At 59.8% G+C, this 115,343-nt stretch carries 95 protein-coding genes, 2 tRNA genes and 3 rRNA genes (1 of these 100 cut by a window edge); 54 read left to right on the forward strand and 46 right to left on the reverse strand.

The window, feature by feature from the left end:
• The first annotated feature begins 677 nt into the window (after window positions 1-677).
• The 5 genes from GJR99_RS09745 to GJR99_RS09765 all read left to right on the forward strand — a co-directional run bounded on the left by GJR99_RS09745 (window position 678) and on the right by GJR99_RS09765 (window position 6,041).
• Window positions 678-2,150 (forward strand): 16S ribosomal RNA (locus GJR99_RS09745).
• Between the two features lie 93 nt (window positions 2,151-2,243).
• Window positions 2,244-2,315, forward strand: a tRNA-Ala gene (locus GJR99_RS09750).
• A gap of 213 nt (window positions 2,316-2,528) precedes the next feature.
• Window positions 2,529-5,440 (forward strand): 23S ribosomal RNA (locus tag GJR99_RS09755).
• Between the two features lie 114 nt (window positions 5,441-5,554).
• Window positions 5,555-5,676, forward strand: a 5S ribosomal RNA gene (gene rrf / locus GJR99_RS09760).
• Together the 16S, 23S and 5S rRNA genes with 2 tRNA genes alongside form the textbook arrangement of a ribosomal RNA operon.
• A 288-nt stretch (window positions 5,677-5,964) precedes the next feature.
• Window positions 5,965-6,041 (forward strand) — tRNA-Cys (locus GJR99_RS09765).
• A gap of 179 nt (window positions 6,042-6,220) precedes the next feature.
• Here GJR99_RS09765 and GJR99_RS09770 read toward each other — a convergent pair.
• Window positions 6,221-9,016 carry a DUF1508 domain-containing protein gene (locus tag GJR99_RS09770; RefSeq protein WP_151111640.1) on the reverse strand — a complete coding sequence of 932 codons (2,796 nt, stop codon included), beginning with the start codon at window positions 9,014-9,016 and terminating at the stop codon, window positions 6,221-6,223.
• Between the two features lie 134 nt (window positions 9,017-9,150).
• Window positions 9,151-12,768, reverse strand: a complete 3,618-nt coding sequence (locus tag GJR99_RS09775) for a tetratricopeptide repeat protein (RefSeq protein WP_151111642.1) — start codon at window positions 12,766-12,768, stop codon at window positions 9,151-9,153.
• Between the two features lie 275 nt (window positions 12,769-13,043).
• Between GJR99_RS09775 and GJR99_RS09780 the strand changes: the two genes are divergently transcribed.
• Window positions 13,044-13,898, forward strand: a complete 855-nt coding sequence (locus GJR99_RS09780) for a hypothetical protein (RefSeq protein ID WP_151111645.1) — start codon at window positions 13,044-13,046, stop codon at window positions 13,896-13,898.
• A gap of 15 nt (window positions 13,899-13,913) precedes the next feature.
• Here GJR99_RS09780 and GJR99_RS09785 read toward each other — a convergent pair whose 3' ends face one another.
• The 3 genes from GJR99_RS09785 to GJR99_RS09795 form a co-directional block, all read right to left on the reverse strand.
• Window positions 13,914-14,132, reverse strand: coding sequence for a hypothetical protein (locus GJR99_RS09785; protein WP_151111647.1), 219 nt, complete (start codon window positions 14,130-14,132; stop codon window positions 13,914-13,916).
• 286 nt (window positions 14,133-14,418) lie between these two features.
• Entirely contained in the window at window positions 14,419-17,007 is a 2,589-nt protein-coding gene (locus GJR99_RS09790) for a heavy metal translocating P-type ATPase (RefSeq protein ID WP_151111649.1), read from the reverse strand.
• A 109-nt stretch (window positions 17,008-17,116) separates the two neighbouring features.
• The gene (locus GJR99_RS09795; protein ID WP_151111651.1) at window positions 17,117-17,722 is read right to left on the reverse strand and encodes an AsnC family transcriptional regulator; all 606 of its coding nucleotides are present in this window, start codon (window positions 17,720-17,722) and stop codon (window positions 17,117-17,119) included.
• A gap of 131 nt (window positions 17,723-17,853) precedes the next feature.
• Here GJR99_RS09795 and GJR99_RS09800 point away from each other — a divergent pair, with 131 nt between their 5' ends.
• Window positions 17,854-18,051: a heavy-metal-associated domain-containing protein gene (locus GJR99_RS09800; protein WP_151111653.1), complete on the forward strand. Its 198-nt coding sequence runs from the start codon at window positions 17,854-17,856 to the stop codon at window positions 18,049-18,051.
• A 152-nt stretch (window positions 18,052-18,203) separates the two neighbouring features.
• On the opposite strand, the gene GJR99_RS09805 is transcribed toward GJR99_RS09800, so the two are convergent.
• Window positions 18,204-18,839 carry a hypothetical protein gene (locus GJR99_RS09805; RefSeq protein ID WP_151111655.1) on the reverse strand — a complete coding sequence of 212 codons (636 nt, stop codon included), beginning with the start codon at window positions 18,837-18,839 and terminating at the stop codon, window positions 18,204-18,206.
• 220 nt (window positions 18,840-19,059) lie between these two features.
• On the opposite strand from GJR99_RS09805, the gene GJR99_RS09810 reads away from it, so the two are divergent.
• Complete coding sequence (locus GJR99_RS09810; RefSeq protein ID WP_151111657.1) at window positions 19,060-19,416, forward strand: hypothetical protein; 357 nt, start codon at window positions 19,060-19,062, stop codon at window positions 19,414-19,416.
• Window positions 19,417-19,453: 37 nt separating this feature from the next.
• On the opposite strand, the gene GJR99_RS09815 is transcribed toward GJR99_RS09810, so the two are convergent.
• Window positions 19,454-20,104 (reverse strand): GNAT family N-acetyltransferase, encoded by a 651-nt coding sequence (locus GJR99_RS09815; protein ID WP_151111659.1) that lies wholly within the window; start codon window positions 20,102-20,104, stop codon window positions 19,454-19,456.
• Between the two features lie 217 nt (window positions 20,105-20,321).
• On the opposite strand from GJR99_RS09815, the gene GJR99_RS09820 reads away from it, so the two are divergent.
• Both GJR99_RS09820 and GJR99_RS09825 read left to right on the forward strand, forming a co-directional pair.
• On the forward strand, window positions 20,322-21,863 hold the full coding sequence (locus tag GJR99_RS09820; protein WP_151111661.1) for a lipopolysaccharide biosynthesis protein: 1,542 nt from the start codon (window positions 20,322-20,324) through the stop codon (window positions 21,861-21,863).
• A 181-nt stretch (window positions 21,864-22,044) separates the two neighbouring features.
• Window positions 22,045-22,575 (forward strand): DoxX family protein, encoded by a 531-nt coding sequence (locus GJR99_RS09825; RefSeq protein WP_151111663.1) that lies wholly within the window; start codon window positions 22,045-22,047, stop codon window positions 22,573-22,575.
• A 135-nt stretch (window positions 22,576-22,710) separates the two neighbouring features.
• On the opposite strand, the gene GJR99_RS09830 is transcribed toward GJR99_RS09825, so the two are convergent.
• The 5 genes from GJR99_RS09830 to fer all read right to left on the reverse strand — a co-directional run bounded on the left by GJR99_RS09830 (window position 22,711) and on the right by fer (window position 26,923).
• Window positions 22,711-23,184, reverse strand: a complete 474-nt coding sequence (locus GJR99_RS09830; protein ID WP_151111665.1) for an FKBP-type peptidyl-prolyl cis-trans isomerase — start codon at window positions 23,182-23,184, stop codon at window positions 22,711-22,713.
• Between the two features lie 103 nt (window positions 23,185-23,287).
• Complete coding sequence (locus GJR99_RS09835; RefSeq protein ID WP_151111667.1) at window positions 23,288-24,751, reverse strand: hypothetical protein; 1,464 nt, start codon at window positions 24,749-24,751, stop codon at window positions 23,288-23,290.
• A 91-nt stretch (window positions 24,752-24,842) separates the two neighbouring features.
• The gene (locus tag GJR99_RS09840; protein WP_151111669.1) at window positions 24,843-25,568 is read right to left on the reverse strand and encodes a cytochrome c biogenesis protein CcdA; all 726 of its coding nucleotides are present in this window, start codon (window positions 25,566-25,568) and stop codon (window positions 24,843-24,845) included.
• On the reverse strand, window positions 25,568-26,161 hold the full coding sequence (locus tag GJR99_RS09845; protein WP_151111671.1) for a TlpA family protein disulfide reductase: 594 nt from the start codon (window positions 26,159-26,161) through the stop codon (window positions 25,568-25,570). Before GJR99_RS09845 ends, GJR99_RS09840 begins: the two co-directional genes overlap by 1 nt.
• 84 nt (window positions 26,162-26,245) lie before the next feature.
• Window positions 26,246-26,923, reverse strand: a complete 678-nt coding sequence (fer, locus tag GJR99_RS17850) for a ferredoxin Fer (protein WP_151111673.1) — start codon at window positions 26,921-26,923, stop codon at window positions 26,246-26,248.
• 160 nt (window positions 26,924-27,083) lie between these two features.
• Here fer and GJR99_RS09855 point away from each other — a divergent pair, with 160 nt between their 5' ends.
• Entirely contained in the window at window positions 27,084-28,019 is a 936-nt protein-coding gene (locus tag GJR99_RS09855) for an EamA family transporter (RefSeq protein ID WP_151111675.1), read from the forward strand.
• 35 nt (window positions 28,020-28,054) lie between these two features.
• Here GJR99_RS09855 and GJR99_RS09860 read toward each other — a convergent pair whose 3' ends face one another.
• Window positions 28,055-28,648: a class I SAM-dependent methyltransferase gene (locus GJR99_RS09860; RefSeq protein ID WP_151111677.1), complete on the reverse strand. Its 594-nt coding sequence runs from the start codon at window positions 28,646-28,648 to the stop codon at window positions 28,055-28,057.
• Window positions 28,649-28,720: 72 nt separating this feature from the next.
• Window positions 28,721-29,428, reverse strand: coding sequence for a helix-turn-helix domain-containing protein (locus GJR99_RS09865; RefSeq protein WP_151111680.1), 708 nt, complete (start codon window positions 29,426-29,428; stop codon window positions 28,721-28,723).
• A 281-nt stretch (window positions 29,429-29,709) separates the two neighbouring features.
• Between GJR99_RS09865 and GJR99_RS09870 the strand changes: the two genes are divergently transcribed.
• The 4 genes from GJR99_RS09870 (at window position 29,710) to GJR99_RS09885 (ending at window position 34,558) form a co-directional block, all read left to right on the forward strand.
• The gene (locus tag GJR99_RS09870; RefSeq protein ID WP_154325974.1) at window positions 29,710-30,186 is read left to right on the forward strand and encodes a plastocyanin/azurin family copper-binding protein; all 477 of its coding nucleotides are present in this window, start codon (window positions 29,710-29,712) and stop codon (window positions 30,184-30,186) included.
• A 54-nt stretch (window positions 30,187-30,240) separates the two neighbouring features.
• Complete coding sequence (locus GJR99_RS09875; RefSeq protein WP_151111682.1) at window positions 30,241-31,719, forward strand: sulfite oxidase; 1,479 nt, start codon at window positions 30,241-30,243, stop codon at window positions 31,717-31,719.
• A gap of 4 nt (window positions 31,720-31,723) precedes the next feature.
• A complete protein-coding gene (locus GJR99_RS09880) occupies window positions 31,724-32,254 on the forward strand; it encodes an FKBP-type peptidyl-prolyl cis-trans isomerase (protein ID WP_151111684.1) in 531 nt (176 codons plus the stop codon).
• 120 nt (window positions 32,255-32,374) lie between these two features.
• A complete protein-coding gene (locus GJR99_RS09885; protein ID WP_151111686.1) occupies window positions 32,375-34,558 on the forward strand; it encodes a glycoside hydrolase family 3 N-terminal domain-containing protein in 2,184 nt (727 codons plus the stop codon).
• A gap of 13 nt (window positions 34,559-34,571) precedes the next feature.
• On the opposite strand, the gene GJR99_RS09890 is transcribed toward GJR99_RS09885, so the two are convergent.
• On the reverse strand, window positions 34,572-35,657 hold the full coding sequence (locus GJR99_RS09890; RefSeq protein ID WP_151111689.1) for a TrmB family transcriptional regulator: 1,086 nt from the start codon (window positions 35,655-35,657) through the stop codon (window positions 34,572-34,574).
• 842 nt (window positions 35,658-36,499) lie between these two features.
• Window positions 36,500-37,633, reverse strand: coding sequence for an N-methyl-L-tryptophan oxidase (solA, locus tag GJR99_RS09895; RefSeq protein WP_151111691.1), 1,134 nt, complete (start codon window positions 37,631-37,633; stop codon window positions 36,500-36,502).
• Between the two features lie 145 nt (window positions 37,634-37,778).
• Between solA and GJR99_RS09900 the strand changes: the two genes are divergently transcribed.
• Together GJR99_RS09900 and GJR99_RS09905 are read left to right on the forward strand one after the other, a co-directional pair.
• Window positions 37,779-38,579 (forward strand): electron transfer flavoprotein subunit beta/FixA family protein, encoded by an 801-nt coding sequence (locus GJR99_RS09900; protein ID WP_151111693.1) that lies wholly within the window; start codon window positions 37,779-37,781, stop codon window positions 38,577-38,579.
• Complete coding sequence (locus GJR99_RS09905) at window positions 38,576-39,532, forward strand: electron transfer flavoprotein subunit alpha/FixB family protein (protein ID WP_151111695.1); 957 nt, start codon at window positions 38,576-38,578, stop codon at window positions 39,530-39,532. The genes GJR99_RS09900 and GJR99_RS09905 overlap by 4 nt, the downstream gene beginning before the upstream one ends.
• Before the next feature lie 210 nt (window positions 39,533-39,742).
• Here the strand turns inward: GJR99_RS09905 and GJR99_RS09910 are convergent, their stop codons facing one another.
• Genes GJR99_RS09910 through GJR99_RS09925 form a run of 4 tightly spaced genes read right to left on the reverse strand, consistent with a single transcriptional unit; the run spans window position 39,743 to window position 43,690 of the window.
• Window positions 39,743-40,735 (reverse strand): ABC transporter permease, encoded by a 993-nt coding sequence (locus GJR99_RS09910; RefSeq protein ID WP_151111698.1) that lies wholly within the window; start codon window positions 40,733-40,735, stop codon window positions 39,743-39,745.
• Between the two features lie 46 nt (window positions 40,736-40,781).
• A complete protein-coding gene (locus GJR99_RS09915; protein ID WP_191967098.1) occupies window positions 40,782-41,816 on the reverse strand; it encodes an ABC transporter ATP-binding protein in 1,035 nt (344 codons plus the stop codon).
• Window positions 41,809-42,849 carry an ABC transporter ATP-binding protein gene (locus tag GJR99_RS09920; protein WP_151111702.1) on the reverse strand — a complete coding sequence of 347 codons (1,041 nt, stop codon included), beginning with the start codon at window positions 42,847-42,849 and terminating at the stop codon, window positions 41,809-41,811. Before GJR99_RS09920 ends, GJR99_RS09915 begins: the two co-directional genes overlap by 8 nt.
• A 1-nt stretch (window position 42,850) precedes the next feature.
• Window positions 42,851-43,690, reverse strand: a complete 840-nt coding sequence (locus GJR99_RS09925; RefSeq protein ID WP_191967099.1) for an ABC transporter permease — start codon at window positions 43,688-43,690, stop codon at window positions 42,851-42,853.
• Window positions 43,691-43,966: 276 nt separating this feature from the next.
• On the opposite strand from GJR99_RS09925, the gene GJR99_RS09930 reads away from it, so the two are divergent.
• Entirely contained in the window at window positions 43,967-44,635 is a 669-nt protein-coding gene (locus tag GJR99_RS09930) for a TlpA family protein disulfide reductase (protein ID WP_151111706.1), read from the forward strand.
• 43 nt (window positions 44,636-44,678) lie between these two features.
• On the opposite strand, the gene GJR99_RS09935 is transcribed toward GJR99_RS09930, so the two are convergent.
• Window positions 44,679-46,550 (reverse strand): ABC transporter substrate-binding protein, encoded by a 1,872-nt coding sequence (locus GJR99_RS09935; RefSeq protein ID WP_191967100.1) that lies wholly within the window; start codon window positions 46,548-46,550, stop codon window positions 44,679-44,681.
• A gap of 283 nt (window positions 46,551-46,833) precedes the next feature.
• Window positions 46,834-47,940 (reverse strand): NAD(P)/FAD-dependent oxidoreductase, encoded by a 1,107-nt coding sequence (locus tag GJR99_RS09940; RefSeq protein ID WP_191967101.1) that lies wholly within the window; start codon window positions 47,938-47,940, stop codon window positions 46,834-46,836.
• A gap of 126 nt (window positions 47,941-48,066) precedes the next feature.
• On the opposite strand from GJR99_RS09940, the gene GJR99_RS09945 reads away from it, so the two are divergent.
• Window positions 48,067-48,828, forward strand: a complete 762-nt coding sequence (locus GJR99_RS09945) for an IclR family transcriptional regulator (protein ID WP_191967102.1) — start codon at window positions 48,067-48,069, stop codon at window positions 48,826-48,828.
• A 485-nt stretch (window positions 48,829-49,313) separates the two neighbouring features.
• The gene (locus GJR99_RS09950; protein ID WP_151111714.1) at window positions 49,314-50,618 is read left to right on the forward strand and encodes a class-III pyridoxal-phosphate-dependent aminotransferase; all 1,305 of its coding nucleotides are present in this window, start codon (window positions 49,314-49,316) and stop codon (window positions 50,616-50,618) included.
• Window positions 50,619-51,609: 991 nt separating this feature from the next.
• On the opposite strand, the gene GJR99_RS09955 is transcribed toward GJR99_RS09950, so the two are convergent.
• Genes GJR99_RS09955 through GJR99_RS09965 form a run of 3 tightly spaced genes read right to left on the reverse strand, consistent with a single transcriptional unit; the run spans window position 51,610 to window position 56,885 of the window.
• Window positions 51,610-53,841 (reverse strand): glycoside hydrolase family 3 N-terminal domain-containing protein, encoded by a 2,232-nt coding sequence (locus GJR99_RS09955; protein WP_449405217.1) that lies wholly within the window; start codon window positions 53,839-53,841, stop codon window positions 51,610-51,612.
• A gap of 59 nt (window positions 53,842-53,900) precedes the next feature.
• Entirely contained in the window at window positions 53,901-55,562 is a 1,662-nt protein-coding gene (locus tag GJR99_RS09960; RefSeq protein WP_151111716.1) for a CRTAC1 family protein, read from the reverse strand.
• Window positions 55,563-56,885 (reverse strand): DUF7405 family protein, encoded by a 1,323-nt coding sequence (locus GJR99_RS09965; RefSeq protein WP_151111718.1) that lies wholly within the window; start codon window positions 56,883-56,885, stop codon window positions 55,563-55,565. It lies immediately after the preceding gene.
• A gap of 153 nt (window positions 56,886-57,038) precedes the next feature.
• Between GJR99_RS09965 and GJR99_RS09970 the strand changes: the two genes are divergently transcribed.
• From GJR99_RS09970 to GJR99_RS09990, 6 genes are all read left to right on the forward strand, one after another.
• Window positions 57,039-58,862 (forward strand): ABC transporter substrate-binding protein, encoded by a 1,824-nt coding sequence (locus GJR99_RS09970; RefSeq protein ID WP_323849365.1) that lies wholly within the window; start codon window positions 57,039-57,041, stop codon window positions 58,860-58,862.
• A gap of 21 nt (window positions 58,863-58,883) precedes the next feature.
• Entirely contained in the window at window positions 58,884-59,888 is a 1,005-nt protein-coding gene (locus tag GJR99_RS09975) for an ABC transporter permease (protein WP_151111720.1), read from the forward strand.
• Window positions 59,875-60,921 carry an ABC transporter permease gene (locus GJR99_RS09980; RefSeq protein ID WP_151111722.1) on the forward strand — a complete coding sequence of 349 codons (1,047 nt, stop codon included), beginning with the start codon at window positions 59,875-59,877 and terminating at the stop codon, window positions 60,919-60,921. Before GJR99_RS09975 ends, GJR99_RS09980 begins: the two co-directional genes overlap by 14 nt.
• Window positions 60,922-62,010 carry an ABC transporter ATP-binding protein gene (locus GJR99_RS17455; RefSeq protein WP_394349742.1) on the forward strand — a complete coding sequence of 363 codons (1,089 nt, stop codon included), beginning with the start codon at window positions 60,922-60,924 and terminating at the stop codon, window positions 62,008-62,010.
• Window positions 62,007-63,098 (forward strand): oligopeptide/dipeptide ABC transporter ATP-binding protein, encoded by a 1,092-nt coding sequence (locus GJR99_RS17460; RefSeq protein WP_151111724.1) that lies wholly within the window; start codon window positions 62,007-62,009, stop codon window positions 63,096-63,098. Before GJR99_RS17455 ends, GJR99_RS17460 begins: the two co-directional genes overlap by 4 nt.
• 112 nt (window positions 63,099-63,210) lie before the next feature.
• The gene (locus GJR99_RS09990; protein WP_151111727.1) at window positions 63,211-63,444 is read left to right on the forward strand and encodes a hypothetical protein; all 234 of its coding nucleotides are present in this window, start codon (window positions 63,211-63,213) and stop codon (window positions 63,442-63,444) included.
• A 16-nt stretch (window positions 63,445-63,460) separates the two neighbouring features.
• Here GJR99_RS09990 and GJR99_RS09995 read toward each other — a convergent pair whose 3' ends face one another.
• A complete protein-coding gene (locus tag GJR99_RS09995) occupies window positions 63,461-64,360 on the reverse strand; it encodes a HEAT repeat domain-containing protein (protein ID WP_151111729.1) in 900 nt (299 codons plus the stop codon).
• Between the two features lie 685 nt (window positions 64,361-65,045).
• Between GJR99_RS09995 and GJR99_RS10000 the strand changes: the two genes are divergently transcribed.
• From GJR99_RS10000 to GJR99_RS10010, 3 genes are all read left to right on the forward strand, one after another.
• Complete coding sequence (locus GJR99_RS10000) at window positions 65,046-65,855, forward strand: QueT transporter family protein (protein WP_151111731.1); 810 nt, start codon at window positions 65,046-65,048, stop codon at window positions 65,853-65,855.
• A 215-nt stretch (window positions 65,856-66,070) separates the two neighbouring features.
• A complete protein-coding gene (locus GJR99_RS10005) occupies window positions 66,071-67,267 on the forward strand; it encodes a low temperature requirement protein A (protein WP_154325975.1) in 1,197 nt (398 codons plus the stop codon).
• A 98-nt stretch (window positions 67,268-67,365) separates the two neighbouring features.
• Window positions 67,366-67,770, forward strand: coding sequence for a pyridoxamine 5'-phosphate oxidase family protein (locus GJR99_RS10010; RefSeq protein WP_151111735.1), 405 nt, complete (start codon window positions 67,366-67,368; stop codon window positions 67,768-67,770).
• Between the two features lie 71 nt (window positions 67,771-67,841).
• Here the strand turns inward: GJR99_RS10010 and GJR99_RS10015 are convergent, their stop codons facing one another.
• The 3 genes from GJR99_RS10015 to GJR99_RS10025 all read right to left on the reverse strand — a co-directional run bounded on the left by GJR99_RS10015 (window position 67,842) and on the right by GJR99_RS10025 (window position 70,287).
• Window positions 67,842-68,192 carry a DsrE family protein gene (locus GJR99_RS10015; RefSeq protein ID WP_151111737.1) on the reverse strand — a complete coding sequence of 117 codons (351 nt, stop codon included), beginning with the start codon at window positions 68,190-68,192 and terminating at the stop codon, window positions 67,842-67,844.
• Window positions 68,193-68,280: 88 nt separating this feature from the next.
• Complete coding sequence (locus GJR99_RS10020; RefSeq protein ID WP_151111739.1) at window positions 68,281-69,381, reverse strand: ferritin-like domain-containing protein; 1,101 nt, start codon at window positions 69,379-69,381, stop codon at window positions 68,281-68,283.
• Between the two features lie 249 nt (window positions 69,382-69,630).
• Window positions 69,631-70,287, reverse strand: coding sequence for a CDGSH iron-sulfur domain-containing protein (locus GJR99_RS10025; RefSeq protein WP_151111741.1), 657 nt, complete (start codon window positions 70,285-70,287; stop codon window positions 69,631-69,633).
• Window positions 70,288-70,524: 237 nt separating this feature from the next.
• Between GJR99_RS10025 and GJR99_RS17855 the strand changes: the two genes are divergently transcribed.
• The gene (locus GJR99_RS17855) at window positions 70,525-72,759 is read left to right on the forward strand and encodes a pentapeptide repeat-containing protein (protein ID WP_151111743.1); all 2,235 of its coding nucleotides are present in this window, start codon (window positions 70,525-70,527) and stop codon (window positions 72,757-72,759) included.
• A 260-nt stretch (window positions 72,760-73,019) separates the two neighbouring features.
• Here the strand turns inward: GJR99_RS17855 and acs are convergent, their stop codons facing one another.
• Window positions 73,020-75,011, reverse strand: coding sequence for an acetate--CoA ligase (gene acs, locus GJR99_RS10035; protein WP_151111745.1), 1,992 nt, complete (start codon window positions 75,009-75,011; stop codon window positions 73,020-73,022).
• Window positions 75,012-75,258: 247 nt separating this feature from the next.
• On the opposite strand from acs, the gene GJR99_RS10040 reads away from it, so the two are divergent.
• Window positions 75,259-76,242, forward strand: coding sequence for an alpha/beta fold hydrolase (locus GJR99_RS10040; RefSeq protein ID WP_151111747.1), 984 nt, complete (start codon window positions 75,259-75,261; stop codon window positions 76,240-76,242).
• A 272-nt stretch (window positions 76,243-76,514) separates the two neighbouring features.
• On the opposite strand, the gene GJR99_RS10045 is transcribed toward GJR99_RS10040, so the two are convergent.
• The 11 genes from GJR99_RS10045 to GJR99_RS10095 all read right to left on the reverse strand — a co-directional run bounded on the left by GJR99_RS10045 (window position 76,515) and on the right by GJR99_RS10095 (window position 84,966).
• Window positions 76,515-76,991: an Lrp/AsnC family transcriptional regulator gene (locus GJR99_RS10045; RefSeq protein ID WP_151111749.1), complete on the reverse strand. Its 477-nt coding sequence runs from the start codon at window positions 76,989-76,991 to the stop codon at window positions 76,515-76,517.
• A 106-nt stretch (window positions 76,992-77,097) separates the two neighbouring features.
• Entirely contained in the window at window positions 77,098-77,514 is a 417-nt protein-coding gene (locus GJR99_RS10050) for a hypothetical protein (protein ID WP_151111751.1), read from the reverse strand.
• A gap of 7 nt (window positions 77,515-77,521) precedes the next feature.
• Complete coding sequence (locus GJR99_RS10055) at window positions 77,522-79,204, reverse strand: proton-conducting transporter transmembrane domain-containing protein (RefSeq protein ID WP_151111753.1); 1,683 nt, start codon at window positions 79,202-79,204, stop codon at window positions 77,522-77,524.
• A complete protein-coding gene (locus GJR99_RS10060) occupies window positions 79,201-80,817 on the reverse strand; it encodes a proton-conducting transporter transmembrane domain-containing protein (protein ID WP_154325976.1) in 1,617 nt (538 codons plus the stop codon). The genes GJR99_RS10055 and GJR99_RS10060 overlap by 4 nt, the downstream gene beginning before the upstream one ends.
• The gene (locus GJR99_RS10065) at window positions 80,814-82,316 is read right to left on the reverse strand and encodes a complex I subunit 5 family protein (protein ID WP_151111757.1); all 1,503 of its coding nucleotides are present in this window, start codon (window positions 82,314-82,316) and stop codon (window positions 80,814-80,816) included. The genes GJR99_RS10060 and GJR99_RS10065 overlap by 4 nt, the downstream gene beginning before the upstream one ends.
• Window positions 82,313-82,675, reverse strand: coding sequence for a cation:proton antiporter subunit C (locus GJR99_RS10070; RefSeq protein ID WP_225317611.1), 363 nt, complete (start codon window positions 82,673-82,675; stop codon window positions 82,313-82,315). The genes GJR99_RS10065 and GJR99_RS10070 overlap by 4 nt, the downstream gene beginning before the upstream one ends.
• Window positions 82,668-83,096 (reverse strand): MnhB domain-containing protein, encoded by a 429-nt coding sequence (locus GJR99_RS10075; protein ID WP_151111759.1) that lies wholly within the window; start codon window positions 83,094-83,096, stop codon window positions 82,668-82,670. Before GJR99_RS10075 ends, GJR99_RS10070 begins: the two co-directional genes overlap by 8 nt.
• Window positions 83,093-83,740, reverse strand: coding sequence for a hydrogen gas-evolving membrane-bound hydrogenase subunit E (gene mbhE, locus GJR99_RS10080; RefSeq protein ID WP_151111761.1), 648 nt, complete (start codon window positions 83,738-83,740; stop codon window positions 83,093-83,095). The genes GJR99_RS10075 and mbhE overlap by 4 nt, the downstream gene beginning before the upstream one ends.
• 1 nt (window position 83,741) lies before the next feature.
• Window positions 83,742-84,101, reverse strand: a complete 360-nt coding sequence (gene mnhG / locus GJR99_RS10085; RefSeq protein ID WP_151111763.1) for a monovalent cation/H(+) antiporter subunit G — start codon at window positions 84,099-84,101, stop codon at window positions 83,742-83,744.
• Window positions 84,098-84,379: a monovalent cation/H+ antiporter complex subunit F gene (locus tag GJR99_RS10090; RefSeq protein ID WP_151111765.1), complete on the reverse strand. Its 282-nt coding sequence runs from the start codon at window positions 84,377-84,379 to the stop codon at window positions 84,098-84,100. The genes mnhG and GJR99_RS10090 overlap by 4 nt, the downstream gene beginning before the upstream one ends.
• Window positions 84,376-84,966 (reverse strand): Na+/H+ antiporter subunit E, encoded by a 591-nt coding sequence (locus GJR99_RS10095; RefSeq protein ID WP_225317612.1) that lies wholly within the window; start codon window positions 84,964-84,966, stop codon window positions 84,376-84,378. The genes GJR99_RS10090 and GJR99_RS10095 overlap by 4 nt, the downstream gene beginning before the upstream one ends.
• A gap of 215 nt (window positions 84,967-85,181) precedes the next feature.
• Between GJR99_RS10095 and GJR99_RS10100 the strand changes: the two genes are divergently transcribed.
• The 16 genes from GJR99_RS10100 (at window position 85,182) to GJR99_RS10180 (ending at window position 102,866) form a co-directional block, all read left to right on the forward strand.
• Entirely contained in the window at window positions 85,182-85,505 is a 324-nt protein-coding gene (locus tag GJR99_RS10100) for a hypothetical protein (protein WP_191967103.1), read from the forward strand.
• 34 nt (window positions 85,506-85,539) lie between these two features.
• Window positions 85,540-86,472, forward strand: a complete 933-nt coding sequence (locus tag GJR99_RS10105; RefSeq protein ID WP_151111767.1) for a formate/nitrite transporter family protein — start codon at window positions 85,540-85,542, stop codon at window positions 86,470-86,472.
• Window positions 86,473-86,841: 369 nt separating this feature from the next.
• Window positions 86,842-88,266: an FAD-binding oxidoreductase gene (locus tag GJR99_RS10110; protein ID WP_151111769.1), complete on the forward strand. Its 1,425-nt coding sequence runs from the start codon at window positions 86,842-86,844 to the stop codon at window positions 88,264-88,266.
• Between the two features lie 666 nt (window positions 88,267-88,932).
• Window positions 88,933-90,684, forward strand: coding sequence for an ABC transporter substrate-binding protein (locus tag GJR99_RS10120; RefSeq protein WP_151111771.1), 1,752 nt, complete (start codon window positions 88,933-88,935; stop codon window positions 90,682-90,684).
• Complete coding sequence (locus GJR99_RS10125; RefSeq protein ID WP_151111773.1) at window positions 90,681-91,712, forward strand: ABC transporter permease; 1,032 nt, start codon at window positions 90,681-90,683, stop codon at window positions 91,710-91,712. Before GJR99_RS10120 ends, GJR99_RS10125 begins: the two co-directional genes overlap by 4 nt.
• Window positions 91,709-92,608, forward strand: coding sequence for an ABC transporter permease (locus tag GJR99_RS10130; protein ID WP_151111775.1), 900 nt, complete (start codon window positions 91,709-91,711; stop codon window positions 92,606-92,608). Before GJR99_RS10125 ends, GJR99_RS10130 begins: the two co-directional genes overlap by 4 nt.
• Entirely contained in the window at window positions 92,605-93,717 is a 1,113-nt protein-coding gene (locus GJR99_RS10135) for an ABC transporter ATP-binding protein (RefSeq protein ID WP_151111777.1), read from the forward strand. The genes GJR99_RS10130 and GJR99_RS10135 overlap by 4 nt, the downstream gene beginning before the upstream one ends.
• Window positions 93,710-94,798 (forward strand): ABC transporter ATP-binding protein, encoded by a 1,089-nt coding sequence (locus GJR99_RS10140; protein WP_151111779.1) that lies wholly within the window; start codon window positions 93,710-93,712, stop codon window positions 94,796-94,798. The genes GJR99_RS10135 and GJR99_RS10140 overlap by 8 nt, the downstream gene beginning before the upstream one ends.
• A 5-nt stretch (window positions 94,799-94,803) precedes the next feature.
• Window positions 94,804-95,895: a DUF917 domain-containing protein gene (locus GJR99_RS10145; RefSeq protein ID WP_151111781.1), complete on the forward strand. Its 1,092-nt coding sequence runs from the start codon at window positions 94,804-94,806 to the stop codon at window positions 95,893-95,895.
• On the forward strand, window positions 95,888-97,432 hold the full coding sequence (locus tag GJR99_RS10150) for a hydantoinase/oxoprolinase family protein (protein WP_151111783.1): 1,545 nt from the start codon (window positions 95,888-95,890) through the stop codon (window positions 97,430-97,432). The genes GJR99_RS10145 and GJR99_RS10150 overlap by 8 nt, the downstream gene beginning before the upstream one ends.
• The gene (locus GJR99_RS10155) at window positions 97,432-98,517 is read left to right on the forward strand and encodes a DUF917 domain-containing protein (RefSeq protein WP_151111785.1); all 1,086 of its coding nucleotides are present in this window, start codon (window positions 97,432-97,434) and stop codon (window positions 98,515-98,517) included. Before GJR99_RS10150 ends, GJR99_RS10155 begins: the two co-directional genes overlap by 1 nt.
• Window positions 98,517-99,632 carry a DUF917 domain-containing protein gene (locus GJR99_RS10160; protein WP_151111787.1) on the forward strand — a complete coding sequence of 372 codons (1,116 nt, stop codon included), beginning with the start codon at window positions 98,517-98,519 and terminating at the stop codon, window positions 99,630-99,632. Before GJR99_RS10155 ends, GJR99_RS10160 begins: the two co-directional genes overlap by 1 nt.
• A gap of 156 nt (window positions 99,633-99,788) precedes the next feature.
• Window positions 99,789-100,322 carry an Lrp/AsnC family transcriptional regulator gene (locus GJR99_RS10165; RefSeq protein ID WP_151111789.1) on the forward strand — a complete coding sequence of 178 codons (534 nt, stop codon included), beginning with the start codon at window positions 99,789-99,791 and terminating at the stop codon, window positions 100,320-100,322.
• Between the two features lie 407 nt (window positions 100,323-100,729).
• A complete protein-coding gene (locus GJR99_RS10170) occupies window positions 100,730-100,996 on the forward strand; it encodes an AbrB/MazE/SpoVT family DNA-binding domain-containing protein (protein WP_151111791.1) in 267 nt (88 codons plus the stop codon).
• Window positions 100,997-100,999: 3 nt separating this feature from the next.
• Entirely contained in the window at window positions 101,000-101,401 is a 402-nt protein-coding gene (locus GJR99_RS10175; RefSeq protein ID WP_151111793.1) for a PIN domain-containing protein, read from the forward strand.
• 535 nt (window positions 101,402-101,936) lie between these two features.
• Window positions 101,937-102,866 carry a hypothetical protein gene (locus tag GJR99_RS10180; protein WP_151111795.1) on the forward strand — a complete coding sequence of 310 codons (930 nt, stop codon included), beginning with the start codon at window positions 101,937-101,939 and terminating at the stop codon, window positions 102,864-102,866.
• A 232-nt stretch (window positions 102,867-103,098) separates the two neighbouring features.
• On the opposite strand, the gene GJR99_RS10185 is transcribed toward GJR99_RS10180, so the two are convergent.
• Window positions 103,099-103,428: a hypothetical protein gene (locus tag GJR99_RS10185; RefSeq protein WP_151111797.1), complete on the reverse strand. Its 330-nt coding sequence runs from the start codon at window positions 103,426-103,428 to the stop codon at window positions 103,099-103,101.
• Window positions 103,429-103,800 carry a hypothetical protein gene (locus tag GJR99_RS10190; protein WP_151111799.1) on the reverse strand — a complete coding sequence of 124 codons (372 nt, stop codon included), beginning with the start codon at window positions 103,798-103,800 and terminating at the stop codon, window positions 103,429-103,431.
• Between the two features lie 275 nt (window positions 103,801-104,075).
• Here GJR99_RS10190 and GJR99_RS10195 point away from each other — a divergent pair, with 275 nt between their 5' ends.
• The 6 genes from GJR99_RS10195 (at window position 104,076) to GJR99_RS10220 (ending at window position 111,461) form a co-directional block, all read left to right on the forward strand.
• Window positions 104,076-105,107: a tyrosine-type recombinase/integrase gene (locus GJR99_RS10195; protein ID WP_151111801.1), complete on the forward strand. Its 1,032-nt coding sequence runs from the start codon at window positions 104,076-104,078 to the stop codon at window positions 105,105-105,107.
• 333 nt (window positions 105,108-105,440) lie between these two features.
• Window positions 105,441-106,649, forward strand: coding sequence for a CBS domain-containing protein (locus tag GJR99_RS10200; RefSeq protein WP_151111803.1), 1,209 nt, complete (start codon window positions 105,441-105,443; stop codon window positions 106,647-106,649).
• Between the two features lie 217 nt (window positions 106,650-106,866).
• Window positions 106,867-108,228 carry an NAD-dependent succinate-semialdehyde dehydrogenase gene (locus GJR99_RS10205; RefSeq protein ID WP_151113931.1) on the forward strand — a complete coding sequence of 454 codons (1,362 nt, stop codon included), beginning with the start codon at window positions 106,867-106,869 and terminating at the stop codon, window positions 108,226-108,228.
• A complete protein-coding gene (locus tag GJR99_RS10210; RefSeq protein WP_151111805.1) occupies window positions 108,228-109,808 on the forward strand; it encodes an acetolactate synthase large subunit in 1,581 nt (526 codons plus the stop codon). The genes GJR99_RS10205 and GJR99_RS10210 overlap by 1 nt, the downstream gene beginning before the upstream one ends.
• A 286-nt stretch (window positions 109,809-110,094) precedes the next feature.
• Window positions 110,095-111,189, forward strand: a complete 1,095-nt coding sequence (locus GJR99_RS10215) for an SPFH domain-containing protein (protein ID WP_151111807.1) — start codon at window positions 110,095-110,097, stop codon at window positions 111,187-111,189.
• On the forward strand, window positions 111,186-111,461 hold the full coding sequence (locus GJR99_RS10220) for a hypothetical protein (RefSeq protein ID WP_151111809.1): 276 nt from the start codon (window positions 111,186-111,188) through the stop codon (window positions 111,459-111,461). Before GJR99_RS10215 ends, GJR99_RS10220 begins: the two co-directional genes overlap by 4 nt.
• 84 nt (window positions 111,462-111,545) lie before the next feature.
• On the opposite strand, the gene GJR99_RS10225 is transcribed toward GJR99_RS10220, so the two are convergent.
• From GJR99_RS10225 to GJR99_RS10235, 3 genes are all read right to left on the reverse strand, one after another.
• Window positions 111,546-111,974, reverse strand: a complete 429-nt coding sequence (locus tag GJR99_RS10225; protein WP_151111811.1) for a DUF7539 family protein — start codon at window positions 111,972-111,974, stop codon at window positions 111,546-111,548.
• 179 nt (window positions 111,975-112,153) lie between these two features.
• Window positions 112,154-114,088, reverse strand: a complete 1,935-nt coding sequence (locus GJR99_RS10230) for an aconitate hydratase (RefSeq protein ID WP_151111813.1) — start codon at window positions 114,086-114,088, stop codon at window positions 112,154-112,156.
• A 290-nt stretch (window positions 114,089-114,378) separates the two neighbouring features.
• Complete coding sequence (locus GJR99_RS10235) at window positions 114,379-114,636, reverse strand: DUF5789 family protein (protein ID WP_151111815.1); 258 nt, start codon at window positions 114,634-114,636, stop codon at window positions 114,379-114,381.
• A 440-nt stretch (window positions 114,637-115,076) separates the two neighbouring features.
• Here GJR99_RS10235 and GJR99_RS10240 point away from each other — a divergent pair, with 440 nt between their 5' ends.
• Window positions 115,077-115,343: the 5' portion of a DUF7344 domain-containing protein gene (locus GJR99_RS10240; RefSeq protein WP_151111817.1), read on the forward strand. The gene runs 69 nt beyond the window's last position; 267 of the gene's 336 nt are visible here — the first part of the coding sequence; the start codon lies at window positions 115,077-115,079; its stop codon lies off the right edge, out of view.

Below are 115,343 nucleotides of genomic sequence, written 5' to 3' on the forward strand. Positions count from 1 at the left end.
ACAGCCCTACCAGTTCCGCCTGCGCGACCAACACCCGGTCAGACCGTACGTACGACGCGGGGGATGAACGGCCGGCCTCCAGTCGCGCGACATCAACACTCGTGAGAGACATTCATATCTCTCTGAATTTCGTGTCTCTCTGAATTCATCACGATTTTATGAGGTTTCTCGGCATGAAACCGCATGACGAAGCGCCTTTGGTTCGACGGCCTTTTATGTAACCGTGCCATTCGAAGTAATGTGAAGAAGCGCACGGGGGCACTCCCCCCGAAGGCTTCGTCCGAACGCCACCCGACCCATGGTCGTCTGGCGCACACCGGGATGACACACCTTCCCGGTGCGCCGATGATACGACGGCCTTAAGTGGTCCAAGGCATTTCGGAAGAATGCGAAAGACACAACGCGATTTCGGGGCGTTTCAACGCGTCCCGATTCACGGGTTGGGTCGAGCGCGGTTCGACGGGTTTATACCTTCGAACCACCTCGATTCAAATCCGAAGGAAATGAGGATTCCGCCCCTGCGGTACGCCGCAAGACGGTATCTGATGTTAGCCCTAGTAGTTCGGTGACATCCGAACGGATGTCCCCGAACTCGGACCTTTGAACGGTGATTTGACAGCAATACGCTGCCATTCACCCGCCAACACCCCGCGACCAGGTTTAAATGGTCGCGACCCATTCCGGTTGATCCTGCCGGAGGTCATTGCTATTGGGGTCCGATTTAGCCATGCTAGTTGTACGAGCTTAGACTCGTTGCGGAAAGCTCAGTAACACGTGGTCAAACTACCCTACGGAGAACGATAACCTCGGGAAACTGAGGCTAATAGTTCATAGGGGAGTCACGCTGGAATGCCGACTCTCCCAAACGCTCAGGCGCCGTAGGATGTGGCTGCGGCCGATTAGGTAGACGGTGGGGTAACGGCCCACCGTGCCGATAATCGGTACGGGTTGTGAGAGCAAGAGCCCGGAGACGGAATCTGAGACAAGATTCCGGGCCCTACGGGGCGCAGCAGGCGCGAAACCTTTACACTGCACGCAAGTGCGATAAGGGGACCCCAAGTGCGAGGGCATATAGTCCTCGCTTTTCCCGACTGTAAGGCGGTCGGGGAATAAGAGCTGGGCAAGACCGGTGCCAGCCGCCGCGGTAATACCGGCAGCTCAAGTGATGACCGATATTATTGGGCCTAAAGCGTCCGTAGCCGGCCACGAAGGTCCATCGGGAAATCCGCCAGCTTAACTGGCGGGCGTCCGGTGGAAACCACGTGGCTTGGGACCGGAAGGCTCGAGGGGTACGTCCGGGGTAGGAGTGAAATCCCGTAATCCTGGACGGACCACCGATGGCGAAAGCACCTCGAGAAGACGGATCCGACGGTGAGGGACGAAAGCTAGGGTCTCGAACCGGATTAGATACCCGGGTAGTCCTAGCTGTAAACGATGCTCGCTAGGTGTGGCACAGGCTACGAGCCTGTGCTGTGCCGTAGGGAAGCCGAGAAGCGAGCCGCCTGGGAAGTACGTCCGCAAGGATGAAACTTAAAGGAATTGGCGGGGGAGCACTACAACCGGAGGAGCCTGCGGTTTAATTGGACTCAACGCCGGACATCTCACCAGCTCCGACTATAGTGATGACGATCAGGTTGATGACCTTATCACGACGCTATAGAGAGGAGGTGCATGGCCGCCGTCAGCTCGTACCGTGAGGCGTCCTGTTAAGTCAGGCAACGAGCGAGACCCGCACTTCTAATTGCCAGCAGCAGTTTCGACTGGCTGGGTACATTAGAAGGACTGCCGCTGCTAAAGCGGAGGAAGGAACGGGCAACGGTAGGTCAGTATGCCCCGAATGAGCTGGGCTACACGCGGGCTACAATGGTCGAGACAATGGGTTGCTACCTCGAAAGAGGACGCTAATCTCCGAAACTCGATCGTAGTTCGGATTGAGGGCTGAAACTCGCCCTCATGAAGCTGGATTCGGTAGTAATCGCATTTCATAAGAGTGCGGTGAATACGTCCCTGCTCCTTGCACACACCGCCCGTCAAAGCACCCGAGTGAGGTCCGGATGAGGCTATCACACGATAGTCGAATCTGGGCTTCGCAAGGGGGCTTAAGTCGTAACAAGGTAGCCGTAGGGGAATCTGCGGCTGGATCACCTCCTAACGACCGAGACCACCCCGACGGGGTGGCTCACTTTCGATTTCCGAGTTCGAACACATCCGTTCGGACACCTTAGAACTACTAGGGCTGACACGGGCCCATAGCTCAGTGGTAGAGTGCCTCCTTTGCAAGGAGGATGCCCAGGGTTCGAATCCCTGTGGGTCCATGGTAAGCAATGTTCAACGCTCGTTGAATCGTGCCCCTTAAGTGTGGGACGACGATACGATGTGATGGACATTGACGACTGATGCACCATCCCGCGCAAGCGTGGTTGGGAAGGGTCGAAAACGCGCCAGAAGACTACTGGGCGTTTGATGAAACCGTATGTACGTGCAATCCAGGCGTCCACTGGACCCGTTCTCCGGGTCACAGTGACTATATCAACTGGCTACTGTGCCAGCTGGTGGATAGCTCGGCTCGAGAGCCGATGACGGACGTGCCAAGCTGCGATAAGCCTCAGGGACCCGCATGGAGGGAAAGAACTGAGGATCTCCGAATGGGAATCCCCACGCAATTGCCTTGCGCAATGGGGAACGCTCCGAATTGAAACATCTTAGTAGGAGCAGGAAAAGAAAGCAATCCGCGATATCGTGAGTAACGGCGAGTGAAAGCGACACAGTCCAAACCGAAGCCTTCGGGCAATGTGGTGTACGGACTACCCATAACGAATCTGGATCTCACACGAAGTCTCTTGGAACAGAGCGTGATACAGGGTGAAAACCCCGTAGTGTGAGTGAACGATTCCGGGGTTGTTCCAGAATAGCGGGGGTTGGATATCCCTCGTGAATTACGCAGGCATCAACTGCGAAGACTAAACACTCCTCGAGACCGATAGCGAACAAGTAGCGTGAGCGAACGCTGAAAAGCACCCCGAAAAGGGCGGTGCAATAGGGCTTGAAATCAGTTGGCGATAGAGCGATGTAGCATACAAGGTCGTCTGACGAATGAACCGAGAGCGATCTCACAGTAAGACTCAGACGAAGCCGATGTTACGTCGTACGTTTTGAAAAACGAACCATGGAGTGCATCTGACTGGCGAGTCTAAGGGGTGAACCCCCGGAGGCATAGGGAAACCGATACGGCCGCAGTCTTTGACCAGGGCCACCGTCTTCAAGGGCGGGGAGCCAACCGGATGCGACCCGAAACCAAGTGATCTACGCCGGAGCAGGGTGAAGCGTGGCGAAAGCTGCGTGGAGGCCCGTTAGAGTTGGTGTCCTACAATACCCTCTCGTGACTCTGGTGTAGGGGTGAAAGGCCCATCGAACTTGGCAACAGCTGGTTCCAACCGAAACATGTCGAAGCATGACCTCTGATGAGATAGTCTGTGAGGTAGAGCGACCGATTGGGAATCCGGACTCCGAGAGGAGTTCGCTTCCCTGTCAAACTCCGAACTTACAGACGTCGTAGACTCAGGGAGTCCGGTGTGCGGGGTAAGCTTGTGCACCGTGAGGGAGACAACCCAGAGCTAGGTTAAGGACCCAAAGTATGGATTAAGTGCGATTGAAGATTGTCTCGAGCCCTAAACAGCCGGGAGGTGAGCTTAGAAGCAGCTACCCTCTAAGAAAAGCGTAACAGCTTACCGGCCGAGGTTCGAGGCGTCGAAAATGATCGGGGCTCAAATCCATCTCCGAGACCTAGCGGCGTACTCATAGTACGATTCCGTAGGTTGGCATACTGTTTGGGTGGAAGCACGGGGGAGACTTCGTGTGGACCGAGCAGCAAAGAAAATCATGGTCTCAGTAGCAGCGAGAGTCGGGTGTGAACCCCGACGACCTTACGCGCAAGGGTTCCTCGGCACTGCTAATCAGCCGAGGGTTAGTCGATCCTAAGTCTAACCGTAACTCGAATTAGATGAAAGGGAAACTGGTTAATATTCCAGTACTATCTTGCATTAAAAGTCGACGCTTTAGGGAACACCGAGCGGGGCCTTCGCCCCGTCGAATCACCGAACTTCGTGGAAGCCGTAATGGCACGAAGCGAAAGAATGGTGAGATAGGGAAACTCGGCGGTACCTAGAGCCCGTGAAAAGACGAGCAAGATAATCGTACCGAGATCCGACACAGGTGCGCTGGCAGAGCAAGCCAAGGTCTGTCGGGATCAACCGACGTTAGGGAATTCGGCAAGTTAGTCCCGTAAGTTCGCGATAAGGGATGCCTGCTCTTGATCGAGCAGGTCGCAGTGACTCGGACGCTCCGACTGTCTAGTAACAACATAGGTGACCGCAAATCCGCAAGGACTCGTACGGTCACTGAATCCTGCCCAGTGCGGGTATCTGAACACCCATTACAATGGGACGAAGGACCCGTCAACGGCGGGGGTAACTATGACCCTCTTAAGGTAGCGTAGTACCTTGCCGCTTCAGTAGCGGCTTGCATGAATGGATCAACGAGAGCGTCACTGTCCCAACGTTGGGCCCGGTGAACAGCACGTTCCAGTGCGGAGTCTGGAGACCCCCAAGGGGAAGCGAAGACCCTATAGAGCTTTACTGCAGGCTGTCGCTGAGACGTGGTCGCTAATGTGCAGCATAGGTAGGAGCCGATACACAGGTACCCGCGCCAGCGGGCCACCGAGGCAACATTGAAATACTACCCGTTAGTGACTGCGACTCTCACTCCTGGCGGAGGACACCGGTAGCCGGGCAGTTTGACTGGGGCGGTACGCGCTCGAAAAGATATCGAGCGCGCCCAAAGATTTCCTCACGCGAGTCGGAAACTCGTGGAAGAGCGCAAGAGCATACGGAAGTCTGACAGTGACATTCCCAACGAGTGTCGCTGACGCGAAAGCGTGGTCTAGCGAACCTACGAGGTTCATTCATGGGACCCGTAGATGACAGAAAAGCTACCTTAGGGATAACAGAGTCGTCACCGGCAAGAGCACATATCGACCCGGTGGCTTGCTACCTCGATGTCGGTTCCCTCCATCCTGCCCGTGCAGAAGCGGGCAAGGGTGAGGTTGTTCGCCTATTAAAGGAGGTCGTGAGCTGGGTTTAGACCGTCGTGAGACAGGTCGGCTGCTATCTATTGGGGGTGTTTAGGAACATGACGTGAACGTTCGTATAGTACGAGAGGAACTACGAATGGGTGCCACTGGTGTACCGGTTGTCCGAGAGGGCAGTTGCCGGGCAGCTACGCACCGCAGGGTAAGAGCTGAAAGCATCTAAGCTCGAAACCTACACGGAAAAGAAGTTCCACTGAGGTCACTCGTAGAAGACGAGTTCGATAGACTCGGGGTGTACGCAACGAGGCAACGAGTTGTTTAGCCCGCGAGCACTAACAGACCAAGCCACATTCATACGCACTGAGATCCGGGAACGGGTCCAGGCGCAAACTGGATTGCACGTACATTAAGTCAGATTCGACGCCACCGATATTGGTATGGCGACGGTTCGATTCCGTCGATCGGATTTAAGGCGGCCAGAGCGGTGAGGTTCCACCCGTACCCATCCCGAACACGGCAGTTAAGCTCACCTGCGTTCTGGTCAGTACTGGAGTGAGCGATCCTCTGGGAAATCCAGTTCGCCGCCCCTATTCATACTCAGAAAGCCCACCGGAGATTCCTCCGGTGGGCTTTCTTCATTTATGGCGAGTGGAATCCCCACTCGCGTATCACTCATCCGTGAGCCGCAGCACGCGGTCTCGACGAGAGGCCGTCACGCGGTCACGACGAGTGTAACTGCGAGTCGTCTCCGATAGCCTACAGAGAGTCATCCCTCTCCCTCAGGCACTCGTTCTCTGTTGCCCCAAACGAGGGGTTTTCGAATCACAGATGCCGCACACCGTCAGGCTTAAGCACAAGACAGCGGTACGATTAATTGCGCCAAGGTGGCAGAGTTCGGCCCAACGCATCCGCCTGCAGAGCGGAACCCCCGCCGGTTCAAATCCGGCCCTTGGCTTTCTCTTTGAACTTATTTGGAGTGTCTTCTCCTGAGGAACCGTCGACCAACGAGTAAAATCTGAGCTGATGGTTCTCGCCGGTTGGCCCGCCGGACCGGGAGATGCTGCTCGAAAATCGTGCAGACGGAATCGGAAAAATGCACAGACGCGAGACTGCGTTCGGGCTCGTCCGACGGTGTTACTGCGCCATCGTCACGTGGCCCTCGGGAGCCTGGTCTTTGAGCGTCTGCATCGCCGCACGGGCCTCTTGCCGGGTTGGGTACACCTCGATACTCTGTGCGAGGGAGTTCCCGTTGCCGTCGACGAGTCGCCAAATCCAGCCGTCGTTCTGGTAGTTGAGTTCGAACGTCGGGTCGTCGATCTCCAGCACGCTCGCGTTGGCGACGAAGTCGCGGACGGTGTCGATTCGGTCTGCGGCGGCCGCTTGTGTCTCGAAGGGCGTCGCACCTGTCGCGACGACGCGTTCGTTCTCGTCGAGGAGTCGCCAGCGCCATCCATCGACGTCTTCGAACAGTTCGAACCCGGCGTCACCGAAGTCGATAGTGTGTGCGTCGGGCACGAGTTCTTTGAGGCGTTCGATGGCGTCGAGCGTCGCAGGTTTCGTGCCGTACTGGGTACTACTTCGGGCGTAGGTGTTTCGCTCGCGGTCGATGAGCACCCAGCCGAACCCGTCGTCGTGGTGGGTGAGCCGAATGGCAGCGCTGTCGATTTCGAATATCGGTGCGCTGTCGGCGTTTGCCCGCAGTACCTCGATATCACGGAGTGCTGCGTCCCGGTCGGCGTACTGCAGCGTTCCGGTCGCGACGACGGCACGCGAGGGGTCGAACACGCGCCACGACCACGTGTCGGTCGCCGCTAGTTCGATAGCGTACGTTTCGACCACGCTGACCGGCGCGCCCACCGCGGCGGTTCGAACGTCTTCGACGTGGGCGGCGGCGTCGTCGCGGGTGCCGCGAGTCTCGGTCCCGTCTGCGATACTCTCGTTTTCGACGGTGACGTAGCGCCACGCCCAGTCGCCGTCGGCTGTGTACAGTTGGAAGATGGGGTCGGCCATCTCGCGGACCTCGGCGTCCGGTGAGAGGTCGACCAACAGGTCCATCGCCTGTCGGGCGGCCTGCCGACTCGGATGTTTCGAGGCGCCTTCTGCGATGAGGTTCCCACCTTCGTCGATGAGTCGCCATCGCCACTTGTCGTCGTCAGTGCGGACGAGTTCGAACGCGGCCGTCTCTATCTCGAGAATCTCGGCGTCGGGTGCTTTCTCTTTGAGCGTCTGCATCGCTTCGCCGGCACCCGCCTTGGACTCGTAGGACTGCCCGCTGTCTGCCAACACCGCACCGCCTTCGTCGATGAGTCGCCAGCGCCACTCGTCGTCGTCGGTCTTGTACTGCTGGAAGGCCGAACTTTCGAACTCCAGGAGGTCGGCTTCGGACGCCTGCGACCGAACCGTCTGGATGATTTCGCGTGCTTCTTCGGGTGTCTCGTAGCCACCCTCGCGGTCTGCGACGATCGTGCGGTCTGCGGTGACGAATCGCCAGTGCCACCCGGTTTCGCCGGGGTATATCTCGTAATCGCCGGCTTCGATAGAGACGACGTCGGCGTCGGCCGCCGTGTCGGCAATCGACTCGGCGCACTGGACGAGTGGTTCCGTGTCGGTCGCAGAGTCGCTGTTTCGAGCGACGACCTCCTCGCTGGAATCGACCAGTCGCCAGTCCCATCTGTTGCCTTCGGAGAACACTTCGAACCCGGCGCTCCCCTTCTCGACGACCGTCGCGTCTCCGATATCTTCGAAGAAGCCGTCGGCGGAGGCCTCTGCGAGTCGTCGCTCGCCGAAGGCCGTTCCACTCGCCGCGAGTGCTCGGTCTCCCGAATCGACGACTCGCCAGCGCCACTCCTCGTCGTCTTCGTAGAGTTCTGCACCGACACCGTCCAGTGCCAGCACTCGAGCGTCCGGCACTAACGACTGGAAGTCGTCCACTGCGGTGGTGGCCGACTCGCGGTCGGCGTGGGCGTCGACGTCGCCGGCGAGTGGGTTGCGGTCTTCGTCGATAATTCGCCAGTGCCAGTCGTCGCCTTCGCGGTAGTAGTCGACTGCAGCACCGTCGATGTCGATAACCGGCGCGTTCGGGCCGGTGTCTTTCGTGAAGCTCACGGAGTCTTCGACACCGTCGCGTGCACTGTAGACGGTGCCACTCTCGGCGACGACGCCGCCGTCTTCTTGCATCAGCACCCACCGCCACTGCCCGTCGTCTTCGTAGAGACGGAACGCGGCCGTCGTGATTTCGAGCATCCCTGCCTTCCCAACGAGTTCGCGGACTTCTTCGACGGACTCGCGTGCCGTCGCGCGACTCCCGGTCGTTCGAGTGCTATCTGCGACGGCGTCTTGCTGTATCGCTCGCCACGTCCAGTCTTTGTCCGTCTTGCGGAAGACGCTGAACAGTGTGCCAGTGGTCGAATCACCAATCAGGACAGGCGGTTGGTCGGCGATGTTCAGCAACTCGTCTTCGACGAACATTCCCTGTTTACCGGTCACGACCGGAACCAACACCGCGACACCAGCGATGACGGCGATTCCGACCGTATAGAGCGCGACGATTTCGTTCGTGTAGTTTGCCCCGGTTCGCCAGTGTTGCGGGTATGCCCATTGGAACGCGAGTACGCCCAGCATCGAGAGCCCCGCGCCCCCGAGTGTCACTTGGACTGCTCGCCAGCGTACGGGTAACAACAGGACGATGCCGAGCATCGCCAGTGGGAATCCCAGCGCCGCGAGTGTGACGGAAATTCGCCAGTAGAACACGTTGACGCTGCCACCGGCGTTCGGCAGTCCCGTGAGGAAGATGGCCACCCCGGCGAAACTCACGAGATATCCGGTGACGAACAACCAGTATCCGTAGACGTCTTTTTGCGAGTCGGGTTCTCCGACGTAGCGTTCGTACAGGCGGTATAGACGGCCGTGTAAAACATTAGCGTGTGACATGGGCGCTCACACGTTACAACTCACGAAAGCCGGTAATAACGTTAATTGCCGATTATGCAGTCATATCAACGAACACGTACTGCTTCGGCCGTTGTGCGGTCTTCGAAAATAGTCCATTTAACGACTACGAGCTGTCATTTTGTGTGTCGGTCGAGTCGTGAGTGGAGTTCGTCGACCGATAATTCGTCGCCTCCCTCGGTCGCGAGTGTGAGTGCGTCTCGTCTCGTCTCTCGTTGCCGAACCGTCGCTTCGACGGTCGAAAAGCAGGCGACTGCTCGTTCGAGTGCGTCGAGAGCGTCGGCGACCCGCTCTACGTCGCGGAGTGCGTCTGCCAACTGACAGAGACACCGGCCTTCGGTCACACCGTCGGGTGCCGTCTCGACGGCGTCGCGTAGGTGCTCGAAGCCAGCGTCCTCGTCACCCATCTCGACGAGGATTCGTCCGAGGATTGCGTTCGAACGTGTCTTTTCTTCCGGTCCGAGGTCGACCGACCGTTTCGCGACGGCTTCAGCGATGTCTCGCGCTCGCTCGAGGTTGCCTCGTTCGAACTCTGCTCGCGCTTGGATGCGTCTCGCCGCGGCAACCCTGGATTCGGACTCCTCGAACAGGTCTGCCGCCCGTTCGGCGTGGTCGATTGCTGTCTCGGGGTCGTTCAGTTCGAGGGACGTCTCTGCGAGTCCCTGCTGGACACCGCCGTTGACCCACCCGAGTTGCTCGTCGGCAGTCAGTTCGAGCAGGCTGGTGTATCGCTCGTGAGCGTCTTCGAGTCGTCCACTGCGAACTTCGATTGCTGCGAGGTTCGCCGAGGACGACGCGATACCGAGTGTGTCTCCGATATCGCGGCGGATTTCGAGGGCCAACCGTGTGTATCGCTCTGCCTGGGTGAGCGTCCCATCCTCGTTCTCGATGACGCCGAGAATCGAGAGGCTAATCGCTTCTCCCCACCGATAGCCGATGTCTCGGCGAATCTGGAGGCTGCGGTGGGCGTACTCACGCGCTTCGTCGTACGACCCGGTGAGCTGTTCGGCTTGCGCGAGGTTCGCGAGTGTGCTCGCGATTTTCGTCTCGTTCCCGACGTCTGCTCGGAGCTCCAGTGCGCGTTCGTACTGTTCTCGTGCGGCGTCGAAGTTGTCGACGCGCATCTCGATACTCCCGAGTGCGTTCAACACGTCGCTTCGCCCCTCGTCGTCGTCGATTCGCTCGAAGTGGTCGAGTGCCGTCCGTGCCGCCTCGCGTGCGCGTTCGAACTCACTTCGGAACCGGGCGACTTCGGACACGCCGGCGAACCCATCCGCGTGTGCTCGGACGAGCGCCTCCTCGTCGAGTTCGTCGACGTCGACGTCGGTGAGTGATTCGAACTCTCGTCTCGCTCGTTCGAGTTCGCCACCGTTGACGAACATACGGGCACGCCACCGGCGCGCGTCGAGTCGGCGGGTCGCGTCGCACGCGTCGGGAATCTCGACCGCCGAGTAGTCCGTCTCGGCGAACAGTGCCGACAGCGTCGGGTTGTTGACACCGAGTTGGAAGACGCTCTGGACGAGCCGGTCACCCCACGATTCGAGGTCGTCTTCGATGGTGCGGACGACGTCTGCTGTCCCGCCGAACACCGATTGAACGTGCTGGCGTTCGTCCGCGTCGTCGACGAGCGAAAACAGCGCCGCCAGACAGCGCTCGAACCGACGTCTCGCCTTGCGTTCGGACTCGACGTCGAGGAGTCGCTGGAGGAACCGCGTCGACCACGTCTCGTGGACGGTTCGGACACGGGTGTCGTCGGTGTCACCGAGCGCGGAGTAGAGCACCGACCGCTCGAGTTCGTCGAGTGCCGACTCGACGACCGATTCGTCCCGGCTCGACGACGACAGTACGTACACCAACGGGACGTCCACGTCGAGTCCGGCGGCGTTCAGGAGGTTGACGAGAACTCCCACGTCGACGCCGAGTTCGTCGTCGACACGCTGGAGGTCGTCGTAGACGCCGTCGATGTCGTCGAGGAGCGTCGTCGGACCGGAGTCGTCGTAGGACGTCGTTCCGATGTATCTGGCGAGTCGATGGAAGAAGAGGTACATCTCTCCGGGGGCGAGTTCGTCGGCCTCACCGCGGTGGAGTTCTTCGGAGTCGACGTCGATTGGTTGGTCGACCGTCGCCTCGAAGTGGTCGACGATTCGCTCGCGTTCGAGAGCGTCGACCGGTGGGACCGACAGCACGTCGATAGCCTGTGTTCGGTAGGATTCGAGACGCGCAGACCCACGGAGGTGGTTGTCTCGCCACTCGTTTTCGCGACTGTCGAACAGGAACGTCACCTGGCCGTCGTCGGCGAACTCACGGACGAGTTCGAAGATAGCGTTCGCCTCGCTCCGCGTCGCGTCCTCGACGACGACGAGTGCGTGCCCCGGCGTCTCGGCGAGGTACGCACCGAGATGTGCCGTCGCCGCAAACGGGTCTCGTTGCCCACTCTTTCGGTAGAGGACCGGTCCGCGTTCGCACTCGTACCATCGGGTGGCGACGGACATACAGACCGTACTCTTTCCGGACCCTGGCGGGCCGACGACGACGTGGTCGTCGCCGGAACGGAGTCGCTCGAACAGGTCGTCGGTGACGTTCTCGCGGCCGTCCGGCGTGGGTCGTTCACGGTCCAGTGCGTACCCTTTGCGAACCTCTCCGAGGTCGAACCCGGCACGCCAGCAGGCGAGCGGCGGCGAGGCCCCGACTCGGTCGAAGTAGTTTGCAGAGAGTCTGACGAACCCCTGAGAGTGGAGTGTCGTCGGCAGTGGGTCTCCGTGGACTCCGTGTACGTCTGCCGTGGCCTCCGAAACTGACTCACCGGCGTCAGAACCTGGTGTCGTCCGGGGGTCGACCACGTCTCGTTCGTCCTCTCGTTCGTCCGTGTCTTGCTTCGCTTCGCGTGCACCGGGCGGGTGCGTTGGGTCGTCTGTCTCGGCTGTCCCATCCGACTCGCCGCTGCAGTGTCCACCGAGGTCGAAGGGCGTCGCGTCCTTCCAGAGTGACTCGATGCGTCGTCGCCCCCACGCGACTCCCGCCTCGGACGTGTTGTTCACGACACACCGAGGGCGTTCACTCTCGTCGTAATCGACGACAGACAACAGAGTCGTCCCATCGGTGACTGTGAGTGTGAGGGAAAACGGGGGGACGTCGCCCGTGCGAATCGAACAGTTGGGTGCGTTCTGCATCGTCTCGAGGAGGACGGGGAACTCGCGCCAGAGTGCAGTGACGACCGACTCGGGTGCGACGATGCGACACGAGTGACCCGCGGCGACCCACTCGGTCAGTCGTTCGGTGTACGCGTGGTTCGGTCGTCGGGCGAAGACGAACGAACCGTGACTCGTCGAGTCGAATCGGTCACCGAGTCGTTCGATAGGTCGGTCCGGTGAGGGCCCACTGGAAAACTCCACGTCGGACCCGACGACTACGTCGATGGGGAGCGGATAGTCGGTCGTCTCTTCGACGAGCACCGGGTCGAGTTCGAGAACGTCCTGGAGGTCGTCGCGGTACGACCGAAAGAGGGTGAGGAGGTACCCTCCCTTCAGCGACGTCGTATAGCCTCGGTTCCCCTCGACGACGAGTCCGAACGTATCGAGTTCGCGGACCGCTCGGTCGACGGTCGAACGAGAGTAGCCGAGTGTGTCTGCCAACTCGGGTTTGTCGAGACGGTTTCCGTCGAGCACCCGGAGGAAGTCGAACCGGTCGAAGACGAGTTCGATGAGGTCTGCGTTGGTGTCACTATCGGTGGTCATCGACGGTTCTCCTCTTTTCTTTCACCCGTTGGGTAGTGGACTGCCCAGTCCCCCGTCTGCCCGTACCCAGTCCCCCTCCGCCCGTACCCTGTGTCCATTTCCCCCAACATTGATTTGTCCGCGTTAAAACCCTTGTCCGATACGCACCCCCGTCGTATTTTGGCTGGGGTCCCCCAGTATTCGGGGAGACACGCTGTTCACCACCAGTCACGAACCGCGCGGCGTCACTCCACAGAAAAGTAATCGTTATACGCCGTGTGGCCCATGCCGAAACCATGCAACGACGCGCCGCGATCATCTCCGTCGTGTTCTTCCTGGTCATCGGTGCCGGTGCATACTCGCTCATCGCGACTGCATCGACGCCGACGGTCAGTTTCGAGAACCCCGAGTACTCGCTGGCACAGGGAGACGAATTCTCCGTCCCCGACAGTGACCAGACGTTTACAGTGTCGTCGATTACTGAGGAAGAGGAATCTGGCGGGCACGGTGGCGGCACCACCCTCGTCCGTTCCGGAGAAATCACCTACGTAAACGAATCAGCCCGCTTCACCGAGACGTGGGACAACGGCAGTACCGTCACGCTCGACGGCACGGACTACCGTGTCGAAATCGAGAACGTCTCCGACCCGTCGGAAGCGACGCTCGTCGAGCTTCGCAACGACTCTGCCATCCTGCAGAACGACCAGAACGCCGACAACGAGACGGTCACCCGAGACGGTGAAGAGTACGTCGTCGTCGACGGCGACACGCTCGTCCTCGCCGAGGAGTACTTCCCGGCCAACGAGACGCGCACCGTCGCCGAAGGTGACTCCTTCGCGTACGACGAACAGGACGTCACCGTCGCCACCGTCGAATCCGCCGGTGTCACGCTCGAATGGTTCGCCGCAGAAGAGAACACCATCGGCGTCGACAACGAAGCGAACGTGACCGTCGGCGGCCAGCAGTACCTCGCGTACTTCCCCGACGGTGAGACGCTCGTCCTGACGCAGAACTACGAGAGTTACGACGCGCAGGTCGAAAGCATAGAAGAGTTCCACCTGTTCGAAAACGGTCTGTGGGGCGTCGTCATCGTCGCCTTCTCGACCATCGTCCTCCTCATCGGGATGGCGTTCATGCCGTCACGGTACTGAACACCGCACCGCGTTTCACTTTTTACGGACACTCGTCACGCCGAGCCACGCGAGCACGACGCCGATTCCGATGGCCGCAATCCCCCCGAGAATCTGGAGAACAGTCCCCACGCCGCCGACGGCCGTGTAGCGCCATGGCATCCCGACGAGCGTCCCAGCACTGGCGAGTACGACGAACGTACCGACTGCGACTACCATCCACGTCTTCCACTGGGTCGTCGTTCCTCGTACCATTTAGTGTGATATTCACCTCGGAAGAAGAAAAACTGAGGGGCAAATCGACTCGTCGGCCGCACGTCTCACTCGGCCTCGCTGTCCGGACAAACTCTTGTCAACGGAGTTGTTGTTCGAGATGAAATGGAGGGGTTCGGTAGTTGGGAGAGAGGTTCGGTAGTTGGGAGATGAGTTCGGTAGTTGGGAGATGAGTTCGGTAGTTGGGAGATGAGTTCGGTAGTTGGGAGGTGTGTAGGTAGGAGTACGTCTCGGCGTGTTCGCGTAGAAAACCGCCCCCACGGAGGGCTTACCGGCGGAGGAAGTCGAGGAGGTGGTAGTCGTGGTCCGGTTTGTAGGTGCGGAACACGAGACTGTTCGCGAGCACCGACACCGACGAGAACGCCATCGCACCGGCAGCGAAGACGGGTTGGAGCAGTCCGAGCGAGGCCAGCGGAATCATCGCCGTGTTGTAGCCGAGCGCCCAAAACAGGTTCTGCTTGATTTTCGAGAGCGTCCCCTCGGAGATGCGGATGGCTTTCACCACGTCTTGTGGGTCGTCACGCATGAGCGTCACGTCGGCCGCCTCGATGGCGACGTCGGTGCCGGACCCGAGTGCGGTTCCGACGAACGCCGCGGCGAGTGCTGGCGCGTCGTTGACGCCGTCGCCGACCATCATCACCTTCGTGCCGTCGGACTGGAGCGATTCGACGGCGTCGGCTTTGTCCTCGGGGAGGACGCCGGCGCTGACGTTGTCTGGGTCGATACCGACCTGTGCGGCGACGGCGCGTGCGGTCCGCTCGTTGTCGCCAGTGATCATGTGGACCTCGGTGCCGCGTTCGTAGAGCGCGCTGACGGCCGCCTTGGCGGTGTCTTTCACTTCGTCGGCGTCGGCGACGATACCGGCGAGTTCGCCATCGACGGCGACCAACATGGCCGTCTTCCCCTCACGTTCGAGTTCCTGCAGGGCGTCTTCGGCCGGTGCGGGGTTGACTCCGTCGTTCGACAGCAGTCTTCTGTTGCCGACGAGGACGGTCTGGCCGTCGACAGTCGCGCGGATGCCGTGGCCGGGGACGTTCTCGAACTCGTCGGGGTCCGAGAGGTCGAGACCGCGCTCTTCGGCACCGTCGACGATGGCGCGCGCGAGTGGGTGTTCGCTGTTGCGTTCGGCAGAGGCGGCGTATCGGAGGACGAAATCTTCGTCGAGTACGCTGTCCTCGGAAGCGACAGCGCCCGACCCGTCCGCCGTAGGGCCGAGTGCGACCACGTCGGTCAGCGTCATCTCACCTTTCGTGAGCGTGCCCGTCTTGTCGAAGACGACTGTCTCGACGTCTTTGACGCGTTCGAGGATGTCACCACCCTTGAACAGGACGCCGTTTCGGGCACCGATAGCCGTCCCGACCATCGTCGCGGCGGGTGTGGCGAGGCCGAGGGCACACGGGCAGGCGATGAGCACCGCCGAGGCGAAGACGACGACGGCGAACTCGAACGTCGAGACGGTCCCGCCTGCGATGGCCGGGCCGCCGGCGACGAGGCCCCAGAGCGGGAGTGACTGGACGACCCCAGCGAGCGTCTCTGGGAACAGGAACCAGACGGTTCCCCAGAAGAGCGCGTTCACGATGACCGCCGGCACGAAGTACGCCGAGATTCGGTCGGCGAGGTTCTGAATCTCGGGTTGGCGACCCTGTGCTTCCTTGACGAGCGAGACGATCTGCTGAATCGCCGTCTCCGACCCGACTTTGGTCGCTTCGACGACGAGGACGCCGTTTTGGTTCACCGTCGACCCGACGACTTCGTCGCCGGGTTCTTTCGAGACGGGAACCGACTCGCCGGTGACCATCGATTCGTCCACCGCAGAGTCGCCATCGACGACGACGCCGTCGGTCGGAATCTTCTCACCGGGGCGGACCTTCATCCGGTCGCCAACCTCGACGTCGTCCAGTGGGACCTCTCGTTCGGTCCCGTCTTCGTCGACGAGCGTCGCGGTGTCTGCTTCGAGTTCGAGGAGACTTCGCAGTGCCTCGGAGGCCTGTCCCTTCGACCGCGCTTCGAGGAAGTTCCCGAGCGTGATGAACACCAAGATGAGCGCGGCAGTGTCGAAGTAGAGGCTGCCGGCGAGGAGCCCCACGAGGACGGCGACCGAGTAGAGGTACGCCGTCGAAGAGCCCATCGCGATGAGCACGTCCATGTTGGCCGTGCGGTTCCGGACGATGGCCTTGTAGGAGTTGGCGTAGAACTCGCGGCCGAGGACGACCTGCACTGGGGTCGCGAGAGCGAACGCGAGCCATCCCATCGGAACGCCAGTACCCGGAATCGTCTCGGGGAGACCCGAGGCGGTAAACAGTTCGACTGCGAGCATCGCCAGCAGTGGGGCCGACAGCGCCGCGCCGAAGAGTGTCAGTCGTCTCTGTCGCCGGATTTCGTCGTTTCGGGCGGCGTCACGCGCGTCTTCGCCAGCGTCGGCGTCGTCGCTCTCGTCGTCACGAATGGGGGTGTACCCGGCGTCTTCGACGGCCTGATAGAGGTCGTCGAGCGTCACGTCGGCCGGGTTGTACGTCACGAGCGCTTCGTCGGTGGCGAAGTTGACTTCGGCGTCGACGACGCCAGGGAGCGACTCCAGTGACTTGCGATTCGCGTCGGCGCAGTTCGCACAACTCATGCCGGAGATGCCGATACTCCGCGTCTGAGAGACGGCCTCGTAGCCCGCCATCTCGATAGCGTCGTACACCTCCGCCAGCGATACCTCGTCGGGGTCGTACTCGACAGTTCCCTCGTCGGTGGCGAAGTTGACCGTCGCCTCCGACACCCCGTCGAGTGCTTCGACTGTGTCCCCGACTGCCCGCGAGCAGTTCGCACAACTCATGCCGCGGATGTCCAGGTGGGCCGTTCTGCTACTCATTACTATTGTATACGTACCCCTCTCTTACCTAAATTGTGCCTTACGAAACGAGGGAAAATACCACGCCTGACTTTGGATTCGAAGGTGATTCCCGAAGATGACGTTCTTCTCAGTCGTCGTTTGCGTCTGCTCCCGCTTCGAGACGGTCGTATCGGTCCTCGAAGCGACCCAGACAGGACGAACAGCAGAAGTGATACAGCGACCCACCGATACGAGCGCTCTCGCCTTCGCTCGTGACGGTGTTGCCACACTCGGCGCACTCTAAGGCGAATCCGGTTCCGTTGACCGTCGGCGTCCACTCGGCGGATTCGACGAGGTCTACGTCGTAGTTCCGGACCTTCGAGAGGTCGACGAGTTCGTTCAGTTCGGACCGTGTCGCGTCGCCATCGAGTCGAGCGTGGAACGTCACCTCGCCGTCGACCGAGACGAACAGATGTTCGACCGCGTCGGACCCCCGAAGCGTGTCGCGTACCTCGTCGACGAACTCCGGGCGGACAGCCAGCCGAACGAGGACGGGTGTCCCACCCGAGAGCGTCGATTGGTCGAGGTCGACCGTGAACCGTCGGATGATTCCTTCCTCACGGAGTCTGTCGATTCGGTCAGAGACTGCCGGTGCGGAGAGTCCGACGTCGTCGGAGATGTCACTGAACGGGCGGCGGGCGTCCTCCGCGAGGAGTTCGAGGATTCGGAGGTCTGTCTCGTCGAGGTCGCGCATGACCGACCGTAGGAGCCGTGGTGTGATAGGCATTACCCGAAATTGACTTTCGATTCGAACGTGTAGTTGGTTCTAAACCCACATCATTCAAAGGGTAACTCACTAAGTCTGGGAGTGTGTAGTGTACGGTGATGAGTACGACTATCACCGTCACTGGGATGACGTGCGAGCACTGCGAAGGCCGCGTCGAAGACGCACTCGCCGGGGTCTCCGGCGTGACCGACGCCACAGCAGACCGTGAGGCCGACAGCGCGACCGTCGAAGGCGAGGCCGACGTCGACGCGCTCGTGGCCGCCGTCGAAGGAGCAGGCTACGACGCGAGCGCCTGAGTCGGACGAACTTCTTCGACAACCTTCTCCGTTTTTCAGAACGCCGTTAGTCGGTGGTCACGTCGAGTGTCGCTCGAGACGTGTCGCCGACGGTTGCGATTGCCATCCGAGTTGGCTGGGACGACTCCCCTTCTACGGCTGGATTCGCGCTGTCACCGAACTGGAATCCGATACTGCTCTGCTTCCGCTTTGATGTGCGCGAGCGCCTGTTGCATCAGTACCCCGGCGAACGGGCCGATGACCGACCAGTACAGTCGGAAGCGTCGCCTCGCCTCCGGGTCGGTCGTCGCAGTCCGGGCCTCGTACGAGAGGAGCGTTCTGTCGGTTCCGTAGGGGCGAACCGAGAAACCGATGGCGAGCTTTGCGTATCCCGGTCGGTCGAACGAGACGAACTCGCCTGGTTCGATATCGACCCACTCGATGGTCGGTCTCCAGAACTTCCCGACGGCACCGAAGACGAACTCGTCGCCCTCGCGGTCGCCGAGAACGACGTACCCAGTCGAATCGACGAGGTCGTCGAGCGAGACTGACGCGGGCGTCCCGTGCCAGCGTTCTCCGCGAAGGCGGGCACTGAGACGCTCCGGTAGTGCGCGAAGTTCGTTGAGGATTCGGACAGCGGTTCCCATCTGCATGAAGTCGATGCCCAAGACGGCACGGTACGTCTCGGCTGGTGACGCGTCGACGACGACGTGACGTATCTGCGTGACGTCGAACGTCGCGAGCACGCTGTCGATGAGCATCGACTGCTCGATTTCGGGTCGCTCGCGACGATTCGTTCTCTCACTCATGGTTCTCCACCTGTGAGAACTACGTGCGCACGCGAGAAATACGAGACTGAACGTCACGCAATGGCTGAACGTCTCGTGATACGCGACGTTCACTGTCTGCCGGACTCTCGACGTTCACTGTCTGCTGGACCCTCGACGTTCACTGTCTGCCGGTTCTTCGTTCCGACTCACCAACCAATCCAGCCTTCAGGTACAAGAGGGTCGGCGCGTAACACCAACTGTGCCTTCCCCGAGCGACGACGACTTTCAGACGCCACCACCGACCGCTCCAATCGACGACACGCCCACCGTCTCTTGTTCTCGCTGCGGGAACGAGTGGGACCTCGCCTACGAGTTAGACGAACTGAAACTCGGAAACCAGTCTGTCGAACAGTTCGCACTCGACCATCACCGACACACTGGCCACTTTCCGGACGACGTGTCGCCGTGGGTGACGAACTGCCGTCAGTGCCCTGCTACCGACCAGTTCTTGTCAGAAGGGGCCGCACGACGCTGGGCCCGAACGCACGCCAGACACACCCGCCACGACGTGGCGGTCGACCACGCAGACGAACAGTCGGTCGTCACTCCCGAGTGACTAGCGACCCGTCGAGGTGCGCTCGCGTCGAGGTGTGCTAGAACTCTGTGCTGCTCGCAGGCGTCGTCTCGTCGTGAACCGGCGTCGTTCGAGTTTCGGTCAGCACCGACTGGTCGAGTACCAGTCGCATCTTCGTATCCATACTCTCCGAGGCGACCACTTCGAACCCGAGTCCGAGGTAGACGTGAATCGCGCGTCGGTTCTCTTTGGCGACGTGGAGAACCAGTGCTTCGTGGCCTGAATCTGCCGCGTCGGCGATGGCGTGCCGGCACAGTTCGGTCCCGATTCCTCTGTTGTGACTGTCCTGATGGACGAACACCGCAATCTCGGGTTCGGGGTCGTCGCGCGGCGCGTAGGCGATGTGACCGACGATGCCGTCGTCACCGACGGCGACGAAGTTGCGCCCGCGTTCGACGAGCCCCGAGAGCCACTCTGTGATGTACTTCTCCCCAATCGGTGGGATTCCCATCGACCGGTGTTCTCTCCCGTAGTCACGGTACATCTCTTTGAGCGGTTCCCAATCGCCGGGAGTGTATGGGCGGATGATGAGGCCGCCTCCGTATTTATCGACAAATCGTGGACAGCGAGGCGGGCAGTACGGTGTGCCCGTACATTGGCTTGGGTCCCAGAAGGTGCCGTCCCCGTCACCGGCAGTCCCTCCAATCCCGTCACCAGCGGTAGCGTCCATACAGAGAGATACGCGCGGGGACCTCTTGAGACTGTTCGGTCGTCTCACACAAATTCGTCTCCTCTCTCCCTTCTTTCCCTTCTCTCTCCTTTCATCTCCTCTCTCCTTTCATCTCCTCCCCCCTCTCGTACCCACCGGATACTCGGCTGAGACCCGATTCGACGACTGACGACGCACAGTCGCGTAACTTATGCGTCTCCTCGTCTCCCGTGTTGCCGTGGCTACCGAGTCGGAAGATTCCCTGCAGGACGCCGACGTCGTAGAGCGGCGGCTCGAAGACGCGTTAGAGCGCGTCGCTCACGGTGCTGTCGTCTCCGTCCCCGCTATCGTCCTCGAACGAGGGTTGAACCTCGCGTTCACGGCTCTCTTGACCAACAGTTTCGCCGCGAGTACGTACGGGCTGTTCGCTCTCGCACGGCGGTTGCAACGATTTCTCGCACACGTCACACTGGGATTTCGAAGTGGTCTGAGTCGGTTCCTCCCGACGACCGACGCCGACGCCGACCGCGACGTAATCGCGACCTTCGCCAGTCTCCTGTTGCTGGCGGTCGCTACGCTCTTCGGCGGCGTGCTCTATCTGGCGACGCCGTCGATTGCGGCGGTCGCTGACGAGGGCCCACTGTTCGAGCAACTCCTCCGAATGTTCGCGGTTGGGCTTCCGGCGAGCGTCTGGTTGTTCACCGTCAGCGAGATGCTCCGAGCGTTCGAAGAGGTCGGTCCGCTGAACCTCGTGCTTCGAGTCGGGTTTCCGGTCGCCCAACTCGCCGTCGGGTTCGTCGGTGCGTTCGTCGTTCGTGACCTGGTGGCCGTCGCCGCCGGTGTGTGGGTGGCGATGGGACTCGTCGGCGTCGGTGCAGTTTGGTGGGTCGCGCGTGCACGTGGACTTCGGCCTCGGATTCGAACACCGGACTCCGTGAGACTGTGTCGTCGCTACGTCGAGTACACCACGCCGTTGTTCTTCGGCAGTATCGCCACGACGACCCAGCGCCTCGGGTTCTACCCGCTCATCGCCGTCTTCCTCTCGGGGACTGCCAGCGGTGTCTTCGCCGTCGGCGTCCTCCTCGGGACGGTGATTCGCCTCCCACTCCTGGGTATCAACCAGTTCATCCCGCCAGTCGCTGCGGCGCTCTCCGAAGAGGGGTACCAGAACGCGCTCGCCCGACTGTATCACGTGACGAGTCGGCTCGTCCTCGTGGGAGCGACGGGACTCGCCGTGCCACTCATCGTCTTTCGGCAGTCCATCATGGCCGTCTTCGGGCCGACGTTCGTCACCTACGCCCCGTTGCTTCCTGGGTTCGTCCTCGCGCAGTACTTCGCGTCCGCAGCGGGAAGCGTCGGTATTCTGCTGATGATGACCGACAATCAGCGTGCGTACCTCGTCGTCAACACGGCGATTACCGTCGTTCTCGCCATCGTAGCCATTCCGGCCACCGCCACGTTCGGGTTGGCGGGACTCGTCGGCACCTATCTCCTCATGTTGACGGTGAACAACGCCCTCGAAGTGGCCGTCCTGTACTATCTCGAAGGGTTACAACCGCTGACGTGGGCGCACGCGAAACCCCTCGCGGCGGCGATTCCGCTGGCAGTCGTCGCCCTCGGCGTCAAGTCAGTGCTCACTGGCCCGCTCGCCGTCGTGGTCGGAACCGCGTTCGGCCTCGTCGCGTACGCACTCGCAATCCGGGCGATGGGAGTCGCCCCCGTCGAGCGCCGGTTACTCGCTTCGCTGGTCGGCCGGTATCGGGCGGTCGTTGGCCGCTGATGGGTTTTTATAAGCCTCCACGCTCGGGTGGAGCGACTGTTCTCCCAGCTCAAACTCCGCATTTCGCCGGCCTGGGCCACTAGTCGCCCGTCTTCGACGATTCCCAGTTCCATGGATTCGAAAATCGGTCTGGGTTTATAACCGATTAGCAGTCCACGTCTCACATGTGAGGTGAAGGACGATGGCTGCAACCGGACAAATCGAGATGATGGGGAACCGGCTCGAGTTCGACTACTCGGAGAACGCCACCGGCTACGTGCTGGTGCTCACCCGACTCATCACGGGGTACTGGTTCCTCCACGCAGGAATCGGGAAGTACATGGCGGCCGAGCCGTTCGACGCGGCAGGATGGCTCGTGAACGCCACCGGTGGCTCGCCAATCCACGGCTTCCTCGCGTGGGCAGGCCAGACGCCGTGGATGCTCGAGTTCACGAACATCATGATTCCACTGGGCGAGGCGCTCATCGGGTTTGCCCTCCTCGTCGGGGTACTGACGCGCCTTGCCGCCTTCTTCGGTGGCGTCCTGATGGCGTTCTTCTACCTCGGGAACGCCGCCTGGAGTCACGGCATGGTCAACGGTGACCTCTTCGGCCTCATGATGTTCGTCATCGTCGGCACCCTCGCCGCGGGGCGCATCCTCGGCCTGGACACCTACATCGAGGAGATGGAGTTCGTCAAGCAGCGGCCGAAACTGAAGTACCTCCTCGGCTGAGGGGGACCCTAGTCCGGCGGCGAAGTCCGCCACACTCGTTGACCTCCTTTTCTGTGCGAACGTGCGGACAGCGTCGGTGCGCTCTCAGAGAGAACAGTCTGTGAGTGTCGCCTGTGTACCGAATGTCGCCTGTGTCTACTCGACGGCGACGACTTCGACGTCGAACACGAGCGTCTTTCCGGCGAGTTCGTGGTTGAAGTCGACTTCGACGGCGTCGTCGCGAACGGCGATGACGTCGCCGTGAAGCCCGTTTTCGGCGTGGACGTGCAGGCCCACCTCGGGTTCTTCGCCGACCATAGCCTCGAACGCCTCGGGGTCGTACGTCCGCACACGTTCGTCGTCGAACTCGCCGTAGGCGTTCTCCGGCGGGACGGTCACGGTCGCCTCGTCACCGACGGCCATTCCGACGACTGCCTCGTCGAGTCCTTCGATTACCTCGCCCGCACCGACGACGAACGACTGGGGTGCGTAGTCCTCTTTGCTCCGTTCCTGTGCGTCGAACAGGCCGTGTTCGACCGCGACCTCGTACTGCGACGTGTTGAAGACGCTCCCGTCTTCGAAACGGCCGACGTACTCGATGGCGACCCGGTCTCCGGAGTCGATGGTCATACCGAACTCTCTCGGGTGGATTCTGATAAATATCGTCATCGACGCGGTCCAGTCTCGGCGTCGTCACACCTGAATCGACGGCGACTCGTCGTCTCGTGGCTCGTTACTCGCCGTCTCGTGGCTCGTTCTGTGTGGTCCACGATGGCTGGCGTATGGTGGTCGAATCGAGATTTCCATAGGTCCACTCGAATCGCACCCGGTAGACGCCGTCGCCGGAGACCAGGCCGTACGTCACCGTCGCGTCAGAGACTGTCCCTCGGTCGTCGACGTACGCCACGAACTGGTAGTCTCGAACTGGTTCGACCCCGCCGATAGACGGCCGCTGACTGCCTTCGATTCGGTAGTACGTGGTGTTGCCGACGCGAACTTTCCCCGTCACGTTCGTCGTGCGCGTCGCCAGATACTGGCGGACGAGCGACGGGTTGAGCTGTCGCGGTTCGAACTGAATCGGTGGGTCGGCCGTCTCTCCATCGATTTTGCGTGTCTGTTGACTCCCGTTTTGGTGTTCCACGACGTACCAGTCACTACCGTCGTAGTTCACTGTCCGAACCCGTGCTCGTGTCCGTCCCGCTTCGACGTTCTCGACGACGAGATAGGTGTCTCCAGAGACGGCGACGTCCGTGTCGTACTGGACGCGAGTCGAATTCGGGTGGTCGTCTCGCGGGCGATACGTGTCCAACCACAGTGTGTACGACCGATTCGAGAAGGTCGCTTCGTGGGCATCACTGAGCGCAGTCAGATTCGTAATCCCCGTCTCCGAGACACCCGGAACAGAAGCGAGGTCACCGTCTTCGACGGGTTCGAGTTCGTCTTCCCCCACGGTACCGACGAACGCCGACGATATCGGTGCGGACGGGGTCGTCGAGTCGGCCGCCGACGCTCTTGCTGTCGCTGGTGTCGGTTGCTCGTACGGTTCGACCGTCGGCTGTTCGCTGTTCACGGCTTCCGACCCACCGGCCGACCCGACTCCCGGTTGTGTCGACTGGTCTAGTGGCGAATCGACGAGGCCGGAACTCACGGCTCCAACGCTCAGGACGAGGACGAAGACGACGAGTGCAGTGGCCCCTCGCGACGTCGGTCGACTGGCGTGAGCGACGCGCCTTTCGAACCGGTCGATACGCTGGCGCGTTCGCGTTCGGAGTGGAGGGGTGAGTCCGTCGATAGGTGCACCGAAGTGGCGCTCACAGAGTCTCTCCGCCTCGTGACGGTCGAGTGCGTACAGGAGCATCTCGACGAGTGCTACCGAATCGACGTGGGTCGCACCGTGATGGTCAGCGACCGCCTGCCCACGCCGGTTGTCACCGAAAGAGACGACAACATCGATATCTCTGTCACCATGCGGACGAAGCCACCACGACATCTTCTGAATCGTGCGACTGCAGACGGGTGCCAGAACGGTCGTCTGTCCGCTCCGTCTCGCGACGACGACGCCTGAATCGACGGCCGTCTCGAACCCACGGGCACGCCACACGTCCGCGACGAACGCGAGACTGGCCTGTAAATCGAGGCGTTCGAGGTGAGCGACGAGAGTTTCTCGTCGTCGGCCCGTCGGACCACCGGATACCATGGCTCTGTGTGACCTCAACCCCTCAACTGTCATAGCTACTTTTACGGATGAACTGACGCTTCCGGCCCGGCTCTGGATTCTATCTACACCCTCAGAAAAGGGCGTTCGCGACCGCTCCGAGTCGATTTGCGATGCCGAGAACGTCGAAGACGACGAGCAGATAGTAGACGCTGACGACGAACATGACTGCGCCCGTGACGCGATTGATGGCGGTGGTGTGGCGAGCGAACCAGCGGGTCACCTGTCTGCTGTACCGTTCGGAGACGAGCGAGAAGGCGAGCAACGGCGCACCGATTCCGAGGCCGAAGGCGAAGAATCCGAGCAGACTCTCGGCGGCGGTGTCGAACAGGACGGGAACCCGTGCGAAGAACAGTGCGATGAACCCTGGGTTACACGGGAGGACGATTGCACCGAAGAAGAATCCGTACGAGAACGCCGAGAGCGCGGGATGTCGGGTCTCTGGGGGTTGGATGGTCGGGATACGAGCGAAAATCTTCGCGTCCGCGAGGAGGGCGAGACTCACGACGAACAAGACGCCGAACGCGAGCGGTGAGACGATTTCGACGACTGTGGTGAGTGAAATCTCGAGAACGAGTGAGAAGACGACGCCGACTGCGAGCATGAACGAGACGGCACCGAGCGTGACCAGACCCCCGAGAACGGCGATGGGGAGCCCTCGATGGCCGCTCGATTCACGAGTACTCTGTCGTGCGAGATAGGCGAGAAACCCAGGGTACAACGGCAGTGCGCACGCCGCAGTCAACGGTGTTCCGACGCCGAGGACGAAGAGTTCGACCAGTCGCGGTGCGAGGTCCATCAACACTCGTCGACCTGCTCGCGCAGGTAGTCGGTCGATTTGAAGCCGTTTTTGATTCGGGTCGCCGCCCCGTCGGGACAGACGCGGAGCATCGGGACGGTGGGTGCACTCGCCATCGACGACCCGAACTCGTCGGTGAGGCTCTTCGTGACCGACTCGGGCGACAGAGCGTATCGCCAGTCGAACCCGTGACGGTCGGCGTGTTCGCGGACCTTCTCGGCGTCCTCGTTGGGGTCGATGTCGAGTGCGACGGTCACCACGTCGTCACCGACTGCCTCGTGGAAGTTTATCATCTCTTTCTGTTGGCTGAGACAGTTCGAACACCACACCGCGAACGTCTCCACGAGGACGGGACGGTCGGTGAGTTGTTCGATGGTGAACCGCTCTCCCGTCCGAACGTCGGTGAGTTCTGCAGTGTACCAGACGCTGTCACCTGCTGGTTGTCCACCGCCGTCTGCGCCGGTGTCTCCGGTCGATTGGTCGGACGTTTCCTCACTACCGCTCGGTCGTCCGCCGCCGAGGCATCCTGCGAGACCGACACTCCCTACGCCAGCGAGACGGAGGAATGCCCGTCGAGTCGGCCGATTAGTCATTGTATTGTAAGATACCTCTCGGAGATTAACTCGACTGCGGTGAGGCGTGCGCCGCGCACAACCTCTGTCTGGGCGGTTGTCTGGTCAATCACTCGAGCGCATGTGTCGCGCTTGCTGTGAGGGCAACCGGAGTTCGTCGAGTCCAGGAAGGTGTTCGATGTTGTAGACGACTTTGACGTCGTCTGTCGTCGGGGTGCTGATACAGGAGAGTCTGATACCGTACTCCATCATCTCCGGCGAGAGGATGTGGTTTGCAGGCATCTCCATCTCACCGTCGACGACGGCGACGGCGCAGTTCGCACACGCACCGCCGCGGCACGCATAAGGCCACTTGTGCCCGTCGTCTTCGGCCGCTTTGAGGAGGCAGGTTCTCGGTTCGACGACGACCGTCCCGTAATCTTCGGAGTCGAGTTCTGCTTCCGCCGCTTTCTCGAAGAGGTCCTCGTCGGTGAGTTCCCACGGGAAGTCGGACAGCACGTCGTAGTTGAGATACTCGACTCGCGCCCCCTGTGGTTGACTCTCGGCGTTCGGGTCGGCATCCGAGTCGTCACTGGGTTCGTCGTCGTCGACGCGGTCGAGGTCGCGCGTTCCGAGCGAGTAACTCGTGCGGAGTTCTTCGTACGCCGACCGAACCAGTTGGAACTCGTCTGCGGACCCGCCGTGGTCGGGATGTGCTTCCTTTACCCGTCGGCGGTAGGCCTCGATAACTTCCGCTTCGTCCGCATTCGAGTCGATTTGGAGGACGTCAAACGGGGTTTCCACGATTGGGCTAGTAGGAATTCGAGAGCATAAATCCACGGCCGCCGGCCGTCTCTGTCGGATTTTCGGTTCGGTGGTCGACGTTCACCCGGCACTATTCACTGCAGGTGACCTGCGTGGTGTATTTCATGGAGTATATACTGGCGTGTCACTGAGATATCGTATGGACCTCTCGGCCCCGCTTCCCGTGCTCCTCCTCGCGTTCGCCCCCGCCGTGATGTGGGGGTTCACACCCGTCATCGAGAAGCGCGCACTCTCGGACGGCGGAGCGCCGCTTCAGGCAGCACTCACCGTCGTCGTGGTCGATTCGGCAGTCTATCTCGTCGCGCTCGCCGTCTTTCAGGACGACCCCTTCGGTGGAATCTCGCTCGGAACAGTCGCCGTGTTCGCCGCTGCTGGGGCCGTCGGAACGGCACTGGGCCGAATCGCTATCTTCGCTGGGAACGCGCGGGTCGGCGCGAGTATCTCCAGCGCCGTCGTCAGCGCTCGCCCGTTGTTCGCGACGGCGCTCGCGGTCGGATTCATCGGTGAACCGCTCTCGGCACCGACGGCCATCGGTATCGTCGTCATCGTCGTCGGACTGGGTGTCCTCTCGCTTTCGAAGGGTGGTGACCTCGGCGGGTGGTCGGGCCGCGACCTGTTAGTTCCGCTCGCTGCCGCCGGACTGTTCGCTGCTGGCAACGTGGCACGACGCTGGGGGCTTTCGACCGCCGAAGCGACCCCGCTCGAAGCAGTGGCTATCAACGAGTTCGCCGCGCTCGTTGCACTCGGTGCGTACGTCGCCGTCGTCGGCAAAGACAGCGTTCTCGGTCGCCCCAGGCGGTCTTATGTGGTCTTCGCCGTGAGTGGGCTCATCACTGCAGTCGCGCTCCTCTCGATGTTCACCGCACTCGCGGCCCCCGAAGGGCGAATCGCCGTCGTCGACCCACTCGTGGCGACGGCCCCGCTGTTCACCGTCGTCTTCTCGTGGTTGTGGCTTGGAAATCTCGAACGAGTCACCCGCGGAGTGGTCCTCGGAGCGGTCCTCGTCGTCGTCGGTGCGGCACTCGTGACTGGTGGTCCCTCGCTCGTTCGAGGACTGACGACACTCGGCGTGTAACGTCGGTCACCGCTGACCGACGGCGGGCTGTGTTCCTACCGTTCGAATCGGAGCGCGTAGTGGTAGGGCGGTAATTCGACGCGCTCTGTGCAGGTCACGTCGGCCGCATCTTCCACGATGGCTTTCGTCTCGTCGGGCGTCATTCGCAACTCGGTCGGGGGGCCACGTGGGTCGCCCATGACGGTCGTCGTCTCGCGTGGCCTGTCGTGCCAGTTGACGACGACGAACTCGCCACCGTCGTGGAGTGAGTCGAACACCTGTTGGACGAGGGCCGTTTTGTCGTCGACGCCGTGGAACGTGTTCGCGACGAGGACGACGTCGACGCGCGTTGGGAGGAGCGTCGATAGTTCTCGAGCGTCGCCCTGTAGCGTGACGACGTTCTCGATGGCCTGTTGGTCGGCGAGGTGGTCGAGTTCGTCGAGGACCGACTGTTCGATATCGACAGCGTAGACTGTACTCGGGTCCGTAATTCGGGCCGCTGGGAGTGCGAAGTACCCGTTCCCACTGGCGACTTCTGCCAGCGACTTCCCCGGCGTCACCCCGAGACTGCGGAGAGTCGCTCCCGGCGTCGGCCACAGTCGGCCCCACCAGTCCCAGTCCGGTTGCCTCGTGTTCTGGAACGCGTCCATGTTGGTTCTTCGCTCGCAAAATCAGATAATGGCTGTGTTCTACTGGAAGGGGTTTTATGTGGGGTCTCTCGCTCAGGCGATGAAGCCGTTTGCGAGTTCGGCTTCTGCTCGCCGGAGTCGGTACGAGAGCGTGGACGATGGGATATCGAGCTCGGACGCGAGTTCTTCGATCGTCGTCTCCCGTGGGGACTCGTAGTACCCACGTTCGACGGCGATTTGGAGTGCTTTGCGCTGCGGTTCCGTGACGGAAACCGTCGAGAGAGAGTCGATATCCCAGCCCTTGGCCTCACAAAGTCTGTCGAGATGGAGCGTGATGTTGTCTCGGAGGTGGTCGTCGACGGTTTCGAAGAAGGTGTCGACGTTCTCTTCCGAGCGGATGAGCAAGCGCCACGTGTGAAATGCGTCTCGCCGGTAGGACTGAAATATCATGCCGAGGTCGAGGTATCTGGCCGCGTTTCCCACGACTGAATCACAGCGGTGGACCTCTCTGAGATACGTATAGAACACACGTGACCCCGGCGTCGATTCCAGTACGTCGTGATGTCGCGTCGCCCCACAGGTTGACCTGGTCATCCGTTCTTTTTGGTCGTCATCGAACCGAATCTGCTCGATTCGGTCGAGTTCGTTTGGCGGTCCGCTGAATCGCTCGACGAACCACAACTGGTCCCGACTGGCACAACTCCCTAGGGCGTGTGCGGTGACCTCTGGGTTGTCGATAAGTACGTCCATCACGGGATTTGCATCCGGTTCGTACTCCAGTGTGAACGTCAGTTCTCGCATGAGCGTCCCTCACACATACCCAGAGAACACTGTCCGGAGCGTACGGACTGAGACCGTGTCGCTCGGGTATCAGGTCGTGTTCGGCTGAATCCTCCGTCCGTTGCCGGGATTCGGTGTGTGTCTCTGTGCATCGTTCTCTGCCATATGTTGTCATTCATCAATAATTGGCTTTTTGGCAGGATTTCCAGAATGAGGGACGACGCCCGGTCGTCGTCGCACCAGTTGGCATAGGCCAACTCAGGGTATATGCCCGTTCGACTACTGGGGGTTGGTTGTTCACGATGGTGCGAAGACGACGATTCCTCAAGGCGGCCGGGAGTGCGACGATTCTTGGAACTCTCGCAGGATGTACCGGGGGTGGGGGAACCGAGACCACGACGACGACGTCACCTCCAACAGAGACGACGACGGCCACACCGACGCCAACCCCCGAAAGTCAGGTGGTCGACGTCGCCGTCGGTCCAGAGAAACGACTTCGATTCGACCCAGAGAGCATCGAGATACGTGTCGGTGACACGGTCAGGTGGACGGCTCTCAGTCCGGGCCACAACGTGACGAGCAAACCCGGTGCGTCTGAAAAGTGCAAGAATCCGGAAGGTGCAGAGCCGTTCGCGTCCTACGAAGGTGACACACACTACGCGATAATGGAGGTCGATGATGTGTACGAACACACGTTTACTGTCCCAGGAACGTACGTCTACGTCTGCGCCCCCCACGAAGACCAGGGCATGGTTGGCGACATCACCGTCGTCGAGTGAGTTTGGCTGAGGCCAAACCACCATTGATACTCGTTTACTTTGTTATTCGATAGCATGCCTAACGGTCAGTCACGTGGCGACGAACCAGCGGAGAACGACGAGCGAGACACGTCACGACGAAACAGGTACGTCGCACGGCGGCGGTTTTTGATGGCAACCGGAGCACTCGCAGGGGTCGGTGTGCTGGCTGGCTGTGGTGGCCAGACCGGTGAGACCGAGACGACAGCACCGCCGACGACAACGTCCACTGACACGCCGACTGAGACGCCAACTGAAACGACGGAGGAACCGACTGAGACACCCGAAGAGCCAGAAGAGCCATCGCTCGAAGAGCGGTATCCTGGCCTCGAGATACTCTCTCCCGAACCGGAGAACGCACAGGCTGCAAGCCGGAGTACGTACGCCGGCTATCTCACACCAAGAGAGGAGTTCTACATCCGAAATCACTACGTCTCGCCAACCATCGACGAGTCGGAGTGGCAGGTGTCGCTCACGGGGTTAGTCGACAGCGAGGTCGAACTGTCGATGGAGGAAATCAAGCATTCGTTTGGAACCGAATCCGTCGCCCACACGATGCAGTGTTCGGGGAACGGCCGAGCGTACTTCGAACCACAGGTGGGTGGCAACCAGTGGGGTTTCGGTGCGGTCGGAAACACGATTTGGACTGGCACCCCACTCAGCGAGATTCTGGACGCCTACGGAGCGGACACGTCGGCAGGCAACTACCTCTCTGTGATGGGTGGCGAGGCACCCGAGGGTGAGGACATCTTCACCCGGTCGATTCCGATGGAGAAGGTGATGGAAGATTCGATTCTGGCGTACGAGATGAATGGGGGTCCACTCTCGAAAGAACACGGGTTCCCCGTCCGATTACTCGTCCCCGGATGGTACGGCAACAACAACGTGAAATGGGTCGACCGGATGCACGTGATGGACACGATGGTGATCGGTGAGGAGTGGGAGACGGAAGAACAGCGCCTCTACACGCACTGGCAGCAGTACTCGTACCGCCTCATCCCCGAACAGGACGACGACGCTGTCCAATACGAGTCGATAGACATCTTCGACACGCAAGAACAGATGGAGAACACCGACCAGATTCGCAATGCCTACATGTACGACCAGTTGGTGAAGTCGCTCATCGGCTATCCTGGTCAAGGCCAAACTGTCAGACCATCTCCCGGCGGGACTATCGAAGTCGTCGGCGTCGCGTGGGCAGGTGACGACGCTGTCGAGACGGTCGAAGTGTCGATTGACGGGGGCGAAACCTGGGGCGAAGCCGAGTTCTACGGTCCAGCATACACAACGACTGGCTGGCGGCAGTTCCGGTACATCTGGTCGGACCCATCTCCGGGCGAGCATACCCTCGTCTCGCGGGCAACCGACGAAGAGGGGCGAACCCAACCAGCAATCATTTCGGCACCCGAGGAAGGTCTCCGAGGAATCCAAGACGACAAATTCCCGTGGAACGAGGATGGCTACGCCAACAACGCGTACATGCCTCACGCCGTGACCTGCACGGTGGAGCAGTGAGACGATGGTCGAACCAGGTCAAATCGCTATCGTCCACCTGACCGGTCGCCTCGTCGACGGTCCGGACGCTGGCGAGGTCTTCGAAACGACCGACGTGGACGTTGCGCTCAATGAAGGTGTCTACCACGACCATCGCCACTTCATGCCCTTCGAATTCCGTGTCGGCGAAGGACACGTCATCTCGGGACTCGAACGAGCGGTCCGCGAGATGTCACAAGGTGAGACGCAGACCGTCGTTCTCGACCCCGAAGAGGCGTACGGCCACCGCGACGAGAGTGTGGTCGTGACTGTCCCCCGTGACGAACTCGAAGCGAGAAGCGACGTCACCGCCGAGGTGGACGAACTCGTCCGGAGTGCCACCGGCGACGTCGGATGGGTCGTAGACGTCTCTGACGAGTCTGTGACCATCGACTTCAACCACGAACTGGCGGGTGAGCGAGTCGAGTTCGAAATCAGGCTCCTCGAGGTTCACGCGACCGAAACCGGAACGAATCCCGACGACGCTCAGTCCTCGAACGGCACAGTTTCCTCCTGAGTCGCTCGTTCCAGCCGACCATCTTTTCGGTCTACTCGTGCTCGTCGTCGTTTCTGCGTTGGTGTTCGGTAGCGACACGACTTCCAAGAGTACAAACGTCCGACGACACGAAATACACAGATGGGCCGTACAGACGTCGAAGTCGAGGACATCCTCGAGGAGATGACGCTCCGCGAGAAGGCCGCACAACTGGCCGGAACGTACGTCGGGACGATGGGAGAGACCCGAACGGTCGAGGACGCCACGGAGATGGTCCGCGAACACGGAATTGGTTTCGTGACGCCGTTTGGCTACGGTGCATCTCCGCACCGAGACTCGGAGGAGGTCATCGAAATCGCCAACGAACTCCAACGTGTCGCGCGTGAGGAGACGAGACTCGGCATCCCGATTCTCATCCCAATCGACGCGATTCACGGCAACGCCTACGTCGAAGAGACGACGGTCTTTCCACACAACCTCGGTGTCGCTGCGGCACGTGACCGTGAACTCGTCGAACAGATTGGTGCGGTCACCGCGAGAGAGGTCGCTGCAACTGGGTCGAACCTCACCTACGGTCCGACGTGCGACGTCGCCCGTGACCCGCGATGGGGTCGAACGTTCGAGACGTTCGGCGAGTCACCGTCTCTCTGTGGGGAACTCGCATCGGCGAAGGCACGTGGGATTCACGGCGCCCCAGTCGACGTCGCGGCCATGGCGAAACACTTCCCTGCGTATGGCGAACCCGAGCGAGGCGAAGACGCCTCACCCGTGGACAAGTCACTTTCGTCGCTCTACCGTGACTTCCTCCCACCGTTCGAGAAGGTCGTCGCAGCGGGTATCGAGGGCATCATGCCGAGCTACAACTCCATCAACGGTGAGCCATCACACGGGTCGCACTACTGGCTCTCGGAGGTTCTTCGGGACGAACTCGGCTTCGACGGCTACGTCGCCTCCGACTGGAACGGCATCGACATGCTCCACCAGAATCACCGAGTGACGCAGACACGACGGGAGTCTGTCTTCCAATCGTTCACCGCTGGTGTCGACGTCCACTCACTCGGTGGGGTCGACCACGTCGACCACATCGCCTCGCTGGTCGAGGAAGGCGAAATCGACGAATCGGCCGTCGATACGGCTGTCAGACGCGTTTTGGACCTCAAAGCCGCGGTCGGTCTGTTCGACGACCCCTTCGTCGACGTCGAGACGTCGGTCGAAACGCTCGGGAGTGACAGCAACCGCGACGTCGCGCTCGACGCTGCACGGAAGTCGATGACGCTTCTGAAGAACGACGCCGACTGCCTCCCGTTCGACCCATCGCTCGACGACGTCCTCGTCACTGGGCCGAACGCGGACGAACTGACACACCAGGTGGGTGGGTGGAGTCTCAAAGAGCGAGACGAACTCGATGGGACGACGATTCGCGAGGGCATCGAGTCGCTCGTCTCGTCCGAGATGGCCGTCACGTACGAACGGGGGTCGGGCATCGACGACCCAGACGATATCGACGCCGCAGTCGCTGCGGCCGAAGACGCCGACGCCGCTGTGGTGGTCCTCGGCGAGAACTGGTATCTCCACGAATTTGGACCACAGGACGTGACCGGCCCGACAGACCGATTCCCGAACCGGGCCGAGTTGGCGCTCCCGGACGCCCAACAGGAACTTCTCGAAGCAGTCGTCGAGACGGGAACGCCGACGGCGCTCGTTCTCGTCTCCGGGCGACCGCTCGCGGTTTCGTGGGCGGCCGAGAACGTCGACGCAATTTTGCAGGCGTACTATCCCGGTGCGGACGGCGGGGTCGCCGTTGCCGAGACGCTCTTTGGTGAGCACAACCCGAGCGGTAAACTCCCCATATCGGTCCCCCGTTCGGAGGGCCACTTGCCCGTCCGTCACAACTACCTCCCACACCCGTACCCAATCGGTGCCGACGAACATCTCCCGTCGTACGACCCACTGTTCGCGTTCGGCCACGGCCTCTCGTATACGACCTTCGAGTACCGTGACCTCTCCGTTGCCGAGGAGTCAGTCTCTGTCGGTGAGTCGCTCACGGTCTCGGTGACGCTCGAAAACACTGGGGACCGTGCGGGTGACGAAGTGGTTCAACTCTTCGGTGGCCGTGAACGTGCGTCCGTCGTGACGCCCGTCGAGGAACTCCTCGACTTCCAGCGCGTCTCACTCGCTCCCGGAACCGACACGACAGTCGAGTTCGACGTTCCAGTCGAGACGTTCGACGTCGTTCGCCCGGATGGGACGAGGCGGTTCGAACCAGGGCCACTCTCGCTCCGGGTCGAGTCGCTCGACGCGTCTATCGAAGCGGTCGAAAGCTGACCTACGGCGACGCTCACGCAGAGAGTATCGACTCACCGAGGTCGATATCCACCAACGAAATCGTCCGCATCTCGATATCCTCGAAGACGGCACCCCACCCACCGACGACGACGGTCCCATCCGCTGTCTCGAGTGTGACGTTCTTGTACGACCCGAGGTCAGAGAGCGCTAACCGAGTAGGCTGGTAGTAGTCGCCGAGATACGAGACGTCGACGACAGTCCCTTCGACGGTGGTCGCTGTCTCACTCGCAATCTCGTTTCCTTCGACGACCACTCTGAGTTCGTACCCCTCCTTCCACAGCGGAAGGCAGTCTCGTATCAACTCTTCCATGGTGACGTAGGTAAACTGGTCTCTGTCGTCGACGTAGACGGTGGGGTAGAGATTCCACAGACACGTGAGGTAGAACCAGTGGAACACGAACGGGAGGATTCGGTCGTAGACGAGGACACCGTAGTCCTCGTCTGAGCGCGTGTTTGGTGCGAAGCACGTCCGGTGTCGGTCGATGACGACGAGGAACGGTCCGGGAATCGTACACGCCCGAACCTCCGAGAAGATACCGTCGGGTTCGAACTCCGGCCGTTCGGCCTGCTCGTCGCCGACGTACACCGACGCACGGACGATGACCCCACGTTTTCTGGCCGCACGAAGTGCAGGAGAGAGTGACTGCAGTTGTTCGAACGTCCCGGCAACCTCGACGACGCTTTTGGCGTCGTCGATGAGCTCTTGTGCGTTTTCGACCGCCGTCTCGACACGCTTGGTGACGCCGACTCGTGCGTCCATCCGCGCTGGTGATTTGTACCGGTCACGGACCTCTTCTGCGGCGTCGTGCAACAGTTCTCCTCTACTCTCCAACTTGGACATCGCGTCTTCTGGGTCACTTGGCCGGACGTAGAGTTTCTCGCGTTCTATCGTCTCGACGTATCCTTTGGACTCCAAGCTCCGAAGCACGTCGTACACCTGTGAGACCGGAACCGAACTCTCGCGACCAACTTCGATGGCGGGAGAGGTGCCCATCTCCAAGAGTGTGAGGTAGGCGTCGGCCTGATACGACGTGAGGTCCGCGTACTCCAATGCATGTGCGAGCGTATCACGGTCCATGAGCGGATACACTCTACACCGACACATGAACGCTTCGTCAGATGTCGCGAGACGTGAGAGTCCTCGTGTCCTTCCCGCGACGCTGTTTGTCTGCCACAGTTTTCGACGCACCCGCGTCTCGACCTCGGAAGATATCTGAGTCAGACCCCCGTAGTGGGACGACCGACTCTCGTCACAACAAACACTGGAGACAACAATCAATAATGTATACTGGTTTGATATTGTGGGGATACAATACATTTACATTTGTTTGGTTCAATATTTTATAACACACGAAAGCAGACTTATAACGCACATATGGGGTGTTTATCCCGAAAATTAGATTACGACTATAGAACTCTAAACCACACTATCTATATCAGAAAGTAGATGTTATTTATATCTTATCTGGTTATTTATACATCTGAACATGGTGTCACGGGACCGAACAAAACCCGACCCTCAGAGTCGATTGTAACGAGAGTAAACGGCGTACTCACGTTCGAATTCCTGATGGCTCGTCCTCACCACGTCGCTTTGCTGAGTGCGGGTGATTGCGAGCCGGTTCGAGACAGTTGCAAAAGGGGCAGGTTTGGAGATAGCTATCTCTCTTCGAGTAACCCATCTATGAACAGATAACCCGGACGTGTAGCCACCACAAGGGGTTACGAGTGTACTGGGCGTACTCGAGGGTCTCATCGTTCTCTATCGCTAGAGACGAATTCAGTTACCAGAACTAATCGTATATATTTTACTTAATAGTTATTATGTTTTTCCGGGGTGCGTGCGAGCGGGCGCATCTCAGTCGAATCGTGACCACGTCTGCTTCTCCAACGGTCTGACGAGTGGTGTACTCGCCGGCCTTACAGTCTGCCGTCGAATTGGTGGACGCCGATGGGGTTGTTGGTGTGTCCCTGCGTCGCGAAATCCGCCAACACCTCGCCAACGACGCTGCAGAACTTGTATCCGTGACCCGTGAAGCCGGCGGCGACTGAAACGTGCGGATACTCGGGATGGGTGTCGAGGTAGAAGTGTCCGTCGTCTGAGTAGGTGACGATACAGGTTGCCAGTCGAACTGTCTCACCTGCCGCGTCGGGGAAGTGCTTCTCGACTAACGGCCGGAGGCGTTCTTCGTCTTCGAGCGTTGGTTCTGCTTCCCATTCGTCGGGGTCTATCGCTTCGGGAGACGCAGGCGTTCTTCCGATTTTGAAACCGGGTCGGTCGAACACTGGGAAGCCATAGAAACTCCCCTCTGGGACGTCGGCGCTAAACACGGGGAAGTTCTCTGGACGGAAGTTCTCTGGTTTCTCCGGTTGGAACCACGCGAGTACCCGACGTTGCGGCGTCAATCGGTCGGAGAGGAAGTCGAGGTGTTTTCCGGCCCACGCGCCCGCCGCGAGTACGAGATTGTCGGCACTGTACTGGCCGCGCGTGGTTGTCACGGTGACGCCGCGTTCTTTGATGTCGATATCTTCGACTGCCTCGCGGGCCCGAATCGTCGCACCGTGTTCGAACGCCTGTGTGACGTGCGCCGAGGTTGCTCGCTCACACGCGAGAAATCCACCGTCGGGTTGGTAGACACCACGATGGTCGTCGGGGAGGTCGTATCCAGGGAACCGCTCACTGAGCTCAGTCCCGGTCAACACCTCGTGGTCGATATCGTGGGCTTCGCACGACCTGACCGAATCTTCGACCATCGACCCACCTGCAGGTCCAGCGTGGACTGACCCGGTCGTCGTCAGGAGATTCGTTCCGGATTCTGTTTCTACCTCCCGCCAGAGTTCGTGCGCTCGTTTCGCGAGTGGCACGTACTCCGGATGTTCGGGTTGCGTCAGTCGGAATATCCGTGTGTCTCCGTGCGACGACCCTCGAGTGTGTGGGACGTCGTAGCGCTCCAATCCAAGGACGTCGACGCCCCGCTTGGCCAATTGGTAGGTTGCCGCACTTCCCATGCCACCGACGCCGACGACGATAGTATCGTACGATGAAACTGCCATTGGCCTCTCGTAACCCGAACTCACAATAAGCGTTGGCATGTGACATATCTCGGTCGAAACAGTCGTCGTCCGTCACGACAGTGAGTCGACAGCAGGTGTGGCCCGTTTCTAAATCTTTTTCAACGGATTCTCCGGAGATACTGCTGTGAAAGTCCTCGTCACAGCGAAGCAAGTGGCAACCGTCGACGACGACGATTTCGAAGTCGGAGTAGACGGTGTCGACGAACAGTTCCTCGAATACGACCTCAACGAGTGGGACGAGTATGCGGTCGAATCAGGCGTCTCGTTCGCAGAGGAGTGTGACGACGACGTCGAAGTCGTCAGTGTCACGATTGGGCCAGAGCAGACCGAAGAGACGATTCGGATGGTCCTCGCCAAAGGTGTCGACCGCGCGATTCGGGTCTGGGACGACGCGCTCGACGAAGACGCGCTTCGGGATGTCGAGACGAAAGCGGCACTTCTCGAAGCTGTCGCAGAACGGGAGTCGCCCGACCTCGTCCTCACTGGCGTTCAGGCGAGCGACGATGGGCTCGGTGCGACCGGTGTCGCGCTCGCGGCGACGATGGACGTCGCTTGGGCGGCAGTCGCCAACGACGTCGAAATCGACGCTGACGCCGAGACGGTCCACGCCCGTCGGGAGCTGGAAGGTGGCCTCGAGGAAGTGACTGACGTAGCGTTGCCCGCTGTCCTGACCATCCAGACCGGAATCAACGAACCTCGATACGCGAGTCTCCGTGGGATTCGACAGGCACAGCGGAAAGAGATTCTGCCCCTCGGCCTCGACGACCTCGACGTCGACGCGACACAGTTGAAGCGTCGGCTCTCCGTGAAGTCGACCCGTGTCCCAGAGACGACGAGTACGGCGACGCTCTTCGAGGGCGAGGCAGACGAGACGGCGACGGACCTCGCTGAGATGCTCCGTGACGAGGGGGTGACCGCGGAATGAGCGACGTTCTCGTCGTCGCCGAACATCGGCAGGATTCCCTTCGCGACGTCAGTTTCGAACTCGTCACGGCCGGCCGGAACCTGGCCGACGAGATGGACGGGACTCTGGACGTCGCCGTGATTTCGGGTGCTGTCGAGTCGTTCGCCGAAGCGCTCTCATTGGACGGTGTCGACCGAATTCACACTGTCGACTATGGTGACGAGTTCAACCATGACGTGTACACGCAGGCAGTGACACAACTGCACGACGCGGTCGACCCGACCGTCCTCCTTCTTCCGAACTCGGTCAACGGCCTCGACTACGCCCCAGCGGTTGCGACGCGACTCGGACTCCCCTATGTCAGCGACACTGTCGACGTCGAATGGGATGGAGAGGGCGTCGTCACCGTCCGTGAACAGTTCGGTGGCAAAGTCGAGACGGTCGTCGGTGTCGACGACGACGCAGCAGTCGTCTCGGTCCGACCGGGCGCGTACGCTCCCGCGGATACCGATGGAACCGCCTCAGTGGTCGCCTTCGACGCAGAAATCGAGACGGACGCTGTGCTGACCGACGTCCGTGGCTTCGAGGAAGTCGCTGGTGGCGACGTCGACATCACCGAAGCGGACGTGCTCGTGAGTGTCGGCCGCGGTATCGAAGACGAAGAGAATCTCGACTTGATATTCGACCTCGCCGAGGCGCTCGACGCCACTGTCTCTGCTTCGCGACCGGTCGTCGACGATGGGTGGTTAGATAAAGGGCGGCAGGTCGGCCAATCGGGGAAAGTCGTCACACCAGACGTCTATCTCGCCATCGGCATCTCCGGCGCAGTCCAGCACGTCGCTGGGATGAAAGGTGCGGAGACCATCGTCGCCGTCAACACCGACCCTAACGCACCAATCTTCGACATCGCGGATTACGGGGTCGTCGACGACCTCTTCGACGTGGTGCCGGAACTCATCGAGCAACTCGGGTAGAGACCACCCTAACCGCTTTTTTGGTCCACCGTGAGACGCTCAGCGTCTCACGAGCCTTCGTTCGCTCTCGCTCACGAAGACAGATTTTTGCGGGTCGAACGGAGTGAGACCCGGAAAAAGAGAGACGAAGGGAGAGGTGAAGGGAGAGACGAAGGGAGAGGTGAAGGGAGAGACGAAGGGAGAGACGAAAAGAGAGACGAGTAGTCGTCTTCAGTCTGCGATACTGATTCTCGGGTCGATCATGCCGTAGACGATGTCGACGACGTAGTTGCCGACGACCACGAACGCTGCCGTCAGGAAGAAGACGAACTGGATGACGGGGTAATCCGATTGCAGCACCGCTTCCACGAGGGCGTTCCCGATACCGGGCCAGTTGAACACGATTTCGATGAGGACGAGTCCACTGATTGCCCGCCCCAGCGATATCGGATAGAACGTGATGATGGGGATGATAGCGTGCTTCCCGAGGTGTCGAATCCACCGAGCCTTCGGTAAGCCAGTCAGTTTGTGGTAGTGGAGGAAGTCCTGTCCGGCCATCTCGACGACGCTCGTCCGCATGATGAGGAGCGGTTCGTACATGTATTTAATCGCGATGACACTGAACGGCAGCACGTAGTGCCAGAGGAAGTCACCGGTGGTGTATATCTTCCACCACGGCGCGTCCTCTCCCATCTCGAGTGCCACCTGTGGCGTAATCATCCCGGACGTTGGGACGAGGCCTAACCACCCAGCGAAGATGATGACACCGATGATCGCGAGGAAGAACGATGGAGTCGTCCCCACACCGACGATGGGGAAGATGCCGTACTTCTCGAGGAGGGAATCCCGCTTGATTCCCATGATGGTGCCGAGCGACGTTCCGAGCAGGTAGCCCGCAGTCACACCGGGTGCGACGAGGATGAACGTGTTGAACATCTTGAGCTTGACGTAGTCTAACACGGGCTTGCGGTAGTGCAGCGACGTTCCAGGGTCTAACTGGGCCATGTTCACGAGGTAGTGGTAGTACTGGACGTGAAGCGGGTCGTTCAATCCCCACTGCTCTTCGAAGGCGGCCACCGCTTCCGGACTCGCTCCTTGGAATATCATCTGGTCTGCGATACTGCCGGGGATGAGTCGGAAGAGCATGAAGAGGAACGTCAGTATCAACATCAGCAGCACGGCTGTCTGGATGGTTCTGACGGCCACGTAGCGTTTCATGCTCATCTCGCTCCCTCCTGTGTGGTTGCGATTCGTCTCACGTGTTCAGTCGTCATTGCGTGTTGCCTCCCTGGAGGGCCGCTTCTGTGTTCGGACGACTGTCTGATTCTTCGTAGTGTAGGTGACATGCGGTGAACTGGTCGGGGTCTGTTTCGACTTTCTTGGGTGCGGTATCGCATCTCGGCATTCGCTCGGGACACCGGTCTTTGAATCGACACCCTGCTTCGAGTTCTTCCGGACTCGGTGGGCTACCATCTAAAGCCGTCCGTGGACGGTCGCTGAACGGGTCTGGGATTGGAATCGCGTCGATGAGCGCTTGCGAGTAGGGATGCCTCGGTTGGCCCAGAATCTGGTTCGTCGGTGCTGTCTCGACGACGCGCCCGAGGTACATCACGTGAATCAGGTCACAGATGTCTGAGACCGTCGAGAGGTCGTGTGAGATGTACAGCATGGAGAGTCCCAACTCTTCGGTGAGGTCAGACAGGAGTCTGAGAATCGCCGCCTGAGTCGACACGTCGAGCATCGACACCGGTTCGTCGGCGAGGATGACGTCGGGTTCGACGATTATCGCTCTGGCAATCGAGACGCGTTGTTTCTCCCCTCCGCTCAGTTGCTTCGGAAGCCTATCCAGATACTTCTGCGGTGGGTTCAGTTGGACACGGTCGAGTGCGTCGTGAATCCGTTCTTCGGAGTACTCGATGTCGTGAATCTTCAGCGGTTCGATGAGTGACTCACGCACCGTGAACTTCGGGTCCAGCGACTCGAACGGGTTCTGGAAGATTATCTGGACGTTCTTCCGGAACTCCTTCCAGTCACGTTTCGAGAACTCCGACAACGGCTTTCCTTTGTAGAAGATGTCGCCACCGGTCGGGTCGGTGAGACCGATGACCGTCTTCAGCAACGTACTCTTCCCACATCCACTCTCGCCGATGATTCCTTGCACTTCGTTCTGGTCGAGCGCGAGCGAAACGTCGTCGACGGCGCGTATCGGTTCTTTCGACGAACCGAACAGTGAGTCGAGGAACCCCCCTTTCCGTGTGAAGTACTTCTCTAAATTCCGTATCTCTAATACTGGTGTTTCATTCATTGGGTTCACCTCCATCTGTGAGCCCTGCGAGCTCTGTCAACTCTCCTTTCAATGCGTGTGTCTCGTCGTTCCGGAAACACGCCGACTGGTGATTCTGCTCCGACTCGCTCACGTTCTCGAGGGGGGGTGCGTTCTCGTAACACGCGTCGACTGCCCACGGACAGCGCTCGACGAACGAGCACTCGGTGACTTCGCCGAGTTGTTCCGGTGGGTGTCCCTCGATAATCTCGAGCTTTCGGTCGGGATATCGGATGTCTGGGAAGGCTCGTTGCAGGAGAATCGAATACGGGTGTGTCGGATTCCGATAGATGTCTTCGACCGACCCACTCTCACACACCTGACCGCCGTGTAAGACCGCGATTTGCTCACACGACTCGAAGACGACGCTGATGTCGTGGGTGATGAGCAACATACTCGTGTCGGTGTTGGCCTTCACCCGGTCGAGGTATTTGAAGATTTGATCCTGCATGATAACGTCGAGTGCGGTGGTCGGTTCGTCTGCGATGATGAGTGCAGGATCCAAGAACAACGCGAGTGCGGTAATCGCTCGTTGTTGCATCCCGCCAGAGAACTGGTGCGGGTAATCGTCGATTCTATCCGGCGAGAGGCCGACGATCTCGAACAGTTCTTTGAACCGTTCGAGCGCTTCGGACTTCGACAGGTCCGAGTGGACGCTGGCGATTTCGACCGCCTGTTCGCTCACACGCTGGAGTGGATCCAGACTGTTCATCGAACTTTGTGGGATGTACGAAATCTCCTTCCAGCGGATCTTTTCGTTCAACTCCTCTTCGGTGTAATCTTGAATCTCCTCGCCCTTGTACAGGATTTTCCCTGCTGTGACTTCGCCGTTCGAGTCGAGTCCCCCGATGACCGATTTCACGAGGGTACTCTTTCCGCTTCCGGACTCTCCGACGAGGCCGGAGAACTCACCCGGTTCGATACTGAACGAGGCACCGGAAACCGCGGTAACGGGGCCTCGGTTCGTCTGGTATTGAATCGTCACGTCGCGAAATTCGAGTAATGGTTCAGTCATCTTATCCCATCTCCAGCATGGCGTCGTCAGTCTGTCCCGAGAGCACTTCGAACCGTCTACCCAGCATGATTGCCGAGAGCACAGTCGTCGAAATCAGCAGTCCTGGTGGAAGCGACCACCACCAGGCGTCTGCGACGAGTCCGGACCGGTAGGCGTTTCGAATCATCACACCCCACGAGGGAATGAACGGATTCGACACGCCGACGAAGGCCAGCCCCGCCTGCGCGATAATCGCGTATCCGATCCCCATCGCGAAGAAGAGGATGACCATCGACCCCACGTTCGGAACGATGTGCTTGAGGATGATGTAGGGTGTGCTGGCTCCACTGGCTTTCGTCATGAGGATGTACGGTCGCTGCTTTATCTGTAACACCTTCGACCGAAGGACGCGAGCACTCCCACGCCACAGAATCCCGCCGATGATGAAAATCGTGACGAAGAAGTCGATTCCGAACACTCCGACGAGGACGATGGCGAACGGAATCAACGGAATACTGTAGATGAAATCCGTAATCCGCATGAGCACGTTGTCGGTTTGCCCACCGAGGTATCCCGCCGTGATGCCGACCATCCCACCGAGTGTCACGATGATTAGCCCACCGAGAAGTCCCGTTATCATCGTCGGTCGGACGCCGTATATCATTCGCGAGAGGACGTCCTGTCCCGTCGAAGTCGTCCCGAGTGGATGTGCCAGTGAAGGCGGTTGTGCACGAAGGATCTGTCCAGCCTCGCTGAAGAGTATTTTATCGTACGGATACGGGGCGATGTGTGGGCCGATGACGGCCAGAACCAGCATAACCGATAGATACCCCATCGCCAGCTTTGCTGGCCGATCGTCCATCAGCCTCCTCAGCCCTGAGAGTACGTCTCGAATGAGAAACCGGTCTTTCAGTGACCTGATTCCTCCCACCTCTAAACTCATTGTTCATCGTTAGCACGAAGTCCCATTATTTAGGTGTTTTGCACGATTTTCAATGTTATCTTCGGCCGTCTATTTAATAACATCTTGCCAGTCTCCCGACTTCTCGGAAGAGGGCGGTAGACCATGTGTTCTCTGAAGCGGGACACTTCAGTCGGTGAGGAAAAAATTGATACCGGGAACTGGTGATACCCGAACATGGACGAACGCGACGTAGTGAGATTAGTAGAGGATGGTGTACTCAGGGAGACGGAAACTGGTCGTGTCGAACTTGGCAGTGAGTTCAGAGAGGAGGTCGAAGAACGGGTCGCCGTGCTCGAAGCCAGCGAAGAGGACGCCCTCGATGCGACGATGGAGACAGCGGTGTCCTCACAGGCAGTGCGAGCACTCTTCGATGCGCACGACCGACACCGGATTCCGTTGTTCGCACTCTTCGACATGCTGGGTGACTCACTCCCTTCGTCCGACGAAGAGTCACGCCTGCAGTTGTCGGTATTCCTTTTCCAGTTGATGAACGGCTATCCGCAGGACGATGGCACACCGGCCAACTTCTTTCCGGTCGACGCAGACCTACTGCCCATCATCCTCGGCGCATTCGACCGCATAGTGGTGTACGTCTGGCGAGAAGACTGTCCACCGTGCGAGTTGATGCAGGAAGACCTGGGTCGTATCGCAGCAGACCGCGAGGGAGTCGCACTGTTCTCTATCTACGGACCTGAGTGGAAAGACAAGCTCGAAGACCAGCTCGGTGTCGTTGGCGCGCCGACGACGCTCTTCGTCGCGGACGGAAAGGTCGATTCTCGACTCCACGGGGCGCATTACCCCGAGGTCATCACTGAAGAACTCGAAAAGACGCTATCGTCGTAAAAAGGAATGCCAGGCCGTCTCGGTGGTGTGTCTCGTATCTTTGTTATCCACTCAGGCAGGGGAACTCGTCGGTATCTGGTTCCTCTCCTTTGGGCCACATCGGGGACGTGTCGGCATCCGCGGGGAACCGGAGGTTGCCGTCGCCATCCCATCCCCAGCCGTGTTCTTCGAGGAGTGCTCTCGCACCTTCGACGTCGCCGGTCGGGTCGTCCGTGAAGTTGGGGACGACGCCCTCTGGCGGCGACCCTGGGTGGTTCTCGAGCAGGGGTGTGGCACGCAGCACGGGTTCTTCCTTGCCGAGGTACCCGATTTGGGAGATCTTCTGGCGGTCGATGGACGCACCGATCGCTTTCCGGAACTCCTTGAACTGCCCCGGTGCGAAACTCGACTGCGGGTACAGCACGTGCGGGAGGAAGCCTTTGAGGCGACCGATTTCCATGTCGTCGCCGAGTTTGCCCTTTATCTGCTCGAGAATCGTCGGCACGATGTTCGTGATGACGCCGACTTCACCGGCCTCGAACGCCTGCCGCGCACTGTTGCTGTCCTTGAAGCTCTGGATGATGACCGGAGAGTTCGGTTCGTGAACCGGGTGCCCGTCGTGTGGGACCATCTTCATGAACTGCGCGACTTCGTAGTCGTCGACTGCGAAGGGTCCGGACCCGATGAGGTCCGTAATCGTCGCACCCGCGGGGTCTTCCGGTGCACCGGCGTCGACCCACGTCTGTTTGTGCAGGATGCCCCACAGCGGGATGACCTTCGTGATGAAAAGCGGGTACGAGTCCGAGAAGTTGAACACGACGGTCTTCTCGTCGGGCGTCTCGATGGAGTCGAGCGGCATCTGGTCCATCTTCGGGTACGCACCGATGTTGTTGTTCAGTTGCTCGAACGTGAACTTGACGTCCTCCGACGTAATCGGGTCGCCGTTGTGGAACGTCGCGTCACGGAGCGTGAACGTGAAGCGTTTGGCCTCGTCTTCTTCCGTGAAGTCCGAGGCGAGCATGGTCTGCAGTTCGCGGTCCTCGTCGTATTCGAGCAGCGGCGAGTGCAGCATGTGCCCGTATGGGTACATGTCGGCGTGGGACGACATCGTGAGGAAGTTCAGCGACTCCGCGATACTGAACCCGGAGTAGCCGGCGACGATGCTGTCACCGGTCTTCGCTTCGGACTGGATGTAGAAGTGCGGGTTCATCGGTCCCATCCCGGATTGGCCGACTCCTGCGATATCGATGAAGTCGGACCGGGCAGCGTAGTAGTAGGAGAACCGGATGAGCGGAATCACTGGGGCCTCTTCGCCCATCACTTTGTGGGCTTCGTTGATGAGTTGCTGACGCTCGTCGAGGCTTGCCGCGTTCGCCTGCGCGAGTGCCGGTTCGGTGTACGCACAGTTTGCCCAGTTCGGATAGTTCGGCCGTCCGTTTCCGCCCGCGTAGTCTGCAGCGAAGATACGAGTGAACTCGAAGGGGTCCGCCCGGTCGGGTGCAGACTCGTGGTAACCTTTCGTGATGTGGTTCGTCCGCTGGTCTGCGAACGTCTGTGAGAGCTGCGTTCCACCATTGACCGGTTTGATTTCGGTCGAGAGGCCGAGTTGTTCGAAGTTCTGCGCCACGACGGGGAGGAAGTCTTCCTCGGCTTTCGCCTGCGACCAGTTCGTCCAATACTCGATGACGAGGGGTGGCACGCGCTCGCCTAAGTTTTGACTCCCACCGCTCGACCCGCCGCTGTCGCCACCGCCTCCAGAACCAGACGACCCGGAACTGTCTTGATTTCCGCCACAGCCCGCTAACCCTGCAGTGACCGCCCCGCCGATGCTGGCGAGCACGGTTCTGCGATTGATACTCCTCCGATTCGATGCTGTTTCGGCATCGATATCGGGGTCTGAACCCTCGATATCGAGGCCTTTGCTATCACGCGACATCGTACTGCCAGTCCTCAATAAGGGCATAAATAAGTTTGGCTACCTTCGTGACGAGTTACAGATTGTGTCTGTAGTTAATTTTTGGTCGAACAGTCGATTCACCGGAGGGTGACACGGTTATCTCGGTGCTCCGGCCGCCTCTCCCTCGACGTTCGAAGAGCGAGTCCGTCGAGATATCCACGAGGTGCGTGACGTCGTCGAAGTACCCCTGGGCGTACATCACGATGCCAAAACCGGTAGCTGTCCGCTGTCCCGAGAAGGACTCGGGTGTTCGACGGAGTGGTTAGGCGAATCGCGCAGGGGAGAGATACGACTGCACGTCAGAGTCGACGTCGTCGCCTTCGATTACGTCAGCCAGATACCCACCAACTGCTGGTGACAACGTGACGCCGAGGCCGTTCATGCCTGCGGCGATGTAGAAGTCGGAGATGTCCGTCTTCCCGACGATTGGAACCCCATCTGGTGTGAGCGTCCGTACACCGACCCACTCGTTGACGAGTTCGACGCCGTCGAGACGCGGAATCGCCTCTTGGATACGGTCGTCGATTTCGAGGTAGAACTCGTGGTCGATAGACCGGGCACCGGCCGGATTCAGTAACTCGGCGTTCTCGTAGCTTTCACCGAAACGCCCTGCGAACGCCTGATTGTGGCCCTCCCCACGGAAGTATAGCCCGTCCCCAAACTGGATGAACGGAAGCGAGAAGGTCTGACTCTTTTGCAGGACGACGACTGGACCACGATTGTGCCGGAATGGAAGTGACACGTCGACCATCTCGTTTACCGTCGGCGCCCACGGCCCTGCCGCGTTCACGACCGCAGCAGCCGAATGGGTTCCAACTTCGGTCTCGACGCCCGTGACGCGGCCGTCTTCGGTTACGATATCTGTGACTGCAGTCTGTGTTTCGACGGTGACTCCCGCGTCGGTCGCCTCTCGAACGTAGTGTTGGATAATCTCTGATGGGTCCATGTACCCGTCTTCCGGAGTGAACATCGCACCCGACACGACGTCTGGGTTGAGGCCGTGGTCCGAGAGCGAATCCGGCTCGAGGAACGACGCTTCGGCACCGAACTCTTCGAGCGTGCCAGTGAGCTCGCGAAGAAATTCGCTCTCTTCGTCCGTGTTGGCAACGTCGAGTGTCCCAATCTGCTCGAAACTGAGTGTTTCGTCGCGTACCAGTGGTTCGTAGTGTTCCCACGAACGGGACCGAAGTTTGTGGCTCAACCGGTCGGGCGACGATTGGTGCCAGACGAAGAGCGCGACGGAATCTGCCGACGTTCCGGAACCGAGTGCATTGCGTTCGTACAGGACGACAGGGCGAGGATTGTCTCGGAGGTTGTAGGCGAGACTGGCGCCGATGACTCCTCCCCCGATAATGACTATGGGGTCCATTGCCATGCTGGTAATCCTGGCTTGTTAAAAAGTTTTTCACGGATGGTTCGTGACGTGTCTCCCCTCTGTGAGAAATAGTGTTTGTCGATGCCAAACAGTTATAGTCGTGGTCGGAGAGGCACGGTTATGGGAACAAGGGATTCCGAACCGCGCTCTATCAAATCGGTCCACACGGCGTTCGGTATCGTCGACGAACTCATCGACCGACGAGGCGCTGGCGTCACCGAACTCTCGGAGGCTCTCGGCTGTTCGAAGACGACGGTACACACACACCTCTCGACGCTGTCAGGGCTCGGGTACGTGACGCAACACGAAGACGAGTACCGCGCAAGTCTTGGATTCCTCACGACTGGGAACCGAATCCGAGAGAACTTCGACCTGTACCGGTACGGGCACTCTGTTGCGGACTCACTCGCCGAGTCGACCGGTGAGGTTGTCCACCTTGCTGTCGAGGAAGACCAAATGGTTCACTTCGTGCACGCGACCCGTGGTGGCCCCGACGCAATCGAGTCTGTCACCCCAATTGGCCGGACCGCGCTACTTCATGCGACGGCGGTCGGGAAAGCGATGTTAGCCCACATGCCAGACGAGCGCCGAGACGCGCTCCTCCCCGACGAATTAGAACCGATGACGACGCGGACGATTACCGACCGAGACTTACTTCTCGAGGAGCTCGACCAAATCCGTGAGCAGGGATACTCTGTGAACGACCAAGAGCAAGTACTGGGTGCTCGGTCGGTCGCGTGCCCGGTCAAATACGTTACAGGCGAACTCATGGGTGCAATCGCTGTGAGTGGGCACGCGTCGCGCTTGGACGACAGAAGTATCGAGGAGTTGGCGGTGAGTGTCAAGGAAGCAGCAAACCAGATAGAGATCGATCAAGGGTGACGACGTACTGCGCTTGAACACACCGGAATATCTGTTTGGCATCGACAAACACTCTGTCGGGTGTCATCGAATAACATTACGCGTGTACTTGTGTAATGCGCTGTCGCCTAACTTTTCTCGAGCGTACGCGTCCATTTGTGCTAGGCCGTCGTTCATCTCACCGCTGTCTGGTTCTTCGAACGCCCGACAAACGTAACGATAACCCGAAGTTGCCTTTTCGTGAACTCAGTCGACGACCGAATCCTTTCACCGTATTCTCGCACTGCCTTTCGTGATAACACCCCACACAATTCGTTTGTCATTACCAAACAGATTCTACTCGTCTCTGTGCTCTCTTTCTTCTCACTAGGTGAGTCTCTGCTGCCCGTTCGAGCAGTGACGGACGTACCACGGCGCGTGCCGTGTGAGTCTCCGTTCTGTTGCCAACTGACGAGTCAAGTTGGTATTTCGCATGATTTATGTAGTGAGTCTTGGACGCTACGATTATGCAGCGAGAGACAGCAGAGCCTACAGTTGCGCGATTACCGGGCCCGAAAGCTGAACGGTGGGTCGATTTTCATCGCAACTCTTCCGCACCGAGTACGTACGTCTACGACTTCGTCTGGGACATCACCGAAGACGCGGACGGTCCGTTCTGTACAGACGCTGATGGCAACGTCCTCCTCGACTTCACGAGCCACGTCGCCGCGGCACCCCTCGGGTACAACAACCCGATGCTTCTCGATAAACTTCGGGAGTTCGACCTCGTCGACCCGCTGAAGATTGCGGGACAGGACTTCTACGTCAGCACAGGAGGGACACCAGACGAGACCGACCTCCCCGGTCCTGCCCACTTGATGGACAAACTCACCGAACTCACGTCGCACTACGGGATGGACACGGTGTTCCTCTCGAACTCCGGTGCCGAGGCCGTCGAGAACGCGATGAAAATTGCCTACGACAACTGCGACCTCCCCAAATACGGCATCACGTTCGAGGGTGCGTTCCACGGGCGGACGCTCGGTGCACTCTCGCTCAACCGGTCGAAATCCGTCCATCGGCGAAAGTTCCCGGAAATCAGCGGCATTCACGACGTTCCATACTCCCTGGAGGGTGTCGAACGTCTGCGAGAGAAACTCGACTCGAAGCACGGCCACATCCCGCCCGAACAGGCCGCGTTTATCATCCTCGAACCTGTGCAAGGAGAGGGTGGCTATCAGGTACCCGACCCGCAGTTCATGCGAGAAATCGACGAGTTGTCTACCGAACACGACATCCCGATAATCGCCGACGAAATCCAGTCGGGTGTCGGGCGAACCGGTGAGATGTGGGCAGTCGACCACTACGACATCGAACCCGACGTCATCACGAGCGCGAAAGCCCTCCGTGTCGGTGCGACGATCTCCAGTGTGGATATCTTCCCCGAAGAGAAGAGTCGGCTCTCCTCGACGTGGGGCGCCGGTGACATCCTCGCGTCGATGCAGGGGACGTTGACGCTCGTTGCCATCGAGGAACACGACCTGCTCTCGCACGCAGAACAGAAGGGTGAACGCTTGCTCGGACAGCTTCGTGACCTCGTGGAACGTCACGAAGACGCTGTCGTCGACGCGCGTGGCCTCGGCTTGATGACCGCCATCGAATTCGACACGAAAGAGCGGCGTGACGCTGTCGTCGACGCGGCCCTCGCGCGCGGGCTATTGACGCTCGGATGTGGGAAGAAGACGCTCCGTCTCTTGCCCCCATTAGACGTCCGTGACCGTGAACTCGACCTCGCTATCGACCTTCTCGACGACGCGATCGGCGCGGCGTAATCACCGTTCGAACTGGGAACTGACGGAAGCGAGGGTTGGATTTGCCGGACCCTCGTGAGCACGTCCCGGCCCCTTGAGACTACGGAGTCTACCAGCCTGATACCCATGGCAGAGGGCTGGCATTCCGTCGGTCTGTCTGGTGGGGACTCCTCTCCTACCAATTACGACCACTCTTTCACCCACCCGCGGGATGGTGCGTCGCAAGCCCAATTTGTTTGGTAATAACAAACGTTAGTGTGTGCTCGGGGTATGACGAACGTATTGTTGTAATGGGGGTCTACGAACTCTCGCACACGACGTTCACCACGACTCTGCGACTCCTCTCTCGATGGCAGCGTCTGCCCGTCTGTCTGCCCGTCTGTCTCTCGTCCCGACGGAGCTATTGGCTTTCACTGAACGCCATGCGGGCCGATCCGCCAGTTCCCGCCGTCACTCTCCCCACGCACACCGCCAGCGTCTGGCGGAGTTCCTCTCTCCAGTGTCTACCCCTCTTACCCTGTCCCGTCAGAAAATATATTGTTTCACAGCCTATACAGATTTCTAGGTCGTGTAAGATATTCTAACATATATCCGTGTGGGTTCTTAATGTGCTATTCGTTCGTCTTCCAGGGCCTATGCCCCCCGAATAGCAATCGACATTCAGCATCTACAGATTACACGTTTCTCATTTTAATTAGAAATTTGATATGAACTATTTGTTATAGTTGTCCAATCGCACGACGTTGATGAAAATCCACCATCTCCGGAAATCTCCAGACACATGCCCAGAGACCCCCGGTTGTACCGTTCACGTCTGTTGCGAACCAACGCTGTCTGTCACGCTGTTGGAGTACGACTAGTTGGCAGTGCTCGACGTTGGGAAGAACATCGCAGTCACGAGACTAACTGGCCAGTGTAGTTGAGAGCTACTCGCAGTCGGCGCGCGCGTCTACGTCGGTCCGTCGGTCCAGAAAAAGAGGGTCGAAGTGGTGAAACTCCGCGACGAGAGCGCTCAGTCGTAGTTCGTTTCGACGGTGACCGTGGTCGTCTGGTCTTCGACCTGTACTGTGTAGTCGCCGGGGACGGCCCGAAGTGTTCCCGAATCGTCGACACGCCCGAGCGACGCTGCGTCGATGGTGATGGACACTGTCTCTGTCGCTCCTGGTTCGACCGAGACACGCTCGAATCCGCAGAGTTCCCGGACCGGTGTCACTCGTGACCCTGGCTGGTCGGTGACGTACACTTGCACGACGGTCGACCCGTCCCGGTCTCCGACGTTTTCGACCGGAACCTCGACTGTCGTCGTTCCGTGGGGCGGGATGGTCTCGTCTGTGACCGACAGCGAACCGAACTCGAACTCGGTGTAACTCAGTCCGTGGCCGAACGCGAACAGTGGGTCGTACGACGGAAGATGTTCTTCGGGGCCAATCGGTGTCGGGTGCGGGAAGTGGTTGAACCGAGTCGGGAGATGGCCAGCAGACCGTGGGACCGATATCGGGAGTTTGCCGCTCGGGTTGTGCTCGCCAAAGAGCGTCTCCGCGACTGCCTGTCCACCCATCGTTCCGGGGTAGTAGGCCATCAACAGCGAAGGGAGAGAACGAGCCATCCACTCGACGGCCAGCGGTCGACCGGTGACGAGTACGCCCACGACGGGCGTCCCTGTCTCGTGGAGCGCTTTCAGGAGGTCACGTTGTGCGTCAGGAAGTTCGAGTGTGGTTCGGTTCGGGAACTCGTCCGGTTCTGTGCCGCTTTCTGCGGTGGGTCCGAACTCGTGGAGATACCAGTTCTCACCGACTGCCACCACCGCGACGTCCGCCTCTTCGGCGGCCGCCACGGCCGCGTCGACGTCGAGTCGCTCGTTCATCGTCGCGCCTTGTTCGTAGGTGACCGTCCCGTTACAGACGGACTCGATTCCGTCTCTGATGGTGACCACGTCGGTTCCCGCGGCGTCCGGGACGCTCCACCCACCGAGTTGGTGAATCGGGTCGTCGGCGTTCGGCCCCGCGACGAGAACGTCGGCGTCGGGGTCCAACGGGAGGGTTCCGTCGTTCTGGAGGAGTGTCATCGACTTCCGCGACAGCTCTAGCGCGTCGGCGCGATGCTCGTCGGTGCCGACGACTTCCTGTGCTTCGCTCGCATCGACGAAGGCGTCCTCGAACAACCCGAGACGGAACTTGAGTCCGAGGACGCGCCTGAGGCTCTCGTCGAGGACGTCCTCGGGGACCTCTCCTTCCTCGACGAGTGACGCGAGGTGGGCTGCGTGTTCGATGGCGTCGACCGACGCCACGTCGAGGCCAGCGTCACGGGTCATCCGAACCGAACCTCGGTGGTCGTTCGTAACCCGGTGGTCGTCGTGAAGCATCCTGACTCCGTTCCAGTCCGAGACGATGGTCCCATCGAAGCCGAGCTCACCGCGAAGGAGGTCGGTGAGGTACTCTTGTGACCCGTGGGCGGGCCGTCCGTCGATGGCGTTGTAACAGGGCATGACAGACGCGACACCCTCGTCGATCGCGTCGAGGAACGACGGTAAGAACACGTTCCGCAGAAGATACGAAGAGACCTCGACTGGGGCTGTGTCTTCCCCACGTACGGGCTCACTGTATGCCGGGAAGTGCTTCGCCGTGGCTACGACCGACTCCGGGTCGTCGAGACCCTCGCCTTGATATCCGCGCACCATCGCAGCAGCGAACCGGCCGCAGAGAAACGGACTCTCCCCGAACGTCTCGAAGGTTCTGCCCCATCGGGGTTCGCGTGCGACGTCACACGTCGGCGAATAGTTCTGGTGTGCCCCGGTTTTCCTGACCTCTGTCGCGGTGATGTCTGCTGCCGTCTCCGCCCCCTCCTCGTCCCAGGTCGCCGCCATCCCGAGTCCGTTCGGATACGCTGTCCCCTCCGCGACGTACGCGTGCCCGTGGACGGCGTCGACGTTGAACAGTAGCGGAATCCCGAGTCGCGTCTCCGAGAGCGCGACTTCCTGAAGCCGATTGACCGTCTCGACGACGTCGTCGAGACGAGAGTCGAGAGCTCCAGCCCACCCGAACGATGCGACAGCACCCACGTTGTGTTCAGTAATCTCCGTCTCGACGTCTTCGGCGGATTTGAACTCACTGAGCTGTCCGGCCCAGGTGCCGACGAGTTGGCCCGCCTTCTCTTTTATCGTCATCCGCTCGATGAGATCTTCGACCCGTTTCTCGGTCGACAGAGTCTCATCTCTGTACGGGGGATGCGTGCTTTCTGACTGCATACTGCGAAAAGAAATCCGTGGGTATTTATAAATTTGCCAACCGGTGGCAAACCGGTCGCTTAGCCCGTCTCGTTCAGCGATGCATCGACGACGAGACCCGACTTCGTCACCCGAAGTCGTTGGTCCACCGCGACATCTTCGAACGTTCGCGTCGTTCCGTCGGGCCAGTTGACTTCGAGGGTGACCGTCTCGTGGTCGCCGACGCCGACGTGTTCGACGCGACTATCCTGCGAGAGGTAGTCGACGTTCGCCGTCTGTTGGACGACGTGAGTTCGCGTGTCCGTACGCACGGTAACCACCGACCCGAGCGCAGTCGCACCGTCTTCGTCGACGACGCGTAACTGGAGTGACCCGTGGTCTGCCGTGTCGACTTCGTTGTCGTACACCACGAACGAGTCGTCGTACGTCGCGACGACGAGTTCCTGTTCACCGTCGTGGTCGAAGTCGAGTGTCGCGAGACCACGACCGTCGGTCTCGTGCATCCCGTGGGTGGTCGCGTTCACACGGGTGAATCCGTCACCTCGCTGCTGGAAGACCATCGGATAGGTGTACACTGGGTCGTCCCGGTCGATGCGGACGACGACTTGCGTCGTGTGGAGCATGTCGCGGTCTCCGTCGTTGTCGAAGTCGGTCGCACTGGCGGCCCACCCCCACCCACCGTGGCGAACGCCCAGTTCGTCTGCGGAATCGACGAACTCGCCGTTCCCCTGGTTGACTAACAGCGTGTTTCCTTTCGTTCGACCGGAGTGGATGACGAAGTCGAGCAGGCGCTTGAGTCGCTCGTAGCGCTCGGTGGACATGTTCCCCTTCAACTTCGGGAACCAGATGTTGGAGACGAACACGTCGGGGCGTCCGTCGTCGGTGACGTCGGCCACTTCGGAGGACATCCCGTTTCGTGCCGTGGACCCGCCGAGCGTGCGGCGGTCGAACGTCCCGTCCCCGGTGTTGACGTAGAGCGTATCGTTGTTGTAATCGTTCGCGACGTGGATGTCTGGATAGCCATCTCCCGTCAGGTCGGCGAAACTCGCCGCCAGACTCCAGTGGTTCCCCGAGATGTTCGCAGAGTCGACCCGCTGGAACTCCCCATCGACGTTCTCGTAGAGGTAGTTCGGGTTCCCGTTATCCTCGGTAATCCGCTCGTCGAGACTGAAGTATCCTGCTGGTTTGCGGTCAGACCACGGCCCGGACTGGTAGACGAACAGGTCGGTGTCACCGTCTTGGTCGTAGTCCGCGGCGGTCGCACCGAGCGGATACGAGAGATTTCCAACTCCGTACTCGGTTCGGACGAACTCGCCACCGTCGTTCCGGAACGCCACCACCGACCCATCTTCCGTGAACAAAAAGAGGTCAGTCCATCCGTCGCCTTCGACGTCGAGGAAGACGGCACTCTTGACCGGTTGGTCCAGCGACGGGAGCACGTCGGCCCTGACGAACTCCCCGCCCTCGTTCACGAACAGCGCCGGACTATCGCCACCGATGGTCAGGAGGTCCGGCCACGAATCTCTGTTCACGTCGGCGACGTAGACCCCGGAGTTCCCGCTTCCGACGCCGCTTCCGACTGCTTCGTAGTCGAGTCCGGACTGTTCTGTAACGTCCGTGAACGCGAGTCGAGGTGCTTCGGGTTCGGCAGAACTCTGTTCGAGATACGAGGGGCCGAACGTGACGCCAGCGAGAACCACTGCGAGCACCAAACCGACCGTAACCACGAGTCGAGTGTCCATTTAGACCACCGGCAGTGCGCGTTTTTCGCGAGGCGGTGCCAGGTACGCACCTCGGCGTAGCGTCTCGAGGTAATCGACGATACCGTGGTTTTCTGCGGGGATGTCGAAGTCGTACTCGTCGGGATTCATCGCGTTGCGCGTCTCCACGAAGTCGTCCATGGTTCGCTGGACGGAGTTGAACTCGAACCCTGCTCCCTCGTGTTGGTTCGTCGCCACGCCCTCTGCTCTGCGGAGGATGCGTGGTTCGAACTCGCCGTCTCTGGCCCGAGCGACCTTCTGTGTGTGCCCGACACAGCCGTGGGATTCGGCGTCTTCCTCGATGCGGTCGACGTCTGCTTCCGTGATGCCGCTGTCGCTGCCGAGTTTATCTCCGACCGGTCCAACCTCGTCGGTCGTGTGTGCGGGACAGAACATCTCGGCGACGCGCTCGTCTGCGTCCTGGTCGTACCATCGGTCGAGGTCGATGAGGAGCGTCGAGGACGCGATGGTCGTCCCGCCAGCGAACGGCCCCGACGACAGCGTGACGGCGTCCTCCTTCGGGAGGTTGTCGCGAAATCCGGACTTGAACCCCATCGAAAGCGGTGCGTCCTCGGGAATGCGGTCTTCTTCTAGTTCGTCTGCCGGGAGCCCCTTCCCGACGAGACCGGTGTGGCGTCCACCTTTCGAGAACACACCGTCGAACGTGGCGTCGACGGGAACTCCGTTTACTTCGTCGAGTTCGCCAAACAGCGCTTCTTCCGCGCTGAGTACGATGGACCCGACGTCGCTCGTCAGGAGTAAGATAGCGTCGTACGGGTCTGCTTTCGCTGGGTCTTCACCGACAGCGTCGAGAACGTCTTCGGGTGTCGTCAGCGAATCGGGTGTCTGTCCCATCGCCTCGAAATACCGAGGGGCGTACCCCATCATGAAGAGAAGTCCGCGGTTGAACATCGCGCCAGCGTTACCGCCAGTTCCCCACTGGAAGGCACGCTCGAGCGTCTCGAGGGCTTGCGTTACCTGTTCGCGCTCGGCGTCCGTCGGTGGGAACGACCCCTCGTACTCGAGTCCGATTGTCACGAGTTGCTGGGGCGGGACCGTGTTTCCATGGGCGTCGCGAACGAGATACTCACCCCACCGATGTTGTCCGCTCGGGACCGATTCGAGGTCACCTCGTGGGAACTCGGTCGACGAGGACTGTCCGTGCTCGGTCGGTGTCCCTTCTTCTTCTTCCATCGTCGTCCGCTCTCGCTGCATACATGCCGTGAGGGCACTCGTCCCGCCGATCGCCACCGCTGCCGTGACGAAGTCGCGCCGGGAGAGCCCCCGTTCTCTGTTTGGGGCCACTGACCGTGGTAACGAGTGGCACCTTATAATTCTTGCGTGCGACAGGCCGTCAGTAGACGGCCTGTGGGCGTTCAGAGTCGTGATATCGGTACCAAATGTGGTGTCCCATCCGAATGTTTATTATCAATGGGTTAGGTTTTGTATCAGTACGCCATGTCAGACAGCACTGACCGCTTTAGCGACCTGATTAGCCGACGCCATTTCGTCGAACTGACCGGAGCAACCGGAATCGCTGCCCTCGCGGGTTGCAGCGGTTCCAACGGGGACACAGGAGGTGAGACGTCCAGCGACGATTCGAGCGACACCACCGAGTCCGGCGGAGGGGGTTCGGATGGTGACTCGTCCGAGTCGAGCGGGACGACCGTCCTCGACAAGAAGATGGTCGGTGCCACGAACAACGGCGTCCCGACGAACCTGCACCTGAATCCGGAAGCGACCCAGAACTACGACCCGCGCGCAGGCAACTTCGTCTTCGAACGGTTCGCGGCTTACAACTTCAACACGAAAGAGTTCGAGATGGGGGCACTCGAAGAGTGGGCCATCGACGGGGAGACGGTGACGCTCACGCTCCGCGACGACCTGAAGTGGGACACCGGCGAGGACGTGACGGCCCGTGACGTTCTCACCCAGTTCCGCCTCATGAAGAAGATGGGTGCGTCGCTCTGGGACTTCACCGAGAGCGTCGAGCAGGGTGGAGACGACAAGACGGTCGTCCTCAACCTCAAACGACCATCCAATCCGGAGGTCATCAAGCACACGCTCGCCAACGGTTCGCTCCGACTGTACGCCTATCACCCGACCTTCGAACAGTTCCTCGACAAGGACGCAGAGGAACTTCAGCAGTTCAAGTGGGAGGGTGACGTGGTGGCGAGTGGTCCCTTCTCGGTCGAGTCGAAGTCCAAGCAGTCGTGGGAACTCACGCGGAACCCCGAATACTACGGTGCCGACAACATCAACTTCGCCGGTATCTCACTGCTCTCGCGGGGAGACAACACCGCGCTCCAGCAGGGACTGATGGGTCGCGAACTCGACTTCGTCACGAGTCTCTTCGCCCCGCCGAAGATCGTCGCCAACTTCCCCGACTCCGTCGAGGAGATCGCCATCTCCGCGAAGTGGGGGTACGGTGTCCTGTTCAACCACGACGACCCCGACTTCGGGAAACGAAAGGTCCGACAGGCCGTCGCCCACGTCATCAACCGACAGCAGGTCGCCGAGAACGCAGGGCCGCGGACGAAGGCACCCGCTCCGAAGGTCACTGGTGTCGCCCCGAACGACCAAGAAGCGTGGCTCGGTGACGCGTTCGACTCCTTCGAGAGCTACGGGATGGCAGAGTCGCAGACCGACAAAGCCGCTGCACTGCTTCGTGAGGCCGGCTACTCGAAGGAAGACGGCACGTGGAAACACAGCAGTGGTCGAACACTCGGCGGGACGTACTACACGCCCGCTGGCTGGACGGACTGGACCACGGCGACGAACACCGTCGTCGACCAGCTGAACTCCTTCGGCTTCGACTTCGAAATCAGTCAGAAGCCGACGGGTGACTACTTCGGTGGCTACGTCGAATCTAACTTCAAGATGGGCGGGTTCTACTGGATGCCCGGTGGGGCACGGTCGGCGTTCCCGTACTTCCCGCTGCGCTGGCAGCTCAACATCCCGGACATCGACGGCGGCCACAACTTCCCAGAGGGCGAACAGACTGTCCCCGGAATGGACGGCGGCGAGATGACTATCGACCCGCTGGCGGAGATACAGGAGGTTTCGACGACCCAGGACCGAGCCAAGACCGAGGAGATAATCCAACGTGTCGCGTGGCACCACAACCAGAACCTCCCCGTCCTCGGACTGGTGTCGAAACTGGACCAGTCGTGGCTCACCGACGACGAGTGGAGCGTCCCGGAAGAAGGCAGCGACGAACGAGCAGTCAAGTGGCCAAGCGAGTGGCTCCCACGCCAGGGTAAGCTCACGGCCAAGAAATGACCGGACGGGACAAACGTAACGATGAGTAACTACTACGTCCGTCGGACTGCCCGCGTGTTCGCTACCATCTTCGCGGTGGCAACGCTGACGTTCGGATTGATTCGCCTCCTCCCAGGCGGCCCCTTCACGCAGTTGCGTGCACAACTGCTTCGGCAGGGTGTCCCTGCCTCGGAGGTCGACGCGCGAATCGCGAATCTCCAGAACATCAACCCGAACGCACCGCTCTGGCAACAGTATCTGGACTACATGAGTTCGGTGGCTCAGGGGAACTTCGGCGAGTCGATATCGCTCGGCGAACCGGTCGCACTGATAATCGCCGAAGCGGTTCCGTGGACGGTGTTCGTCGTCCTCGTATCGACGATTCTCATGTTCGCGTTCGGCATCTTCCTCGGGTCGTTACAGGCCTACTGGGAAGGGTCGCGGTTCGACAAGGCGTTCAGTGGCCTCTCGATCGCCCTGATGTCGATTCCGTTCTACGTCGTCGCCGTCATCTCTCTGTACGTCTTCGCGTACCAGTGGGGATGGTTGCCGACGGCGGGGACCGTCGGTGCCAGCGTGGAGAAAGAACTGAGCATCCCGTTCCTACTCAGCGCACTCGAACACAGCATCTTACCCATCTTCTCGTACACGCTCGGCGGGATTGGTGGGCAGGCGTTGGCCATGCGCGGGAACAGTATCCAAGTACTCGGTAACGACTACGTCCGTGTCGCGAGACTTCGGGGACTCGCCGACCGCCGAATCGCGACACGGTACGTCGCGAGGAACGCCATCCTGCCGATGTACACCGGATTCTTGCTGCTCCTCGGGTTCCGCCTCTCTGGCACCGTCATCCTGGAGCAAATCTTCTCGTACACCGGACTCGGCTACTACATGTTCGCCGCACTCAAGGCGAACGACTACCCGCTCATGATGGCGACGTTCCTCGTAATCACTGTCGCACTCATCGTCGGCGTCTACATCGCCGACCTCACCTACAGTAAGATCGACCCACGAATCAGCGCCGGAGGTTCCGATGAAGCGTACTGAAGAAGACGACCCTCGCACGCTGGTTACAGACGGTGCGGGCGTCGACTGGCGCGGTTCGAGCACGTCGTCGGTGACGGTGACTCGTGAGGAGCGACTTCGAGAAATCTACGAGGAGAGCGTCCGAAAACCGTTTATCGTCGCGTGGTCGGACAGCAGAACCCGACTCGGACTGCTCATCATCGGCTTCTACTTCTTGATTGCGCTCGTGGCCATCCTCGGCCTCTGGCGAGAGCCGTCGACGAGCCAGGCCCCCCGGTACTTGATGCTGTTCGAGAACATGAACTACCCGCTCGGAACGACCGCATCGGGGACGGACCTCGCTGCGCTCATCATCCACTCGACCCCCGACATCCTGTTGATGGTCACGTCGGGTGGACTCTGGGCGACCGGCATCGCCGTCTTCGTCGGGACTGTCGCTGGCTACAAGGGCGGTTCCGTCGGTCGCGTGCTGATGTCGATATCGGACTTCGTGATGGCCATCCCCGGCCTCCCACTGGTGATGATTCTCGCCATTACGTTCAATCCCAAGAACCCGATTCTGCTCGGCATCATCATCAACATCAACTACTGGGCTGGCCTCGGCCGGTCGATTCACTCGCAAGTGCTGACGATTCGTGAGAACAACTACGTCGAAGCCTCGCGGACGATGGGCGTCAGTACGCCCCGAATCATCCTGAAGGACGTCGTTCCGAACATCATGCCGTACGTGACGGTCAACTTCGTGTTCGCCGCACGGTACGTCGTGTTCGCATCCATCGGACTGTTCTTCCTCGGCGTGCTGCCGTACTCCGACCAGAACTGGGGTGTCACCCTGAACTTCGCGTACAGTGGTGGGGCCTTGTTCTCTTGGAGTGCTGCACACTGGCTTCTCGTCCCGATGGTCGCCATCATCGGTCTCTCGATTGGACTCATCCTCCTCGGGCAGGGTATGGACCGCGTGTTCAACCCACGCGTCCGAACTCGGCTCGCGGGCGAGTCTGAATCGACGGCCGCAGTAGACGAGAAAGACACCGGCATGACGGAGGTACTGTAGATGACTGCCGAACAACACGGGACAGCCAACACCACGACAGCTATGACGACAGACGACCCTATCATCGAAATCCGAAACGCGGCCGTCACGTACGACGGCGGCGAGACGTTCGTGTTGGACCACGTGAGTGCGTCCATCGAACGTGGGGAGATTCTGGGCATCGTCGGCGAGAGTGGCAGCGGAAAGTCCATGTTCGCCGATTCGCTGCTCGACGCCATCCCCGACCCCGGACGACTCTCCGGTGAGATACTCTACCACCGCGACGATGGCACCACCGTCGACGTGCTGGAACTTTCGGACGACGAACTCCGGGAGTTCCGGTGGGAGGAAGTGTCGATGGTCTTCCAAGGCGCGATGAGTTCGTTCAACCCCACGATGAAGATTGGAGGGCACTTCAAAGAGACGCTGAAAGCCCACGATGCGGACGTTTCTGCGGGGATGGAGTTCGGTCGAGAACTCCTCTCGGACCTGTATCTCGACCCGGAGCGCGTGCTGGACTCGTATCCACACGAACTCTCCGGCGGGATGCAACAGCGGGCGCTCATCGCCCTGGCGCTCATCCTCGAACCCGAGGTGCTGGTGATGGACGAACCAACTGCTGCACTCGACCTCCTGATGCAGCGTTCTATCCTGACGCTGCTCGAAGACTTACAGGAGAAGTACGACTTGACGATGGTGTTCATCACCCACGACTTGCCGCTCGTCGCCGAACTCGCCGACAGGATGGCCGTGATGTACGCGTTCCAACTCATCGAAGTCGCCGACCGTGAGCAACTCATCGGAAACAGCGGTCACCCGTACACGCGCGCGTTACTCAACGCGACGCCCGACGTCGAAGCACCACTCGAAGAGATGCGACCGATAGAAGGCCAGAGCCCAGCACCCATCAACGTTCCACCGGGGTGCTCGTTCGCACCGCGGTGTCCACTCGCGACCGAAGAATGTCGGGTCGAAGACCCGGCGTTCACGCGACTCGACTCCGGACACGCCGTCGCCTGCCACCACGCGGAAGACGCACGAGAAGAGATTGCGCTACACTTCGACCGCCACGAGGACTCTATCCCTGCGTCGGGAGGTGACGAACAGTGAGCCGTGCCGACGAGGTCGCGACCGAGTCCGACCAGCGCGACGAACCGCTCGTCTCACTCGAAAACGTCGAAGTCCACTTCGAAAAAGAGCAAGGACTACTCGAGTTCTTCGAGGACCCGGACGTGGTCAAAGCAGTCGACGGCGTCTCGCTCGACATCGAGGAAAACGACGTGCTCGCCCTCGTTGGAGAGAGTGGGTGTGGAAAGACCACGCTCGGCAAGACGACCATCGGACTCCAGCGACCGACGGGTGGGACGGTGAAGTACAAAGGACAGGATATCTGGGCCGCCAAGGACGGCACGGGAGAGATTCCGTTCGACGAGATTCGGTCGTCGCTCCAGATTATCCATCAGGACCCTGGGAGTTCGCTCAACCCCAACCGACGGATTCTGAACATCCTCGCCGAGCCGATCAAACTCACCAATCCAGACGTCGGTGCCAGCGAGCGACGCGAGCGGATTCACGCACTTCTCGAACGCGTCGGTATGAACCCCGCGGCAGACTTCGCTGACCGGTATCCACACCAGCTCAGCGGTGGGGAGAAACAACGGGTCGCACTCTCACGTGCCCTGCTGATGAACCCCGACGTCATCCTGGCAGACGAAGCGATTAGCGCGCTCGACGTCTCCCTCCGAGTCGAGATGATGGACCTGATGCTCGACTTGCAGAAGGACTTCGACACCTCGTTCGTCTTCGTCTCGCACGACCTCTCGAACGCCCGGTACTTTGCCGAACACGGTGACGGCCGCATCGGTGTGATGTACCTCGGAAACCTCGTGGAGGTTGGTCCTGCAGACCAACTCATCGACGACCCTAGTCACCCCTACACGAACGTGCTCCGGTGGGCGACGCCCAACTTGTCTCGACAGGCGGACGAACCCAGTGAACCGCCCATGCGAAAAATCGACATCCCGGACCCGGTCAACCCACCGAGTGGATGTCGGTTCCACACTCGCTGTCCAGAGGCACGAGAGGCCTGTCGAAGCGAGGTTCCGAAGTTGTCGGGAGGAGCAGGCGGCCATCGAGTCGCGTGCTTCAGAGACGACCCCGACCACGACTACTGGGACAGCACCCTCCTCGAAGACTAAGACACTGGTTCCGGCGTCGTGGCTCCGCCTCCGTCTTGTCGTTTTCGACGGTGAAGACACGAATTGCTCGTCTGACCGGGACCTTGATAATCGGTGCTAGAGAGGACACTGTATGGCACGTCTAGAGACCGTCGTCGATGTGATTTGCGACCAGCGCGACCGGTTTCCGCTGTTCGTCGCCATCGCCATCGTGATGGGGCTTCTTCTCGGATTCTCCTTGTTGTACCTCGAACCGGGCACCGCCGCGTACGCGATTGCGCTCGTCGACGTCGGTCTCGTCGCGGTGATGCTCGTTGGATTCGGAGGCGGCTATTGGCTCTGTACGAAGCGGTCGATGGACGAGTGAAACGGGGTCGCTCGCGTTAGGAATCGAGGAAATCGGCAGTCACTGCAGCGAGCGCGGCGACGTCTTCGTCTGGGTCGTCGTCGGCCACTCGTCGCAACGTCGGAACGACAGTGTCGGAACCGAGGTAGCCGAACGTCTCGATAGCCCGTGCTCGGACACTTCGGGCGTCGTGACCGAGACAGTCGACGAGCGCGTCGTCGACGGCGACTGCGGTGGGGTCGTCTTGGGCGACCATCGAGAGCGCGGTGAGTCCGGCATCGACGACGACTGGGTTCTCGTCGGAGAGTAGTTTCGTGAACGACGGCGTCTCGTCGTGGAGTTCACTCGGTGCGGATTCCACAGCGGCCGCGACGACGTTGGCGAGTAGTTCCCGTGCGTTCTCGCCATCTTGGTACTCGCGTAGATTGTGTTCTCGTATGGTCTGTCTGGTCGAGGGGTCCGTGACTGTCTCGGCACAGTCGTCGATAGCTTCGACCCCTTCGGCGTCGACGACTGTCTGCACCAAGGCGGGTACGTGGGGGACGCAGGCGCCCGGCTTTTCGAGAGTCAGTGCGGCGAGACAGCGGGCACTTTCGAGTTTCACACCGTTCAACTCCGTCTCGGTGACCGAAACGAGGTCGTCCAGACACGATTCGAGCACCACTGGCTCAGTTGCCGCAAGCGTCGTGAGAACTGACAGTGCAGTCTGTACGACTGCAGCGGAGCGGTCGTGCAGCAGCCCCCCGATTTCGGAGCCGAGCGGGCGGACTGATTCGACGTCTTCTTCGACGAGCGTTTCACAGACTTTGCAGGCTCGCTGGCGTACGAGTGGGTCTGCCGAACCCAGTGCCGCCTCGATTTCTCCCGTGTCTACCTCGTCTGGGTGGACGGTGGCGGGATGTACAGCTGCCAGTGGTGACTCTCCAGCGTCGCGCATACTGTGTGACACACGTTCACTCGTTCACAAATACGTGTCGGTGAGGTTGCCACCTGCGAATCTGCTGGCTGACTAACTCGCGCTGGGTTGCACTCGATGCAGACGGCTCTAACCAGTTTGAATATCGATACTACTAAGAAAATATTTGAATTATATCACATCTCGTAGCGTGGTGAGGTATCTGAATCCGTTCTCTGTTCCTGTGGACCTCGTCCCCCTCGCGTTCGGCCTCTCGTCGAGGAAATGTGGGATATTCGCCATCATCGACCTCACGCTTTTCGGCAGAAATTCCGACACAGTATCCTCGAAACACCAACTTTTGTGCCGATTCGGATGGCTGGTTCGCCGTCCGTGATGTGGCATCGTAGTCGGTCGTTTCGGTCCTCCTGTTCGACCTGTGAACTCGAGTCGGTTTCGGTTCGTGGACGAGGTAGTGTGTTGAATTACTTTGTATTTGATTAGTATATTGAAGTGGCATATTTGAGTGGAAATCTACTCTCCCCACCAGCTCTCGTGGTGTGGGTCGGTGCTGTTTCGAACGTGAGTTTCGTGCGTCGGGTCTGGCCTCGCTCGACACGAATTTCTGTCAACAAACATTATGATAGCTGGCGGTGTCTAGTACGGTATCGACCGGAGTCCCTGAACCGAAATGAGAGAAATCCTCACCATGTGGCGGGATATGCGCATGATAGCGCTCACCGCGGTGATCGCAGCGGTGTATATGACCGCGCTCATCCCGTTCAAGGGATTCGCAATCGTTCCGGGATTCACCGAAGTTCGGCCGGCAATCGCGCTCCCAGTCGCACTCGGATTACTGTTCGGCCCGGCGACTGCGTGGGGTGCGGCTATCGGAAATCTCCTCAGTGACGCCTTCGGCGGAACGCTCTCTGCCGGGAGTGCGTTCGGATTCGTCGGAAACTTCTTCAGCGGCTTCGTGGCGTACAAACTCTGGGGACATCTCGGTCCGCTGTCGTCCAACGAGAGACCCACCATGCGGTCGCTCCCGCAACTCGCCGAGTTCGTCGTCATCTCGTTCGTCTCGGCAGCGGGTACTGCAGCGATTATCGCCTGGGGACTCGACCTCTTGGGGTTGTTTCCGTTCTCGCTATTCGCGGCTATCATCGCGTTCAACAACTTCCTCGCCGCTGCCATCCTTGGCCCACCGATACTGTACCTCCTGTACCCTCGTATCGAGAGTGCAGGGCTTCTCTACATGGACATCTTGGACGAACGCGACCTGCCGGACGTCTCTCCACGGAATCGGCGCATCGCTGCCAGTGGTCTCGCCACTGTCGCTGCTGGCTGGTTAGTTGGGGGTACCGTCATCGGTATCACAGTCGTCGGGATTCCATTCGACATCCCAGTCAGTGGAATCGAACCAGGGACTGGTGGGTCGACAGTTCAAGCGGCCTTCGGCGCCGTGGCGTTCGTCCTTCTGCTCGGGTTTAGTGCTCTTTCGGCAGGGTGGTTCGCCGGAGAGCGGGAGTTCGGGTGACTCCCCAGACGTCGCCGAAGTTCGAAGAAAGAGGTGCTGTCTTTCCCGAACGAGAGGCCACAACTGTTGAGAGTCTCATCTAATCTATACATATCGTGAAATAGTGAATCGTATTTAATATTTAATCGGGTCAATTATACACCGCGTTTCGCGGCTAGCGACCGCGAGTGGGGCGAAGGGACGTGTCACAGAACAGGAGTCCGTTCAGGGGAGTGTTGAAACGGCCACCGAGAATCGGGGGTGACGAAGGCGAGGACGTTCGCCATGCGACGTGGTTAGAACTGTTCTTCGACCTCGTCTTCGTCGTCGCGATCGCGGAACTCGGCAGTTATCTCCACCACCACTTGACGCTCAGGGGGGTGCTGGGCTTTGCAGGCCTCTTCCTGATGATTTGGTGGGTCTGGCTCGGGTTCAGCTATTACGCCGACCTCTTCGACACGGAGGACCTGTTCTCCCGACTCATGATGGTCGCCGCGATGTTCATCGTCATCTTCCTCGCCCAGACTGCCGACGACGCGCTCAATGGCGAGTCGTTCGCGTTTGGGCTCGCAGTGGTCGTCCTTCGGGCGATTATCACGCTGTTCTACTATCGTGCACAACACATCGAAGGTGCCGAAAAGCGGTTCGTTCAGTACTTCACACTCTCCAACGTGCTCACCACGGCTATCGTCGCGTTGTCGCTGTTCGTCCCCGAACCGGGGCGATTCGGACTCTGGGGTGCTGCGGTCGTCATCAGTCTCGGCGGTGCCTCCGTGATTTACACTGCCACCGGTGCCGTGGTCAAGCAGTCGTCACACCTGCCCGAGCGGCTTGGACTCTTCACCATCATCGTTCTGGGTGAGACTGTCCTCGCCGTCTCGTTCGGGACGTCGATTACGGACCCCGGACCCGAGACACTCATAATCGGAGCACTCGGCTTCCTGGTCGCCGTCTCGATGTGGTGGCTCTACTTCCGACATTTCGACGAAGCTCTCATCGACCGGATTCTCAATCCGACATCTGAATCCTGGCTCAATGCGCGACAGCGTGGATTGGTCTACACGTTCAGCCACTACTTCACACACATGGGAATCGTCGCCGGCGGGATTGGTATCATCATCTTGCTGGAGTCGTCGCTGACTGGCCATGCACCCGAACCTGGGGCAGTGGGCGTCGTGGGTGGAGGTGTCGCGTTGTTCCTTGTCGGCACGAGTCTCTGTCACCGGGCGATTCCACACAGCATCGACGGTCACGTGTTCAGGATTCGTCTGTTAGTCGCGGTTGCTCTGTTCCTCTACCCTGGTCTCGGTATCCAACTGTCTCCAATCGTCACTCTCGTACTCGTCGCAGGCTCGTTGCTCGCAGTCATCGCACTGGACTTCCGGGCTCCGCAAACAGCTACTCGTCAACTCGATGCCGACGCCGAACACTGACGCACCGAGACCAACGAACAGACGGCCACAGGCGTCGGGTTGGCCGCCCGAGGCTGTCGGAGTCACGCTTTTGCTCAGAAATGACGTCTCTAGTACGTATGAACACGCATCGTACAGGGCAGGAAATCCCGTCCGAAGTCGAAGAACTCCTCACGGGCGAGTTGGTCGTCGCTCACTTGGCAACCTGTGCCGACGGTCGACCCCACTCAGCCCCACTCTGGTACCGATACGAGGACGGTGTCGTCGAGATACTCACGACGGGAGTCAAACTCGCGAACATCCAGAAGAATCCTCACGTGTCGATATCGATGGAACAGGACCACGACGGCATCCCCGAGTGGATGGTCACTATCCGCGGAACAGCGACGCTCGTCGAAGACGAAGACGAAATTCGGGAAGCCAATACACGAATCAACCGAAAGTACGGTGTCGATGACGACGCGTGGTCGGAGAACGTCCTCGTCCGAATCGATGTCGGGTCTGTCGCCTACCGGACGTACTGACCTCTTTTTGCAGTAGGCCCGTACCGTCGGCGTTCGTGTGTGTCGTCGGCGTTCGTGTCTTGCAGTGAGTGCTACGGCGCTTTGATGTATCCGAACCCTTCGTCTTGGAGTCGTGCGAGTGCGCCGGACCCAGAGGGGACGCTCTCGACCCCAGGGAGCAACTCGTCGTCGGATATCCCCATCCCTCGAAGTGCGTTCCGGCAGACGAGCAGGGTAACCCCCCACTCTTGGAGTTCTTCGACCATCTCCCGTTTCGACGCAGTCGCCTCGACGAACATTCGGACACCAGCCCCGTTTGCAACCACCGTCACCTCGTCGCCCGGTTCGGAAACGCTCTCGTCGTACAGCATGTTCAGCGTGTTCACCATGGCGTGCTCCTGGTCCCCCGGATTCTGTGCAGACACGTGAACCACGGTCTTCATAAGAGAGAGACGACGCCCATCGGCATAGGAGTAGAGTGTGCGAGAGTCGTCGCGTACGAGAGTCGTCGTGTTCGAGAGCGTACGATGGTCACCCGGTCGTGAGAGGAGGTCTCGTCTGTAGACTCTCTACGACACCGTTGAGTTGGACTAGTTCGCCCGTCTCTCTGGCGACAGTGGTCGTCAGTCCCCGAATCTGCGCCCACGGTGTCGACGAATCGTCGAAGCGATAGAACTCGAACGTCGGTGCTGCATGGGTTTCGCTGGTCTCGGACGCTGGCCGACTCGTCAGGTACCGGGCCAACGGGGACAGCATACCGGACATGACTGTGTAGAGGTCACGGACCAGCGCGTCCTTGGTGTCTCTGTCGGTTGTCGTGTACAGTTCGTCCATGAGGACGTACGTGTAGCTGTACGCCGCGTTGAACAGGTCAGAGACGGGGTGTAACGCTGGGTCGAAGTCGTCCGTCGTCGGGTTCTCTAAGACGGGGCGCACCTCCCCGAGGTGGTAGGTCCCGTTCGCGATTGCCTTGAACTTGTAGTAGTGGGTCATCTCGTGGTGTGAGGGGTCTGCCCAGTGTTCGTCCCGCAGTCCCTCTCCTTGATGGATGACCGTCTCGATGGCTCGACGGGCGCTTTCGATGTCCTCGATTGGGTGGAGACCGCCACTGTCGGTTTCGTCGAACTCGACTGGTGCGTAATAGCCTGGATGCAGCATCTGCCGTTCGACCTGTGGGTCGTCGAACAGGCTTCCGTCGTCGTCGAGTCGTTCGATTGCCTCTTCGATTGCGAGATAGAACTGCCCGATGGTCTCGTAGTTGTCGTCTTCTGGAACTGCACCGACTGCCCCTGGATGTTCGATTGGCATGCAGACCCGCTCGATAAAGTCAGGGCTACATCGCTCGAGGTTCATCCGAATCGGGGGGTCGTGGTGGGGGAGGTCCATCGGGTACGAGGGGAGGACGCTCTCGTCGTAGAACCGCGGGTTGCCGCCGACGGCGACCACGAGGTTGGCAGCGAGTGCTGTGTGAAGCATCTCCTCGACGACGACGCTCCGGATGAGTTTGTACGGGTCAGAGCCGTTGTCGTCGATGGAGTACATCGCATAGAGGTAGGTCGGAACCGTCGAAAGTTCGACCTGCATCGCCCACTGGAGGTGTTCTGTAAGCGCTGTTCGTGTCTCGATAGCCATAGTCAATCAATCGACAACAAGAAGCATCAAGATAGAGGGTGGGACACCACAGTCGAACTGGGGTCTTCGTGTCTCTCCCTCGTGTGTTCTGCCACTCGGTCGTGTTCTCGAAGCGCGGCGTCCAACGAGGCGGCCAATAGTTGCTCTGTACACTTCCGAACTCCGTCACCACGAGGGACGATGACCAGCGCTTCGGCACCGACCGAGCACCGTCTGATGGGCGGCCTCCAGGGGTTCTGGTCGACCCCTTCAGTCGTCGTCTGTCCTAAACCCAATCTTCACGTGTGTGTTGTCACAGAACGGCTTGTTCTGCGACCCGCCACAGCGACAGAGCCAGGCGTCGCCAGCGTGATACGATGACCCGTCGTCTTGGCCGACTATCTCGAACGCTCCTTCGACGTGGAGTGGGCCGTCGTGTGTCGGTATCACCGAAAGCTCTCGGTCTGTCGACCCATCGGATTCGTGGCCCTCACTGACTGTTCCCGGTGCCTCGAAGTCCACGTCGAGGTGACTGTTGTCGCAGAGGGGCTTGTTCGCCGACGCACCACAGCGACACAACGCGATACGCGTGTCCGAGAGCAACACCGTCTCGTCTTCGTCGGTAATCTCGACGTCTCCACGGACGTAGAGTGGACCATCGTGGCTGACTTCGACGGTGTTCTCGTTGGGAGGTGTCTCTTCCCACCCTCCGTCTTTCCGCTCGAAGTGTAGCGCGCCCGTCGGACACTTCGTGATGACTGCCGCGAGGTCGTCTGCATCGGCGTTATCTGGCCGAATCCAGGGGCGCTCGTCGGGGTCGAACACGGTTGGAAGCCCCTTGACGCATTCACGTGCGTGGATACACCGTTTCACGTCGTACTGTACCGTGACGTCCGACCCCTCGTACTCGTGTACGTCCTGTTCCATACATGTTAACGGGTTGCAAACACGATAATACCATAACTAGCACCGGTGTTCGTCGCTCTGTGATGTGGACGTGTTAGACAATGTAGGGCAGTTCGCCGTGTTCTCCGAAAATAGGTTGAGTCTCTTGTCGAACGATTTTCTAACCGAGTGCGGACTCGACCGTCGGAAGTATCAACCTACCAGATTATCCGCTCCGGGACACATAAGCCACCGCGTGGTGACGCTCCGTGTAGATTGATGGACGCTTCGCCGACAGGTCGGTGTGGATACACGTACGCTCCTGACCACGAGATGGGGGTGGCATCCCTTCGACAGAGTTGTTGTTATCGTGAGTCTCTCCCGGACGATGACCACTGTGCGTGGCACGCCGACCCCGAGGAGACTGACTACAAGACGGTCGGGACGCTACAAGATGCCCGTACGCCGCCGGATGTTCGCGAACAGACGCACGGCGTGGGCGAGTTGCTGGATGGGGCGGTGCTACGTGGAGTGGGTGTGGGCGACAAACTCTCGTTCGAGGAGACGTCGCTTCGGGGCGCTGACTCCAGCGGCGTAGACCTCACTGCTGCTAACCTGTCCGGGGCCAACCTGTTCGGTGCTAACCTCACCGAGGCCGACCTGTCCAGGGCCGACCTCACCGATGTCGATCTGAGAGAAGCCAACCTTACTGACGCCGACCTGAGAGAGGTTGACCTCAGCGATGCTTCCCTGTTGATGGCCGACCTCACCGATGCCACCCTTTCGAGGGCAGATCTCACCGACGTCGATCTGGTTGGCGCCGACCTCACCGACGCCTCCCTGTTGATGGCCGACCTCACTGGTGCCTACTTGGGAGAGGCGGACCTCACCGGAGCAACTCTGGGGGAAGCGGACCTCACCGACGCTTCCCTGTCCGGGGCCGACCTCACTGGTGCCTACTTGGGAGAGGCGGACCTCACCGACGCCTCCCTGTCCAGGGCCGACCTCACTGGTGCCTACTTGGGAGAGGCGGACCTCACCGGAGCAACTCTGGGGGAAGCGGACCTCACCGACGCGCTCTCGTTCGGGGCCAACCTTACCGGAGCCGACCTGGAGACGGCCGATCTCAACGGGGTTGACCTGGGGGCGGCCGACCTCACCGACGCCGACCTGAGAGAAGTCGACCTCATCGACGCCGATCTGATTGGGGCCGACCTTATCGACGCCAATTTGAGAGATGCCAAACTCACCCACGCCAACTTGAGAGGCTCCGACATAACCGACGCCGACCTGATTGGGGCCAACCTCACCGGCGCCCTCCTGACCGGCGCCGACCTCACTGATGCCAACTTGAGAGAGGCCGACCTCACCGAGGCCGACGTGTATAGGGCAAACCTCACTGACACTGACCTAGAAGAGGCTAACCTCACCAGCGCCTCCCTGAGAGAGGCCAACCTCACAGACACCAACCTATCTGGAGCAGACCTCACCGACGCCGACCTGTTGGCCACCAACCTCACCGACGCTAATTTCGACGGGGCACTACTTCGGGATGCGTCTCTCCCATCGGGGCCTGTACTCGCGAGTGCGATTCTCACCGAAACCGACTTGGAGGGACAGGACCTTCGAGACGAGGACCTCTCGGGGGCCAATCTATCGAAATCGAACCTCACAGACGCGGACCTGAGTGGCGCAGACCTCTCTGGGGCGAACCTCGAACGCGCACTGTTGAACCGGGCGGACCTGTTCGACACACGACTCGCGGGCGCTCGTCTCGAAGGGGCCGTCTTCGGCGACGTGCAAATCAACGAAGGGACGTTCGAGAAGATGTCTGCGGTATCCGACTCCGACGAGACCGGGTGGAGTCTCACCGACCGCCTCGAACGAATCGTTCTGGGTCCGACCGGAACAGACGAGTGTCGCTGTGTCTACGACCCCGCGAGTCGCTACGACCTCTCCGAGACCGAGGACGTTTCGAGCGGTCCTGACGACGGGGGTTCCGACGAGCGAGCAGACGACCCCGAAGTCCGGGCGGGCGGCGTCTACCGTCAGTTCGAACGACTGGCGGCCGACAACGCCCTGCCCGAGTGGCAACGACGGTTCTTCGTCCTCCGGCAGGACATGCAGACGCGGCAGGCGACCGGACTAGAGTACGGATTCGCGCTACTCCAGCGCGCGCTGTTCGGGTACGGTGAAAGCTTCGGTCGCGTCGTCGGGTGGTCGGGGGCAGTCGTCGGACTGTTCTCGGTTGTCTACCTGCTGGGCGGGTGGGTTCACCCAGTCGAACCCGACGGTGGCCTCGGCCGTGCAGTGTCGTGGACCCAACTTCCTGGTGACCCGAGTGTCCTTTGGGAGAGTCTCTACTACAGCACGCTGACGTTCACGGCGCTGGGCTTCGGCGACTTCCGCCCGGTCGGAACGATTGGACAGTTCCTGACCATCCTCGAGACTGCGAGTGGCGCGCTCTTACTCGCCCTCCTCGTGTTCGTGCTCGGTCGACGAGCGGCGAGATAACCCTGTTCGGCCAACCGGACGAACTCCTGATTTTCTCTGCAAGGGACGTAACAGCGGCCTCTCATTCCTGAAACCGGCTGGAATGCGTCGTGGTGAGTAACAGAGTTGGATTAATCTCTTCGGTGTCTGTCGATTTGGTCTCTGTTTCCCTCGACTCACTTGGACGCCCCCCCGCCGTTCATGACGTCGTTGCGGCGGGGTACGAGAGTTGGTTCAGTTCCACACGACGGTCAGAACGTGCCTCACTGTGTGCCGACTCGTCACGCGCCCTGTACTTGTCTGCGTATCTGTTCGGGGACGCTCGGGTCCTCGAGTGTGGTCGTGTCGCTGAGTTCTCTATCGTTGCTGATGTCGGAGAGCAGTCGTCTCATGATTTTCCCGCTCTTGGTGTACGGCAGCGCATCGACGAACTCGACGTGGGCGGGGCGGGCGAACTTCCCGATGCCCTCTGCAACAGAGGCAACGACGGCCTCTCGAAGGTCGTCAGAAGGTTCCACTCCTTCTTTCAGAACCACGTAGGCGTCCGGAACCTGTCCCTTCACGGGGTCGTCCCGAGCGACGACGGCGGCCTCTGCGACTGCCGGCACCTCGACGATGGTACTCTCTAACTCCATACTTCCCAGCCGATGGCCGGAGACGTTCATCACGTCGTCGAGCCGACCGAGAATCCGGAAGTAGCCGTCTGCGGCTTCGACCGCCCCGTCTCCCGTCCGGTAGATCCAATCGTCCATGTTTCGGCTCTCGAGGTCGGAGAACTTCTCCCAGTACTCGCTGATGTACCGTTCGTCGTCACCGTAGAGCGTCTGGAGGATGCCCGGCCACGGACGGGTCAAGACGAGGTTGCCTGCCGTCCCGGTTCCTGGTTCGATTTCGTTCCCGTCGTCGTCGAGAACCGTCGCCTGGATACCCGGCATCGGGTGTCCGACGCTTCCGGGTTTCATATCCGCGAGTGCGGGGAGGTTGCTCATCACCACCCCACCCGTCTCGGTCTGCCACCACGTGTCGATGATGACGGTGTCCCCACGGCCGACGTGGTCGTAGTACCACCGCCAGACCTCGGGTTGGATCGGTTCGCCGACGCTGACCAGTAGTTTGAACTCGAAGTCGTACGGCTCGAGGTGGGTCTCACCCCACTTCATGAACATCCGTACGGCGGTCGGAGAGGTGTGGAAGATGTCGACGGCGTGCTTCTCGGCCAGTTCCCAGATGTACCCTTTGTGCGGGTGGTCAGGCGCTCCTTCGTACATCATCGACGTCGCGCCCAGGAGGAGGGGCCCGTAGACCATGTACGAGTGACCGGTAATCCAACCGATGTCGGCCAGACACCAGTAGGTGTCCGTCGAGTGGATGTCGAAGAGGTACTTCGACGTGCCGGCGACGTAACTGAGATACCCGCCAGTCCCGTGTTGAGCACCTTTCGGTTTCCCCGTCGTCCCGCTGGTGTACATCAAAAAGAGGATGTCGTCGGACGCCCGCGGAACTGGCTCGACGTGGGCACCACGGTACTGCGACCGGACGTCTTCGACGACGACGTCGCGCCCCTCGACGATCTTCGTTTCGGGGTGGAGTTCTTTCTCTCGCTGGAGGACGAACACGGTGTCGACGTCGACGCTCGCCTGCTCGACGGCCTCGTCGGCCTTCTGTTTGTGGTCGAGGAACTTCCCGCGTCTGTAGTAGCCGTCGATGGTCACGAGATATCGGCTGTTGGCGTCGTCTAGTCGATTCGCGAGCGCCGCTGCCGTGAACCCACCGAACACCACACTGTGGGGCGCGCCGATTCTGGCCGCAGCGAGCATCCCAATCGGGAGTTCCGGAATCACCGGGAGATGAAACGTGACGACGTCGTCGGCCCCGATACCGGCGTCTCGGAACATCGCAGCGAACTCGTTGACCTCGCGGTAGAGGTCCTGATAGGCCAGTCGTCGGCTATCTCCTGGCTCGCCCTCCCAGATAATCGCCGTCTTGTCGCGGTGTGCGTCGAGGTGACGGTCGATACAGTTGTACGAGGCGTTGAGTTTGCCTCCGACGAACCAGTCGTAAAACGGCGGATTACTGGCGTCCAGAACGTCGGTCCAGTGTTCGTCCCAGTCGAGGAGTTCGGCGTACTCTTCGAACCCGTCGGGGAACTCGTCGAATCGGTCGTACACTGACCGGTCGCTGACGTTTGCCTGTCCGATGAACTCCGGGTTCGGACTGTAATACTCCTCTTCTGCAAGTCGTGCTTCGATGGTAGAACGTTCTTCGTGTGACATCACCGACCACCCTGGTAAAATTCGTCATCAATAATCATAAACATGGACGCAGAGGGCTAAGCTGGGGTCTGTCCACCTGTCGCTCCCGAAATCGACTGCGATGAGGAGTCTCGGTACGACGGCGCGTTCCCACTTGCCTGTCCGGTGAGTCCACACTCGGTGGTGCTTCGGGGCAGGAGGGGTCGAAGAACGAATAACCTTCACGAAAGAAGATTACATATATATTTCCAGCCTTAATACCAGTGGAATGGCTGAAACGAACGCACCGGGTGGAGGGCTTGAGAAGACTCGTCTCGAAGGAGCTGTGACTCAGACCGAACTCGCATATCGTCAGGCGGAGCTGCAGTTCTGGCACCAGTACGGAACCGAGCCCGAAGAACGATTCGTCGAGCTCGACACTTTGGGCACCACCATCCGGGTTCAGGAAGTCGGGAGCGGTGACCCCATCCTTTTTCTCCACGGTTCGCCGACCAGCGGAACAAACTTCGCACCGCTGGTGGCGTCTCTCGACGAATTCAGCTGTTTGATACCGGACCTGCCGCCAGGTGGACTTTCGGCACCGTTCGAGATTTCGAAGGACAACGTCACCACCTGGTTGGACCATCTGGTCACGGATACGCTCGATGCCATGGGTGTCGAACGCGCCCACGTGGTGGCGTCGTCTTCGGGGAGCGCGCTGGCAATGAAGGCGGCGCTGCGGGCACCTGAGCGGGTTCGAGGGGTCGTCCACCTCGGCGCACCATGGTTGGTCGAGGATATCCCCGTCCCCTTCGGCGAGAAGTTGCTCCTCGTGCCAGGTGCCTGGCGGTTGTTGACGGCGGTGACACCAGGACGGAGGATGCAACAATCGATGCTGAAGTCGATCGGTCATGGGAAGAGCATCGAGGCCGGCCGCATTCCAGAAGCGTACTGGGCCTGGTCCGACGCACTGTTCACCGAGACCGGAACGTATGCAGAGCAGATGCGCACCCTCCCAGCGTTCAGGGGCAGCGGTCTGGACTACGACCCGACGTTGAAGCTTGGAGCAGATGAACTCTCTCGGCAGGGCCCCACGCTCGTGATATGGGGGACCGACGAAGGATTAGCGTCGAAAGACGACGCCCAGTCGCTGGTCGACCGCATCCCAGGAGCGAGGCTGGAACTGTTGGCCGACGCCGGCCATCTTCCGTGGCTCGACTTCCCTGAAGAGGTGGCAGCGTCTGTGCGGAGTTTCCTCGGCGATGTCGAGTGACAGAACACGTGCCGTCGGGTGCCGCACGCCCAGAGTGTACACAATCTACAGAGGGAGACAGACCCGACGGAACTCTCACGAGCAGCGTGAGACGGCACTGCCTGTGACAGTACTGGTGTATTCGTGGCGTCGTCTGGCGACTCGAATCTGAACGAACAGTGCGATGTTTCTCTCTTCCAACCACATCGAGAAACCAGTCTGGAGCAAGTTCGGGAGTGAAAGCCGTTTGACGCCAATTGTATGATATGAAAATCACTCTGCCGTTCCGTCGATTAATACGTCGGGTGTTCGGACTCGAACCCCGAGAAGGCCCGACGGATATCTCTCCGAATCAGGTCTTCGTCAGCGACGCGAAGCCCGAGGTCAGTCAGTTCGCGGGCGATTCGTGCGAGGTCGTTCGAGTCTTCCCCGACGGCACTCACGAGGACGTTGTCTTCCCCAGTCGCCAGCTCTCGAATGCTGACGACGCCTTCGACCTCGAGCGCACGCTCACTCAGGTCGCCACGGACGGGAATCACGGCCGTACACTCCATCTGGACGAAGAGTTGGTAGCCCGCTCGTTCGTAGTCGACTGCAGCGTGGTAGCCGGTGATGATTTCCTCTGATTCGAGTCGTTGAATACGCTTGCGTACCGTGCTCGGGGAGGCGTCGACGGAATCGGCGATGTCACGTGACGAGACGTGCCGTGCGTCCCGCTGGAGTTCGTGAAGAATCCGCCTGTCCAGGTCGTCGAGTCCTTTGAGCGTCATAGCATCTCAGTTGGGTGGGTGCGTGAAGTAGTCTTGTTTTGCGTAGCTCTCGGTGTGGTGGCTCCTCTCGCGTGACGGATGACACCGCACTCTGTTCGAACACCGTTCACTGCTTTTGTTCCTCCGGGTACAACGCTGCGATACAGTCGTTGGTGAACTCTGGAATCGAGACACTGTTCCCGGCTTTGATTTTGACGATGACGCCGGTTGTATCCGAGAGGTACAGGTGAACGGCAGTCGCCCGGTCGTGCTGGAGGACGAGTGCGTTCACGTTCCCGAGGTGGGTGTAGACCTCTTCGATGTAGGGGCGTCGGAAGAGTGCAATCGACCGGTGGACGACGACGTCGAACTGGTGGTTCGAGAGTTCGGTCTTCAGGTCCGGTCGGATGTATTCGACGGTGTAGTTGTACGTCTTGGAATCGAACGACGCGACCCAACGGAGGTTCTGACCGAAGCGGTCGCGAAGCATCTCGATGAGGTTCTCGTAGTTCGGTACAGCGGCCATGTCGATGTTTCTGGTCATGATTGTGTTAGTATGGTGTGAGGAGAACGACACTGAGTGCGAACCCCACCGTTGCGAACAGCAGGACGAGGGCTGACTGGATGGTGTCGCTCAGTCGCGGTTCGGCCCCGACGAGCGAGGCGGTACGTTCGACGAGCGACGCAGCTGCGTGGCTCGCTGCGTCGCTGGTGGCGACCGCCCCGACAGAGAGCGCTGTCGTGCCACGGACGGCGAGTGGGTAGAGGACTCGGTCGACGTCGACGAGGTGTATCCGTGCGAGTCGCGTTCGGAACACGACGAACCCGAGGATACCGATGGCGAGGACAGCGCCGGCTTTGAGGAGTTCACTCGTCGCGTACGCGTCGAACCCACCAGCGTCGCCGGGCATCGAACCGAGGAGTGCCTCTGGGAAGATGCCGAACACGACCGACGGGATTGCGATAGCGATCAACACTGCCCGGAGGGTGAGGCTGGTGGGCCGTACGTCGAGGTCGTCCGGAGCGGTTCGGACGAACGCGTAGTAGCCGAACTTGGCGAACGACAGCACCGTCCCGACACTGCCGACGACGAGCATCCACCACAGCACTGTCTCTCCCGTGCTCTCGACGGCCTTCGTGATGAGACCTTTGCTGACGAACCCAGAGAAGCCTGGTGCCCCGGTGATGGCGAGTGCGGCGACGAGGAACGCCACGAACGTCACTGGCATCACGCGGGCGAGGCCCCCGAGGTGTTTGAGTGAGCGCTTTCCAGTCCGGTAGATGAGTACGCCGGCGACCATGAACAGCAAGCCCTTGTAGAGGACGTGCGCCACGAGATGGGCGAACGAACCGGAGACCCCAGCAGCAGTGCCGATTCCGAGTGCGACGACCATGTACCCCACCTGCGAGACGATGTGGTACGACAGGAGGCGGCGCATGTCGGTCTGGAAGATGGCCTGCGTGACTCCGTAGACGATCATGATGCCACCCAACCACGCGACGAGGACCGCACCGTCGGGTGCGACTCGGTAGAGGACCACGACGGCGACTTTGGTCGTGAAAGCCGCGAGGACGACGCTCGCTGCGACGTGCGGCCGGGGGTAAGTCTCTGGTAGCCAGAAGTGGAGTCCGATGAAGCCGAGGTTGACGCCGACACCGACGAGTGCCAGCGTTCTCGGCAGTCCTCCCGCGAGGCCACCGTCATAGACGAACGACCCAGTCGTCGCGAAGTGGAACGCGACGGCTGCGACGAGGAACGCCCCACCGACGAGGTGGTAAATCGCGTATCTGAACGCAGGTCTGACGGCGTCACCGCCGTGGTGCCAGACGAGAACGGTCGCGGTCACCGCGAGTAGTTCCCACCCGACGAGGAGGGTCAGCCAGTCACCTGCGAGCACCGCGACGACGCCGGCACCCATGTACGACAGTGCGTAGAGTTGTTGTCTCGAATCGGCGTCGGTCGCATAGCCGTACGCGAGGTTGACAGCGGCGATAAAGCCGAAGAGAATCACGACTGGGCGGGTGACCTCGTCGACGGTGAAGAGGACTTGTTCGAAGCCGAAGGGTGAGACCACGAGGTAGGACCCGGCGTCGATAGCCCACATCCACGGGATAGTGAGTCCGACGAGAACGACTCCGACGGCCGTCCCGACCGCCCGCGGGGTGACGGCCACGACGAGCAGTGCGAGGACGAACGCAACCCACGGAGGGGCGAGCGTCAAGAACTCGGTCATCCGAACACCTCCCAGACCACGGTCTCGGCGAGGTCCCAGAACGGAAGGTAACTCGGGACGACACCGAGGACGACGGCGAACCCGACGGTGACGAGAATCGGGACGAGCATGAGCGACGTCGTCTCGGTCGAGAGCGTTCGTCGCTCCCACCCGACCTGTCCGAGTCGGTGGGCGACGTCACCGCCATCGGTGGCGGCGTGTCGGCTCTTCGCTGCGGTTCCGCTCCCCGCAGTACGTGCCTCCTCGCCGGCGTGTGCTGGCGCGAACGCGTGTCGACTCGCCGGCGTCGACCCGTCACGCTGGCCGAAGAACGCCGCGTAGACGATGGGCCAGAAGTAGAGCAGTTTCAACAATCCGGCCACGAGGTAGGCAGCGACGAACACCGGAGCAGGACCCGCTGCGACACCGACGACGAGCGTGAACTTGCTGACGAACCCCGCGACGAGTGGGAAGCCGACGAGCCCTGCGGCTGCAACTGCGAACACGGTCATCGTGACCGGGAGTCTGCGACCGACACCTGCGAGGTCCGAGACGTACTTTTCGCCAGTCTCGACGGCGACGATGCCCGCGACGAAGAACAGTGTAATCTTCATGAACGCGTGGGCGACGACGTGGAGGAGCGCGCCAAACACCGCAAGGGGCGTCGCGATAGCGAGTCCCAACACGATGTACGAGAGTTGCGAGATGGTCGAGTACGCGAGGCCACGTTTGAGGTTGTCCTGTCGAAGGCCGACGAGTCCCGCGATGACCATCGTCGCTGCTGCAAAGACGGCGAGCGGAAGACCGACACCGAGGTCCCACATCGCCTCCGGGCCAAAGACGTAGAGGACGGTCCGAGAGAGAGCGAACACGCCACTCTTGACGACTGCAACAGCGTGTAAGAGCCCAGAGACGGGAGTTGGTGCAACCATCGCCGCCGGGAGCCACTTGTAGAGCGGGACGACTGCTGCTTTGACCCCGAACCCGACGGCGAGGAAGACGAACGCCGCCTGTGCGAGTGCCGAGTCAGTCGCGGCGAGGGCGGCGATTCCCCCTGGGACGAACGTGAGCGTCCCGACGAGAACCGCGACGAGGAGAACTCCGGCGAACGCGACGACGCCGCCACCGAGCGTGTACACGATGTACGTGCGCCCGGCAGCGCGTGCTGCCTTCGTCCCGGCGTGGACGACGAGCGGGTAGGTTGCCAGCGTCAGGAGTTCGTAGAAGACGAACAGCGTCAGTAAGTTCGCGGCGAGTGCGACGCCCATGGTCGCGGCGATGCTCCCGGCGAAGGCCGCGAAGTACCGCGTCTGGCCGTGTTCCTCGAGGCTCCGGACGTAGCCGACGCTGTAGACGCTCGTCACGACCCACAGCGTCGACGCGAGCAGTGCGAACAGGAGTCCTGCTGCGTCGCCACGTAGGCTGAGTTCGATACCGGCGATGGACCCGAGTGACGAGACGTGAGTGACCGGAGACCTGACCATCGTTGCGACGACTGCAAACGTTACGAGTGCCGCGACGAAGGTCCACGCTTCACGAAGTGTCGGATTCGACCGCGACACGTAGATGAGCGGAATCGCGACTGCGGGGATGGCCACCGCGGCCACTGGAAGGACGGACGCGACGTCGGTCATAGCCACCCCTCCACGACTGGCTGGAACCACAGTGCGAGGTCGGACGACCAGAGACCGAGGGCGACTACGACACCCCCGACGGCGGCGAGGAGGAGTGAGGCGCGAGTCAGGCTCTGTGTGTGCAGTTGTCCACCATCAGTGCTCACGTGCGACTGGCCTCCAGTCTCGCTTCCGCCCCGTCCCAAAACGCCGGCAGTTGGCGTGCCGAAGACCATCGTTTCGACGACGCGACCGACGTAGAGAATCGACAGTAGGGTGCTCCCAACGACGAGGGCAGCGATGGTCCACGATTCGGCGGCGACTGCTCCGAGCGCGACGTACCACTTCCCGGCGAATCCAGCGGTCGGCGGAAGGCCGACGAGTGACGCGAACACGACGCTCGCAGCGACTGTGAACAGGGGAGCGTCGCGGACGAGGCCAGTGTAGTCAGCGACCGTTTTCACGTCGAACTCTCTCGCCAGGATGCCGACGGACGCGAACAACCCACCTTTGGCGATGGCGTGGCTGAGGAGGAGGACGAGCGCGCCGGTCACCGCCGCCGGCGTCGCGAGACCGATGGCGACGACGATGAGGCCGAACTGCAGAACCGACGAGTAGGCGAGTAACCGGCGGATGTCGGTCTGTCGGAGCGTCAGGACGCCCCCTGCGACGACGCTCACCGCCCCCGCGACGAGGAGGCCGACTCGGGCGGCGGGCACGTCCGTCAGGAACCCCAGCGTGTACACACCGAACGTCAATCGCACGAGAGCGTATCCCGCGATCGTCGAGACGAGTGTCGCGAGGAGTGCACTCACGTCGGCTGGTGAGGTCGCGTACGCTGCAGGCTTCCACGTGTGAAGCGGGAACAACGCGATTTTCACACCCAACCCTACTGCGATGAGGACGAACGACGCGATGACTAGCGGCGAGTCGTAGCCGATTGCAGAGAGCGCCGCGTTGAGTCCGGCCATCGAGAGCGTTCCAGTCGCGACGTAGAGGTAGCCGACACCGAGCAGATAGAGCGTCGCGCCAACCGTCCCGACGAGGAGGTACCGGAACGCGGCGAGTGCGGCCGGGGCTCCCCGTCCGGTCGCCACGAGTGCGTACGCGGCGAGTCCAGAGATTTCGAGGAAGACGTACAGATTGAACACGTCGGCGGTGACGGTCACTCCAGAGAGCCCTGCGACGAGGAGGAGCCACAGACTGTCCCCGAACCTGGTGCTGTCAGTTCGGACGATCGCGAAGAACGCGACTGCAGTGCAAGCGACGAGGAGGAGGAATGCACTCGTCACGGCATCGGCGACGAGGCCGATACCAACCTCACTCGGAAGCCCGCCGACGACGGAGGAGACTGGTCCTCGTCGAGCGACAACTGCGGCCACCGCGACAGCGAGACCGACCTGGACGACGAGTATCCCACCGGTTAGGAGCCGAGACAGGCGAGTACGTCGACCGACGACGAGCGGGAGGACAGCACCGACGAGCGGCACCGTGACGACGAGCGCGAGCAACACACTCACGACTGTTGTGCCTCCTTGACCTCGCTCTCGTCGAGGGTCTCGTACTCGTCGTACACTCGGACGAGGAGCGCGAGCGCGACCGCCGTGACACTCACACCGACGACGATGGCCGTCAGGATGAGGACGTGTGGGAGGGGGTTGACTACCGGACCCGGTCCCGAAAGCAGTGGCGCGCTCCCGTCGCGACGGAATGCACTCGTGATGAAAAACAGGAACACGCCCGTCTGGAAGAGGTTCAGTCCGACGACCTTCTTCAGGAGGTTGTCGGAGTCGACGAGGACGAACACGCCGATGCCGACCAGAAGAGCGAACGCGACGTATGCGACCCGAGAGCTAAATACCATGACGAGGTCACTCATTGTCGACACCCCCGGACAGACGCACGAACAGGCTGACGACGACACCGGCCACCGTCGCTCCGATGCCGAGTTCGACGAACTCCGTCGCGTAGACCGACGGCTTGGGGATGGGAAGCACGTCGAACTGGAGGAACGACCCGCCTGCGAGAATGCCACCAAACGCGACCAGGACGAACGCGAGCGGACCCGCGACGACGAGTGCGAGAAGCCAGCGCGGTGAGAGCCACGCGGTGGTCCGCTCCATCCCGACTCCGAAGGCGAGGATGATGACGGCCGCTGCAGCGATGACTCCACCCTGGAATCCGCCGCCGACAGACGACGTCCCGTGGAACAGCGTAAACAGGGCGAACGTGAGGACGAACATCGCGACGAGTCGGGTGGTCACCGTCACGACTGGGCTGTCTGTCGGCCGGGTCGTCATCTCTCTTCCCCCTGGTTCAGAACCGCCACGGCGGCCACGACTGCGGTGACAACCACGGCGATCTCACCGAACGTGTCGAACCCGCGGTAGACGACGAGGATTGCAGTGACCACGTTGTCGATGCCGCGTGTGGCCGAGTCGGTGAGATAGTACTCCGTCACCGGCCCGAATCCTGGTGTGTCTGCCGCTCCGACGACGGGGAGAGCGGGGACCGTCAGGAGTAATCCACCGGTCACGAGGCTTGCGACGACGACCGACCGGCGACGCCCCTGTCGAACCGCGCCTGTGACCGCCGTTCGAAGGCGTGTTCCCTCCGACGCTCCGGCGTCACCGACGCGGGTTGCTTCGTCTCCGTCGACGAACTCCGACGAAGGCGTCGAGTTCTGTCTCTGCTGCTGGGGAACGCCGAATCCGATAGTTCGAGCGACGACGACGAGGAACAGCGCAGTCGTCACACCGGCACCGACGGCCGCTTCGGTGAGTGCGACGTCTGGGGCTCGAAAGACCAGCCACACCACTGCGAGACCGAGGCTGTAGGCTCCGAACGCCGCGAGCGTCGTGAGGATACCTCGTGCGAGCGCAGCGACGACTGCAGCGGCCACGACGAGGCCGAGCAGAATCGCGACGAGCAACTCCGTAATCATCTCACTTCTCACCTCTCGGAGCGGCGTGGGCAGACGGAGACGGTTGCTCGTCGGACGAACCTGTTCGAGTCCACGGCTCCACGCCCGAGCGCATCGCGGCGCGGACGATCGCGTGAGCAGCAGTCGGACCCGTCACGAGGACGAACATCGCGAGAACACCCAGTTTGAGGACTGCTCGTCCATCGTCGAAGGCGAGCGCTGCAGCGCCGAGTCCGAGCAGCGCACCCAGTGTCTCGGTCTTCGATGCGGCGTGTGCTCGGGCGAATACGTCTGGGAGGCGGACGAACCCGACGAGCGTGATGAGAGAGAACGCGACGCTTCCCGTGACGAGTGCGAGGACGAGCACGTCGAAGGGAGTCACCGTGGCTCACCCCCGTCGAGAGAGAGTTGCCCGAGACCGAGCGACAGCAGGAAGTTCAACAACCCATAGACGAGCGCGACGTCGAGGAATCCGACCTCCCCGAGTCCTGCTCCGAGGAGTGCGATGATGACGACGACGCTCGTTCCGATGACGTTCACGGCGACCATACGGTCCGCAGTCGTCGGACCGACGACGACACGCCAGAGGAGGGCGATGCTCACGAGCCCGAGGGCTGCTGCGCCGACGAGCAACCCGTTGGAGAGAAGCTCAGCGGTCATCGCGGTCGCTCCAGGCTCTGTGTGGGGGAGACGGTGGAGGCTACGTCCTCCGACTCGACACTGTCGTGGCCCACGACGTAGTCGACAGCGCGCACGAGTCCACCTGCGAGGAGTTCTTCGCGAGTTGCGTCGGTGAGCGTGTGGACGACGAGGTGGTCACCGTCGACGTCGACGGTGAGTGTTCCCGGTGTCAGGGTGATGCTGTTCGCCAAGAGAGCCGTCGCGAGTCGCCCTTCCGGTGCGGGAAGACGGACGACCGCAGGGTCGATCGGAAGCCTCGGGTCCAACAGGACGGCAGCGAGTGAGAGGTTTGCCCGCACGACTGCGAACAGCAAGTACGGAAGGAACACCAGTGCGCGCGAGAGCGTCCCAAGCGTTCGGACCGTCGGTGGCCGCTCGAAGACGACGTGTCCCATGACGACGGCGACGACCACAGCGCTGACGGCACCGGTCACGACGTCGAACCAGTCTGTGGGGTCACCGAGGAAGATGTAGAAGGCGAATGCGACGAGTGCAGTCCCGATTCGGGAGCCAATCGCTGTTCTCTTCAGCCCATTCGGGGCAGCGGGCTGGAAGAGTGAACTCACGACGTGTCCACCTCTCTGCAGACGTCGACCAGATACCGAACGAACACCTCCATTTCAATCACACAATGGTACTATCCGAATGGTATATTACCATATCGGTAAAAAATAGTGCTAATTTATGCTTATCCGGGAACAGAGTACGACTATGGACACGAGCGACCACCTATCAACCAACGCAACGGAACGTCGAGTACCCGGTCCGATGGGGTGAACTCATGGAAGGAAAACGAACCGGAGACGACCGGGTCTGGGCGCTTGCCTTCGGTCTCACTCTCGTGACGATGCCTGCGGTGACGCTGATACTCGCCTTCGCCGTCCTGAGTGCGACCCAAAGTGCCATCGTCGAACAGCTCACTCCGCTCGAGCTCGTAGAGTTGTACGTCGTCGAACTCGTCGCGTTCGCGCTGTTCAGTTACATCCTCTACCGACTCGCGCAGTATGCGTGGGCGCGACACGATGAACTGGCGAGCGAGCGTGAGACAGTCGAATCGGAGACGGTGACGAACGCAGACCCGGTCGACCAGGAGGCCAGTCAGTGACAAGCACAGACTCGGTCGACCAGGAGGCCAGTCGATGAGCCTTCCTCCGCACCAGTCGGTGAATGGCACCGACAGTGGGACGCAACCAGGCCGAGCACGGAGTGGTGCGCCCGCTGCCGGTGAGGCGGTCGGAGACCGGTTTTCGACAGACGAAATCTTCCAGCGTGTCGTCGCCACCGCGGACGAGGAAGTCGAATCTGGGACGCTCAAACTATATCTGAGCGGGCTCGCTGCGGGCTTCGCGATTACGCTCACTTTCTTTCTGTACGCGACAGGGAGAGCAGCGTTCCCGAACGACGCGACTGGGCTCCTCGCGCCCCTCCTCTACCCGCTCGGTTTCGTCTACATCATCATGGGACGGTACCAGCTCTACACCGAAAACACGTTGACGCCGGTGACACTCGTGTTGACCCGCGTCGCGAGCATCCCGTCGTTGCTCCGTGTGTGGGTGAGCGTGCTCGCAGGCAACCTCACCGGTGCACTCGTCGGGACGTTCGTCCTCGCTTCGAGTGGCGTGTTCTCACCCGCTGCTGCCGATGCCGCGGTCGGTATCGGGATTCAGGGTATCGAGACGCCGTGGTGGGACCTCGTGTTCAAGGCGATGTTCGCCGGCTGGCTCGTCGCGGGGCTCGTCTGGCTGGAACACGCAGTGAGAGATTCGATATCACGGGTGGTTCTCATCTACCTCGTCATCTACGCGATTCCTGCGTCTGGACTCTACCACATCGTCGTGAGCTCTGCCGACGTGTTCTACCTCGTGTTTACGGGGAACGTCGCGCTCACGACTGGGCTGTGGGAGTTTGTCGTTCCAGTCCTGCTCGGAAACACGATCGGTGGCGTGTTCCTCGTCACGCTCATCAACTACGGGCAGACAGAGAACCGTTTCCCCGAGAGCGAAGGCCCGCGTGCGCGACTTAGTCTCTCAGACTGGTTGTTCAGTCGGGAGATTAGCAAGCCTGGAGAGTAAACCAGTCTGCTAGTCAAGTCGCTTTGTGCGGCAACTGGCCAACGTGTGGGCGTATTTTCCCACGTTCCCGTCCGGGGTGTGCCACGTCGAAATCGATGGGGGAGGCGTCATCGCGTGTGACAGAGCTGTGTTAATCGACGCGTCGTCTGGCGAGTCGGAGTACAGAACTCCACGCTAACTCCGGTAGACACGAGTTCTCAGTGACGTCTAGCCACCATGCCACGTAATGGCGTCTCCCGTGTGATGCGCGTGAAATGCTATCGTCGGCACGTTTGTTGGTGGCCGCAGTGTCACTCACACCGCTCTACTCGATATACCAACAGGATATTCCAAAAACATTTCAAACCTCTATCTAGTTGGTGAGGTTGAATGTCTAACAAGGCAATAACAAATGGGCAGGTAACCGACGAGGCTGTTTCCGATTTTGCCACGTCTCTCCGTGGCGAGGTCGTTTCACAAGCCGACGATTCGTACGACGAAGCTCGTTCAGTTTGGAACGGCCTCGTCGACGCGTATCCGACCCTCATCGTCCGCTGTCGAGGCAGCGCTGACGTGGCCAAGGGAGTCGAGTTCGCGACGACTCACGACCTGCCATTCTCGGTTCGTGGGGGGGCTCACAACCAGACTGGAAGTTCGATGGTCGAAGAGGGAATCGTTCTCGACCTTGCAGGAATCGACCACGTTCGAGTGAACCCTGAGGAACAGGTTGCACAGGTTGGTGCCGGTTGCCGTGCTCGCGATGCACTCATCGAGACCCAGCACTATGGCCTCGCAATGCCGACCGGAAGTGCAGGAGACGTCGGTATTCCGGGCTCCACACTCGGTGGTGCAATCGGTTGGATGCGCCGAAAACACGGCCTCGGTATCGACGCGCTCCAGTCGGTCGACGTCGTCACGCCTAACGGGGAACTCGTCACTGCAAGTGAGAGCGAGAACGAAGACCTGTTTTGGGCTGTGCGTGGTGGTGGTGGCAATTTCGGTGTCGTCACGAACTTCGAGTTCGAACTGTACGAGGTACCGCCGATCGTCGCTGGTCTCGGGATTTTCTACCCCGGCGACGACGCCACGGAAGTATTCGAAAACTATCGTAAAGTAACGGCCGACGCCCCAGATGAAGTGACGACGATCGCTCTCAACAGCCACGTCCCAGACCTTCCACCGATGCCGGAGGAACTCGTCGGGAAGGACGCTGTCGCAGTCCTGGGCTGTTACATCGGTGACGACCCAGAGGAAGGCATGGAGGCGCTCCAACCGTTCCGTGAACTGGCTGATGAGTCGCTTCTCGACATGAGTGAGCCGATGCCGTACCTGATGCTTCACCAACTCGGGACGATGATGTTCCCCGAGGGGCGCAACTACTGTCACCGGTCGTGCTTCGTGGATGACCTCTCCGATGATCTGATCGACGCCATTCTCGACCACACTGAAGCGGCAGAATCGAACCTGTCGGGCGTCGGTGTCTGGCAGATGGGCGGCGCAATTAGTGACGTGGATTCGGACGCGACCGCGTACCCGCACCGTGATGCGGAATACATGATTACGGTGGAGGCGAACTGGGACGACGGCGACGACGACGCTAACATCGAGTGGACCCGTGAGGGTGATGACCTGCTCCGCAGTCTCGGTGGGTACGGTGCCTATGGTGGATTTACGGGTGTGGTCGCTCGCGAGAGTGAAAATGTCCCTGAACGCGTCTACGGCGAGAATCTCGAGCGTCTCGCTGATATCAAGGCACGCTACGACGCCTCGAACGACCTCGATAAGAACGTAAACGTCGCGCCGGCTGACGACTAACCCGGTACTCTCATTTTTGGACGACTGACTCAGTAGGTGTCAAGCAACCCGCTACAGTGGTGAACTCTGGTTTCGGTGTGCTCCCGAACTCCGTGCGGGGTTGTGAGCGAAGCGAACGGACCCGACGGGAATGCGTTATCGGGTGTGACAGAAATGGTTTAATCGGAGCGTTGTCTGGCGATTATTGGCGCTCCCTCGAACTATCTTAGTAGGCTTCGACGTGCTCGACGACTCGGTCTACGAACGCCTCTTCGAGACGCCCCTGCCACGCGACGAAGTCCTCTTTGCGAGGTGAATGAACTGCCTACGGAGAGACGAACGAGTCGCGAGGAACACCACCGACTTCCCACAGGTCATCGGTGCGTGGGAGTGAATCGCCGTACTCTTTCGTCGAGATGGCGACGGCGATGTACTGCTGGTCACCGAACGGGTGAGAATCGTTGTCGACGATGAGCCACGCTCTCGTTGTGTTTTCCCTTCTCGGTTCACCCGACGACCGACTGTTGTGTCGTATTCGGAGTCCATCCTTCTGTCATCACAATGTAACAAGACACACCAAGGTTCCATAATGGGTATTAGGACATCAAAATAGTTCCAATTCGTTCGCAACAGGTTCCTATACGATACTTTTATAACTCACCATGGTAGTGTGAGAATGTATAACGTATGTCGAGAGAAGAATACACACAGAACGACACACGGTCTGGTTCCAAATTGGGCAACGTTAGTGACCAATTCGAGGATTCGAACAGTCGACGGACGTTCCTGAAGGCTCTTGGGGTGACAGGCATCGCTGGACTCGCTGGATGTACCGGTGGCGGCGAGAGCTACGACGGCGAAGAGAACGGAGACGAAACGACTGCGTCGAGTGGTGGCGGAGAGACTGAAACTGAGGGCTCGGACGATGGTACCGCCGGTAGCTCGACACTCAGGATGAGCGCAACCCAACGGTTTGGCACCGTCGACCCTGCAAAAGGAACCGATTATACGCAGGTACTCGCGCTCGTTAATCTGTACGACCCCTTGGTGTTCCCCGATACGGAAGGAAATCTCAAACCACACCTCGCGGAAGACTGGACCGTTTCTGACGACAATAAGACCTACACGTTCACGCTCCGAGAGGGGGTGACGTTCCACAGTGGGAACCCCGTACGGGCCGAGGACGTGAAGTTCTCCGCAGAACGGTTCCTCGATATCAACCAAGGATACTCGTCGCTCCTCGGCAACGTCCTCTCGAAAGAGAACGTAACTGTCGAAGACGACCGGACAGTCTCGTTCACCCTCGACAGGGTACACTCTCCGTTCCTCGCGACGCTAGTTCTCCTCTTCGTCGTCGACAAGAAAGCGGTCATGGACAACGCAGCAGATGGTGACTTCGGCGACCGTGGAGATTACGCGCAGGACTACTTGAACAATAACGACGCAGGCTCTGGCCCGTACGAATTAGCAGGATTCGAACGGCAGGCACAGATCTCGTTCAGTCGATACACAGACTACTGGCAGCCGTTCAAAGATGGTGCATACGACAACGTCGTCGTGAAAATCATCACCAAAGACCCGACGGTTCGCTCGTTGATGAAGACGGGTGAGCTTGACGTGTCGAGTCAGTACCAGAGCGAGGAGACCTACCAAGCGCTCGCGAAAGAAGACGACATCCGAGTCGACTCGATTCCGACGGTGACGATGTTCTACTTTAAGATTAACACGCAGAAGTCGCCGACGGACGACCCTGCTGTGCGTGAAGCCATGGCGTACGGCTTCGACTACGAGACGGCGCGTAACCAAATCGCACCTGGGTCGCTGCCAGCACAAGGTCCATTGGCTCCGTCGTTCGGTGTCCACAACGACGACATCGTCCAACCGACGTACGACCCCGAGAAGGCAAAGCAAATCCTTGCTGACGCGGGGTACGAAGAAGGTGACATCACCGTCCAGAACACGTACGTGAAAGACTTCGGCCTCGAGGAGAAGATGGGACTTCTCTTCCAACAGAATATGGACGAGATTGGTATCAACGTCGAACTGAACCCGCAGACGTGGGGGACGATGACGGAACTCGCAACCAGCGTCGAAAAGACGCCACACGTCAACCAGGTGTTCTACGGCCCGGTCTACCCGTCGCCAGACACCGTATTCTACAACCAGTACCACTCCGGGACTGCGTCGACCTGGATGAGCATGGAACATCTCGAGGACTCGAAGGTCGACTCGTTGATCGATGAGGCTCGTTCGACCGTCGACCCCGACACTCGTGGGCAGTTGTACGCTGACTTGCAGGACCACCTCGCAAACCTGTACCCAGACCTGTTCATCTTCGTCCAGTCGAAGAAACACGCGTTCGCTGAAGACGTCCAAGGCTACACGTTCCGGCCATCCATGAGCTTCGACTACTGGTTCCCCGACTTCTACCAAGAATGAAATACTGGCAGTACCTCGTGCGGCGTCTCGCGGGCATCCTCGTGAGTCTCATCGGTCTCTCGATTATCATCTTCACGACGTCACGGGTACTTCCTGGGAACCCCGCACGAATGGCACTCGGTGCACTCGCATCGGAAGAACAAGTTCAGGAACTTGCGGCAGAGATGGGCTTGAACAAGCCAATTCCACTGCAGTACCTCGACTACATGCAGGGGCTGTTGGTCGGTGACCTCGGGACGAGTCTCGAGACGAAGCAGGCAGTGAGCACCGACATCGTCAACTACCTTCCAGCGACGCTGGAACTCATTACGGTCTCGATGTTCCTCACGGTGGTTATTGGGATTCCGCTTGGGGTCATCGCCGCACAGAACAAAGACGGACTCACTGACAACGCGACTCGGTTACTCGCATTTTTCAGTGTGAGTGTTCCCGGATTCTTCATCGCGATTATGTTCCAGTTGATCTTCGGCTATCTTCTGGAATGGCTCCCGATTACGGGGCGTCTCTCAGCAGAGCACGCCGCCGGTGTTTCGAAGTTCACCGGGTTCCTCCTCGTTGACACGATACTCTCTGGGAATCTCGCTGCCCATCTCGATGCGTGGGCACACATCATCCTCCCAGCACTCGCCCTTTCGCTGGCAGGTATCGGACAAGTGATGCGGATTACTCGGTCGAGCATGATCGACGTGAAAGACCAGGATTACGTGGAAGCCGAGCGCGGGTTCGGCCTTCCATCGTGGCTCGTGACGTACAAATACACACTGAAGAACGCGTTCATTCCAACGCTCACGATCCTCGGACTTCTATACGCGTCACTCCTCGGAAACGCATTCTTGATAGAACTCGTGTTCACGTGGCCGGGGCTCGCGTCCTACGGTGTCACTGCCGTGCTGAACAACGACTTCAATGCCGTCGTCGGTGTGACGATGACGATCGGCATCGCGTTCGTCAGTATCAATTTCCTCGTCGATATTCTGCTGGGTCGTGTCGACCCCAGAATCCGACTTGCGATGGAGGAAGCAACATGAGTACAGAATCTGCAACAGGCTTCGACCGGTTCGTCTCCGAAGAGCGACGCGAACTCTGGCAGCGCTCGTGGAAACGGTTCTCGAGCAGACCGATGAGCGTCATCGGCCTCGGTATCATCATCGCGGTAATCCTGCTGGCAGTGTTCGCACCGCTTGTCGCACCGTACCCCGAACACGCTGGGAAGTTCACCGACTTCTCGAACACGCTTCAACCACCGAGTCTCGAGCACCCACTCGGGACGGACCACGTCGGCCGTGACGTACTGTCGCGTATCCTCTTTGGATACCGACTGTCGCTCATGCTCGTCGGGGTCGTCCTCGGCTTTGGTGTTCCGGTCGGTGTCCTGCTTGGACTCGTCGCAGGTTACTACGGCGGGTGGGCAGAGACCATCATCATGAGAGCAACTGATACAGCACTTGCGTTACCGCCGCTCGTAATGGCGCTCGCCATCACGTCGGCGTTAGAGCCGACGTTGACGAATGCGATGATTGCAATCGCTGCTCTCTGGTGGACGTGGCACGCTCGCCTCGTCCAGAGCATCGTCGCGAGTGAACGGAGCGAAGAGTACGTGCAAGCAGCAAAGCTCGCTGGCGCGAGTACCCCGCACATACTCTTCCGTGAGATTCTCCCAAACACACTCTCGCCAATTCTGGTCAAAGTGACGCTCGACGCAGGGTTCGTCATCCTCATCGGTGCCGGACTTTCGTTCATCGGCGTCGGTGTCCAACCACCACAGCCCGGTCTCGGGACGATGGTCAGTCAGGGGACGTCCTACCTCCCGGATTCGTGGTGGGTAAGCGTCTTCTCAGGGCTCGCAATCTTCACCCTGGTTATGGGGTTCAATATGCTCGGTGACGGGCTTCGTGACCTCTTCGACGTGGAGGTGAACCGATGAAACTCGACGAACCAGTCGCAACCGACCCACTGCTGACCGTCAAAGACCTCGAAGTCGGCTTCGAATCCTTCGACGGGTTCGCAGAAGTCATCGACGGTGTCAACCTCTCCATCGGAAAGGGTGAGGTCGTCACCATCGCTGGAGAGACTGGCTGTGGCAAGTCTGTGACGATGAAGTCCATCCTCAGACTCCTGAACCAGCCACCGGCCCGAGTGAACGGCGAGATAACCTTCGACGGGACAGAGCTACTCTCCCTGTCGGACTCGGAGTTCGAGCGTGTCAAAGGCCAGCGAATGAGCCTCGTCTTTCAGGACCCGATGTCGAGTCTAAACCCGACGTTCACGATCGGTGAGCAACTCACCGACACGGCACAGTTCGGTGGGGACAGCGACACTGGCGTCATCGAATTCTTCCGACGGAAGTTCAGCAGCGAACGCGACGAGGCTCGAGAGCGTGTCTTAGAGATGCTCCGTGAGGTTCAGATGCCTGACCCGGAGAACATCATGGACTCGTATCCGTCGCAACTCTCGGGAGGGATGCGCCAACGAGCACTCATCGCACAAGCGCTGTTAAACGAGCCCGACCTCTTGATTGCAGACGAAATCGGGACTGCGCTCGACGTGACGATCCACGACCAGATTCTCGACCTGCTCAAAGACCTCATCGAAGAACACGACCTGAGTGTTCTGATGATCACGCACAACCTCGGGGTTGCCAGACAGGTGAGCGACCGCGTCTACGTGATGTATGGTGGTCGAATCGTCGAGACGGCCCCGACAGAGGAGCTGTTCGAGAATCCAAAACATCCCTACACACAGGGACTCATCGCATCCATCCCGCGGTTGACTGGCGACGAGATGGCAGAAGGTATCGACGGCTCGATTCCCGAATATCTCGACCCGCCACGGGGGTGCCGGTTCGCACCTCGGTGCCCGTATGCAACTGCTGAATGTGAACAGGGGCGGCCAGAAATGTACCAGGGAACCAACCAGTCCGGTGTCGAGTGTATTCTCTACGATGAAACTGTCGAACTATCAGACCGACCAACTGTCGAAGAGACTCGAAGTCACATGACTCGACGGTCGGGAAGCCTCATGGGGGATGACTGATATGAGTGGGTCACTCCTCGCAGTCGACGGCCTCAAGAAGTACTTCCCGGTGAAGGGAGGCATCATCAAACGAACGACAGACCACGTGAAGGCTGTCGACGGGGTCTCTTTCGACATCGAACGAGGCCAGACACTCGCACTCATCGGTGAGTCGGGAAGTGGCAAGAGTACTGTCGCTCGGACGATAATCGGTCTCCATCGCGCGACCGATGGAACCGTAGAGTTCGACGGTGAGGACATCACGAATGCGACCGACGAGCAATTGGCTCGGCTTCGGTCGCGGATTCAGATGGTGTTTCAAGACCCGACGTCGAGTCTGAACCCACGACGGACGATTGGGAAATCACTCGCAGTGCCGCTGAAGGCACGTGGTGTTCCGAAATCCGAACGCCGTGACCGGGTAATCGACCTACTCGAACGAGTCGAGCTCAACGACGAGTACTGGAATAAGTACCCTCACGAGCTCTCGGGTGGACAGAAACAGCGCGTCAACATCGCCCGTGCGCTCGCTGTCGAGCCGGACCTACTGTTACTCGACGAGCCAACGAGCGCCCTCGACGTGAGTGTCCAAGCGAAAATCATCGCGCTTCTCGAGGACCTCCAAGAAGAGTTCGACCTCACCTACCTCTTCATCACGCACGACCTCTCGCTGGTCCGTAATTTCGCCGACGAGACTGCAGTGATGTACCTCGGTGAGATTCAAGAACGGGGGGTGACCGAAGAAGTATTCCAGCGACCGAGACACCCATACTCTCGAGCGCTCCTCTCGGCGATTCCTGTCACAACGGAGGAAGAAGAAGCATACAAACCCCGTCACGAACCGCTTCGTGGCGAGATACCGAGTCCACGAGACGTCCCATCCGGGTGTCGGTTCCACACTCGTTGTCCGTACTCGACAGATGCGTGTTCCGCCGAAGAGCCGACGTTCGCGACGGTCGATTCGGGTCCAAGCGTTCGGTGCCACATCTACGACGAGAGCTATCGAGACGAGTTCGATGAGATTCCAGAAGTGGCTGTTGAGGCCATCACGGACGGTGGAGGAACCGCCGCGAAGCACACAGAACGAGACGTAGAGCAGTGACTACGATGAAAATCACGACAGACAATATCGACGACTTCGCCACCGGTGCAACCGTCCTTGGGACGGGCGGCGGTGGTGACCCATATATCGGGAAGCTGATGGCTGAACAGGCCATCGAAGAACACGGCCCAGTCGAGCTTATCGACCCACGTGAGGTCCCAGACGATGCTCTCGTCATTCCGAGCGCGATGCTTGGAGCACCCACGGTGATGGTCGAAAAGATTCCTCGAGGGACGGAAGCCCTCGCAGCGTTCGAGTCTTTAGAGACACATCTCGGCCAAGAAGCGTACGCGACGATGAGTATCGAAGCGGGCGGGCTGAACAGTACCGTTCCAATTGCCGTTGCTGCGGCACTCGACCTCCCCCTCGTCGACGCTGACGGGATGGGACGTGCGTTCCCAGAAGTGCAGATGGTGACGCTCACGATGGGTGGAATCAGTGCGACTCCGATGAGCATCGCCGACGAGAAAGGCAATTCGTTGTTTGTGGACACGATCGACAACGAGTACGCCGAGGCGTTCGCCCGCGTAACGAGTATCGAGATGGGTGGTGCGTGTATGATTGGAACCTACGCTCTTTCTGGAGCAGAGGTTCGTGAACACGCGATTCTCGATTCGATGTCGCTCGCACACGACATCGGAGAATCGATCCGAACCGCAAAGGACCGCTCACAAGACCCTGTCGAGTCTGTCCTCGAACTAACCCACGGGTACGAATTATTCGAGGGCAAAATCGTCGACGTTCAGCGCCGGACCGAAGGTGGATTCGCGGTTGGCGAAGCCACCCTCGAAGGGTTGTCCGACTGCGAGGGTCGCCAACTCACGTTGAACTTCCAGAACGAGCACCTCGTTGCTCGTGACTCTGCGCACGGAATCCTCGCGAGTACGCCCGACCTGATTACTGTCCTCGACGCGGAAACAGGCGATCCAATTACGACCGAGCGCATGGCCTACGGCCACCGAGTTCGGGTCATCGGTATGCCCTGTTCGCCAAAGTGGCGGACCGACGAAGGACTGGACCTCGTCGGGCCTGAATATTTCAACTACAGTATCGACTACGAACCAATCGAAACTCTCCAAAATCAAATCAATGACTGACTACAGAATCGGAATCGACGTTGGCGGTACGAACACGGACGCGGTCGTAATGAACAGCGACGACGACCTGCTTGCAAAGACAAAAACTCCGACGACAGAAGACATCACCACAGGTATCTTGAACGCTCTCGATGTCGTCCTCGACGACAGCGGAGTGAGCGAAGACGAACTCGAGTACGTGATGCTCGGGACGACGCACGCGACCAATGCGATTACTGAACGTCGTGGACTCAACGAGGTTGGTGTCATCCGAATCGGTGCACCAGCGACTCAGAGTATTCGCCCGCTATTAGAGTGGCCAGACGACTTGGCCGACGCAATCGGGAACAACGTCGCCATCCTCGATGGTGGACACGAGTTCGATGGACGAACTCTCAACGATCTCGATGAAGAAGAGATTCGTGAGCAAGTCCGTGAGTTCGCAGACGTCGACGCCTTCGCTGTGACGAGTGTCTTCTCACCAGTCCGAGACGACCACGAGAAACGCGTCACTGAGATAATTCGAGAGGAAGTCGGAGACGACGTTCCCGTCTCCGTTTCGAACGAGATTGGGAGCGTTGGCTTGCTCGAACGTGAGAACGCGACGGCACTCAACGCAGCCCTCACAAACGTCGCCGAAGAGGCCGCGACTGCGTTCGTCGATGCGATGGACGAGCGTGGAATCGACGCGAATCTCTACTTCGGACAGAACGACGGGACGCTGATGAGCGTCGACTACGCCATCCGATATCCAATCTTCACAGTCGCGAGCGGGCCGTCCAATTCGGTCCGTGGGGCAGCATACCTCTCCGAGGTCGAAAACGGAATCATCGTCGACGTCGGCGGAACCACCACCGACGTCGGTGCAGTCACCGAAGGGTTCCCACGCGAAAGTAGCGTTGCCGTCGAGATTGGTGAGGTCAAGACCAACTTCAGAATGCCGGACATCATCGCGATAGGCATCGGTGGTGGCTCGATAGTCTCCACCGATGGTGACGTCACTGTTGGCCCACAGAGTGTCGGGTACAAACTGACTGAGAAGGCCAAATGTTTCGGAGGAGAGGTTCTCACTGCAACCGACTTGGAAGTTGCCGCCGGGACGATCGATATCGGGCCTGAGACGCCAGACGTCGACCAGACCGTCGTCGAAGCAGCCCGCGAATACGTCAGAGAACGTGTCGAGCGTGAAGTCGACCGGATGAAAACGAGTGCCGACCCGGTCCCAGTCGTCATCGTCGGCGGTGGGAGTATCCTCGTGCCTGATGAGATAGAGGGTGCGAGTGAGGTCTACAAACCTGACCACTACGAAGTTGCGAACGCTGTCGGTGTCGCAATCGCACAGGTGTCGGGTGAAGTCGACCGCATCTACAGTCTCGACGAGATGAGTCGTGAAGAAGCGATTCAGAGTGCGAAAGACGAAGCAACGGACAACGCCCTCGCCGCAGGTGCCGACGAAGACAGTGTCGACATCGTCGACGTCGAAGAGGTCCCACTCTCGTACCTTCCCGGCAATGCCGTGCGAATCAAAGTGAAAGCCGCAGGAGCGCTCGACCACTGATGACGGTGGAAATTGGTGTCGAAGAGATAGAAGATATCGCACTCGGGGCGACAGTTCTTGGTACCGGTGGCGGTGGAGACCCCCACGTCGGGAAACTCGTCGCAAAACAAGCGATCGAAGAGTTCGGTCCCGTCGAACTCGTTCACCCCGACGAACTCGCCGAGGACGCCTTCGTCGTCCCAACAGCACAGATGGGTGCACCGACGGTCTCTGTCGAGAAGCTCCCGAGTGGACAGGAGGCAGTCGACTCACTCGAACGTATCGAACGCGAACTCGACCAGGAAGTCGATGCGACGATGCCGATAGAATGTGGTGGCATCAATTCGACGTTCCCATTTGCAGTCGCTGCTCGCCGTGGACTTCCCGTCGTTGACGCCGATGGCATGGGGAGAGCATTTCCTGAACTTCACCACGAGACGTTCAACATCTATGGCGTCAGTGGGACGCCTGCCGCAGTCAGTGACGAACGCGGGAATACGTGTCTGATCGAGACTGCAGATAACGAGCAACTCGAATGGCTCGCCCGAGGAATCACGGTTAGAATGGGCGGTGTTGCGTACGTTTCTGACTACCCCATGACAGGCACAGAGGTGAAAGACACCGCAATCCCAGGAACGATGACTCTCGCACGTAACCTTGGTCGAGAACTCAGGAAAGCCGAAGATGATGCGATGGACGCGATCCGTGAGGTGACGCGGTCTTCCATCTATGGCGAGGCCCAGTCGTTATTCGAAGGCAAAATCGTCGACGTTCAACGCCGAACTGAACAGGGATTCGTATTCGGACACGTCGACGTCGGCGGACTTGGTCCAGACGAAGGCTCGACGATGCGTATCGAGTTCCAAAACGAGAACCTTGGTGCCCAAGTCGACGGAGAGTACGTCGCAACAGTGCCAGACCTCATCACTGTCCTCGACCTCGAAACTGGAGGGCCCATCCCAACGGAGAGCCTTCGATACGGCGCGCGAGTCCGCGTTCTCGGGGTCAGAACCCCCGAAATCATGCGAACTCCTGCGGCCCTTGACGTTTGGGGACCACGCTCGTTCGGCCTCGAGACGGCCTACAAACCATTGGAGGGTGAATGATGAGTTTCGACATCCCACAACTAACAGAGATTACTATCGACGATCTCGAAGCACTCGGGACTGGAGCAGGAATTCTCGGTACAGGTGGTGGTGGCAATCCACGTATTGGTCGTCTCCGCCTCCAGACGCTCTTCGAAGACGAAGGGTATCCTGATTCGGTCAAGCTAGTTTCACCGAAGGACCTCCCGGCAGATGCAACGGTTGCAAGTGTCGGTGGGATGGGTGCGCCGACTATCAGCGTCGAAAAGTTCCCAAAAGGAGACGAGGATTACAAATCGCTCCGCGCTATCGAGTCGTTCTCCGGTGAGACAGTAGACGCCATTATTCCGGGCGGAATTGGAGGCGCGAACAGTATGGCACCGTTATGTGTCGCAGCGATGGCGGACCTTCCAGTCGTCGACGGTGATGGCATGGGGAGGGCGTTCCCAGAGCTCCAGATGGACACGTTCTTCATCTACGGTTCGCCCGTGAACTACGCCGCGACGACAGACGAGCGAGGAAACCAAGTCGTGTACAAAGACATCGACTCTGCGAAGCGCCTCGAAGATTTCGCTCGCTCGATTACGGTACAGATGGGCGGACGGTCAGGGTACGCATTCCCGCTCATGACTGGCGAGTTCATCTCCCAGTATGCGATTCCACACACCGTCTCGCTCGCGACTGAATTAGGCCGAGCCGTCGAGAGAGCACGGCAGCAAGGAGCGGACCCGGTAAAGGCGAGTCGTGAACTCCTTGGCGGAAAAGACCTCTTCACTGGAAAAGTCGTCGACGTTCACCGCCGTAACAGGGATGGATTCGCAATGGGGAGCGTCACCCTCTCTGGATTGGACGATGACTCTCGTCTAGAGATCGAGTTCCAAAACGAATTCCTCATCGCCCGAGCAGACGATGATCGCGTTCTCACGACGGTCCCCGACCTCATTTGCATTGTCGACAATGATACGGGCGCTCCTGTTATGACCGATGCACTCAGATACGGTCAGCGGGTTCGAGTCCTCGGGATACCTGCACCCGAACTCCTCACAACTCCAGAAGCGCTCGATGTGATTGGGCCGGAAGCATTTGGATACGAATTGACCTACGAACCACTACCACGAGGTGAAACTGGCTGGTAACCACGCCAGTTGGCTTGGCCACAGAACGAGAACCGATTTTTTAGACCCTATCCACCGAATCACTCACCACAAATTAGCCGATATGCACAACTGTAGTTCCGTTTTGGCTAATTTATTCACCAATAGTTTCAAATCGTCTGATGAATACGATTGTACATGGAAAATACTGACCTCGGATCTATCAACGGAAAGTCACACGACCCGGACACGCCGGAGGCAGTACTCGAAAATTATCTCGATGAACACGATTACGAGATCTTTCGGGCACTAAACGCAAATGGCAGAATGTCCGATACTGAACTCGCAGACCGAGTTGGGCTCTCTCGAACTGCAGTCCGCCGACGTCGTGAAAAGCTTCAAGAAGGCGATGTACTGGAAATCCTCGCAGTAATCGTCCTCCAAGAAGCAGACCTTGCAGATGCACAGATTCTCGTCTCGTTCGACCAGCACGTCTCGTCTGACGTGAGAAAGCAATTCATCACGAAGTTGATCGACGAGGGACTCGTCTACAATACGAGCTCTTGTCTCGGAGAATACGATCTCACGTTTAGTGCATGGCACACGGATCTCAACTCACTCAAAGAGTACGTCTGGGACCTCTTCGATGGAGAAGAAATCGTCAACGACTACACCATCATCCCACTGTTGAAAACCTGGAAAGCGTGGGACAAAGAACTGGACCGGCCATAACCTGTCTTCACTCGCACACTCTCGTCCGAGTGCCTACTCGATGGGCAAGTGAATCTCTACGCGAATTCTCATGCGGGCGGTTCAGACCGACGCTGTCTGTCGATTAGAAGAACGACGGTCCCGATGGGATTCCCACGAGCAGCGTGAGACGGCACTGCCGTCTCACTGGCCATGCGGGCGACTTGTGGGTCGCCCGCAGACGACAGCGAGTGGGAAGTCGTCGGGGGAGTGAGCGAAGCGAACGGACCCGACGGGAATGCGTCATCGCGTGTGACGAATCTGTTTTAATCAGCGCGTTGTCTGGTGATTTGCGCCGCTCCGATACTGTTCTATGGCCGAGGCCGAAACAGTGGGAGAATAAAAATAATAGCGGGAAGATTTTTGATTCTTCCCGTACGAGCTATGCCATGTCGAAATCGACGGACGAACGGGGTCGAATCTACCTCCCGAAGGACGTCCGGTCACGGTTCGGCGAGCGCTATCGCATCGTCGAACTACCGAGCCACGTCGCGCTCTTCCCGGTTGACGACGACCCATTAGAGGGACTTCGTGAGGCAGTTGGCGACGCCTTCGAGGAGACTGACGCAGACGAACTCAAAGAGGAGGCGAGGAGAGCAATCTCCGAAGAAATCGAAGCCGAGGACGAAGAGCGGTCAGCGAATCGAGAGGCCTGATTCGTGTACGTCGAGACAGACTTCTTGATTGCGCTCGTGAAGAACGAAGACTGGTTGCGCGACTCGGCACTCGAAGCGCTCCAAGAACGCGACGACATTCACACGTCGATTCTGGCCTACGCGGAAGTTCTCGTTCTCTTCTACGACCGCGAACAGTCTGAGTACGACATCGACGCCCCACGAGCGATTGCGAACCTCCTCGAACTCGTTCCGATTACCCCGAAAGAACACGAAGATGCAGTTCTCGCGGCGGCGGCGTTCCTCGAAGAGTATCATCTGACACCGTTCGATGCACTTCACGCTGGGGTAATTGCGACGAGTGGGGAGGAAGTTCTCTCCAGTGAACAGGACTACGATACTGTTGGCCTCGACCGCACTCCCTTGGAACCCGATAGTGACGAGTGAGATTTAGCTATTGAGTGTCCAAACGACCGCTTGTGTGTTTGAATCCCCGAAACCGATAGCTTGTGATGGCCTGTGTCACAGCGCGTGACGAAATCGACCCGCAGGAAAATCTGCAGATTCGACGGTTAGAGCGCTCAATCTTTGGTTCTGAAGCTCTCCAGAAATGTACGGACCCGACGGGCTTTCGTGTGAGGGACGAACGGGGTCTAGATTTCAGGAGACTGAGGATCTGTATGGCGCATTTTCAACGAGGTCGGTAGACTGTATTTTTGGACTCAGTTCGTTCGATATCTGAATGTTGGTATTTGACCTCTTGACGAGAATGGCTCGTTGTCAAATCACCTCCTTACTAGTTGACAAGGAGACTCGCACGCTACTGCTTGTTCAACTTTTTAAAATGGTTTTCACAAATACTGGCCTCGATGACTGCAATTCCAAATTCTCCGGGTTGCCCTGTACATGCTGCGCTTCATTCCCCCCATCCCTGATCACATCCAGAGTAAGATATTACTGGGACGAAACGAGGATTCAAACAATGGGTATCGGGGTCACGGATTTCATCGCTCTTTCTGATGTACGCAGAGAACTTGATTCAGAATACCCGAACCAAGGGCCTGATGTTACGGAAGAGCTCCGCGTAGAACACGAAGAACACGACTACACGGTCCTCGGGACTGTTTTTGACTACCTCTGCCATTTCTGGCTCGAACACCGTTGTGAGAAGACTTACAAACCGAAAAAGTCGCTTGACACTACTATCGCAAGAGCGGAATGGGCTAAGCAGAATTTGCCTACTGAAGACGAGGATTACGAAGATCCACATCTTCGAGCAAAGCGAAAGAAAGACGCCTTCGTTCAGACGGGAATGAACGCTGCAGATGCCGTTGATGCAGCTCTGATATTCGCAGGTAAAAACCTCGACATAGGGGAAGGTGGTGAGAAGATTACTGCGAGTTCGTTTGAGGAATCAATTGTAACCGAGTTACAGGACCTCTTTCATATCTTCCGTGGACAGGACGAATTTGACGGCGAAATGGCTATCATCAGCCCAGACTTCGGGACTCACTCGTACATTCTTGAGGGAGAAGGTGACTTCATTGTTGACGGCACGCTCATCGACGTTAAAACGACCGAGTCCCCGTCATTCAAACCCAGTTACTGGAGACAATTACTTTCCTACTATATCCTGAACGACATACACCGCGAAATGGTCGGTGATTCTGGCGAAATCCCCTATCCAGAACTCGAGAGAGTTGGCATCTACTTTGCTCGATATGGTGTTAGTAAGATAATCAATGTTGACGACATCATCAATTCGAGAGAAGAATTTGAACGCTTCCGGGCATGGTTCGTTGATCGGGCCATCGAAGAGAACCACGATGGGAGAATAAACTACGACGACGTCCGGGAAATGCTCACCGATCCATATGACTTCGAGCGCCAGCGTTCGCTATTTGACTTCTAATAACGGTTGACCTCTTCAAATCCACTCAAGTCCATGACGACGGGGAGACGTACCGCGTGGCGTGTTCAAATCGGGTGTCGAGAGGTAAAGACTATTTTATGAACGCCTCATTCTTGTTTACTGAATCCAAGACGTGCTGTGACAGAACGGACCCGACGGGAATGCGTCATCGAGTGTGACGAATCTGTATTAATCGGCGCGTTGTCTGGCGATTAGCGACTCTCAGTTCTGGCTACTTCAGATACCCTTCGACGTGCTCGACGACGCGGTCGACAAACGTCTCTTCGAGACGCCCCTGCCACGCCACGAAGTCCTCTTTCCGAGGTGAGTGAACTGCCCACGGAGAGACGAACGAGTCGCGTGGAACACCACCGACTTCCCACAGGTCATCGGTGAGCGGGAGCGAGTCCTCGTACTGCTTAGTCGAGATGGCGACCGCAATGTACTGCTGGTCACCGAACGGGTGGGAGTCGTTGTTGACGATGAGCCAAGGTCGTTGTCTGTCGTCGCCGAGTTTGAACGGGTCAGAACTTCGGACGACATCACCACGCCTCGGTTGCATCTACTGCGTGTCCTCGTCTCGTTCGCTCGGATGCGGTGTCTCTGGGGCTACCGAGTCCCATTCGTCGGCGTCGATGCCGCCGTCTTCGTCGTCCAGTCTGTCGGTCGTGGTGTGGAGGTCGTACGCGGCGGCGACGCGTTCGTCGTCGTCCGTGATTGCCCAGAACTCTCCCTTGTGGCGAACGAGGCTTCGGGCCTTGAGTCGAGAGAGTGCAGTCCCGACAGTGTTCGGGTCTTCACTGATTGCTGTCGCAATCTCGGAACGGGTGAACGCTTGGTCGCTGTGTGTGTAGAGATACGTGACCACCTGTTCGGGAACGCTCGGTCCTCGTGGGAGGTCACCGGACTCGAAGTCGTCGATGCTCACGGGCATACTGCGAAATAGATGTGCTGATGTAATGAGTGTACTGCTGTACTTTACGTGCTGCACGTCGTCGGTGAATCCGTCACGCCACGTGACGGACTCTGATAGTGGGAAGATGTACGATTCGGGGGCTACAGCGGTCGCTCTTTGGTTCTAAACCGTTCCAGAAGTATACGGACCCGACGGGCACACGTAATGCCGTGTGACGAAACCCAGATACCCGACCCTGAACCCTACGCAGAGGCACTCTCTCTGGTGATATCACACCCACAAGAGAGCACGCTATGCACTTCGAGTTAGAGCCGATTACCCCAGAAGACGCCGTCGAATCGTACCTGGAAGAGAAACAATCAGAGTTTGCGGAAGCAACACTCCGCTCTCAACAATCCCGACTCAACCACTTTCTGGAGTGGTGTCGCAACGAAGATCTCACGCATCTCAACCCTCTAACGGGACGCGACCTTCATCGATACCGTCTATGGCGTCGAGAAGATGGTGACCTCGCACCCGCGAGTGAGAAAACACAGATGGACACCACCCGGGTGTTCATTCGATGGTGCGAATCGATCGATGCCGTTCACACCGATCTTTCGACGAAAGTCATCTCACTCAGTCTGAGTATCGGAGAGAACTCACGTGACGTGATGGTGACCGCCGAGGCTGCTGAAGAGATCCTAGACTATCTCAGTACATACGAGTATGCGTCTGAACGGCATGTCTGCTTTCGATTGATGTGGCGAGCGGCCCTCCGTCGAGGCGCAGTCGTCGCGCTCGACGTCGAGGATTACGATTCGAACAATCAGTCGCTGGAAGTGAAACATCGTCCTGAGACGGGCACCCCACTGAAGAACAAGCAACGCGGTGAGCGGTTCATCGCCTTGTCTGACGAGACGTGTTCGGTGTTGGATGCGTGGATTGGTGATTGCCGCCCTTCTACAACGGATGAGAATGGCAGAGACCCCTTGCTTTCCACTCCACAGGGACGAGCCCATCCGACGACAATTCAGACGTACATCTATTCGGTGACGAAGCCGTGTCTGACCACTGGGGAGTGTCCGCATGGCCGTGCGGTTGAGGAGTGCAAGCCAGCGACTGACCGGACCCACGCATCGAAGTGTCCGTCACCGGTGTCTCCTCATGCGCTTCGTCGGGGTGCAATCACCTACTGGCTCTCGTCTGATATGCCTGAACCGGTCGTGAGTGACCGGGCCAATGTCTCTTCAGAGATTCTGAAGACACACTATGATCGCCGGTCCAAACAGGAGAAGATGGGGCAGCGTAGGGGCTATCTCGACAATATTCAACGGTCTTGTTGAAACCTATTGATTCGACATTTCCCGACTGCAAGGCCGGTGAGAAGCTGTGCAAACATACCATCGGCGCTCCTGTCTGTCGTCAGGTGTGTGAAACGAGCCGTGCCGAATACAGGGCGCGAATCGGTCACGGTCTACGGGGGGTTCCTGAGTGTTCTCGGGGTGTCAGAGCGTATCCCACGAGTACTGCGTGCAGTAGTTGAGACTGCCTGTCTCAATGCATACGGCCGACGCAGTTTGATATTCCACTCAAACACTACTTCGCGCGTCCCTCCCTCGGATATCAGGGCTGGGACAGGCATAACCGTCCAGCGACCCTCTGACTAAAGAGTCACAATGGATATCTCTGAGATACTCTCCCCGAAATTCACGGAGTTCGATATCGGTACACCGCTCTCGAAGGTCGCCGGAGCGTTCGAGAATCAGGAACTCGATGCGGTCATCGTAACGGACGGCGACGAGTATCGCGGAGTCGTCAGCCGCCGACAGCTAGCTTCTTCGTCCAACCAGCCCTCGGCAAAGGTCGGCTCACAGGTACAGCACGTCCCGACGGTCGACCGTACCGAAGATGTCCGCGAAGTCGCACGGCTCATGATCGGTAGCGACGCCAAGACGCTCCCCGTACTCCGCGATGACCGTGTCGTCGGTGTGGTGACTGGCGATGCCGTCCTCGAAGCTGTCCGGCCGTTCCTCGACGCGGTGACTGTCGACGACGCGTACACGGCAGAATTGGTCAGTGCGACCCCTGAAACCACGATCGGGCAAGCGCTCAATCTGCTTCGAGAAGCCGGAATCGCCCATCTCCCGGTCGTCGACGGGGACGACCTCGTGGGCATGTTGAGCCTGTACGATGTCGTCGAGTTCACGACGCGGGGCGGCAGCAAGAGCCAGGGAGGGTCGTCGGGTGGCTCCGGTGGTCGCGGCGGTCGCGGACAGAATCGTGGCGGGTTCGGGGCGCGCGAGGGTGATTCCGACCGAATGCTCGATCTGCCGGTACGGAACCTGATGTCCGATACCGTCGCGACGGTCGAGCGGAGCGCTCCGCTCGACGAGGCCGTCGAGGCGATGTTCGAGCGGGAGATCTCGTCGCTCGTCGTCACGGCCGAGGGGACCGGTGACCCGGTCGGTATCATCACGAAGACGGACGTCATCGAGGCGCTCACCTGGGAGCGCGACGACCGGAACGCCGTCCAGGTGTTCGGCCTCGAGCTGCTGGAGGGGATGGACTACGACGATGTCTCCGCGTTGATCGAGAGTGTCGCCTCGAAGTACGGTGAGATGACCGTGATCAAGGCCAGTATCGAACTGCAGGAGCACAAGGAGCAAAATCGGGGTGTGCCGCTGGTGCTGGCACGGATTCGACTGGTCACCGACCGCGGCTACTTCACGGCCGATGGCGAAGGATACGGCGCGACGCACGCACTCCGTCTTGCCGCGAACGCAGTTGAACGCCAGCTGCTCAAGGGGAAGACCTACGGTGACTCGAAGAAGCATCCCGACACTGACGAGCAGGCACAGCTCTATGGCTGGTGGCTTGGCGGGTAATCGGATCGATGTTTACAACCAGATGAGTACCCGTTCTGGCTGGCACTCTCGCAGAGATGCAAGGAGAATGCCCACGACTTCAGTCGTGGGTAACTTGAACGAGCTCTTGGTGCTCGAAGTGGTTGGTATCTCGGTGCCGTGCACTCCGCTCCGCCGACGGACACGAGTCGACGGCACCCTTGTGAGTTAACCTCTTGCACACCGAATTCGTATGGGCATGGACGTAGTCGACCCGTCGACTGGCGAGCGAGTCGAATCGTACACGGAACACACCCAGTCGGAGATCGAAGCAGCGCTCGACCGGGCGAATGCAGCGTTCGAAGACTGGCGCCTCCGGCCAGTTCGGGAACGCGAAGAACTGCTTGCAGCTGCCGGTGAGGTCCTACGCGAGAACAAACGCAAGTACGCCGAAACGATGACTCGTGAGATGGGAAAACCGGTCTCGCAAGCTATCGCGGAGGTCGAAAAGTGCGCGTGGGGCTGTGATCACTACGCAGAACATGCGAGCGCGTACCTGGAACCCGAAGGACACCCCAGTCCACCGGGGGCGGCGGTCGAAACCGTCTACGAGCCACTGGGACCAGTCCTCGCAGTTATGCCGTGGAACTTCCCGTTCTGGCAGGTGTTCAGATTCGCCGCCCCGTCGCTGACGGCGGGGAACGTCGGGCTGCTGAAACACGCCTCCAACGTCCCCGGCTGTTCGATGGCAATCGAGGAGGTGTTTCGCGAGGCTGGTTACCCCGAGGGAGTCTTCCAATCACTGTTGGTCCCGTCGGAGTTCGTCGACGAAATCCTCGCTGACGAACGCGTCCGGGCCGCGACACTGACCGGAAGTGGACCGGCCGGGAGGGCCGTCGCGTCGACAGCGGGCGAGCACCTCAAGAAGACAGTGCTGGAACTCGGCGGAAGCGACCCGTTCATCGTTCTCGACGACGCCGATATTTCGGCCGCCGCAGAGACCGGCGCGTGGGCGCGAAACCAGAACGGTGGGCAGTCCTGTATCGCAGCCAAACGTTTCATCGTTCACACGGACGTGTATCAGGCGTTCCTCGACCGGTTCACCGAGGTGGTCTCGTCACTCACGGTTGGCGATCCGATGGACGAGGAGACCGACGTCGGTCCACAGGCCCGTCAAGACCTCCTGGAGTCCCTCCACGAACAGGTAGAGGCGAGCGTCGAGGCGGGCGCACGGGTCGTCACAGGTGGTGAACCCCTCGACCGGCAGGGTGCGTACTACCCCCCGACAATCCTCGCTGATGTCCCTGAGTCCTGCCCGGCCGACAGCGAGGAGACGTTCGGACCCGTCGCCGCCGTCTACGAGGTCCCAGACGAGAACGCGGCGATCGAGAAAGCCAACGATACCGAGTTCGGTCTGGGTGCGAGCATCTGGACCGAAGACCGTGAGCGCGGCGAGCGACTCGCTCGACAGATCGACGCCGGTAACGTGTACGTGAATCAGCTAGTGAAGTCCGACCCACGGGTCCCGTTCGGCGGGGTCAAGGAGTCTGGCTACGGCCGCGAACTCTCGAGTGCGGGCATCATGGAGTTCGTCAATCGCAAGACCGTCTGGGTGGAATAATGAAGGCATCCGACCTCCTCGTCAGATGCCTCGAAACAGAGGGTGTCGAGTACGTGTTCGGGCTCCCGGGAGAAGAACTCGAGGGCCTGCTGTTCTCACTTCGAGATTCGGACATCCAGTTCATCCCAGTTCGACACGAACAGGGTGCGGCGTTCATGGCCGACGTTCACGGTCGGTTGACGGGCGAAGCCGGTGTCTGCCTCTCGACACTGGGACCGGGTGCCACGAATCTTCTCACGGGCGTCGCGGACGCCCATCTGGACAAGTCCCCACTTGTCGCGATTACGGGACAAGGGGGGCTCGAGCGCCTCCATCAGGAGAGCCATCAGGCCCTCGACATCGTCCACATGTTCGAGCCGGTCGTGAAGTGGAACACACAGATCACCGATGCCGAGATCATCCCGGAGTCGGTACGCAAGGCGTTCAAGCTCGCCGAGTACGAGAAACCCGGTGCGACCCACCTCGAGTTCCCCGAGGACGTTGCAGCACAAGAACTCGACGCAGAGCCGCTTCCAACTCGGCCACGTGTGCGACGGGCTGCCCCCGACGAACAGTCACTCGACCACGCCGTCGAACTCCTCGAGGACGCAGACACCCCGCTGGTGTTAGCCGGTAACGGTGCCGTCCGAACGTCAACATCGAACCGGTTGCGCGAACTTGTCGACCACGCTGGGATGCCCGTCGTCGCGACGTACATGGGAAAGGGAGCGGTCTCGGATCGTCTCGATAATTCGCTGATGACACTCGGTTCCGGACCGCAGTCCGAGGCGTCCACGGCAATCTCACGAGCCGATTGTGTACTCGCAGTCGGCTACGACATCGCTGAGCACGACCCTCGCTCGTGGAACGCCGACCTCGATAAGGCCATCATCCACGTCGACCACGAGCCTGCAGAAGTTTACCGACACTACAATCCTGACGTGGAAATCGTCGCGGACATCTCGACGGTCCTCCGAGAGCTACGGATGCATCTCGATTCCGTGTCTGGACCGGAGTGGTGTCAGGACCTGCGCGAGCGAATCGTCGCGGACGTGCAACGAAAACCCGAGTCAGACGACCCATTCTCGGTGAAACGGACGCTGCCGTTCCTCCGAGAGGTGATGGCTGACGAAGACATTCTAATCTCTGACGTTGGGAGTCACAAGATGGCGATCGCACAGAACTTCCCCACCTACGAACCCAACACGTGCATCATCTCGAACGGGTTGGCAAGCATGGGAATTGCCGTTCCCGGCGGAATCGCTGCCGATCTCGCGACCGATGCGAACGTCGTCGTCGCGACCGGCGACGGTGGGTTTCTGATGAATGCGGCCGAGATAGAGACGGCCACCCGCCTCGACCTCGGGTATACGATTATCGTGTTCAACGACGACGACTACGGCCTCATCTCGGAGAACCAGGTCGCACACACCGGTGAACACTTCGGAACCGAACTGACGAACCCTGACTTCGAGCGATTCGCCGAGAGCTTCGGAATCGATAGCTACCGGCCAGAGACGTGGGGCGAGGTCGAGACCGTTCTCGAAAATGTCGTTCCTGCGAACGAGATGTCCCTGGTCGAGATCACGCTTGGGCAGTGACACAGCGGTTTCTCACCGGAGCTTTCGCGACTCACGCCCGCCTTGTTCGGCGCTCGGTTCCGAGAACAGAGTGTCGGAACGCTCGCGCCTCACGGGAAGGGCGGGACCCTCTCGCTGTTACAGGTAGTTCATTCTACTTGCAGACTACAGGTCGCGTACCCATCATCCGTTTGTGCTTCGAGTGGACCAGTACGGGTGCTGTCGGTCGTGTCACCCACATAATGGTAACGCGGATGCGTGTGAAAATATCGCCCCTTGATACAGACACGGGGCGAATGTAGAACACATGTACGACCCGGTCCCGCTGCAGGTCTCCACTCTCGGATTCGCGATAGTCGGCCTGCTGGTACTGGTGCTGGCAATCGTCACGATCTGGCAGATGGTGCGATTCGTCGACGCGTACGATAAACAGGCGCTCACCGTGTTCGGCGAGTATCGCGGCTTGCTCGAGCCGGGCATCAACTTCGTTCCCCCGTTCGTCTCGCGCACGTACACGTTCGATATGCGTACCCAGACAATGGATGTGCCCCGACAGGAGGCGATTACGCGGGATAACTCTCCCGTGACAGCGGATGCCGTCGTCTATCTCCGTGTGATGGACGCGAAGAAGGCGTTCCTGGAGGTCGAAGACTACAAGACAGCGGTTTCGAACCTCGCCCAGACAACGCTCCGGGCAGTCATCGGCGACATGGAACTGGACGACACGCTGAACAAGCGCCAGGAGATCAACGCTCGCATCCGCAAGGAACTAGACGAACCCACCGACGAATGGGGGATCCGCGTCGAGTCGGTCGAGGTCCGGGAGGTCAACCCCAGTCAGGAGGTTCAACAAGCGATGGAACAGCAAACCGGCGCAGAGCGGAGACGCCGGGCCACGATCCTCGAAGCACAGGGCGAACGCCGGAGTGCGGTCGAGAAAGCCGAAGGAGACAAGCAGTCGAACATCATTCGAGCGCAAGGTGAAAAACAGAGCCAAATCCTCGAGGCACAGGGCGATGCGATCTCGACGGTGCTGCGGGCGAAGTCCGCCGAATCGATGGGCGAGCGCGCGATCATCGACAAAGGAATGGACACGCTCGAAGCGATCGGTCGGGGAGAGTCGACGACGTTCGTCCTCCCCCAGGAACTCACATCGCTGGTTGGTCGCTACGGCAAACACCTCACGGGGAGCGACGTGGCGACCAATGGGCACCGGCTAGATAGCCTTGGATTCGACGCCGAGACCCGCGAACTCATCGGACTCGACGACATCAAGGAGATCCTCGGCGAGATCGACAAGGCCGCCGAGATGGACGTCGAAGAGCTGGAACAGCAGGCCAAGGCGGTCAAAGACGGGACCCCAAACTCCGTGGGTGCCGACCACGCCGGTGACGGAGCATGACTTCTGAAGAGAACCTTCCGGCAGACTGGGTGCTAGAGACCGAGCAGACGACACACGACGAATTCATGGGCCGCGATTATACCACAGTGCTCTATCGCCAGGAACACACCAGAAGCGCGGTATACATCAACGAGGTCATCGACGGCAGGAACGTTTGGGAATACAACGTGCATCACTCGGGGAGGGACGGTGACCTTGGAACCGCCGCAGACCTGGAAACGGCGAAGCAAATCGCGTTCGCGTTAATGAACGACTCCAGCGCCAGCGTGTGATATCCGACGCACCGTCGACGATGGGGTCCCCTCGCCGGATACAATAGATGCGTACGATCACCCGAACGTGGATCTGATCGGGGCTTACCCCTGGGTCTGACGGACGAACTCGTCGAGTTCTGCTTCAATGAGCGTCGAAACCCGTTCGCTATATCGCCAGAGCGCTGCATTGAGTCGCTCTTCGGTCTCGTCGTCGAGACCGTCTCCGCCACGAAGGACGGAATCTTTGCTGATCTGTGGGTGATAGACACAGACCACACCGAGTGAGGCATCCGAGCTTGAGGTCCCCGCTGTGTGGATCCCGTATTGGTCAGTTCCCCAGACACCATCGCCGCCCTCTCGCTCCAGTTCAGAGTCGAACGCGTCGAGCAGTTGTATCTCTTCGGCGGAGAGGATGGGATCGTCACCTTCGAACAGTTCAGTGTACGCCTCCATCCGGGCACTCTTCGTCCACTGTTCCAACTGGGAACGCGCCCGTAGTACAAGTTGTCGTTCGTCTGGAAACTCGGCCATAGTCAGTAGAGAACGGCCAACCGAATCAACGTTCGTGTGCCTGCGGTCGGTGGGCAACGGTGGTCACATCCGTGAAATACTCGACGCATCTCCAGTCAGAATTCCTCATCGCCGGTGTCGCTGATGGCCTGTTCGTGACGGAGCAACGCAGGCCGAAGGGCGAGTTAGGAAGGGGTAGTTCACCTCCTGTAGTCCTCGATCAACCCGCCCCGCAGCACGATTTCGACCTGTCGCGGGTTCAATCTGTGCTCGACCGAGAACGTCGTATCCTGCGTGGCGTTGCGCACGGTGACCTTGCGGCCGTTCTGTATCTCCTCGCGAACGGCCGGCAGTTCGAGGGTATCACCCTGGTCGATGGCGTCGTAGTCGTCCCGGTCGGCGAACTCGAGCGGCACGATGCCGAAGTTCACGAGGTTCTGCCAGTGGATGCGCGCATAGCTGACCGCCAGTGCGGCCCGCATCCCCAGATAGTACGGTGCCAGCGCCGCGTGCTCGCGTGAGCTCCCCTGCCCGTAGTTCGATCCGCCGACGACCAGCCACGGTGCTCCCTGCTCCTGGGCTCGCTTGTAGAATCCCTGCTCGATCTGGTCGAACACCCACTCGCTGATCTTCGGGATGTTCGACCGGTAGGGAAGCACCTCCGAGCCGGCGGGCATGATCTCGTCGGTCGAAATGTCGTCGCCGACCTTCATCAACACGGGGCCGGTGATCGCATCCGGCACGCGTTCGAACGCCGGGAGGGACTTCACGTTTGGTCCTTTCTCCAACTCGCCGCCGGGCGTCTCCGGCGGTGCACTGAGTGCCGACTCGTCGACGATGATTTCCTCGGGCTCAGTCCAGTTTGGATACGCAATTCCGTGCGTCTCCTCGAGAGTGCGCGGGTCCGTGATCTCACCGGTGAGTGCGCTGGCGGCCGCAGTTTCGGGACTACAGAGAAAGACGCTGTCCTCGCGGGTGCCGGTGCGCCCGGGGAAGTTCCGCGGCACGGTTCGAAGGCTGTTCCGGCCAGAGGCAGGTGCCTGCCCCATCCCGATACAACCGTTGCATCCGGCCTGATGGACGCGGGCACCGCTCGCGTACAGCTTGCCGAGATACCCCATCTCGGTCAGGTTCTGGAGCATCTGCCGGGAGGTGGGATTCACGTCGAAGCTGATCTCGGGTGGGACTCGCTGTCCATCGACGATCATCGCCGGAACCGCGAAGTCTCGGAGTCCCGGGTTCGCGCTGGAGCCGATGTAGGCCTGGTAGATCTCCTCGCCCTGCACATCCGCCACCGGAACGACGTTGCCCGGACTAGATGGCTTGGCGATCATGGGCTCGATCTCGTCGAGTCGAATCGTCTCCGTCACGTGGTACTCGGCGTCGTCGTCGGCGTGGAGCGGTTTGAACTCATCCGCACGGTGTTGCTGGGCGAGGAACCGCTCGACGGCGTCGTCGGCCGGGAACACGGTACTCGTGGCACCCAGTTCGGTACCCATGTTGGCGATGACGTGGCGATCCATCGCGGTCAGCGAGTCCAGCCCAGAGCCGTGGTATTCGATAACGCGCCCGACGCCGCCGTCGACGTCGTGGCGTCGCAACATCTCGAGGATGATGTCCTTCGCGCTGCACCACTCGGGGAGTTCGCCCCGCAGCTCGACGCCCCACACCTCCGGCATGTCCACGTGGTAGGGCTCGCCTGCCATCGCCATCGCGACGTCGAGACCGCCGGCCCCGATAGCCAACATGCCCATCGCACCCGCGGCCGGTGTGTGCGAGTCCGAGCCGAGCAACGTCTTCCCCGGGACGCCGAACCGCTCCTGGTGGACGGGGTGGGAGACGCCGTTGCCGGCGGGCGAGAACCAGATCCCCCACTTCTGGCAGGCGCTTCGCAAGAACAGGTGGTCGTCGGGGTTCTTGTTGTCCTCTTGGATGAGGTTGTGGTCCACGTACTGGGCGGAGAGCTCGGTTTCGAGGTGATCGACCCCCATGGCTTCGAGTTCGAGCATGACCATCGTCCCCGTGGCGTCCTGGGTCAACGTCTGATCGATGTCCAGGGCGATTTCTTCACCCGGCTCCATCCGACCCTCGACGAGGTGGTCTTCGATGAGTTTCTCCGTGACAGTCCCTGGCATAGAGTAGAGATACGTCGCTTGCCCACTTTGCTCTTCGGCCACGATTCGACTACACTCGCCCAGGCAGGAAGATACGGGCGGCCGCCACAGCATTGTGAGACTAATTGGGGCACCCATCCATGATGGTCCTCGATGACGTCGCGCCCAACTTCCGGGTTCGCAGCGAGAAGTCTTGGAATGACTGTTCGAAGCTGCTCTTTCTCACGTTCGTGCTTCGCCGTGAACCCTCGTACATCCCCGTCGGAATCTCACCATCTCCGTTCCCTCGAAGACAGCAAGTGTCCGATGGGTTACGCGTCTCCCTCAGACTGATACGGTTCCCCGACCGCTTTCCGTGGAAGTACGTTGTGGAGTGCGGACTCGATATCAGCAGCCGATTCGAACGACTCAAGTGACGTCTCAGAAACCAATTTGCCCAGGTTTGTATCACCGTCAGCCAATATCAACCTGACATCAGAGAGTTCCTCGGATGCTGTAGACCGTCCGATGGGATACTCGATTTCATCGAGCACGGTCGAAATATCACTGAACTTAATTTCGCGAGCCATACTCGCAGCTACGTCCGGGAAGGGGATAAGTCCCGTAACTGGTGTGACGAACAGTCTCCGGTGATTGAGATTCTCGGCAGTCCTTTTGATCGGTGAAATCTACGTTATCGACCGATTCTATCGAGCTTCCGGTTATGTTCAATAGAGAACGGTGTTCCACGGAAATTCCACAGGCCATGCACACAGGAAGCGTGGAAGGCCACACGTAGTTTCCCACAAACGGACGAGTGGGGCCGGAACAATGTTATGCAGAGACGAGTTTTTGAGTACTCGGCTGACATCGGCCATCAGGGGAGGCGGTTCGTCTACATTCACTCGTATGATAAAAAGTGACTATCGACGCAAAGATGCGCAGGTTTCGAGTGTCACTCACATAATCAAAATCTTCTCACGTGTAAAATTCGCTGCAATTGATGCACCTCTGGAGAGAGGGATGTAGTATGTCGAACGACAGTCTCGACGCGTGTCTCCACCTTGTCGCCGACAAGAACCGACGACGAATCATCCACCACTTGCGCCACGAGGCTGACGAGACCACGACGGTTGACGAGATTGTCGACCAGTTCCACAGTAGTGGTTCTGACTCCAAGAACGACCCACTGCAGGACCGGAAAAATCTCTTCATTCAATTATACCATGTCCACCTGCCGAAGTTGGCAGAATACGGTATCGTCGAGTTCGAACACAGAACCGGAACCGTCCGGTAC

Origin of the sequence: Haloferax marinum (genome assembly GCF_009674625.1) — an archaeon.
Classification (GTDB): Archaea; Halobacteriota; Halobacteria; order Halobacteriales; family Haloferacaceae; genus Haloferax; species Haloferax marinum.

What these genes read in the sequence shown, in the direction of transcription:
- GJR99_RS09770 (WP_151111640.1), bottom strand. Translation starts at nt 9,016, where the DNA reads ATGTCACACGCTAATGTTTTACACGGCCGTCTATACCGCCTGTACGAA.
- GJR99_RS09775 (WP_151111642.1), bottom strand. Translation starts at nt 12,768, where the DNA reads ATGACCACCGATAGTGACACCAACGCAGACCTCATCGAACTCGTCTTC.
- GJR99_RS09780 (WP_151111645.1), top strand. Translation starts at nt 13,044, where the DNA reads ATGCAACGACGCGCCGCGATCATCTCCGTCGTGTTCTTCCTGGTCATC.
- GJR99_RS09785 (WP_151111647.1), bottom strand. Translation starts at nt 14,132, where the DNA reads ATGGTACGAGGAACGACGACCCAGTGGAAGACGTGGATGGTAGTCGCA.
- GJR99_RS09790 (WP_151111649.1), bottom strand. Translation starts at nt 17,007, where the DNA reads ATGAGTAGCAGAACGGCCCACCTGGACATCCGCGGCATGAGTTGTGCG.
- GJR99_RS09795 (WP_151111651.1), bottom strand. Translation starts at nt 17,722, where the DNA reads ATGCGCGACCTCGACGAGACAGACCTCCGAATCCTCGAACTCCTCGCG.
- GJR99_RS09800 (WP_151111653.1), top strand. Translation starts at nt 17,854, where the DNA reads ATGAGTACGACTATCACCGTCACTGGGATGACGTGCGAGCACTGCGAA.
- GJR99_RS09805 (WP_151111655.1), bottom strand. Translation starts at nt 18,839, where the DNA reads ATGAGTGAGAGAACGAATCGTCGCGAGCGACCCGAAATCGAGCAGTCG.
- GJR99_RS09815 (WP_151111659.1), bottom strand. Translation starts at nt 20,104, where the DNA reads ATGGACGCTACCGCTGGTGACGGGATTGGAGGGACTGCCGGTGACGGG.
- GJR99_RS09825 (WP_151111663.1), top strand. Translation starts at nt 22,045, where the DNA reads ATGGCTGCAACCGGACAAATCGAGATGATGGGGAACCGGCTCGAGTTC.
- GJR99_RS09830 (WP_151111665.1), bottom strand. Translation starts at nt 23,184, where the DNA reads ATGACCATCGACTCCGGAGACCGGGTCGCCATCGAGTACGTCGGCCGT.
- GJR99_RS09835 (WP_151111667.1), bottom strand. Translation starts at nt 24,751, where the DNA reads ATGGTATCCGGTGGTCCGACGGGCCGACGACGAGAAACTCTCGTCGCT.
- GJR99_RS09840 (WP_151111669.1), bottom strand. Translation starts at nt 25,568, where the DNA reads ATGGACCTCGCACCGCGACTGGTCGAACTCTTCGTCCTCGGCGTCGGA.
- GJR99_RS09845 (WP_151111671.1), bottom strand. Translation starts at nt 26,161, where the DNA reads ATGACTAATCGGCCGACTCGACGGGCATTCCTCCGTCTCGCTGGCGTA.
- GJR99_RS09855 (WP_151111675.1), top strand. Translation starts at nt 27,084, where the DNA reads ATGGACCTCTCGGCCCCGCTTCCCGTGCTCCTCCTCGCGTTCGCCCCC.
- GJR99_RS09860 (WP_151111677.1), bottom strand. Translation starts at nt 28,648, where the DNA reads ATGGACGCGTTCCAGAACACGAGGCAACCGGACTGGGACTGGTGGGGC.
- GJR99_RS09865 (WP_151111680.1), bottom strand. Translation starts at nt 29,428, where the DNA reads ATGCGAGAACTGACGTTCACACTGGAGTACGAACCGGATGCAAATCCC.
- GJR99_RS09870 (WP_154325974.1), top strand. Translation starts at nt 29,710, where the DNA reads ATGGTGCGAAGACGACGATTCCTCAAGGCGGCCGGGAGTGCGACGATT.
- GJR99_RS09875 (WP_151111682.1), top strand. Translation starts at nt 30,241, where the DNA reads ATGCCTAACGGTCAGTCACGTGGCGACGAACCAGCGGAGAACGACGAG.
- GJR99_RS09880 (WP_151111684.1), top strand. Translation starts at nt 31,724, where the DNA reads ATGGTCGAACCAGGTCAAATCGCTATCGTCCACCTGACCGGTCGCCTC.
- GJR99_RS09885 (WP_151111686.1), top strand. Translation starts at nt 32,375, where the DNA reads ATGGGCCGTACAGACGTCGAAGTCGAGGACATCCTCGAGGAGATGACG.
- GJR99_RS09890 (WP_151111689.1), bottom strand. Translation starts at nt 35,657, where the DNA reads ATGGACCGTGATACGCTCGCACATGCATTGGAGTACGCGGACCTCACG.
- solA (WP_151111691.1), bottom strand. Translation starts at nt 37,633, where the DNA reads ATGGCAGTTTCATCGTACGATACTATCGTCGTCGGCGTCGGTGGCATG.
- GJR99_RS09905 (WP_151111695.1), top strand. Translation starts at nt 38,576, where the DNA reads ATGAGCGACGTTCTCGTCGTCGCCGAACATCGGCAGGATTCCCTTCGC.
- GJR99_RS09910 (WP_151111698.1), bottom strand. Translation starts at nt 40,735, where the DNA reads ATGAGCATGAAACGCTACGTGGCCGTCAGAACCATCCAGACAGCCGTG.
- GJR99_RS09915 (WP_191967098.1), bottom strand. Translation starts at nt 41,816, where the DNA reads ATGAATGAAACACCAGTATTAGAGATACGGAATTTAGAGAAGTACTTC.
- GJR99_RS09920 (WP_151111702.1), bottom strand. Translation starts at nt 42,849, where the DNA reads ATGACTGAACCATTACTCGAATTTCGCGACGTGACGATTCAATACCAG.
- GJR99_RS09925 (WP_191967099.1), bottom strand. Translation starts at nt 43,690, where the DNA reads ATGGACGATCGGCCAGCAAAGCTGGCGATGGGGTATCTATCGGTTATG.
- GJR99_RS09930 (WP_151111706.1), top strand. Translation starts at nt 43,967, where the DNA reads ATGGACGAACGCGACGTAGTGAGATTAGTAGAGGATGGTGTACTCAGG.
- GJR99_RS09935 (WP_191967100.1), bottom strand. Translation starts at nt 46,550, where the DNA reads ATGTCGCGTGATAGCAAAGGCCTCGATATCGAGGGTTCAGACCCCGAT.
- GJR99_RS09940 (WP_191967101.1), bottom strand. Translation starts at nt 47,940, where the DNA reads ATGGACCCCATAGTCATTATCGGGGGAGGAGTCATCGGCGCCAGTCTC.
- GJR99_RS09945 (WP_191967102.1), top strand. Translation starts at nt 48,067, where the DNA reads ATGGGAACAAGGGATTCCGAACCGCGCTCTATCAAATCGGTCCACACG.
- GJR99_RS09950 (WP_151111714.1), top strand. Translation starts at nt 49,314, where the DNA reads ATGCAGCGAGAGACAGCAGAGCCTACAGTTGCGCGATTACCGGGCCCG.
- GJR99_RS09955 (WP_449405217.1), bottom strand. Translation starts at nt 53,841, where the DNA reads ATGCAGTCAGAAAGCACGCATCCCCCGTACAGAGATGAGACTCTGTCG.
- GJR99_RS09960 (WP_151111716.1), bottom strand. Translation starts at nt 55,562, where the DNA reads ATGGACACTCGACTCGTGGTTACGGTCGGTTTGGTGCTCGCAGTGGTT.
- GJR99_RS09970 (WP_323849365.1), top strand. Translation starts at nt 57,039, where the DNA reads ATGTCAGACAGCACTGACCGCTTTAGCGACCTGATTAGCCGACGCCAT.
- GJR99_RS09975 (WP_151111720.1), top strand. Translation starts at nt 58,884, where the DNA reads ATGAGTAACTACTACGTCCGTCGGACTGCCCGCGTGTTCGCTACCATC.
- GJR99_RS09980 (WP_151111722.1), top strand. Translation starts at nt 59,875, where the DNA reads ATGAAGCGTACTGAAGAAGACGACCCTCGCACGCTGGTTACAGACGGT.
- GJR99_RS17455 (WP_394349742.1), top strand. Translation starts at nt 60,922, where the DNA reads ATGACTGCCGAACAACACGGGACAGCCAACACCACGACAGCTATGACG.
- GJR99_RS09990 (WP_151111727.1), top strand. Translation starts at nt 63,211, where the DNA reads ATGGCACGTCTAGAGACCGTCGTCGATGTGATTTGCGACCAGCGCGAC.
- GJR99_RS09995 (WP_151111729.1), bottom strand. Translation starts at nt 64,360, where the DNA reads ATGCGCGACGCTGGAGAGTCACCACTGGCAGCTGTACATCCCGCCACC.
- GJR99_RS10000 (WP_151111731.1), top strand. Translation starts at nt 65,046, where the DNA reads ATGATAGCGCTCACCGCGGTGATCGCAGCGGTGTATATGACCGCGCTC.
- GJR99_RS10010 (WP_151111735.1), top strand. Translation starts at nt 67,366, where the DNA reads ATGAACACGCATCGTACAGGGCAGGAAATCCCGTCCGAAGTCGAAGAA.
- GJR99_RS10015 (WP_151111737.1), bottom strand. Translation starts at nt 68,192, where the DNA reads ATGAAGACCGTGGTTCACGTGTCTGCACAGAATCCGGGGGACCAGGAG.
- GJR99_RS10020 (WP_151111739.1), bottom strand. Translation starts at nt 69,381, where the DNA reads ATGGCTATCGAGACACGAACAGCGCTTACAGAACACCTCCAGTGGGCG.
- GJR99_RS10025 (WP_151111741.1), bottom strand. Translation starts at nt 70,287, where the DNA reads ATGGAACAGGACGTACACGAGTACGAGGGGTCGGACGTCACGGTACAG.
- GJR99_RS17855 (WP_151111743.1), top strand. Translation starts at nt 70,525, where the DNA reads ATGGACGCTTCGCCGACAGGTCGGTGTGGATACACGTACGCTCCTGAC.
- acs (WP_151111745.1), bottom strand. Translation starts at nt 75,011, where the DNA reads ATGTCACACGAAGAACGTTCTACCATCGAAGCACGACTTGCAGAAGAG.
- GJR99_RS10040 (WP_151111747.1), top strand. Translation starts at nt 75,259, where the DNA reads ATGGCTGAAACGAACGCACCGGGTGGAGGGCTTGAGAAGACTCGTCTC.
- GJR99_RS10045 (WP_151111749.1), bottom strand. Translation starts at nt 76,991, where the DNA reads ATGACGCTCAAAGGACTCGACGACCTGGACAGGCGGATTCTTCACGAA.
- GJR99_RS10050 (WP_151111751.1), bottom strand. Translation starts at nt 77,514, where the DNA reads ATGACCAGAAACATCGACATGGCCGCTGTACCGAACTACGAGAACCTC.
- GJR99_RS10055 (WP_151111753.1), bottom strand. Translation starts at nt 79,204, where the DNA reads ATGACCGAGTTCTTGACGCTCGCCCCTCCGTGGGTTGCGTTCGTCCTC.
- GJR99_RS10060 (WP_154325976.1), bottom strand. Translation starts at nt 80,817, where the DNA reads ATGACCGACGTCGCGTCCGTCCTTCCAGTGGCCGCGGTGGCCATCCCC.
- GJR99_RS10070 (WP_225317611.1), bottom strand. Translation starts at nt 82,675, where the DNA reads ATGAGTGACCTCGTCATGGTATTTAGCTCTCGGGTCGCATACGTCGCG.
- GJR99_RS10075 (WP_151111759.1), bottom strand. Translation starts at nt 83,096, where the DNA reads ATGACGACCCGGCCGACAGACAGCCCAGTCGTGACGGTGACCACCCGA.
- mbhE (WP_151111761.1), bottom strand. Translation starts at nt 83,740, where the DNA reads ATGATTACGGAGTTGCTCGTCGCGATTCTGCTCGGCCTCGTCGTGGCC.
- GJR99_RS10090 (WP_151111765.1), bottom strand. Translation starts at nt 84,379, where the DNA reads ATGACCGCTGAGCTTCTCTCCAACGGGTTGCTCGTCGGCGCAGCAGCC.
- GJR99_RS10100 (WP_191967103.1), top strand. Translation starts at nt 85,182, where the DNA reads ATGGAAGGAAAACGAACCGGAGACGACCGGGTCTGGGCGCTTGCCTTC.
- GJR99_RS10105 (WP_151111767.1), top strand. Translation starts at nt 85,540, where the DNA reads ATGAGCCTTCCTCCGCACCAGTCGGTGAATGGCACCGACAGTGGGACG.
- GJR99_RS10110 (WP_151111769.1), top strand. Translation starts at nt 86,842, where the DNA reads ATGTCTAACAAGGCAATAACAAATGGGCAGGTAACCGACGAGGCTGTT.
- GJR99_RS10120 (WP_151111771.1), top strand. Translation starts at nt 88,933, where the DNA reads ATGTCGAGAGAAGAATACACACAGAACGACACACGGTCTGGTTCCAAA.
- GJR99_RS10125 (WP_151111773.1), top strand. Translation starts at nt 90,681, where the DNA reads ATGAAATACTGGCAGTACCTCGTGCGGCGTCTCGCGGGCATCCTCGTG.
- GJR99_RS10130 (WP_151111775.1), top strand. Translation starts at nt 91,709, where the DNA reads ATGAGTACAGAATCTGCAACAGGCTTCGACCGGTTCGTCTCCGAAGAG.
- GJR99_RS10135 (WP_151111777.1), top strand. Translation starts at nt 92,605, where the DNA reads ATGAAACTCGACGAACCAGTCGCAACCGACCCACTGCTGACCGTCAAA.
- GJR99_RS10140 (WP_151111779.1), top strand. Translation starts at nt 93,710, where the DNA reads ATGACTGATATGAGTGGGTCACTCCTCGCAGTCGACGGCCTCAAGAAG.
- GJR99_RS10145 (WP_151111781.1), top strand. Translation starts at nt 94,804, where the DNA reads ATGAAAATCACGACAGACAATATCGACGACTTCGCCACCGGTGCAACC.
- GJR99_RS10150 (WP_151111783.1), top strand. Translation starts at nt 95,888, where the DNA reads ATGACTGACTACAGAATCGGAATCGACGTTGGCGGTACGAACACGGAC.
- GJR99_RS10155 (WP_151111785.1), top strand. Translation starts at nt 97,432, where the DNA reads ATGACGGTGGAAATTGGTGTCGAAGAGATAGAAGATATCGCACTCGGG.
- GJR99_RS10160 (WP_151111787.1), top strand. Translation starts at nt 98,517, where the DNA reads ATGAGTTTCGACATCCCACAACTAACAGAGATTACTATCGACGATCTC.
- GJR99_RS10165 (WP_151111789.1), top strand. Translation starts at nt 99,789, where the DNA reads ATGGAAAATACTGACCTCGGATCTATCAACGGAAAGTCACACGACCCG.
- GJR99_RS10170 (WP_151111791.1), top strand. Translation starts at nt 100,730, where the DNA reads ATGTCGAAATCGACGGACGAACGGGGTCGAATCTACCTCCCGAAGGAC.
- GJR99_RS10180 (WP_151111795.1), top strand. Translation starts at nt 101,937, where the DNA reads ATGGGTATCGGGGTCACGGATTTCATCGCTCTTTCTGATGTACGCAGA.
- GJR99_RS10185 (WP_151111797.1), bottom strand. Translation starts at nt 103,428, where the DNA reads ATGCAACCGAGGCGTGGTGATGTCGTCCGAAGTTCTGACCCGTTCAAA.
- GJR99_RS10190 (WP_151111799.1), bottom strand. Translation starts at nt 103,800, where the DNA reads ATGCCCGTGAGCATCGACGACTTCGAGTCCGGTGACCTCCCACGAGGA.
- GJR99_RS10195 (WP_151111801.1), top strand. Translation starts at nt 104,076, where the DNA reads ATGCACTTCGAGTTAGAGCCGATTACCCCAGAAGACGCCGTCGAATCG.
- GJR99_RS10200 (WP_151111803.1), top strand. Translation starts at nt 105,441, where the DNA reads ATGGATATCTCTGAGATACTCTCCCCGAAATTCACGGAGTTCGATATC.
- GJR99_RS10205 (WP_151113931.1), top strand. Translation starts at nt 106,867, where the DNA reads ATGGACGTAGTCGACCCGTCGACTGGCGAGCGAGTCGAATCGTACACG.
- GJR99_RS10210 (WP_151111805.1), top strand. Translation starts at nt 108,228, where the DNA reads ATGAAGGCATCCGACCTCCTCGTCAGATGCCTCGAAACAGAGGGTGTC.
- GJR99_RS10215 (WP_151111807.1), top strand. Translation starts at nt 110,095, where the DNA reads ATGTACGACCCGGTCCCGCTGCAGGTCTCCACTCTCGGATTCGCGATA.
- GJR99_RS10220 (WP_151111809.1), top strand. Translation starts at nt 111,186, where the DNA reads ATGACTTCTGAAGAGAACCTTCCGGCAGACTGGGTGCTAGAGACCGAG.
- GJR99_RS10225 (WP_151111811.1), bottom strand. Translation starts at nt 111,974, where the DNA reads ATGGCCGAGTTTCCAGACGAACGACAACTTGTACTACGGGCGCGTTCC.
- GJR99_RS10230 (WP_151111813.1), bottom strand. Translation starts at nt 114,088, where the DNA reads ATGCCAGGGACTGTCACGGAGAAACTCATCGAAGACCACCTCGTCGAG.
- GJR99_RS10235 (WP_151111815.1), bottom strand. Translation starts at nt 114,636, where the DNA reads ATGGCTCGCGAAATTAAGTTCAGTGATATTTCGACCGTGCTCGATGAA.